Source organism: Labrys monachus (assembly GCF_030814655.1).
Taxonomy (GTDB): Bacteria; Pseudomonadota; Alphaproteobacteria; order Rhizobiales; family Labraceae; genus Labrys; species Labrys monacha.
In genome coordinates this window covers 969,783-1,083,557 of the sequence record NZ_JAUSVK010000001.1, presented here as the reverse complement: position 1 = coordinate 1,083,557, position 113,775 = coordinate 969,783, and the positions used below count along the sequence as shown (strand labels likewise).

The 113,775-nt window shown below is 66.7% G+C and carries 100 protein-coding genes (2 of these 100 running past the window's edge); 51 read left to right on the top strand and 49 right to left on the bottom strand.

Annotation, left to right across the window (positions count from 1 at the left end):
* Together J3R73_RS04760 and J3R73_RS04755 are read left to right on the top strand one after the other, a co-directional pair.
* Positions 1-707, top strand: the 3' portion of a protein-coding gene (locus J3R73_RS04760) for an HlyD family secretion protein (protein WP_307423062.1). The gene continues 502 nt to the left of window position 1, outside the view; only the last 707 of its 1,209 coding nucleotides appear in the window; its start codon lies off the left edge, out of view; the stop codon is at positions 705-707.
* 54 nt (positions 708-761) lie between these two features.
* A complete protein-coding gene (locus J3R73_RS04755; RefSeq protein WP_307437093.1) occupies positions 762-2,294 on the top strand; it encodes a DHA2 family efflux MFS transporter permease subunit in 1,533 nt (510 codons plus the stop codon).
* Between the two features lie 9 nt (positions 2,295-2,303).
* Here the strand turns inward: J3R73_RS04755 and J3R73_RS04750 are convergent, their stop codons facing one another.
* Positions 2,304-3,638: a glycoside hydrolase family 15 protein gene (locus J3R73_RS04750; RefSeq protein WP_307423060.1), complete on the bottom strand. Its 1,335-nt coding sequence runs from the start codon at positions 3,636-3,638 to the stop codon at positions 2,304-2,306.
* A gap of 160 nt (positions 3,639-3,798) precedes the next feature.
* On the opposite strand from J3R73_RS04750, the gene J3R73_RS04745 reads away from it, so the two are divergent.
* Complete coding sequence (locus tag J3R73_RS04745) at positions 3,799-5,931, top strand: glycoside hydrolase family 3 N-terminal domain-containing protein (RefSeq protein WP_307423057.1); 2,133 nt, start codon at positions 3,799-3,801, stop codon at positions 5,929-5,931.
* Between the two features lie 77 nt (positions 5,932-6,008).
* On the opposite strand, the gene opgC is transcribed toward J3R73_RS04745, so the two are convergent.
* From opgC to J3R73_RS04730, 3 genes are all read right to left on the bottom strand, one after another.
* Positions 6,009-7,622: an OpgC domain-containing protein gene (gene opgC, locus J3R73_RS04740; protein WP_307423055.1), complete on the bottom strand. Its 1,614-nt coding sequence runs from the start codon at positions 7,620-7,622 to the stop codon at positions 6,009-6,011.
* Between the two features lie 1,194 nt (positions 7,623-8,816).
* Entirely contained in the window at positions 8,817-9,341 is a 525-nt protein-coding gene (locus J3R73_RS04735) for a hypothetical protein (RefSeq protein ID WP_307423054.1), read from the bottom strand.
* Positions 9,342-10,043: 702 nt separating this feature from the next.
* Positions 10,044-10,520: a DUF992 domain-containing protein gene (locus tag J3R73_RS04730; protein WP_307423052.1), complete on the bottom strand. Its 477-nt coding sequence runs from the start codon at positions 10,518-10,520 to the stop codon at positions 10,044-10,046.
* Between the two features lie 256 nt (positions 10,521-10,776).
* On the opposite strand from J3R73_RS04730, the gene J3R73_RS04725 reads away from it, so the two are divergent.
* Positions 10,777-11,967 (top strand): efflux RND transporter periplasmic adaptor subunit, encoded by a 1,191-nt coding sequence (locus J3R73_RS04725; RefSeq protein WP_307423049.1) that lies wholly within the window; start codon positions 10,777-10,779, stop codon positions 11,965-11,967.
* Positions 11,968-11,970: 3 nt separating this feature from the next.
* Positions 11,971-15,114: an efflux RND transporter permease subunit gene (locus J3R73_RS04720; protein ID WP_307423047.1), complete on the top strand. Its 3,144-nt coding sequence runs from the start codon at positions 11,971-11,973 to the stop codon at positions 15,112-15,114.
* A 280-nt stretch (positions 15,115-15,394) separates the two neighbouring features.
* Here the strand turns inward: J3R73_RS04720 and J3R73_RS04715 are convergent.
* Positions 15,395-16,350, bottom strand: a protein-coding gene (locus tag J3R73_RS04715; RefSeq protein ID WP_370879838.1) for an IS630 family transposase whose coding sequence is annotated in 2 segments (ribosomal slippage) — positions 15,395-16,002 and positions 16,002-16,350 — 957 coding nt in all. Because the reading frame shifts where the segments join, the coding sequence is not laid out codon by codon here.
* A gap of 239 nt (positions 16,351-16,589) precedes the next feature.
* Here J3R73_RS04715 and J3R73_RS04710 point away from each other — a divergent pair.
* The 5 genes from J3R73_RS04710 (at position 16,590) to J3R73_RS04690 (ending at position 23,747) form a co-directional block, all read left to right on the top strand.
* Positions 16,590-17,510 carry a cation diffusion facilitator family transporter gene (locus tag J3R73_RS04710; RefSeq protein WP_307423045.1) on the top strand — a complete coding sequence of 307 codons (921 nt, stop codon included), beginning with the start codon at positions 16,590-16,592 and terminating at the stop codon, positions 17,508-17,510.
* A 303-nt stretch (positions 17,511-17,813) separates the two neighbouring features.
* The gene (locus J3R73_RS04705; RefSeq protein ID WP_307423043.1) at positions 17,814-19,007 is read left to right on the top strand and encodes a PP2C family protein-serine/threonine phosphatase; all 1,194 of its coding nucleotides are present in this window, start codon (positions 17,814-17,816) and stop codon (positions 19,005-19,007) included.
* Positions 19,008-19,030: 23 nt separating this feature from the next.
* A complete protein-coding gene (locus tag J3R73_RS04700; RefSeq protein WP_307423040.1) occupies positions 19,031-21,526 on the top strand; it encodes a response regulator in 2,496 nt (831 codons plus the stop codon).
* 15 nt (positions 21,527-21,541) lie between these two features.
* On the top strand, positions 21,542-21,910 hold the full coding sequence (locus tag J3R73_RS04695) for a response regulator (RefSeq protein ID WP_307423037.1): 369 nt from the start codon (positions 21,542-21,544) through the stop codon (positions 21,908-21,910).
* A 232-nt stretch (positions 21,911-22,142) separates the two neighbouring features.
* The gene (locus tag J3R73_RS04690; protein WP_307423034.1) at positions 22,143-23,747 is read left to right on the top strand and encodes a Na/Pi symporter; all 1,605 of its coding nucleotides are present in this window, start codon (positions 22,143-22,145) and stop codon (positions 23,745-23,747) included.
* A 95-nt stretch (positions 23,748-23,842) separates the two neighbouring features.
* Here the strand turns inward: J3R73_RS04690 and J3R73_RS04685 are convergent, their stop codons facing one another.
* From J3R73_RS04685 to J3R73_RS04675, 3 genes are all read right to left on the bottom strand, one after another.
* A complete protein-coding gene (locus J3R73_RS04685; RefSeq protein ID WP_307423030.1) occupies positions 23,843-24,169 on the bottom strand; it encodes an STAS domain-containing protein in 327 nt (108 codons plus the stop codon).
* 69 nt (positions 24,170-24,238) lie between these two features.
* On the bottom strand, positions 24,239-24,661 hold the full coding sequence (locus J3R73_RS04680; RefSeq protein ID WP_307423028.1) for an ATP-binding protein: 423 nt from the start codon (positions 24,659-24,661) through the stop codon (positions 24,239-24,241).
* Positions 24,662-24,931: 270 nt separating this feature from the next.
* Positions 24,932-25,351, bottom strand: coding sequence for a DUF3775 domain-containing protein (locus J3R73_RS04675; protein WP_307423026.1), 420 nt, complete (start codon positions 25,349-25,351; stop codon positions 24,932-24,934).
* A 254-nt stretch (positions 25,352-25,605) separates the two neighbouring features.
* Here J3R73_RS04675 and J3R73_RS04670 point away from each other — a divergent pair, with 254 nt between their 5' ends.
* Together J3R73_RS04670 and J3R73_RS04665 are read left to right on the top strand one after the other, a co-directional pair.
* Positions 25,606-26,262, top strand: coding sequence for a dienelactone hydrolase family protein (locus J3R73_RS04670; RefSeq protein ID WP_307423024.1), 657 nt, complete (start codon positions 25,606-25,608; stop codon positions 26,260-26,262).
* A 104-nt stretch (positions 26,263-26,366) separates the two neighbouring features.
* Entirely contained in the window at positions 26,367-27,044 is a 678-nt protein-coding gene (locus J3R73_RS04665; protein ID WP_307423022.1) for a phosphoribosyltransferase, read from the top strand.
* 14 nt (positions 27,045-27,058) lie between these two features.
* Here J3R73_RS04665 and J3R73_RS04660 read toward each other — a convergent pair whose 3' ends face one another.
* Positions 27,059-27,367 (bottom strand): phasin family protein, encoded by a 309-nt coding sequence (locus J3R73_RS04660; protein ID WP_307423019.1) that lies wholly within the window; start codon positions 27,365-27,367, stop codon positions 27,059-27,061.
* Positions 27,368-27,500: 133 nt separating this feature from the next.
* Positions 27,501-27,953, bottom strand: a complete 453-nt coding sequence (locus J3R73_RS04655) for a host attachment protein (RefSeq protein WP_307423017.1) — start codon at positions 27,951-27,953, stop codon at positions 27,501-27,503.
* A 157-nt stretch (positions 27,954-28,110) separates the two neighbouring features.
* Between J3R73_RS04655 and J3R73_RS04650 the strand changes: the two genes are divergently transcribed.
* Together J3R73_RS04650 and J3R73_RS04645 are read left to right on the top strand one after the other, a co-directional pair.
* Positions 28,111-29,601: an NAD(P)H-hydrate dehydratase gene (locus J3R73_RS04650; protein ID WP_307423014.1), complete on the top strand. Its 1,491-nt coding sequence runs from the start codon at positions 28,111-28,113 to the stop codon at positions 29,599-29,601.
* Between the two features lie 86 nt (positions 29,602-29,687).
* The gene (locus J3R73_RS04645; protein WP_307423011.1) at positions 29,688-31,733 is read left to right on the top strand and encodes an NAD(+) synthase; all 2,046 of its coding nucleotides are present in this window, start codon (positions 29,688-29,690) and stop codon (positions 31,731-31,733) included.
* 29 nt (positions 31,734-31,762) lie between these two features.
* On the opposite strand, the gene J3R73_RS04640 is transcribed toward J3R73_RS04645, so the two are convergent.
* The gene (locus J3R73_RS04640; protein ID WP_307423008.1) at positions 31,763-32,413 is read right to left on the bottom strand and encodes a hypothetical protein; all 651 of its coding nucleotides are present in this window, start codon (positions 32,411-32,413) and stop codon (positions 31,763-31,765) included.
* A 185-nt stretch (positions 32,414-32,598) separates the two neighbouring features.
* Here J3R73_RS04640 and J3R73_RS04635 point away from each other — a divergent pair, with 185 nt between their 5' ends.
* The 9 genes from J3R73_RS04635 to J3R73_RS04595 all read left to right on the top strand — a co-directional run bounded on the left by J3R73_RS04635 (position 32,599) and on the right by J3R73_RS04595 (position 41,345).
* The gene (locus tag J3R73_RS04635; protein ID WP_307423005.1) at positions 32,599-33,372 is read left to right on the top strand and encodes an SDR family NAD(P)-dependent oxidoreductase; all 774 of its coding nucleotides are present in this window, start codon (positions 32,599-32,601) and stop codon (positions 33,370-33,372) included.
* A 202-nt stretch (positions 33,373-33,574) separates the two neighbouring features.
* Positions 33,575-34,897, top strand: a complete 1,323-nt coding sequence (hisD, locus tag J3R73_RS04630; RefSeq protein ID WP_307423003.1) for a histidinol dehydrogenase — start codon at positions 33,575-33,577, stop codon at positions 34,895-34,897.
* 12 nt (positions 34,898-34,909) lie between these two features.
* Positions 34,910-35,932, top strand: a complete 1,023-nt coding sequence (locus J3R73_RS04625; protein ID WP_307423000.1) for a zinc-dependent alcohol dehydrogenase — start codon at positions 34,910-34,912, stop codon at positions 35,930-35,932.
* Positions 35,933-35,951: 19 nt separating this feature from the next.
* A complete protein-coding gene (gene hutC, locus J3R73_RS04620) occupies positions 35,952-36,683 on the top strand; it encodes a histidine utilization transcriptional repressor HutC (protein WP_307422998.1) in 732 nt (243 codons plus the stop codon).
* Between the two features lie 72 nt (positions 36,684-36,755).
* The gene (locus tag J3R73_RS04615) at positions 36,756-37,901 is read left to right on the top strand and encodes an alpha-hydroxy acid oxidase (protein ID WP_307422995.1); all 1,146 of its coding nucleotides are present in this window, start codon (positions 36,756-36,758) and stop codon (positions 37,899-37,901) included.
* 180 nt (positions 37,902-38,081) lie between these two features.
* On the top strand, positions 38,082-39,092 hold the full coding sequence (locus tag J3R73_RS04610; RefSeq protein WP_307422992.1) for an ABC transporter substrate-binding protein: 1,011 nt from the start codon (positions 38,082-38,084) through the stop codon (positions 39,090-39,092).
* A gap of 48 nt (positions 39,093-39,140) precedes the next feature.
* A complete protein-coding gene (locus J3R73_RS04605) occupies positions 39,141-39,983 on the top strand; it encodes an ABC transporter permease (protein ID WP_370879842.1) in 843 nt (280 codons plus the stop codon).
* Between the two features lie 10 nt (positions 39,984-39,993).
* Positions 39,994-40,776 (top strand): ABC transporter ATP-binding protein, encoded by a 783-nt coding sequence (locus J3R73_RS04600; protein WP_307422989.1) that lies wholly within the window; start codon positions 39,994-39,996, stop codon positions 40,774-40,776.
* 380 nt (positions 40,777-41,156) lie between these two features.
* Positions 41,157-41,345 (top strand): hypothetical protein, encoded by a 189-nt coding sequence (locus J3R73_RS04595; protein ID WP_307422987.1) that lies wholly within the window; start codon positions 41,157-41,159, stop codon positions 41,343-41,345.
* Positions 41,346-41,481: 136 nt separating this feature from the next.
* Here J3R73_RS04595 and J3R73_RS04590 read toward each other — a convergent pair whose 3' ends face one another.
* Positions 41,482-42,567, bottom strand: coding sequence for a glycosyltransferase family 4 protein (locus J3R73_RS04590; protein WP_307422983.1), 1,086 nt, complete (start codon positions 42,565-42,567; stop codon positions 41,482-41,484).
* Between the two features lie 78 nt (positions 42,568-42,645).
* Between J3R73_RS04590 and J3R73_RS04585 the strand changes: the two genes are divergently transcribed.
* On the top strand, positions 42,646-42,996 hold the full coding sequence (locus J3R73_RS04585) for a hypothetical protein (protein WP_307422981.1): 351 nt from the start codon (positions 42,646-42,648) through the stop codon (positions 42,994-42,996).
* A gap of 72 nt (positions 42,997-43,068) precedes the next feature.
* Positions 43,069-45,210 (top strand): methylmalonyl-CoA mutase, encoded by a 2,142-nt coding sequence (scpA, locus tag J3R73_RS04580; protein WP_307422978.1) that lies wholly within the window; start codon positions 43,069-43,071, stop codon positions 45,208-45,210.
* A 12-nt stretch (positions 45,211-45,222) separates the two neighbouring features.
* Here the strand turns inward: scpA and J3R73_RS04575 are convergent, their stop codons facing one another.
* The 9 genes from J3R73_RS04575 to J3R73_RS04535 form a co-directional block, all read right to left on the bottom strand.
* The gene (locus J3R73_RS04575; RefSeq protein ID WP_307422977.1) at positions 45,223-48,003 is read right to left on the bottom strand and encodes a carbohydrate-binding protein; all 2,781 of its coding nucleotides are present in this window, start codon (positions 48,001-48,003) and stop codon (positions 45,223-45,225) included.
* Positions 48,004-48,206: 203 nt separating this feature from the next.
* A complete protein-coding gene (locus J3R73_RS04570; protein ID WP_307422975.1) occupies positions 48,207-48,656 on the bottom strand; it encodes a hypothetical protein in 450 nt (149 codons plus the stop codon).
* Positions 48,653-48,874 carry a hypothetical protein gene (locus J3R73_RS04565; protein WP_307422973.1) on the bottom strand — a complete coding sequence of 74 codons (222 nt, stop codon included), beginning with the start codon at positions 48,872-48,874 and terminating at the stop codon, positions 48,653-48,655. Before J3R73_RS04565 ends, J3R73_RS04570 begins: the two co-directional genes overlap by 4 nt.
* Before the next feature lie 7 nt (positions 48,875-48,881).
* Positions 48,882-49,280, bottom strand: a complete 399-nt coding sequence (locus J3R73_RS04560) for a hypothetical protein (protein ID WP_307422971.1) — start codon at positions 49,278-49,280, stop codon at positions 48,882-48,884.
* 54 nt (positions 49,281-49,334) lie between these two features.
* Positions 49,335-49,859 carry a glycoside hydrolase family 108 protein gene (locus J3R73_RS04555; protein WP_307422968.1) on the bottom strand — a complete coding sequence of 175 codons (525 nt, stop codon included), beginning with the start codon at positions 49,857-49,859 and terminating at the stop codon, positions 49,335-49,337.
* A gap of 1,056 nt (positions 49,860-50,915) precedes the next feature.
* Positions 50,916-51,899, bottom strand: a complete 984-nt coding sequence (locus J3R73_RS04550; RefSeq protein ID WP_307422963.1) for an acyltransferase family protein — start codon at positions 51,897-51,899, stop codon at positions 50,916-50,918.
* Positions 51,900-52,056: 157 nt separating this feature from the next.
* The gene (locus J3R73_RS04545; protein WP_307422960.1) at positions 52,057-52,503 is read right to left on the bottom strand and encodes a hypothetical protein; all 447 of its coding nucleotides are present in this window, start codon (positions 52,501-52,503) and stop codon (positions 52,057-52,059) included.
* A complete protein-coding gene (locus J3R73_RS04540) occupies positions 52,503-54,374 on the bottom strand; it encodes a hypothetical protein (protein WP_307422955.1) in 1,872 nt (623 codons plus the stop codon). The genes J3R73_RS04545 and J3R73_RS04540 overlap by 1 nt, the downstream gene beginning before the upstream one ends.
* Positions 54,375-54,727: 353 nt before the next feature.
* Positions 54,728-55,600 carry a LysR family transcriptional regulator gene (locus J3R73_RS04535; protein ID WP_307422952.1) on the bottom strand — a complete coding sequence of 291 codons (873 nt, stop codon included), beginning with the start codon at positions 55,598-55,600 and terminating at the stop codon, positions 54,728-54,730.
* A 190-nt stretch (positions 55,601-55,790) separates the two neighbouring features.
* Here J3R73_RS04535 and J3R73_RS04530 point away from each other — a divergent pair, with 190 nt between their 5' ends.
* Genes J3R73_RS04530 through J3R73_RS04505 form a run of 6 tightly spaced genes read left to right on the top strand, consistent with a single transcriptional unit; the run spans position 55,791 to position 62,116 of the window.
* Positions 55,791-57,317, top strand: a complete 1,527-nt coding sequence (locus J3R73_RS04530; RefSeq protein WP_307422949.1) for an ABC transporter substrate-binding protein — start codon at positions 55,791-55,793, stop codon at positions 57,315-57,317.
* 60 nt (positions 57,318-57,377) lie between these two features.
* Positions 57,378-58,319 carry an ABC transporter permease gene (locus J3R73_RS04525; RefSeq protein ID WP_307422947.1) on the top strand — a complete coding sequence of 314 codons (942 nt, stop codon included), beginning with the start codon at positions 57,378-57,380 and terminating at the stop codon, positions 58,317-58,319.
* Complete coding sequence (locus tag J3R73_RS04520) at positions 58,316-59,155, top strand: ABC transporter permease (RefSeq protein WP_307422944.1); 840 nt, start codon at positions 58,316-58,318, stop codon at positions 59,153-59,155. The genes J3R73_RS04525 and J3R73_RS04520 overlap by 4 nt, the downstream gene beginning before the upstream one ends.
* Complete coding sequence (locus tag J3R73_RS04515) at positions 59,152-60,138, top strand: ABC transporter ATP-binding protein (RefSeq protein ID WP_307422941.1); 987 nt, start codon at positions 59,152-59,154, stop codon at positions 60,136-60,138. Before J3R73_RS04520 ends, J3R73_RS04515 begins: the two co-directional genes overlap by 4 nt.
* Positions 60,135-61,181, top strand: a complete 1,047-nt coding sequence (locus J3R73_RS04510; RefSeq protein ID WP_307422938.1) for an ABC transporter ATP-binding protein — start codon at positions 60,135-60,137, stop codon at positions 61,179-61,181. Before J3R73_RS04515 ends, J3R73_RS04510 begins: the two co-directional genes overlap by 4 nt.
* Positions 61,181-62,116, top strand: a complete 936-nt coding sequence (locus J3R73_RS04505; RefSeq protein ID WP_307422935.1) for a serine hydrolase — start codon at positions 61,181-61,183, stop codon at positions 62,114-62,116. The genes J3R73_RS04510 and J3R73_RS04505 overlap by 1 nt, the downstream gene beginning before the upstream one ends.
* A gap of 4 nt (positions 62,117-62,120) precedes the next feature.
* Here J3R73_RS04505 and J3R73_RS04500 read toward each other — a convergent pair whose 3' ends face one another.
* From J3R73_RS04500 to J3R73_RS04490, 3 genes are all read right to left on the bottom strand, one after another.
* On the bottom strand, positions 62,121-63,137 hold the full coding sequence (locus J3R73_RS04500; RefSeq protein WP_307422932.1) for a L,D-transpeptidase family protein: 1,017 nt from the start codon (positions 63,135-63,137) through the stop codon (positions 62,121-62,123).
* A gap of 146 nt (positions 63,138-63,283) precedes the next feature.
* Positions 63,284-63,796, bottom strand: coding sequence for a peptide-methionine (S)-S-oxide reductase MsrA (msrA, locus tag J3R73_RS04495; protein WP_307422928.1), 513 nt, complete (start codon positions 63,794-63,796; stop codon positions 63,284-63,286).
* A gap of 225 nt (positions 63,797-64,021) precedes the next feature.
* Positions 64,022-64,723 (bottom strand): helix-turn-helix transcriptional regulator, encoded by a 702-nt coding sequence (locus tag J3R73_RS04490; RefSeq protein WP_307422925.1) that lies wholly within the window; start codon positions 64,721-64,723, stop codon positions 64,022-64,024.
* Between the two features lie 163 nt (positions 64,724-64,886).
* On the opposite strand from J3R73_RS04490, the gene J3R73_RS04485 reads away from it, so the two are divergent.
* The 10 genes from J3R73_RS04485 to J3R73_RS04440 all read left to right on the top strand — a co-directional run bounded on the left by J3R73_RS04485 (position 64,887) and on the right by J3R73_RS04440 (position 75,860).
* Positions 64,887-65,273: a VOC family protein gene (locus J3R73_RS04485; RefSeq protein WP_307422922.1), complete on the top strand. Its 387-nt coding sequence runs from the start codon at positions 64,887-64,889 to the stop codon at positions 65,271-65,273.
* 314 nt (positions 65,274-65,587) lie between these two features.
* Entirely contained in the window at positions 65,588-65,797 is a 210-nt protein-coding gene (locus J3R73_RS04480; protein ID WP_307422919.1) for a hypothetical protein, read from the top strand.
* Positions 65,798-66,324: 527 nt separating this feature from the next.
* A complete protein-coding gene (locus J3R73_RS04475; protein WP_307422916.1) occupies positions 66,325-67,671 on the top strand; it encodes an ABC transporter substrate-binding protein in 1,347 nt (448 codons plus the stop codon).
* 86 nt (positions 67,672-67,757) lie between these two features.
* Positions 67,758-68,621 carry an ABC transporter permease gene (locus tag J3R73_RS04470; protein ID WP_307422912.1) on the top strand — a complete coding sequence of 288 codons (864 nt, stop codon included), beginning with the start codon at positions 67,758-67,760 and terminating at the stop codon, positions 68,619-68,621.
* A 38-nt stretch (positions 68,622-68,659) separates the two neighbouring features.
* Entirely contained in the window at positions 68,660-69,520 is an 861-nt protein-coding gene (locus J3R73_RS04465; protein ID WP_307422910.1) for an ABC transporter permease, read from the top strand.
* A gap of 11 nt (positions 69,521-69,531) precedes the next feature.
* Complete coding sequence (locus tag J3R73_RS04460; RefSeq protein ID WP_307422908.1) at positions 69,532-70,653, top strand: ABC transporter ATP-binding protein; 1,122 nt, start codon at positions 69,532-69,534, stop codon at positions 70,651-70,653.
* 20 nt (positions 70,654-70,673) lie between these two features.
* Positions 70,674-71,177, top strand: coding sequence for a (2Fe-2S)-binding protein (locus tag J3R73_RS04455; RefSeq protein ID WP_307422905.1), 504 nt, complete (start codon positions 70,674-70,676; stop codon positions 71,175-71,177).
* A 3-nt stretch (positions 71,178-71,180) separates the two neighbouring features.
* A complete protein-coding gene (locus J3R73_RS04450; protein ID WP_307422902.1) occupies positions 71,181-73,568 on the top strand; it encodes a xanthine dehydrogenase family protein molybdopterin-binding subunit in 2,388 nt (795 codons plus the stop codon).
* A gap of 10 nt (positions 73,569-73,578) precedes the next feature.
* Positions 73,579-74,382: an FAD binding domain-containing protein gene (locus J3R73_RS04445; protein WP_307422900.1), complete on the top strand. Its 804-nt coding sequence runs from the start codon at positions 73,579-73,581 to the stop codon at positions 74,380-74,382.
* Positions 74,383-74,390: 8 nt separating this feature from the next.
* Positions 74,391-75,860: an amidase gene (locus J3R73_RS04440; protein ID WP_307422897.1), complete on the top strand. Its 1,470-nt coding sequence runs from the start codon at positions 74,391-74,393 to the stop codon at positions 75,858-75,860.
* Here the strand turns inward: J3R73_RS04440 and J3R73_RS04435 are convergent.
* Both J3R73_RS04435 and J3R73_RS04430 read right to left on the bottom strand, forming a co-directional pair.
* Entirely contained in the window at positions 75,851-76,783 is a 933-nt protein-coding gene (locus J3R73_RS04435) for a LysR substrate-binding domain-containing protein (RefSeq protein ID WP_307422894.1), read from the bottom strand. The genes J3R73_RS04440 and J3R73_RS04435 overlap by 10 nt on opposite strands.
* 183 nt (positions 76,784-76,966) lie before the next feature.
* Positions 76,967-77,665, bottom strand: a complete 699-nt coding sequence (locus tag J3R73_RS04430) for a class I SAM-dependent methyltransferase (protein WP_307422893.1) — start codon at positions 77,663-77,665, stop codon at positions 76,967-76,969.
* Between the two features lie 560 nt (positions 77,666-78,225).
* Here J3R73_RS04430 and J3R73_RS04425 point away from each other — a divergent pair.
* On the top strand, positions 78,226-78,693 hold the full coding sequence (locus J3R73_RS04425) for a hypothetical protein (protein ID WP_307422891.1): 468 nt from the start codon (positions 78,226-78,228) through the stop codon (positions 78,691-78,693).
* Between the two features lie 54 nt (positions 78,694-78,747).
* On the opposite strand, the gene J3R73_RS04420 is transcribed toward J3R73_RS04425, so the two are convergent.
* The 5 genes from J3R73_RS04420 to J3R73_RS04400 form a co-directional block, all read right to left on the bottom strand.
* The gene (locus J3R73_RS04420; RefSeq protein WP_307422888.1) at positions 78,748-79,668 is read right to left on the bottom strand and encodes an acetamidase/formamidase family protein; all 921 of its coding nucleotides are present in this window, start codon (positions 79,666-79,668) and stop codon (positions 78,748-78,750) included.
* Between the two features lie 34 nt (positions 79,669-79,702).
* Positions 79,703-80,539 (bottom strand): ABC transporter permease, encoded by an 837-nt coding sequence (locus J3R73_RS04415; protein WP_307422883.1) that lies wholly within the window; start codon positions 80,537-80,539, stop codon positions 79,703-79,705.
* A gap of 13 nt (positions 80,540-80,552) precedes the next feature.
* On the bottom strand, positions 80,553-81,377 hold the full coding sequence (locus J3R73_RS04410) for an ABC transporter ATP-binding protein (RefSeq protein WP_307422880.1): 825 nt from the start codon (positions 81,375-81,377) through the stop codon (positions 80,553-80,555).
* Between the two features lies 1 nt (position 81,378).
* Positions 81,379-82,401, bottom strand: a complete 1,023-nt coding sequence (locus J3R73_RS04405) for an ABC transporter substrate-binding protein (RefSeq protein WP_307422877.1) — start codon at positions 82,399-82,401, stop codon at positions 81,379-81,381.
* Positions 82,402-82,664: 263 nt separating this feature from the next.
* Positions 82,665-83,021 (bottom strand): transposase, encoded by a 357-nt coding sequence (locus tag J3R73_RS04400; protein WP_307422875.1) that lies wholly within the window; start codon positions 83,019-83,021, stop codon positions 82,665-82,667.
* 119 nt (positions 83,022-83,140) lie between these two features.
* On the opposite strand from J3R73_RS04400, the gene J3R73_RS04395 reads away from it, so the two are divergent.
* Complete coding sequence (locus tag J3R73_RS04395) at positions 83,141-84,079, top strand: acetamidase/formamidase family protein (protein WP_307422873.1); 939 nt, start codon at positions 83,141-83,143, stop codon at positions 84,077-84,079.
* 36 nt (positions 84,080-84,115) lie between these two features.
* On the opposite strand, the gene J3R73_RS04390 is transcribed toward J3R73_RS04395, so the two are convergent.
* The gene (locus J3R73_RS04390; protein ID WP_307422870.1) at positions 84,116-84,973 is read right to left on the bottom strand and encodes a universal stress protein; all 858 of its coding nucleotides are present in this window, start codon (positions 84,971-84,973) and stop codon (positions 84,116-84,118) included.
* A gap of 176 nt (positions 84,974-85,149) precedes the next feature.
* Here J3R73_RS04390 and J3R73_RS04385 point away from each other — a divergent pair, with 176 nt between their 5' ends.
* A complete protein-coding gene (locus J3R73_RS04385; RefSeq protein WP_307422867.1) occupies positions 85,150-85,983 on the top strand; it encodes a putative universal stress family protein in 834 nt (277 codons plus the stop codon).
* An 81-nt stretch (positions 85,984-86,064) separates the two neighbouring features.
* Here J3R73_RS04385 and J3R73_RS04380 read toward each other — a convergent pair whose 3' ends face one another.
* A complete protein-coding gene (locus J3R73_RS04380) occupies positions 86,065-86,520 on the bottom strand; it encodes a hypothetical protein (RefSeq protein WP_307422865.1) in 456 nt (151 codons plus the stop codon).
* A gap of 267 nt (positions 86,521-86,787) precedes the next feature.
* Here J3R73_RS04380 and J3R73_RS04375 point away from each other — a divergent pair, with 267 nt between their 5' ends.
* Together J3R73_RS04375 and scpC are read left to right on the top strand one after the other, a co-directional pair.
* Positions 86,788-87,567: a universal stress protein gene (locus J3R73_RS04375; protein WP_307422862.1), complete on the top strand. Its 780-nt coding sequence runs from the start codon at positions 86,788-86,790 to the stop codon at positions 87,565-87,567.
* Between the two features lie 69 nt (positions 87,568-87,636).
* The gene (gene scpC / locus J3R73_RS04370) at positions 87,637-89,280 is read left to right on the top strand and encodes a succinyl-CoA:acetate CoA-transferase ScpC (RefSeq protein WP_503128785.1); all 1,644 of its coding nucleotides are present in this window, start codon (positions 87,637-87,639) and stop codon (positions 89,278-89,280) included.
* 104 nt (positions 89,281-89,384) lie between these two features.
* Here scpC and J3R73_RS04365 read toward each other — a convergent pair whose 3' ends face one another.
* A complete protein-coding gene (locus J3R73_RS04365) occupies positions 89,385-89,870 on the bottom strand; it encodes a hypothetical protein (protein WP_307422861.1) in 486 nt (161 codons plus the stop codon).
* A gap of 214 nt (positions 89,871-90,084) precedes the next feature.
* On the opposite strand from J3R73_RS04365, the gene J3R73_RS04360 reads away from it, so the two are divergent.
* Together J3R73_RS04360 and J3R73_RS04355 are read left to right on the top strand one after the other, a co-directional pair.
* The gene (locus J3R73_RS04360; protein WP_307422859.1) at positions 90,085-90,291 is read left to right on the top strand and encodes a hypothetical protein; all 207 of its coding nucleotides are present in this window, start codon (positions 90,085-90,087) and stop codon (positions 90,289-90,291) included.
* Between the two features lie 76 nt (positions 90,292-90,367).
* Positions 90,368-92,719: an HAD-IC family P-type ATPase gene (locus tag J3R73_RS04355; protein ID WP_307422858.1), complete on the top strand. Its 2,352-nt coding sequence runs from the start codon at positions 90,368-90,370 to the stop codon at positions 92,717-92,719.
* A gap of 139 nt (positions 92,720-92,858) precedes the next feature.
* Here the strand turns inward: J3R73_RS04355 and J3R73_RS04350 are convergent, their stop codons facing one another.
* The 8 genes from J3R73_RS04350 to arcD form a co-directional block, all read right to left on the bottom strand.
* Entirely contained in the window at positions 92,859-95,639 is a 2,781-nt protein-coding gene (locus tag J3R73_RS04350) for an ATP-dependent Clp protease ATP-binding subunit (protein WP_307422856.1), read from the bottom strand.
* A gap of 224 nt (positions 95,640-95,863) precedes the next feature.
* Positions 95,864-96,262 carry a translational machinery protein gene (locus tag J3R73_RS04345; protein WP_307422854.1) on the bottom strand — a complete coding sequence of 133 codons (399 nt, stop codon included), beginning with the start codon at positions 96,260-96,262 and terminating at the stop codon, positions 95,864-95,866.
* Between the two features lie 170 nt (positions 96,263-96,432).
* Positions 96,433-96,612 carry a hypothetical protein gene (locus J3R73_RS04340; protein WP_307422851.1) on the bottom strand — a complete coding sequence of 60 codons (180 nt, stop codon included), beginning with the start codon at positions 96,610-96,612 and terminating at the stop codon, positions 96,433-96,435.
* Positions 96,613-96,688: 76 nt separating this feature from the next.
* A complete protein-coding gene (locus tag J3R73_RS04335; RefSeq protein ID WP_307422848.1) occupies positions 96,689-98,191 on the bottom strand; it encodes a CYTH and CHAD domain-containing protein in 1,503 nt (500 codons plus the stop codon).
* Between the two features lie 121 nt (positions 98,192-98,312).
* The gene (arcC, locus tag J3R73_RS04330) at positions 98,313-99,278 is read right to left on the bottom strand and encodes a carbamate kinase (protein WP_307422845.1); all 966 of its coding nucleotides are present in this window, start codon (positions 99,276-99,278) and stop codon (positions 98,313-98,315) included.
* Positions 99,279-99,281: 3 nt separating this feature from the next.
* Complete coding sequence (gene argF / locus J3R73_RS04325; protein WP_307422843.1) at positions 99,282-100,283, bottom strand: ornithine carbamoyltransferase; 1,002 nt, start codon at positions 100,281-100,283, stop codon at positions 99,282-99,284.
* A 20-nt stretch (positions 100,284-100,303) separates the two neighbouring features.
* The gene (locus J3R73_RS04320) at positions 100,304-101,518 is read right to left on the bottom strand and encodes an arginine deiminase (RefSeq protein ID WP_307422840.1); all 1,215 of its coding nucleotides are present in this window, start codon (positions 101,516-101,518) and stop codon (positions 100,304-100,306) included.
* 29 nt (positions 101,519-101,547) lie between these two features.
* Positions 101,548-103,020, bottom strand: coding sequence for an arginine-ornithine antiporter (arcD, locus tag J3R73_RS04315; protein ID WP_307422837.1), 1,473 nt, complete (start codon positions 103,018-103,020; stop codon positions 101,548-101,550).
* 258 nt (positions 103,021-103,278) lie between these two features.
* On the opposite strand from arcD, the gene J3R73_RS04310 reads away from it, so the two are divergent.
* Both J3R73_RS04310 and J3R73_RS04305 read left to right on the top strand, forming a co-directional pair.
* Positions 103,279-103,692: a hypothetical protein gene (locus J3R73_RS04310; protein WP_307422834.1), complete on the top strand. Its 414-nt coding sequence runs from the start codon at positions 103,279-103,281 to the stop codon at positions 103,690-103,692.
* An 88-nt stretch (positions 103,693-103,780) separates the two neighbouring features.
* Positions 103,781-104,437, top strand: a complete 657-nt coding sequence (locus tag J3R73_RS04305) for a nitroreductase family protein (protein ID WP_307422832.1) — start codon at positions 103,781-103,783, stop codon at positions 104,435-104,437.
* 29 nt (positions 104,438-104,466) lie between these two features.
* Here J3R73_RS04305 and J3R73_RS04300 read toward each other — a convergent pair whose 3' ends face one another.
* The 6 genes from J3R73_RS04300 to adhP form a co-directional block, all read right to left on the bottom strand.
* Positions 104,467-106,176, bottom strand: coding sequence for an HAD-IIB family hydrolase (locus J3R73_RS04300; RefSeq protein ID WP_307422829.1), 1,710 nt, complete (start codon positions 106,174-106,176; stop codon positions 104,467-104,469).
* 490 nt (positions 106,177-106,666) lie between these two features.
* Complete coding sequence (locus J3R73_RS04295; protein WP_307422825.1) at positions 106,667-107,035, bottom strand: response regulator transcription factor; 369 nt, start codon at positions 107,033-107,035, stop codon at positions 106,667-106,669.
* A gap of 76 nt (positions 107,036-107,111) precedes the next feature.
* Positions 107,112-107,735 carry a response regulator gene (locus J3R73_RS04290; RefSeq protein ID WP_307422822.1) on the bottom strand — a complete coding sequence of 208 codons (624 nt, stop codon included), beginning with the start codon at positions 107,733-107,735 and terminating at the stop codon, positions 107,112-107,114.
* A gap of 1 nt (position 107,736) precedes the next feature.
* Positions 107,737-109,221: a PAS domain S-box protein gene (locus J3R73_RS04285; RefSeq protein WP_307422820.1), complete on the bottom strand. Its 1,485-nt coding sequence runs from the start codon at positions 109,219-109,221 to the stop codon at positions 107,737-107,739.
* Between the two features lie 278 nt (positions 109,222-109,499).
* Positions 109,500-111,374 carry an ATP-dependent zinc metalloprotease FtsH gene (gene ftsH / locus J3R73_RS04280; protein WP_307437085.1) on the bottom strand — a complete coding sequence of 625 codons (1,875 nt, stop codon included), beginning with the start codon at positions 111,372-111,374 and terminating at the stop codon, positions 109,500-109,502.
* A gap of 242 nt (positions 111,375-111,616) precedes the next feature.
* A complete protein-coding gene (gene adhP / locus J3R73_RS04275; protein WP_307422817.1) occupies positions 111,617-112,690 on the bottom strand; it encodes an alcohol dehydrogenase AdhP in 1,074 nt (357 codons plus the stop codon).
* Positions 112,691-112,892: 202 nt separating this feature from the next.
* Between adhP and J3R73_RS04270 the strand changes: the two genes are divergently transcribed.
* Complete coding sequence (locus J3R73_RS04270; protein ID WP_307422815.1) at positions 112,893-113,324, top strand: hypothetical protein; 432 nt, start codon at positions 112,893-112,895, stop codon at positions 113,322-113,324.
* Positions 113,325-113,475: 151 nt separating this feature from the next.
* Here J3R73_RS04270 and J3R73_RS04265 read toward each other — a convergent pair whose 3' ends face one another.
* A protein-coding gene (locus tag J3R73_RS04265) for an ABC transporter permease (RefSeq protein ID WP_307422813.1) crosses the window boundary here: on the bottom strand, positions 113,476-113,775 show its 3' portion. 849 nt of this gene lie beyond the right edge of the window; only the last 300 of its 1,149 coding nucleotides appear in the window; the start codon falls outside the window, past its right edge; its stop codon occupies positions 113,476-113,478.

The following is a 113,775-nucleotide window of genomic DNA, read 5'->3' as shown; positions in this document are numbered from 1 at the left end:
CCTATTACGAGACCAATTTCAAGCGCCAGCAGGATCTGCAGAGCAGTTCCGCCGCCTCGAAGGCCAATTACGACACCGCCAAGCACGATCTCGACGCGGCCCGCCAGAAGGTCCTGGTGGCCCAGTCGCAGGCCCAGGCCATGCTGGCCCAGCTCGGCGGCGACGCCTCGCTGCCGGTTGAACAGAACCCCTTCTACCTGCAGGCGAAGTCGGCGGTGGACAGCGCTCAGCGCGATCTCAACGACACTGTCGTGAAGGCTCCGTTCGACGGCATCGTCACCAATGTCGACAACCTGCAGCTCGGCGCCTATCTCCAGGCCTCGCAGCAGGCTTTCAACCTCGTCTCCACCGAGCATATGTGGGTCGAGGCCAGCCCCAAGGAAACCGAGCTGACCTATGTCAAGCCCGGCCAGCCGGTGACCGTATCGGTCGATACCTATCCGGGCGTGGAGTGGAGGGGCAAGGTCGACACCATCAGCCCGGCTTCAAGCTCGAGCTTCTCGCTGCTGCCGGCCCAGAACACCTCCGGCAACTGGGTCAAGGTCGTGCAGCGCATTCCGATGCGGGTCGCCCTGGACCCGGCGCCGGACAACCCGCCTCTGCGGGTCGGCATGAGCGTCGAGGTCAGCGTCGACACCGGCCATGCTCGCGGCCTGCCGGCCTTCGTGGACAAATGGCTCGGCCGCGGCCAAGCCGCGCACGAGTGAGGCGTCGCCATGAGTGCGTCCGCCACGGCGACGGCCTCCGCCGCATCCCTGACCATGCCGGTACCGGCGCCCACGGTCGCCAACCGCGGCGCGATCACGGCCTGCGTCATCCTCGCGGTGATCATGCAGGCGCTCGACACCACGATCGCCAATGTCGCGCTGCCCTATATCCAGGGCAGCGTCTCGGCCAGTGCCGACCAGATCAACTGGGTGCTGACCTCCTACATCGTCGCCGCCGCCATCATGACGCCGCCGTCCGGCTTTCTCGCCGCCCGTTTCGGACGCAAGCGCGTGCTGCTCGTCGCCATCGTCGGCTTCGTGGTGGCCTCCATGCTGTGCGGCATGGCGCAGTCCCTCAACGAGATCGTCGGCTTCCGTCTGCTGCAGGGCTTCTTCGGCGCTTCGCTGGTGCCGCTGTCCCAGGCCATCCTGCTCGACATCTACACCGTCGAGGAGCGCGGCTCGGCCATGGCGCTGTTCGGCGTGTCGGTCATGGTCGGCCCGGTGCTCGGTCCGGTGATCGGCGGCTGGCTGACCGAGAACATCTCCTGGCGCTGGGTATTCTACATCAACCTGCCGATCGGCCTCGCCGCCATGCTCGGCGTGATGGCCTTCGTCAAGGAGACCAAAAGCAATGCCGGCGCCAAGCTCGACTGGCTCGGCTTCGGCACGCTCAGCCTCGGCATTGCCGCGCTCCAGATGTTCCTCGACCGCGGCGAGCAGCTCGACTGGTTCTCCTCGGGTGAGATCATCCTCGAGGCGCTGGTCAGCGCAGGCGCGTTCTACGTCTTCCTGGTGCACACCTTCACCGCCCGCAAGCCCTTCGTGAATCCACGGCTGTTCCTCGACCGCAACTTCTCGGTGGGCATGATCTTCATCTTCATCGTCGGCATCACCTATCTCGCCTCGATGTCGCTGATGACGCCCTATCTGCAGACCCTGATGGGCTATCCGGTGGTGACGGCGGGCCTGGTCATGGGCCCGCGCGGCGTCGGCACCATGGTGTGCATGTTCATGATGGGGCGCCTGATCGGCCGGGTCGACACCCGCATCCTGCTGCTCATCGGCCTCGGCCTCACGGCATGGGCGATGTACGACATGACGGGCTGGACGCCGGATGTGTCGCAGGAGCGGATCGTCGTCACCGGCTTCGTCCAGGGCGCCGGTCTCGGCTTCCTGTTCGTGCCGCTGACGACGGTGACCTTCGAGACCCTCGGCGCCGAGATGCGCGGCGACGGCACCGGCCTCTACAATCTGTCGCGCAACATCGGCTCCAGCGTCGGCATCTCCGTGGTTTCGGCCCTGCTCACCGAGAATGTGCAGGTCAACCACGCCGACATCGCCAGCTACGTCTCGCCCTACAATCGCGCGATGCAGAGCATCGCCTCGGCCCATTGGCTCAACCCGTTCAGCCGCGCAGGCCTGGCTTCGCTCGACGGCATGGTGACCCAGCAGGCCACGATCATCAGCTTCATCGACGACTTCAAGCTGATGATGATCCTCTCCCTGGCCGTCATGCCGCTGGTGTTCCTGCTACGCAAATCCGCCAAGCCGGTGGCGATGGACCACAGCGCCGTGATGGAGTGAAGGCTGCCTCTACGCCTTCCCCAACGCGAAGGCCTGCCTGGCCTTCACGGCACCGATGAAGGCGGCATAGCTCCAGGCGAGATGGCGGGCCGAGACATGGGCGCCCGTCGCCTTGTCGAACTGCTCGGACATCTCGCCGTCCGCCGGCGTGTAGGCCCGGATCGTCTCCAGATAGGCATCCCCCCGCGCGAACAGGCGCGCGGCGGCCGCCGGATCGTCGCCCTTCAGGCTCCGCGCCCGCCGGAAGCAGAATTCGGCGGCGCCCAGCGTCGAGAAATAATAGGCTCCGCCGGAATAATAGACGTCCCCGGGGTAGCGGCCGAGCGCCGGCCCCCGGTCCTCCGGCCTGTCGCGGTTGATCGGATAGTCGGCGTCGAATACCGCGTCGAGACGGTCGAGCGTCGTCTCGACCCGGGCGTCCCGGACCGAGTGGAGGGCGCCGTCGCCGCCGGCATGGATCACGGCGAGGATCACGGCGATATCGAGGTCCTTCGACGTCGGCCCGCCGTCCCCGGTCAGTCGCGAGCGGTAATAGCCGCCGTCCTGCACCCAATATTGGTCGAGACGCCGGCGGATCTCGCCGGCAGCCTCGCGGGCGGTCTGCGCCGCCGCCGCTTCGCCGCGCTCATCCAGCCAGGGGGCGCCCTCCTCCAGGGCCGCCCCCTGGATGCGCAGGGTGTAATAATGATGCGCCTTCTCCTCCTCCCAGATGTCGAAGCTCGGTTCCCGCCAATGGGCGAGGACGAAATCGAGATCCTCCTGCAGGAGCCTGTCGATGGCCTCCCGGTCCTCGGCGCCCAAGGCCGCGCCAGCGGCCCAGCGCAGCACCGTCAGCGCGCGGGCGGCGATGCCGTCATGCTGGGGGCGGTTCCAGCGCGAGATGTCGAGAGACCCGTCGGGATTGACGCGCGTCTCGCCGCGGATCTCGATGGCCGAGAGATCGGCCTCGTCGCGGACGAACTGCCGGAAATCCGCCGCCACGCCCGCGCGCCAGCCCGGATTCTCGACGAGGTCGGCGCCGCTCAGCCGGTCGAGCCCGAGGCTGAAATGCACGAAGTCGCAGAAATGACGCGGCCCCTCGGCGATGCCGAGCAGGCGCAGCGCATCGATGACCACGGCCGAGTCGCGATACCAGTGGAAGAAATAGTCGGGATCCGGATCATAGGAGGCCGGCACGGGCGAGGCGACCACCGATCCCCTCGCCGGAACGATCGTCTGGCCGAATCCGGGCCGCGCCTTGACCACGTCCGTGGCCGACACGCTCCGCAGCATGTTGCGCGCCGCGATCGGATATTGGCGCTCGATCCAGCGGTCCAGCGTCTCTCGTTCGATGGCGTCGGCCATGGCGGTATCCGTTCTTCCTGATGCGCCGGCAATCGGCGCGTGGCGGCGAAGCACCGCGCATCCTGCCTTATGATGGTTATTTCTTTAAGCCAGACTGTCAGAGTCGTAGAAGGTCCTGATCGTGGACGTTCATGGCAACGACGACGGAAAGAGGAACGACATGAGCCGGATCGATACCCTGCTTGCCACCATGACGCTGCGGGAAAAGCTCGGGCAGCTCAACATGGTCGCTTCCGGCTATGCCGTGACGGGCCCTCTCCTCGGCGGCGATTCGCCCGACGCGATCCGCTCGGGCGATATCGGCAACCTGCTCAACATGGTCGGGGCGGATCATGTCAACGAGGTCCAGCGCATCGCGGTGGAGGAATCCCGCCTCGGCATTCCCCTGCTGATCGGCCTCGACATCATCCACGGCCATCGCACCATGTTCCCGGTGCCGCTGGCGGAAGCGGCGATGTTCGATCCCGCGGCGTGGGCTCTCACCGCCCGCATCGCCGCCGTGGAAGCCTGGAACGACGGCGTTGCGCTGACATTCGCACCGATGCTCGACGTCTCGCGCGACCTGCGCTGGGGCCGTATGGTCGAAAGCGCCGGCGAGGACCCTTTCGTCACCCAGCAGATGGCGAGCGCCAAGATCAAGGGCTTCGAGGGTGCCGATCTGTCGTCGATCGGCGCGCTGGCTGCGACCGCCAAGCATTTCTGCGCCTACGGACCGGTGCTGGCCGGCCGGGAATATGCCAGCGTCGACATTTCCGAGCGCGCCCTGCACGAGGTCTACCTGCCGCCCTTCGAAACCGCGGTGAAGACCGGCGTCGCCGCGATCATGCCGGCCTTCACCAATCTCGCCGGCATTCCGATGACGGCCCACAAGCCCCTGCTGCGCGGCTGGCTGCGCGAGAAGCTCGGCTTCGAAGGCGTCGTCATCAGCGACTACAACGCGATTGCCGAATTGTTGCACCATGGCGTGGCCGCCGACCTCGCCGAGGCGGCCGCGCTGGCCCTGCAGGTCGGCATCGATATCGACATGGTCTCGAACGCCTATCGCAAGCACCTGCCCGAGGCGCTGGCGCGCGGCCTCGTCGGCATGGAGGAGGTCGACCAGGCAGTCCGGCGCGTCCTGGCCCTGAAGGAGCGTCTCGGCCTGTTCGATGCGCCCTACAGGCGCGGCTCGTCGCCCCCCGCCACCGTGGCCGGCGGTCTCGACCATCGCGAGGTGGCGCGCGACATGGGACGCAGATCCGCCGTGCTGCTGACCAACCGCAAGGGCGCCCTGCCGCTGGCGCCGCAGGAACGCATCGCCCTGATCGGCCCGCTGGCCCACGCCAGGACGGAGATGCGCGGCCCCTGGGGCGGCGCGGCGCGGGCGGAGGACAGCGTCACCCTGCTCGAGGGCCTGCGCGCGGCGGTGAAGACGGATGTCGCCTACGCCGTGGGCGTCGACATCGAGAGCGAGGACCGGTCGGGCATCGCCGCCGCCGTGGAGACGGCGCGGGGCGCCGACGTCGTCGTCCTGTGCCTCGGCGAGGCCGCCGTCATGAGCGGAGAAGCGGCGAGCCGGGCGGATCCCGGCCTTCCCGGCCAGCAGCAGGCGCTGGCCGATGCGCTGCTCGCCTTGGGCAAGAAGGTCGTCGTGGTGCTCTTCGCCGGAAGGCCGCTGATCGTGCCGTCCCTGCTCGACAAGGCGGACGCCGTGCTGATGGGCTGGTTCCTCGGCGAGCAGGCGGGGCCCGCCGTGGCCGACCTGCTGACGGGGGCCTTCGCCCCGACGGGCCGACTACCCGTCAGCTGGCCCCAAGCCGTGGGCCAATTGCCTCTGTTCTTCGCGCATTATCCCACCGGGCGGCCCTATAATGCGCAGGATCACTACACCAGCAAATACATCGACGTCCCCAACACGCCCCGCTTTCCCTTCGGCCACGGACTGACCTATGGCGAGGTCGAGTTCGCGGATCTCAGGACCAGCCATGCCGAGCTTGCCGCGGATGATACGCTGCGCGTCACGGCCACGGCGACGAACCGCGGTGCCACCCGTGTGGAGGAAACGGTCTTCCTCTTCGTACGCGATGTCGTAGCGAGCGTCTCGCGGCCTGTCCTGGAGTTGAAGGGCTTCACCAAGATCGTGCTCGATCCCGCCAACAGCGGAACGGTGGCCTTCGACCTTCCCGCCCGCGACCTCGGCTTTCTCGATGCGGCGTTGAAGCCGGTCCTGGAGGCCGGCGCCTTCGAGATTCTCCTCGGCACCACCGCCGACCGCAGCCGCCTCCTGACGGCCATGGTGACCTTGAAGACCTGAGGAACGCCTGCTTTCGAAGCGCTGCGAGCCGGACGGCAACCCGATCCGCTTCCGGGATGCCGCCGCCTTCGGAGGCCTCAGCGGCGCGGAGACGCCGAGGCCTTGCTGACGGGCGCCAGCGCGCGCTCGCCAGGCGAGTCGGCGAGGACCGGTTGGGCTTGCAGGAATCCTGCCCGCCGCCCCCACGGGCGCGCCCTGCCGATCAGGCCGGCGGCGCGTTCGGCCTCGCTCAGCCGGGCTGCGGCGTAGAAGAAGCAGAGTCCGCCGACGACGAGAGCGAGCTGGACCCCGAGCCCGTTATGGCCGGAGAGCAGCAGGACCTGTCCGAGCGCGGCGAGAAGCGATAGGAGCACGAACACCAGCAGCCCGTTGCGGCCCAGCACCACCAGCGGCTGCAGGAGACGGGAAGCCGCCAGGCGGCCCGAAACGCCCAGGCCGTAGATGAAATAGGCCAGGCCGAGGAAATGCACGAGCCGGCCGATGCCCAGATTGGTCTTGTCGAGATCGAGCCAGCCATAGACGGCGTCGCGGACGCCGAACGACAGGTCGAAGCCGTTGGTCACCACGAAGGCTCCGACGAAGACGATCACGCAACTCAGAACGAAGAGGGACTTCGATCTCGGCAGGCTGTGCTGCTGCATCATCTGCCCGGCGGCGATGCCGATCGCCATCATCAGCTGCCAGGCGAAAGGATTGAAGAACCAGCCGCCGGGGATCGGCCAATTGGGCAGGTTCCAGCCGTAGAAGCGCGTGGCGGCATAAAGCAGGACCGACGCCGCCAGCATGAGCTCCAGCCGGATGCGCGCGAGATAGAGCAGGCCGGGCACGAAGGCGATGAGGACGATGTAGAGGGGCAATATGTTGAAATAGCCGAGCTGATGGCCGAGGGAGACCAGACCCACCACGAAGGTACCGGCATCCTTCACGTAGAGATCGCGCCCATGCATGGCCATCAGGGCCGGATCGCGCCAGATGATGGCGCCGGCCGCGAAGATCGCCAGGCCGGCCAGCGACATCAGGATATGGATCCCGTACAGCTTGACCGCCCGCTTGAGCAGGGAGAGCGAGACATCGGTTTCCCTGCCCGATTCGAATTTCTTGCGGTAGGCCAGCGCCATCGCCACGCCCGACAGGAAGACGAAGGCCTCGGCGGAGTCGGAAAGGCCGATATTCCGGAATGTGAGGGCTTCGAACACATTGCCGGGCATGTGATTGATGAAGATCGTGCACAGCACGAAGCCCCGCCACATGTCCACGGAGCCCGAGCGCGGCCTCGCGCCGGCCTTGGCTCCAGTCGCAGCCAACCCGGTCGCTGCCGAGCCGGTCACCGCCCAGCCGTTCGCCGTCCGACGTCGATCTTGACGGCCGCGCCAGGCGGCCGAAAGCTCCCGGGCGGCGAGGCGCAGGCCCTCGCAAGCCCCGATGATGCCGATCGACGTCAACGCGTAAAGCGCGAGCGGCGGCAGTTCCTGGGGCGACAGCCACAGGGCGTAAACCGGGTTGATGAAGAAGAATGTCGCCGCGAGGCTCGTCAGGGCCAGGGCGAACAGGCCGGCGCCGAGGCCGAACCATGCCGATGAAAGCGCAACGGCCGGCAGGAACAGGAAGAAGGAATAGCCGTGCCAGGGGAACACCCACCTCAGAGGCCAGCAGAGCAGCACGAACAGGGCGGTGAAAAGATAAGGCCTCATCGATTTCAAATGTGGTCCTATCAAATTTGCAAAGTCGGAGCGGCTCCCCGGAGCATCCATGCCACTCTCCTTCCCACTTGAACGCCGGACGCCGATATCCGAGGTCACACGAAAGACGCAGCGAAGGGGTACGAAATCCGCCATGCTGTGCCGCCTGAACGGTGTTCTCTCACCTTCGACCTGTACCCAGGATGAACGAAGACGAGGCCTCCCGACTCGGCGCCGACCATAATCGGCATGGAAACACCGGGGCACGGCGCTTGTTCCCCGCCCGCCTCGGCGTGTCGCCGACCGCCTTCAGACCCGATTCGACATGCGGCCGGACGCGCTGGCCGTCGATGCAGGCGGATCGGACCAAATTTATCTCGAAGCCCGGCGCCTCGCCGGGATCAATAAATCGGGAGCGATCGCCCGTGAGCGGAACGTATTATGCGTTTCAGATCGCGCGGACCGCGGATAAAATCCGTCCGATGGACCCTCGGCCTTTGCATTAAAGCAATGCAGAACCCTTCCAATCAGAGACGTTCCCGCCTTATACGAAATGGTGGCGCCCCGTCTTTCTGACCATGGCGACCTGAACGTCCGGCACCAAGAAATAACTTGAGCTCTACCATGCGGATGGACACCACGTTGTTGACATAAATAGCCGCATGATACCGCCGACAAGTACGGACACCCCGTCATTTGCAGCATGCTTACGGAGCGGCATCGTCTTTTTACGTGAATTCCGGCAGAAATCAGGCGACTTCAAGTTGTGTCTTTGCCCTCATGCAGCGTCTTCGCGCAAAACACCCGCGACCGAATATCACGGGGGCAGGATTCTGCCCAGTGGCACAACAACGGTATCGGCAGCCTGTACGTCAGCGTATCGCCCCGCGCGTCCTTCAATATAATTGCCACATTTTTGACTAATTTTTTCACTTTGCCGAGCAAAAAAACACATTCTCGCACGGCATCTAGCATCGTAATTCCGGAATTATCCGGGACATCCTGCGATATAATTACGTATATTCCGCCATTCTGAAGTTTTTTACTTTCATATAGCAAGCATTTTTTAAACCTAAGACAGCTTTCCGTAGCCACCATCGGCCCTTTACAGCAGTAAGAATGCGACGCAGATGCTCATGACGGTGGATCCTTACCGTTGACAAAGGTGGATTCTTACAGCAGATAACGCCTCTGCTGCGATGGCACTCATGTGGTGCGCATGCGAGCTCTCATGGGGATTTCATTATGTCGAAACTTGTATTCGCATTGGCGCCGATTGTGTTCCTCGCCGGCACCGCACTTATCTCGCCCTCCAGCGCCCTCGCGGCCACCGGTTCGTTGACGAACTGCGCTGAGCATTATTGCAAAGATCCGAGCGTGAGCAATGTGGTGGTGGCCAACGAATTCACGCCTGCTCCGGCGCCCGAGCCGCACCATCATCATCATCACCATCACCACCACCATGGGCATGATGGGCACCACCACCATCACGGCCACCACGGCCACGACCACCATGGTCATCACGGCCATCACGGCCACCACCATCATGGTCATCATGGTCATCACGGTCACGACCACCATGGCCACCATGGTCACCACGGCGGCCATCACGGCCATCATGGCCACAGTCACCATGGCGGTCATCACGGCCACCACGGTGGGCACAATGGCGGTCATCATGGGCACCACGGCGGCCATCACGGCCACCATGGTGGACACCATGGCGGTCATAACGGCCACTAGCGCCGGAGATTCGTCTCTGAATCCTACAGCGAGACCGCGAGCATACTTGCGGTCTCGCTTTCTGGATGTGCTTGCGCCTCTCGCCCACGCCGGGCGGAGGCTGTGGGTTCGTACGGTCGGCGATCTCGCATTCGCGCCGGTCATGGGAATCCGAGGCGCCGGCTGCGGGCCTGAAAGCCGAGATCTTGCCCCAGCCGCGAACGACATGCGCACCACGATGACCAGCATTCCATCCGCGTCCTGGGTGACCGGCGCTATGCAAGGTCGCGGAGGTTGCCGCCTGCAACAGAGCAGCGCCCCGGGGCATTGAACATCGTCGATCGGAATGCCCGGGAAGCGCCACGACGTTGGAATGGCGCGGGCGATGTCACGTCGGAAGATCGGCGGCATCGATGCTCCGGGGCCGCCCGCAGAGCAGCTAAAGAGATGGAGCCGCTTTGTCTCTTGTCGAAGGAAGGCCTATTCTGGCCGGATAGCGTACCCTGGCATGGCGACCGGTCCGTCAGATCCTCGGCAACGAACGCGCCTGCGACCGCCGCCTTGGCTCAACGGGCGCCCGAATGTCATCCACACCGTGGTGCCGGCGAAGCACACAGAAGGGTTCGCGAGCTTCGGCACCTTCGCCGGGACCCGTATACGCCGTTGCGCGGCGCGCCAACGGGCCAAGTGGTCCCCTGCTTCAAGCTGCCGTCAGCGCACGGGTCGCAGGGTCAGCGACGCGACGCCCGCCGCGAGGCTGACGCCTCTCTGCGCCTGGCCGGAAAGAGGCTGCAAGGTGAAGGATCGGCCGGAGCCGCCGACCAGCGCATTCGCCCCGCCGCCGACGCCGGCCGTCGCGGACGCCGACACCCCGACATAGTCTCCCGCCAAAGCGCCCCGCTGCGGCCCGGTCGTCGAGGAGAGCACGTCCCAGACCAGTACGCCGCGCTCCGTCCTGCCGATATCGAGGCCGAACTTCCGGATGGTGCCGACATAGCGGTCGGTATGACCGTGCGTCGAACGGAAGGCGCAGCGCATGCTCTTCGACGAGGTGATGATCATCCCGAGGCCTGCCGACACGTCGCAGCGCAACACGCCGACCTGGACGCTGGCCTCGGCCGGGGCCGCTTGCAGGGAAGCGGCGCAGACAGCCAGAGCAGCGCAAGACAATGCAAGAGGAAAGCGCATGGCGAGATCCCATTCAATTGATCCAACAGGTGTGTGCCAACGGTCGGGCACCGATTTTGTTCCGGAGATAATCGCGCGGCCTATCGCCCCCTCGGTCCGTGCTTTCCTCGGTCCACTTTCGGTTCCTGATACGATACGGTATCTTGGTGCGTGCGCTGGCGTTTGGCGTCTTCTTGTCGTATGCCGACTTTGCCCGCTTCCGAGCGGGGTTCGATGCCGGACCGTCGACGGACGGGACCATGCTACAGGACGTCCGATGCTGTCTCTTGCTCCGCTGCGCTGCCTCTCCTTCCGCTTCCTGATTCTTTCGGCCGTCGCCTTCGGCACGCTCGAAGGGCAGGCACTCGCCCAGATGCCCGGCGGTCCTCCGGCCGTGGGCTTCGTCGTCGCGGCCAAGAAGCCGATCACCCAGGTCCAGGAATTCATCGGGCGCGTCGAAGCGGTGAACCGGGTCAACATCGTCGCGCGCGTCACGGCCGAGCTGGAGGAGGTTCCGTTTACCGAAGGCGCCGAGGTGAAGAAGGGCGATGTACTGTACCGCCTGGAACGCCCGCCCTTCGAGGCGCTGGTGGACAGCAGCAAGGCCAATATCGCCCAGTTCGAGGCGCTCCTGCGCAACGCCACCCTGACCACGAAACGCGCTCAGTCCCTGCTCTCCACCCCGGCCGGCCAGCAATCGGCGGTCGACAGCGCCCTCGCCCAGCAGCAGGCCTACGCCGCCCAGTTGCTCGGCGCGCAGGCCCAGCTCAAGACCTCCCAGATCAATCTCGACTACACGACCATCGCCGCCCCGATCGACGGGAAGATCGGACGGACCGCCATCACCGTCGGAAACGTCGTGGGGCCGACTTCCGGCACGCTGTCGACGATCGTCAGCCAGGATCCGATGTATGTGACCTTTCCGGTGCCGTCGCGCCAATTGCTCGATCTCAGCGAGCACTATGCCGGCAAGGGCGGCTTCGACGCGGTGAAGATCCGCATCCGCCTGCCCGATGGCAAGATCTACGCGCAACAGGGTAAGCTCGACTTCATCGATCCGTCGGTCGCGAACTCGACCGACACCATCGTCCTGCGCGGCACCATTCCCAATCCGATCACCCCCGGCACGAAACCCGGCGACATCAACCGGCGGCAGCTGGTGGACGGTGAATTCATCACGGTGCTGCTCGAAGGCGTCGAGCCGGTCGTCGCACTGGCCATTCCGCGTTCGTCTGTGCTCTCTGACCAGCAGGGCAGTTACGTCTACGTCGTCGGCGCCGACGACACGGTATCCCAGAAGCGCATCCAGCTCGGCCCGTCGACCGCGGCGGTCGCCATGGTCTCTTCGGGGCTGAACGAGGGCGACCACGTCGTGGTAGCAGGCATCCAGCGCGTACGGCCGGGCATCAAGGTTTCGCCTTCGCCGGCCAGCGCCACGCCCGCCGACACCAGCGGAGCCGGACAGTAAGCGATGTTTTCATCCGTATTCATCGATCGGCCCCGCCTGGCGATCGTCATCGCCATCGTCATCACCATCGCCGGCGCGCTGGCGATGATGCGCATCCCCGTCGAGCAGTTTCCGAACCTGGTGCCGCCGCAGGTCCAGGTGTCGACCACCTATCCCGGCGCCTCGGCCAGCGTGGTCGAAGCCGCGGTCGGCCAGCCGCTCGAAGCCCAGGTCGTGGGCGTCGACAAGATGCTCTACATGAAGTCGACGAGCGGCAATGACGGCAGCTACAGCCTTACGGTCTCCTTCGCGCTCGGCACCAACCCCGACATCGATACCGTCAACGTCAACAACCGCGTGCAGGCCGCGCTCTCCAAGCTGCCGCCCGCCGTGCAGCAGCAGGGCGTGACAGCGCAGAAGCGCTCGTCCGCCATTCTGCAGTTCCTCTTTCTCTATTCGGAATCCGGCAAGCAGGATCCGCTGTTCATCACCAATTATGCGACGATCAACGTGCTTGATCGTCTCTCGCGCATCGAGGGCGTCGGACAGGCCAGCCTGTTCAGCCGCCAGAACTACTCGATGCGCATCTGGTTCGATTCCCAGCGCCTGACCAATCTCGGCCTGCAGGCCTCCGACATCGCCAGCGCGATCCAGGCCCAGAACGTCCAGGCCCCCGTCGGCCGCATCGGCGCCCAGCCCGCGCCGTCCGACCAGCAGTTCCAGATGAACCTGCAGACGCTCGGCCGCCTCGAGACGCCCGAGCAGTTCGGCAACATCGTGGTGCGCGCCAATCCCGACGGCTCGGTGTTGCGCGTGCATGACGTCGCCCGCATCGAGATGGGTGCCCAGAGCCTCGACACCACCAGCCGCCTCAACGGCAAGCCTGCCGTCGCCATCGCCATCTATCTCTCGCCGGGCGCCAATGCGGTGCAGACCGCCAAGCGCGTCACCGACGCGCTGGCCGATATGAGCACGCGCTTTCCCGAGGGGATGAAGGCGCGCGTCGTCTACGACACCTCGGAATTCGTCAACGACACCATCAGCGAAGTCGTCCGTACGCTGGTGGAGGCGTTCATCCTGGTCGTCATCGTCGTCTTCCTGTTTCTTGGCAACCTGCGCGCCACCATCATCCCCGCGATCGCCGTCCCGGTCAGCCTCATCGGCGCCTTCGGCGTGATGCTGGCGCTGGGCTATTCCGCCAATACGGTGTCGCTGCTCGCCATGGTGCTCGCCATCGGCATCGTCGTCGACGATGCCATCGTGGTGGTCGAGAATGTCGAGCGCGTGATGGAGGAGGAGCCCGATCTCTCCCCGGCCGATGCGACCAAGAAGGCGATGGGGCAGATCACCGCGCCCGTCATCGCCATCTCTTTGGTGCTGCTGTCGGTGTTCGTGCCTGTCGCCTTCATTCCCGGCCTGACCGGCGAACTCTTCCGCCAGTTCGCGGTGGTGATGACCTCAGCGATGGTCATCTCCGCCTTCAACGCCTTGACGCTCTCTCCCGCGCTCTGCGCCGTGTTCCTGCGCCATTCCAAGAAGCGCGGCATCATGGGCGCGGTGATGAACGGCATCGACAGCGTGCGCAACGGCTATGCCGCCGTGGTGCGGCGGCTCGTGCGCGTGTCGGTCCTCAGCCTGGTGGCGGTGGCCGTCTTCGGCGCCGGCATCTACTACATGGCGCTGAGGACGCCGACGGGCTTCGTGCCGGAGGAGGACCAGGGCGCCTTCTTCGTCGTCGTGCAGCTTCCCGACGGCGCCTCGGTCAACCGGACGACCGAGGTCGTCAAGCAGGCCGAAGGCATTCTCAAGCAGATCCCGCAGATCCAGGATACGCTCGCCATCGTCGGCTTCTCCATCCTCGACGGCGGTGCCCAGCCGAACGCGGCGTTCATGGTCGCGCGCCTGAAACCCTTCGCCGACCGGCAGGGCGTCCAGAACTCGGCGCAGGCGCTGATCGCCAAGGTGTTCGGCGCCACCCAGTCGATCAATTCGGCCCAGATCTTCGCCTTCAACGTGCCGCCGATCATCGGCCTGTCGACCAGCGGCGGCTTCGAATACCAACTCGAGAACCTGGAGGGCGCCGATCCAGCCGCGATGGGCAGCGTCATGCAGGGCCTGCTCGCCGCCGCCAATCAGAACCCGCAGCTCTCGCGCGTATTCTCGACCTTCACGGCCACCAACCCGTCGATCTATCTCAATATCGACCGCGACAAGGCCCAGGCGCTCGGTCTCTCCATGACCGACGTCTTCGCGGCCCTGCAGAACACGCTCGGCGGCAATTACATCAACGACTTCAACCTCTATGGCCGCACCTGGCAGGTCAACCTGCAGGGCGAGGCGAACGACCGCAGCGACGTCGAATCGATCTGGAAGATCTACGTCCGCAACAAGGGCGGCGAGATGGTGCCGCTGCGCTCCATCGCCTCGATCTCGACCCAGCTCGGGCCGCAGACCATCAGCCGCTACAACAATTACCGCTCGATCACCGTCAACGGCTCGCCGGCTCCGGGCATCTCCTCCGGCACGGCCCTCGCCGCCATGACCGACGTCTCCGCCAAGACCCTGCCGCCCGGCTACAGCTTCGAATGGACCGGCACCGCCTATCAGGAGCATGAAGCGCAGGGGCAGACCAGCATCGTGCTCGGCCTCGCCGTCCTCTTCGCCTTCCTCTTCCTGGTCGGCCTCTATGAAAGCTGGACCATCCCGATCCCGGTGCTGCTGTCGGTGTCGGTCGGCATTCTCTGCGCCTTCTTCGGCATCAGCGTCGCGGGCCTTTCGCTCGACGTCTACGCCCAGATCGGCCTGGTGGTGCTGATCGCCCTCGCGGCGAAGAACGGCATCCTGATCGTCGAATTCGCCAAGGAGCGGCGCGAGCACGGCGATTCGATCCAGGACGCTGCGATCCAGGGCGCCGCCATGCGGTTCCGCGCCGTGATGATGACCTCGATCGCCTTCGTGCTCGGCCTGCTCCCGCTCGTCATCGCCACCGGTGCGGCGATGATCAGCCGGCGCGACGTCGGCACGCCGGTCTTCGCCGGCATGATCGGTGCGAGCCTGATCGGCATCTTCCTGATTCCGATGCTCTACGTGCTGTTCCAGTCGTTGCGCGAGGGCATCAAGAGCCGCTTCACCCGCAAGCCGGCCGCGACGCCGACGGCGCCTCACTGAGGCGTCCTGGTATCCGCCGGAAACGGCCCGACGCGTAAGGACATCGACGAAGATCCAGAGCAAAACAGCGTTTCCCTGCAAACGCGTTTTGCTCCGGTCGGCGGCGCCGACGACCCCGCAAACGACGCAGGCATTCCCTTACCGCCCCGCCTTGCCTGCCTTCGAAGGATCCCCAGGGGGAAGCGCGCGGCATTTCCGTCGAGATTGTGCGAAAAATCCTTCTTCCCATGCACTATCGGCCGGCCGGGCGTTGACAGCAAGCCAGCTAGAGCGAAATTGTTCAGACTGTAGAATATCCAGCATTAGAGAAGTAATTTCTGCATTCGGACGGGGAGAAGCGCGGGAGAGTTTTGGCGATTTCGTCCCAGAGATCGTGGATGGATCGGGTTGCAGCCGCGCGCAGGAGAGCTTTGAGCTTTGCGAAGAGGTTCTCGATCGGATTGAGATCGGGGGAGTAGGCGGGCAAGTAAAGCAGTTCCGCCCCTGCGGCCTCGATGGCTTGGCGCACACCCGGGACTTTGTGGCTGCTCAGATTGTCCATGATGACGATATCGCCGTAATTGAGGGTGGGAACGAGGATCTGCGCGACATAGGCCTTGAAGCAATCGCCGTTGACTGGGCCGTCGAGCACGCAGGGAGCTGTCAATCCCCCGCTGCGCAGAGCGCCAATGAAGGTCGTGGTTTTCCAATGGCCATGCGGCACGTAGTCGATCAGGCGCTGTCCGCGCTTGCACCTGCCGTAGTGGCGCGCCATCGCGGTCGAGGCCCAGGTCTCGTCAATGAAGACCAGACGCGAGGGCCTCAGCCAGATTTGGTTGCTGTGCCATTTGCGGCGAGCGGCCGCGACATCGGGGCGTTTTTGCTCGCTGGCGTGGATCGTCTTTTTTTATATGTCAGCCCAAGCCGCTTGAGCATATGCCACATCGGGGCATGGCTGATGCTGACCCCCAATTCTTCCTCCGCCCAGGCCCGCAGATCCGCGACACGCGCATCCGGATCAGCCGCGACCTTGGCCCGCAGAACCTCTTCATGCTTGGCAAGCTTGAGCGGAACATGATTGCGCTGGGGGCGGGCACTGACCTCCCCCGTCGCGCGCCGCCGCGCGGCCGCCTTGTAGATGTAGGACACACTCACCCTGAAGATTGGTGCGATTGTGCTCGCCGACATCCCGCTATCCAGCGCCCCAAGCACACGATCTCGCAAATCCTGCGAATAGGCTTCACCACGCTTCGTCATGCTTCATCTCCGGAATAGCCCGGAAACCTATGAATCACACTAAGCCATCCAGTGGAATCCCTTCCGATTCCACTCAGACAAATTCCGCTCTAAAAAACCACACTGTTGCCTTATTCGCCATCTGCGCACCGAGGCGCCGCGGCCGGTTCGATGCCGACGGCGTCCGGGAGACTTTCCGAATGGACGAAGCGGCCGGCGAGGCCACGAATGCCTGTTCGACTGTGACGGAGAACCCCATCATGACATCCCCGCCCCCAGCCGCCATCGATGCGGGCTCGCAGCAGCGGGAACGGTCGATGCTGATGGCGGGGCTGTCTGATCTGGTGCTGATCGTGATCGCTTTCGCGGTCGCCATCTGGGCGAATTCGCTGATGATCGGCGCCGAGGCGCTGCGGGGCACGCTGCTCTTCTCGCTGGAAATGGTGCTGCTGATATTGATGCGGCGGATCCATCGCGGGCGGACCCACACATTCGACTACGGCGCCGGCAAGCTGGAGCAATTCGCCAATCTCGGTATCGGGACGGCGATGGGCCTCGGCGGCCTGTGGGTGGCCGGCACCGCCGCCTATCGCTGGTGGAATCCGCCGGTGCAGGCAGGCCTCGGCCTCTACTTCGCTGCCACCGTCGGTGTCATCAACGTCGCCCAGAACGCCTGGGCGTTCAGGGCGCTGTCGCTGGCCAGCCGCGGCGGCGATTCCGTCATCATGATCGGGCAGGTCCGCACCCGGCTGGCGAAGCTGGTGTCCTCCGGCCTCGTGCTGTGCGCCCTGTGCGTGAACGCCGTGTTCGGCGACTCGCCGATCGGCCTCGCCGCCGAAGTGCTCGGATCGGCCTTCGTGGCGCTGGTGATGCTGGAACTGGCGGTTTCCATGTGGCGCCGGGCGATGCCCTCGCTGCTCGACCGCACGCTCGAGGAAGCCCAGCAGGAGATGATCAACCGGGCCCTCGTCGATCATTTCGAGGATTATGACGACCTGGTGTCGGTGAAGTCCCGGATCTCGGGCAATACGCCGCTGGTGGAGATCGTCCTCGGCTTTTCCGCCCATCGCCAGATCGGCGAGATCCAGCGCATCGTCGACAAGGTCGCAGCGACCGTCGGGAACCTCATTCCCGGATCCCGGGTCACGGTGATCCCGGTCGAATGGCACGAGCCGTCCTGACGACTCGCGCCGCCGGAACAGCGTGGGGCGTCAACCATGTAGACGTCAAAGCGATGGTGCCGTCTGGGCTTTTCGTCTAGAACGTCCGCATACTCCTCGATTAAGGTCCGCCATTCGTTTTCACTGCCCCGTCCCGCGAATTTCCAAGATGGAATCGCCTCAAAGTCGAAGGCTCCGTGCCCCCGTGACAGAGATGACCACAGCCAAGGCCGCAACCGGACGCGCCGTTTTCCGAAGCGCATGCAACGCGGCTGCCGCCGTTCCGCTCGCCCCTTGCGTTCCCCTGGCCCGTACGTGCCCGCCATGAGCGCTCGTCACGTCCCGCTTGACGATCTCACCTCCGGATCGCTCAAGGGTGCCCGCGTCCTGGTCGCGGACGACATCGAAATGAACCGGGAGCTGTTGGTCCGGCGGCTTTCCCGCCTCGGCATCACCAATGTGCTGCAGGCGGCCGATGGCCGCGAAGCGCTCGATCTCATCACCAGCGTGCCGCTGGACCTCGTGCTCCTCGACATCATGATGCCGGTGATGACGGGCTTCGATGTGCTGGAGGCCATGGCGGCGCGTGGCGGCACCGAACGACTGCCGGTCATCGTCATCTCCGCCATGAATGAGATGGATTCGGTCGTGCGCGCCATCGAGCTGGGGGCGGAGGACTTCCTGCCCAAGCCGTTCGAGCCGACCCTGCTGCGGGCCCGCGTCGTCACCTCGCTCGAAAAGAAGCGGCTGCGCGACCGCATGCGCGAGGAGCTCTCCCGCAAGCAGGCGGAGCTGACCGAGGCGCGCAACCTCCAGCTCGCCTTCGTCCCGCCTCCCCATGCCGACGACAGCCTGCTCATCGACGTCGTGCTGGAGCCCGCACGCGAGGTCGGGGGCGATCTCGTCGACCATGTCGTGCTGGCGGACGGCCGGCATATGCTGGTGCTCGGCGACGTCTCCGACAAGGGCGCCGGCGCCGCTCTCGTGATGGCCCGCACCTACACGCTGATACGCGCGCTGGCGATGCGCTCGGACGCCTCCGACCTGTTCGCCGACCTCGCCCAGGCGGCGCAGGCCCTCAATGTCGAGCTGAGCAAAGGCAATCCGAGCTGCATGTTCGTCACGCTGCTGCTCGGGGTGTTCGATCCTTCGGACGGGCGGCTCGCTTATGTCAATTGCGGGCATGTCCCGCCCTTCCTGCGACGCGCGGACGGCACGATCGAGCGGCTGGACGTCGCCGGAGGCCTGCCGCTCGGGGTGATCGACATCGCGGAGTACAAGGCGGGCGAGGGCCGCCTGCACCCGGGCGACGCCCTGCTCGTCCTGAGCGACGGCGTCACCGAGGCGGCGGCACCGAACGACGTCCTGTTCGGGGAGCACGGGGTGGAAGCCTGGCTCGCCGCGCCGCCGGCCTCGCTGGCCTCCCTCGTCTCGACCGTGCGCGCGCATGAAGCGGGGGGCCCCCCCTCGGACGACGTCGCCGCCCTCCTCCTTCGCTTCCACGCCGTTCTCCCATAACTCGCTCAGGAAGATTTCCGAAGATGCCGATGGTCAAAGCCAGTCCCCTGACGAGAAGCATATTGCTGACGCTCCTCGGCGTCGTGGTGCTCGGCATCATCGTCACCGTGATCACCTCGATCCTGCTGGACAACATCGCCAAGGATTCCGCCCTGGAGCGGGTGAATTCCAACATGCGGGTGGCCTGGGAGGTCGTGTCCGCCAAGGGCAAGACGTTCTCCGTCGACAACGGCAAGCTCAAGGCGGGGGATTTTTCCCTCAACGACAATTTCGAGGTCGTCGACAAGATCAAGGATCTCGTCGGAGGCACCGCCACGATCTTCATGGGAGACACGCGCGTCTCCACCAATGTGATGACGGAGGGCCATCGGGCCGTGGGCACGACCCTCGCCCAGGGCCCCGTCCATGATGCCGTCTTCAAGGACAAGAAGCCCTTTCGCGGCGAGGCCGATATCCTCGGCGAACCCTATATGACCGCCTACGATCCCATCCTCGATTCCTCGGGAGCGGTGGTCGGGGTCCTCTATGTCGGCGTGAAGAGAGAGGAATTCCTGAAGTCGGCCAATACCGCCCAGGGCGCGGTCATCATGACCACGATACTCGCGGCCGGCTTTTCCCTCGCCTTGAGCTACCTTCTCTCCAGCCAGAGCCTCGCCGACCAGGCCCGGCGCCTGCTGGACAGCAGCCCCACCGCCGTCGCCATCGTCGCGCAGAACGGCAGGTTCCTCTACGCCAATGTGCGGCATGACGAGCTCTACGGCGCCACCGAGAAGAGCGCCGCCCCCAGTTCCAACGAAGATGTCCATGTCGACCCCTCCGAGCGCCTGAGGCTGATGGCGAAGTTCCAGGCCCAGGGAAGCCTGCGCGACGAGGAGGTCCATCTGGTGAAGACGGATAGGACCACGTTCTGGGCCCTGCTCAGCCGCCAGACGATAAATTATGACGGCGAGACGGCGGCGGTGAACTGGCTCTACGACATCAGCGAACGCAAGGCCGTGGAGACGGCCATGGCTGAAGCGCGCGACCTCGCCGAACAGGCCAACCAGACCAAATCGGAATTCATGGCCAATATGAGCCATGAGCTGCGCACCCCCCTCAATGCGATCATCGGCTACGCGCAGATCCTGCAGGAGGACATGGAGGATATCGGCCAGGACAGGGTGCTGCCGGATCTCAAGCGCATCGAGTCCGCCGGCAAGCACCTGCTGAAGCTGATCAACGACATTCTCGACCTCAGCAAGATCGAGGCGGGCCGGATGGAGGTCTATCTCGAGCCGGTGAGCCTGCCGAAATTGCTGGACGAGCTGCAATCGCTCGTCACGCCGCTGGCGGCGGCGCGCGGCAACCGGCTGGAATTCAACGTACCCGCCGACACGCCGATGCTGCGGACCGACTACACCAAGCTCAAGCAGAGCCTGCTCAATCTGCTGAGCAATGGCTGCAAGTTCACCGAGGGCGGGCTGGTCCGTCTCGACGTCTCGCTGCCGCCTGACCAGGTGGTGTTCCGCCTGAGCGATTCCGGCATCGGCATGACCAAGGAACAGCTGGGCCGCCTGTTCCAGGCCTTCACCCAGGCCGATGCCAGCACGACGCGCAAATATGGCGGCACCGGCCTCGGCCTCGTCATCACCCGCCGCCTGTGCAAGCTGCTCGGCGGCGACGTGACGGTGGAAAGCACGCCCGGCAAGGGCAGCATCTTCACCATTACCCTGCCGCTGGAGACGAAGGTGCCCTCCGCCGCCACCTCCGCCTCGACATCCGCCACGCCGGCGGCGGCGAGCGGGCCGGAGGACGCCACCACCGTCCTGCTGGTCGACGACGATCCGCAGATCCATCACCTCATCGGCACCATGCTCGCCCGCGAGGGTTATCGCGTCGAGCATGCCGGCGGCGGCGCCGAAGCGATCGAACAGGCGCGCGCGCTGCGGCCGGCGGTCATCCTGCTCGACGTGATGATGCCCAAGGTCGATGGCTGGACCGTGCTCGGCACCCTCAAGAACGATCCGGCGCTCGCCGACATTCCGGTCGTGATCGTCAGCCTGCTCGACGAACGGCCCCTCGGCCTCTCGCTCGGCGCGGCCGAGTTCCTCACCAAGCCCGTCGACCGCGGGCAGCTGATCGCCACCGTCCGCGCGCACGCCGGCACGACGAACGGCCGCGTGCTCGTGGTCGACGACAATCCGGACGACCGCAGCGCCACCGGGCGCGCGCTGGCTGCCAGCGGCTACGAGGTCACCGAGGCCGCTTCCAGCGCCGAGGCGCTCGCCTGGCTCGAGCAGAATCCGCCGCCCGCCCTCATGCTGCTCGACCTGATCATGCCCGACATGGACGGCTTCGCCCTGCTCGACCGGGTCCGGCGCGACGAAAAGCTCAAGGACGTGAAGGTGCTCGTCATGACGGCCAAGGACCTGACGGCGAACGAATCCGGCTTCCTGCTCGAACGGGGCGGCATGATCATTCCCAAGGGACCGGAAGCGCGGGCCGCGCTGCTCGACGCCCTCAAGGAATTACGTGGATAACCGGGAGTTACACGGATGACGCTGCGCATTCTGCTCGTGGAAGACAATCCGGAAAATCGGGACATGCTGAGCCGGCGCCTGCTTCGCCGCGGCCATCAGGTGCTCTTCGCCGGCAATGGCGCGGAAGCCGTCTCCATGACCCATTCGGAACGCCCGGACATCGTGCTGATGGATCTCAGCCTGCCGATCATGGACGGGTGGGAAGCCACGCGCCGTCTCAAGAACGATGCGGCCACGCAGGCGATTCCCATCATCGCGCTCACGGCGCATGCGATGGCCGGCGATCGCGCCCGCGCGATGGAAGCGGGCGCCGACGATTACGATACCAAGCCCGTCGATCTCGAATCGCTCATGGGAAAGATTGCGGCGCTCACCGGCGCGTGAGCGTTTCCGCCTGCCTGTCCGGGAGGTGCCGGGCTCCGCCCGCTCCCCCTCGGCCGGCGCCTCGTCCGCCTCCCGCCCGCGCGGCTTTCGCGAAGAAAACCGCCCGTGAATCGGGGTGTTAAATCACAGTCACAAATCTACCTTATGGCTTGTCCTTCAGCGGCTTAACTCCGTCGGTCGCCGCTGGCCGAAAGGACACCACGCCTATGCCCTACCGCCACCGGCAAGCTGCATGAGCATCATCGCGACCATTGCCGCCTTGCTCAGCGGGCTCGGCTTGTTCTTCATCGGCGTACGCTCCCTTTCCGCCAATCTCGTGCCCCTTGCCGGCCGGCGGACCCGTGCCGTCTTCGCGCAGGCCATGCGCGGCCCGGTCAGCACCGCCGTGAGCGGGACGATCGCCGGCCTGGCGACGCAGAGCTCGTCGGCCGTGTCCTGGATCATCATCGGCTTCGTCCGGGCCGGCGTGGTGCCGGCCGGCCCCGCGCTGCTGGCGCCGAGCTGGTCGAATGTCGGCACCGCCATGCTGCCGCTGCTGCTCGCGGTCGACACCACCACGGCGGCGAGCCTCGTCATCGGCATCGTCGGCTTCATCACCTATTTCAGGCTGGCGCGCGGTGACCGCATGCGCAACGTGCTCGACGCCGCGCTGGGCGCCGCGCTGCTGCTCTTCGGCATGCACATCGTCTCCTCCACCATCGAGCCGGTGCGCGAGGCCATGCTGCAGAGCCCGACGCTGACGGCGGCGCTGCAGTCGCCCTGGCTGCTCGCCCTGATCGGCGCGGTCTTCTCGTTCATCGCACAGTCCTCGTCCGTCGCTACGGCGATCGCGGTGGCCGCTGTCGGGGCCAAGCTCCTGACCGTGCCCGCCGCCTTGCCGGTGATCGCCGGCGCCAATGCCGGCGCCATCTTCAACAATCTCGTCAATATGTCGGGCGAGAACCTGGCGGGACGTCTGGTTTTCGCCTGCCAGGTGGTGCAGAAGGCGACCGGCTCGCTCCTGCTCGCCGCATTCGCGGCGGTTTCGGGCCTGTGGCCGGCCGAAGGAGCATCGCTCACCGCCATGGCCGGCCATAATGCCAGTGCCCAGATCGCGGTGGTGTTCACCATCGCCCAGGTCATCGGCTCGACGATATCGAGCCTTACGGCCGGCCCGGTGCGGACGCTGGTCCAGCGCTGGACGCCGGTCAACCCCGCCGAGGCGCTGGCCCAGCCGACCTTCCTCCTGCGGGAGGCGCTGTCCGACCCGCCCGCCGCCCTCGATCTCGTCATCCGCGAACTCGCTCGCCTCAGCGCGCGGCTGCCGCTGATGCTCGATCATGTCCGCGCAGAGTCGGATCCCGCGACGCCGCAGGCATCGATGCTGCGCACGGCCGGGAGCGCATTGGCGGGGACGATCAAATCCTATCTCGCCACGCTGCTCGACAATCAGCCCCGCCGCAGCGAGGTCGCCACGGCGCTGCTGCTGGAGGATGCCGTCGGCAATATCGCTTCGCTCCACGAGGCGCTGGCCGAACTCGCCACCGCCGTTCCCCGCGCCGCCGCCCTGCCCACCACCGGCAGCCTGGTCGAAGGCCTTCACGCCCTGCTGATCGTCGTGGCCGATTATGTCCAGGATCTCGGCACGGATGATCCGGAGTTCGTCCTCGGCCTGCTCGGCGACCGTGATCAGCTGATGGAAGATCTGCGCGGGCGCTTGTCGTCGAGTTCCGGCGCCCCCGCGGACATGCAGGATGCGCTGTTCCGGATGACGATCCTCTTCGAGCGCGTGGTCTGGCTCGCACGCCGGGTGGTCATCGACATGAACCAGGCACAAAAGGCCTTGGCGGCCGACTGAGACGGCAGCCGGAAGGGCTGTCGGCCTGCCTTTCGTCGAAGGACGTTGCGGCTCCCGCACCGGCCGAGGCCGGTGCGCCGGGAGTGCATGGCGCCTCAGCTGCCGGCCAGCGCCTCAGCGCGCGTGCCGAAGGCGGTGATGATCTTGTTGAAGCCGCTGATCTCGAACACTTCCCTTACTGCCGGCTGAGAAGCGCAGACGGAGAACTTCACGCCCTTTCCCTTGCCGAGCTTGGCCGCCTTGAGCAGCAGCCGCAGCCCCGCCGACGACATGTAGCGTACCCCCTCGAGATCGGCGACGACGGCTCCTTCCTGCAGCAGGCCGAGCAGTTGCTGCTCGGCTTCGGCAGCCGTGGCCGTGTCGAGCCGGCCGTCTAGAACCGCAACCGTGACGTCTCCGGATTTGAACGTGGTAATCTGCACGGGCAATATTCCTTGAAAGGGCCCGTCGATGGGAACGACGGGCGGATGAACTGTGAGCCTACTCTATTATCATACCATCTCGAACAGGGCGGTCAGGCAATTGCGGCCTTCGCGCCGTTCATAGGCGATCTCCTGCACGAGAGACCGCACGAAATGGATGCCGAGGCCGCCGATGTCGCGATCGTCGAGCGCGAGCGAGACGTCCGGCGCCGCCGCCGCCAGCGGATCGAAGGGCCTGCCGTCGTCCTCGACCGAGAGGCGGAGCCGATCGGCCTCGCGCTCCGCCCTGATCTCCACATAGGTCGCACCGTCTTCGCCGCCCGCGCCGTGCATGGCGACATTCGCCACCAGTTCCTCGCAGACCACCGCGAGCCGATAGGCCGTCTTCGGGGGCAGCTCGGACGCCTCGGCATAGGCTTCCACCCGGTCGAGCATATCCGGTACGGCTGCGACGCTTGGTTCGAGACGAATGACCAGCGTCGGACTCGGCAAAGGTTCGTCTCCTCGATTCGATCTGAAAGTTCGGTCCGGCTTCCCATCGCCCCATGGCGGAGCTTCGGGCGACGGCCGGGACATCACATGATGCGACGCCTCTGCCGGCTCGATGGCCATCCCTTCGCCGTCATGCCGGCGGGCACGGGCAAACCATATCGTATCCCACCGGAAACTCAACGCAGGCCGGTACGGCCCCCTTCGCACGGACGACATCCCACGGCAGCAGGCCGCTAGCGTCACGGAAGCCGGCCGGATGGCGCGAAACCGTCATCGATGGTCTGCTTCGATTGTCTCGCAGGACAGACCGAACAGGGACAGCGCGCTTTCGAGATAGCTTGCCAGCAGCGGCATGCCGAGAAGATAGGTGCCGGTGCGCGCATTGTGGGCCCGCAAAGCCTCCTCACGAAGGGCGGGCCAGTCGCCGAGGTCGCCGTCGCCGCGCCCGAGCCAGGCGAGCGTGACGAGATCGATCTGCTCGTCTTCGTTCAAGCCCCAGATGAAGTCGGCGAGTTCCCGACGGACGGGATCGTCGGCATGATCCTCAAGCACGGCCCACATGGAATCGTCGCTGGCATTGGACGCCGGATTGGGTTCGGTCACCGCGTCCTTAGCATCGTATTGGCGCGCCTTGCCGGCGATGAAGCACACTTTTTCGGGCGAGATCGACAGATCCGGGAGAAGAGCCATCCAACATGTCCCTTGCGGGCGAAGGGCCCGCCTCGACGCCCGCAAGGCTGCGGCCGTCGGAACGACAATGATCCTCCCGGGATCCGGCGCGTTGACAAGCGTCAAGCTCCATCTGCAGGACCTCAGGCAGAACCTTTGCGTTAGAGGTCCGGCGGCAAAATTCCCTTCGGGCTTGACCGAGGTCAATGCCGCGGCGCGAGTCTCCTGAGACAATGAGATTATGTCGAGCGACGGCCCCGGACGGGAGTCATGCGATGATCCGCGAGATCCTCATCTCCTCCGCCGGGCTGCCCGGCACCGTGCGGTCGCCACCCCGGCCAGCGGGGCTCGTCGTCTTCGTGCACGGAAGCGGCTCCAGCCGTTTCAGCCCCCGCAACGGCGCGGTGGCGCGCGGCCTTCACGATGCCGGGTTTGCGACGCTCCTGTTCGATCTCCTGACGGCGGAGGAGGAGCGCGACCGCGGCAATGTCTTCGATATTCCGCTGCTCGCCGGACGGGTGATCGAGGCAGTCGGATGGATCGACCAGGACGAGCAGCTCTGCCGCCTGCCGCTCGGGCTGTTCGGCGCGAGCACCGGAGCGGCGGCGGCTCTCATGGCCGCAGCGAGTCCCGGCACCAGGGTCGGCGCCATCGTCTCGCGCGGCGGGCGGCCGGATCTCGCCGGCGATGCGCTTGCGCGCGTAAGAGCGCCCACGCTGCTGATCGTCGGCGGTTGCGACGTCAGCGTCGTCGCGCTGAACGAACAGGCCATGGCCGCGCTGCAATCGCCCAAGGCCCTGTGCATCGTGCCCGGCGCTACCCATCTCTTCTCGGAATCGGGCGCATTGGAGGCGGTGATCCGCCACGCCGCGGAATGGTTCACCCTGCATCTCGCGCGCCGTAAGGTGGCGGCGGCCTCCGGCCCTCCCTGAAGCCAAACGCGTCCCCCGGCAGCGACATCCCGCTTCGCTCTTCGTCACGCGTTTCGCGTTTCTTGCCGATGCCGCCCCTTTGCACACTGCCCCAGGAGCCGACCATGTCCTTCCAGGACCGCACCGATGCCGGGCGCCGCCTCGCCGAAGCCCTCGCCGGCTACGGGCCCCGCCGCCCGATCGTCCTCGCCCTGCCGCGGGGCGGCGTTCCGGTCGCCGAGGAGGTTGCCCGCCGGCTCGGCGCACCTCTCGACGTGGTGCTCGTCCGCAAGATCGGCGTGCCCTCCCAGCCGGAGCTGGCCATGGGCGCGGTGGTCGACGGCCCGACGCCGGTGGTGGTGCAGAACCGGGAGATCATGCGCAGGGCCGGCGTTTCGGAAGCGGCCTTCGCCCATGTCCGCGAAGGCGAGATGGCGGAACTCCTCAGGCGGCGCAGGCTCTATGTCGGCGATCGCCCGCGGCCCGTCCTCGACGGGCGCACCGTCATCGTCGTCGATGACGGCGTGGCGACCGGCGCGACCACCTCGGCCGCCCTCCGCGCGGTACGCAAGCAGCATCCGGCCCGCCTGATCCTGGCGGTGCCGGTCGCCCCCGCCGACACGCTGGAGGAATTACGCCAGGAAGCCGACGAGATCGTTTGCCTGGAGAACCATCGCTTCTTCACGGCTGTCGGCACCTATTATGCCGATTTCGACCAGGTCTCCGACGACGAGGTCGTTCGCATCCTCGCCCGTTCGCACGACAAGGAACCGCCGGCCGGCCCGCAAGCGGCTCCCGATTGATCGGCCGCCATCCCTCACGCCGCATGGCCGACAGCGAGCTCACCCATCATCTTGCCGGTCTCGGCCGTATAATCCTGCGCGGCGGCCCGCCAGAAGGCAGTCTGGGCTTCCAGGACGTCGGTATAGGTCCGCGACCGGCCGAGCCTGGCGAGGAAGTCCGACTGGGCGCGCAGGCGCTGCGCGGCAAATCGCGTCAATTCCGAGGCCATCGTGGCGGGAACATCCATCCAGACGGCGCTCCAGATCGTCTGCACCTCGTCGGAATCCAACAGGAACGGTGCGAAGGTCTCGGTCTCGTTCAGCTTCGAAATCGGCCCGCTCATCGCCATCTCCTCGGCCATCCCCGGCCCTCGGGCCCCATCGCCCGACTGGGCCGATACTGGCGTCGGATCGCGGCACCCGCCTTGATCCGGGTCAAAACGGCCCGGCGGCGCGGCGGCTCCGGCAGGATATCGCTCAGGCCTCGGCGGCGAGGTGCTTTTCGATCGCGTCGAGCGGCAGCTGCGCCAAATCCTTGTCGATTTCCGCTTCCACGATGGCGGCGACCGGCGCGGTGAGCTGGCGGCGCAGCACGCCCAGCGCCTTCGGCGGGGCGACCAGCACGAGATGCTTCATCGACTGCGCGTGCCGTACCCGGTCGAGTTCGGCGGCCACCCTGGCGATGAACTCGGCCTCGGCCCTCGCATGCCAGTCCGTCTCCTCCGTCGCGCTGCGCGCCGGGGCATCCGACTGGAACACGCGTCCCGGCCGATCGCTGCCGATATCCCGCGACGGCGGATGATGCTCGTGGAACACCTCGACGATCTTGAGATTGAGCAGGTCGGCGTCGCCTTCGTTGCGCAGGAGCAGGGCCTTCGAGCCGTCGCAGACCAGCACCCACCATTGCCACGCTATCCTGATGCCTGTCATCGTCCGATCCTCCCCGCCACGGCGGATATCGCCGGCCGGCTGTGTTTCGACTGGATAGCAGCCGCGACCCTCGCTAGCCTTGACGCAGGTCAACGGCGCCGAAGCCGGGCCGGGCCATCCAAGGTCACGCGCGATGCGCCAATCCAGCGAGGCAGACATGGACACCCCACACGAGCCTGGCCCCCATGATGTCGCCCTCCTCACGCCGGCCGAAATGGGAGAGGCGGACCGGCAGACCATGGCGAGCGGCATCGCCGGCCCGGTGCTGATGGAAGCCGCCGGCCGGGCGGTGGCGGAAGCCGTCTGGTCCCGCTGGCCGAAACGGCCGGTCGCCGTCCTGTGCGGCCCCGGCAACAATGGCGGCGACGGCTTCGTCGCCGCCCGCCATCTGGCGGCGGCGGGCTGGCCGGTGCGTCTGGCGCTGCTCGGCACCCGCGCGGCCCTCTCGGGCGACGCCGCGCATCATGCGGCGCTCTGGCAGGGCGATATCGAGCCGTTCGTGCCCGAATTCCTCGACGGGGCGGGCGTGGTCGTCGACGGCATCTTCGGCGCAGGGCTGGTGCGGCCCGTCGAGGGCGCGGCCGCCGGGATGATCGAGGCGCTGAAGGCGCGGAAGATACCGGTGTGCGCCATCGACGTGCCGAGCGGCCTGGACGGCGGCACCGGCGAGGTCCGCGGCGCCGCGGCGCCCGCCGAGGTGACCGTGACCTTCTTCCGCAAGAAGCCCGGGCATCTCCTGTTCCCCGGCCGGGCGCTGTGCGGCATGGTGATCCTGGCGGATATCGGCATTTCCGCGGCTGTGCTGCGGGGCATCGCGCCGAAGACTTTCGAGAACGGGCCGGCGCTGTGGATCGGCGGCTATCCCTGGCCGGCGCTCGAAGGGCATAAATACCAGCGCGGGCACGCCCTCGTCCTCGGCGGCGAGGACATGACCGGCGCGGCCCGGCTCGTGGCCCGCGGCGCCCTGCGCGCCGGCGCGGGCCTGGTGACCCTCGCCGCTCCCGAGCCGGTGTGGCCGATCTACGCGGCGGCGCTCACCAGCGTCATCGTGCGCCGCTTCGATGGCGTGGCGGAATTCGAGGCGCTGCTGTCGGACACCCGCAAGAACGCCATCGCCATCGGTCCCGGCGCCGGCGTGACGCAGGCGACACGGCATTGCGCCGCGGCGGCGCTCGCCACCGGACGTCCGGTGGTGCTGGATGCCGATGCCCTCACCGCCTTCGCGCAAACGCCGGACGCCCTCTTCGAGGCGGTGGCCGGGCCTTGCGTCCTCACGCCCCATGACGGCGAGTTCGCGCGCCTCTTCGGCTTGCACGGGGACAAGCTCCACCGGGCGCGCAGGGCCGCGGAAGTGAGCAATGCCGTGGTCGTGCTCAAGGGCCCCGACACCGTCATCGCGGCCCCCGACGGACGCGCGGCGATCAATGCGAACGCGCCGCCCGAGCTTGCGACCGGAGGAAGCGGCGACGTCCTCACCGGCTTCACCGTGGGCCTCCTCGCGCAGGGCCTCGATGCCTTCCACGCGGCGGCGGCGGCGGTCTGGCTGCACGGCGAGGCGGCGGCAGCCGCCGGCCCGGGCCTGATCGCGGAGGACCTGCCGGACCTCCTGCCCCCGGTGCTGCGGCGGCTCCGGCGCCTGCCGGCATAGCGCCAGCCATGTCGCTTTTGCATTCCCATGCCCTTTGCCGAACTGGTAGGTTCGCCGCAGTCGCGCCTTGAGCCGCCGGAGCTGGAATGACGGGATTTTCTTCGCTGTATAGCCACGAATTCGTTCGCATCGCCGCCTGCGTGCCGCGCGCTCGCGTCGGCGACCCTGCCTTCGCCGCCGAGGAGACCCTGCATCTCGCCGCTCTGGGAGACAGCGAGCGGACGGCGGTCATGCTGTTCCCCGAACTCGGCCTGTCGTCCTATGCGATCGACGACCTCCTCTTGCAGGATGCGCTGCTCGACGCCGTCGAGCGGGCGATCGGCCAGATCGCGGAAGCCTCGCACCAGCTCTTTCCGGTCATCGTCGTCGGCGCCCCGCTGCGCAGCGGCGGGCGCCTCTTCAACACCGCGGTCGTCATCCACAGGGGCGCGATTCTCGGGGTCGTCCCCAAAACCTACCTGCCGAATTATCGCGAATTCTATGAGCGCCGGCATTTCACCTCGGGTGCCGGCGTCGTGGGCCGGCAGGTGGCGGTCGCCGGGCGCGAAGTGCCGTTCGGCGTCGATCTCCTCTTCCGCTCGACCGGCTCGGCGCCCTTCACCTTCCATGTGGAGATCTGCGAGGACATCTGGGTGCCCCTGCCCCCGTCGACCCGTGCCGCCATGGCCGGCGCGGAAGTGCTCCTCAACCTTTCGGCCAGCAACATCACCATCGGCAAGGCCGAGACGCGGCGCCTGCTCTGCGCCAGCCATTCCGCGCGGGCGATCGCGGCCTATGCCTATTCGGCGGCCGGCCCGGGCGAGTCCACGACGGACCTCGCCTGGGACGGCCATGCCGCGATCTTCGAATATGGCGACAGGCTCGCCGAGACCACGCGCTTTCCGGTCGGCGCCGTGGTCGCCACCGCCGACATCGATCTCGGCCGCCTTCGCCAGGAGCGGATGCGCGTCAACACCTTCGGCGACTGCACCCGCGAGGAACTGGCCGGCGCCGTTCCCTTCCGGGTCGTGCCGTTCCAGCTGGATGCGCCGCCGGAAGCCGTGCCGCTGCGCCGCGCCATCGAACGCTTTCCCTTCGTGCCCTCCGATCCGCTGCGCCTGCGCGAGGATTGCTACGAGGCCTACAACATCCAGGTCCAGGGCCTGTCCAAGCGCCTCGCCGCGACCGGCCTGGAGCGTACCGTCATCGGCGTGTCGGGCGGGCTCGATTCGACGCAGGCCCTGATCGTCGCCGCCCGCGCCATGGACCTGCTCGGCCGCGACCGCCGCAATGTCCTCGCCTATACCCTCCCGGGCTTCGCCACCTCCGCCGAGACGAAGGCCAATGCCTGGGCGCTGATCCACGCGCTCGGCGTCACCGGCGAGGAGATCGACATCCGGCCGGCGGCCAAGCAGATGCTGGCCGATCTCGGCCATCCCTTCGCCCGCGGCGAAGCGGTCTATGACGTGACGTTCGAGAACGTGCAGGCCGGCCTGCGCACGGATTACCTGTTCCGCCTCGCCAACCAGAAGGGTGGCCTCGTCGTCGGCACCGGCGATCTGTCGGAGCTGGGCCTGGGCTGGTGCACCTATGGCGTCGGCGATCACATGTCGCATTACAACGTCAACGCCTCGGTGTCGAAGACGCTGATCCAGCATCTCATCCGCTTCGTGGCGGGCTCCGGCGACGTGACCGAGGACACGGCGCGCGTGCTCTACGCTATCCTGGCCACCGAAATCTCGCCGGAACTGGTGCCGGCGACGGAGGGCGCGGCGATCCAGTCGACGCAGCAGATCGTCGGGCCCTATGCCCTTCAGGACTTCAATCTCTTCTATCTCACGCGCTACGGCTACCGTCCCTCGAAGATCGCCTTCCTCGCCCATCATGCCTGGGCCGAAGCGGAACGCGGCGCGTGGCCGCACGACCTGCCGGCCGGAGACCGCCGCAGCTATTCGCTCGGTGAGATCCGGCACTGGCTCGCCATATTCCTCCGGCGCTTCTTCGCCAACCAGTTCAAGCGCTCGACACTGCCGAACGGACCCAAAATGTCCTCCGGCGGATCGCTGTCGCCGCGCGGCGACTGGCGGGCCCCCTCGGACGCAGAGGCCAAGGTCTGGCTCGAGGAGCTGATGGAAAACGTGCCGGAGGCCTGACGGATCGATGCCGAAGCCCGCAGCCCTGCTCAGGGGTTGCCGGCGAAGGCGGGATCGGCCTGGCCGGGGTTCGCGGCGATGCCCTGCCCGGCGTCCGGAAAGGGTCCGTCGGGGCGCATCGCCGGCTCCTGATTCGCGGTGGCGGGCCGATTGCCGCCGTCGCCGAACAGGCCGGGTGCGTCCATTGCCGGCGGACGGTCTGCGCTGCGGCCGGCGAGAAGCTGCATCCAGACATTGGCGATGCTCTGCTGCGTCTGCGACGCGACGATGCAATAGCCGCGCGGATCGATCGCGCACAGGACAGCGGCCGGATCGTTGCGGAGCTGCCGGACGACGTTGTCGATCACCTGCAGGCATGCGGCCAGTTGATCGGGCCCCTGCAGGCGGGCATAGCGCAGCATTTCCGCCGCCTGATGGGCCTCCACGCCGTTCTGCCCGATATTCGCGCCCTTCCGCCCGAGTTCGAAGAAGACGTTCGCCACCGGCAGCATCCCGCGTATCGCCATGTAGATGGCCCCGGCCTCGTCGACCGTGCAGGCGACGAGGTGCCTTGCGGCCTGCGGCACGGCTTCGGCGGCGGAGGGCAGGCCGAGAGACAATGCGATCTCCCGCTCGAGCCACTGGCGAACCTCCGGAGGAGACGAACGGATCTGTTCGGGCGTCAATGTAATTCCGACCATGATGTGACCTCTCGCAGTTCTGCGCCTGGAGACCATCAACGCCGGCAGCGCCTGCGCGGCGTTGATCTGTGTCAAGCCTTGCGGAGCCGGCCACGCCTTGCCGCCGCGGTCTGTCTATGGATGTATAGGGAACCGATGGCGTGAGTCGTCCCGGCATGCCGGTGCACGCCCCGTTCGGAGGTCCCATGCGCAACGCTTCCCTTTTCGATCTCGCCGGCCGGAAGGCGCTGGTCACCGGTGCTAGCCGCGGCATCGGCCGCAGCATCGCCGAGGCGTTGAGCGCCGCCGGCGCCGATGTCGCCGTCACCGCCCGCTCGCCGGCATCGCTGGAGGACACTGCCGCCTCCATCCGCGCGGCGGGAGGCATCGTTCATCCGGTGACGCTCGACGTCACCGACGTCGCCCGCTGCCGGGCAGCGACGGGGGAAGCGGCGGACCTCCTCGGCGGCCTCGACATCCTCGTCAACAATGCGGGCATGGAAGAGGTACGGCCGTCCCTCGACGTCGACGAGGCCCTGTGGGACAGGATCCTCGACACCAATCTCAAGGGTTCCTTCTTCTGCGCGCAGGCCGCCGCCCGACGGATGAGCGCCGACGGGAAGCCGGGCGTCATCATCAACCTGTGCTCTCTGACATCCGAGGTCGGCATTCCCACCGCGGTTCCCTACGGCTCCTCGAAGTCGGGCCTCCTCGGCATGACGCGCGCCCTGGCGGCCGAATGGGCCAGCCTCGGCATCCGCGTCAACGCCATCGTGCCCGGCTATTTCCGGACGGCGATGACCGAGATCTTCTACGACAGCGACGCCTGGCAGCAGGCGATGCTCGCCAGGATACCGCAGCGCCGCTTCGGCGACCTCGCGGACCTGCACGGCGTGGCGGTGTTCCTCGCCTCGGACGCCGCCGCCTACATCACCGGCCAGGCCATCCCGGTCGACGGCGGCTATCTCGCCTCGATCTGAGAGGCCCGTCAGAAAGCGCTTGGCACCCTCTTGTACACGCTTGTATATACTTTATTGCTTTCAGGCTGCCCGACCGGAGACGGCATGACGATCGCCACCGACGATGGATCGCGTGGGAGCCCGCGCCGTTCCATCGGCCTCCATCGAGCCGCCGCTCCCCCGCCGTCTTGCAAATGGCCGTGTGCCAAGGGAAGGAATTTCCATGTCTGACATCAGCTTCCACGACTTGTCGGCTCTCGGCCCGGATCAGCGGGCCGCTCTCCTGAAGCGTGCCGAGGCGGATCTGTCGGTCTTCGTCGAGAAGGTCCGTCCGATCATCGAGGCCGTCCGCACGGAGGGCGACGCCGCCCTCGCCCGCTTCGCGCGGGAACTCGACAAGGCCGCCGTGTCGGAAGACAGCCTCCAGGTCACGCCGGCCGAGTTCGACGCGGCGTTCGCCTCCGTCGAGAAGGATGTCGTCGAGGCGATCAAGTTCGGCATCACCAATATTCGCTCCTTCCACGAGGAGCAGAAGCCCGAGCCTATGTGGCTCAAGGAGATACGGCCCGGCGCCTATGCGGGCGACCGCTACACGCCGATCTCCTCGGTGGCGCTCTACATTCCCCGCGGCAAGGGCGCGTTCCCCTCGGTGACGATGATGACTTCGGTGCCGGCCGTGATCGCCGGCGTGCCGCAGATCGCCATCGTGACGCCGCCGACGCCGGACGGCTCGGTGGATGCGGCGACCCTGGTCGCCGCACGCCTCGCCGGCGTCGAGACGGTCTATAAATGCGGCGGCGCCCAGGCGGTGGCGGCGATCGCCTATGGCACGCGGACGGTGAGGCCCGCGGTCAAGATCGTCGGGCCCGGCAGCCCGTGGGTGGTCGCCGCCAAGAGCCTGCTCTCGTCGGTCATCGACACCGGCCTGCCGGCCGGCCCGTCGGAGGCGATCATCTTCGCCGACGACAGCGTCGACGGCGCCCTGGCAGCGCTCGACGTGCTGATCGAAGCGGAGCATGGGCCGGATTCCTCCGCCTATATCGTCACGCACAGCCGCAAGGTCGCCGAAGCCGCGCGCGCCGCCATCCCCGAGCACTGGTCGCGCATGACCGAGCAGCGCGTCGAATTCTCCCGCGCGGTGTTGACCGGAAAGCGCGGCGGCATCGTCCTCACCGCATCGGTGGAGGAGAGCTACCGCTTCATCAATGATTACGCGCCCGAACATCTCGAAATCCTGTCGAAGGAACCCTTCGCCCATCTCGGCCACATCACCGAGGCCGCCGAGATCCTGATGGGACCGCATACGCCGGTGACGCTCGCCAATTTCGTCCTCGGCCCCAATGCCGTGCTGCCGACCAGCCGCTGGGCCCGCACTTACGGGCCGCTCTCGGTAACCGATTTCCTCAAGCGGTCGTCGGTCGGCTACGTCACCTCGGCAGCCTATCCGGAACTCGCGGGCCATGCCCGGACGCTGGCACGCTACGAGGGCTTCAGTTCGCATGAGAACGCCATTTCGGAAATCCGGGACCGCTATCTCGGCGCCTGAGGGAGCAGCAACATGAAGGCCGTACGTCTCCACGGACCCGGCGACCTCAGGGTGGAGGAGATTGCCGCACCGGGCGCGCCGGAGCCGGGCTGGGTGACGATCGCGGTCGAGGCCGCCGGCATCTGCGGTTCCGATCTCCACAATTTCCGTACCGGCCAATGGATCAGCCGCTCGCCGTCGACGGCGGGCCACGAACTGGCGGGCCTGGTGACGGCGCTCGGCGCAGGCGTCGATGGGTTCTCGGTCGGCGACCGGGTCGTGGCCGACTCGCGGTTCTGGTGCGGGGAATGCGAGCGCTGCCGCGCCGGGCGGCGCCATCTCTGCCTCTCGCTCGGTTTCGTCGGCGAGGTCTGCGACGGCGGTTTCGCGGAAGCGTGCGTGCTGCCGGCGCGGCTGCTGCATGCCGTCGATCCCTCGGTCGATGCCCGTATCGCGGCGATGGCCGAGCCGCTGGCCGTGGCGTTGCATGCGGTGCGGCGCCTGCCGAAGACCGGGGGCTTCGTGCTCGTCGCCGGCTGCGGGCCGATCGGCGGGCTCGTCGCCCTGCTGCTCTCCCGGAGCTTCGACGGGACCGTGCTGGTGGCCGACCGCAACCAGGCCCGACGGGCCCTGGTCGCCCGCGTCACCGGTGCGAGGCCGGTCGAGCTCGAACGCGATGCCCTCGCCGCGGCGACCGGCGGAGCGCCGGTATTCGCCGCCGTCGAGGCGACGGGAAGCGTCGCCGTTCTCGGCGAAATGCTCGATATCGTCGAGCCCGGCGGCGCGATCGCCCTGGTCGGCATTTTCCATGGCCGGCTCGACCTCGATCCCAATCGCCTGGTCGAGCGGGAAATCGCCGTCCTGGGATGCCACGCCTTCGAGGACGAGCTTGCCGAGGCCGTGGCGGGGCTCGGCGAGCTGAGCGCTTCGCTGTCCGAACTGGTCGATCGCGAGATCGGCCTCGACGAGGTGCCCGCCGCCTATGACAGGCTCCTGGCCGGAGAGGCGACCGGCCTGAAGACCATCATCCGCATGCCGCGCGCCGTCGGCGCGTGACGCTGGAAAGGACCCGACGATGGCGATGCTGCCCGAAACGGCCAGCCCTCTCTACGAGAAGGTGAAGGACTATATCCTCACCAATATCGGCGCGGGCCGCTGGAACAAGGACCGCAAGCTGCCATCGGAGAACGAGCTGGTCGCCTCGCTGGGCGTGTCGCGCATGACCGTCCATCGCGCCCTGAGGGAATTGACCTCTGCCGGCCTCCTGATCCGCATCCAGGGCGTGGGCACGTTCATCGCACCGCCGAAGCCGCAATCGGCCCTTATCGAGATCAACAACATCGCGGCGGAGATCGCCGCGCGCGGCAATCGCCATCGGTCCGAGGTACTCGCGCTCGAGGCGATCAGGCCGACGAAGGAGATCATGCTTTCCTTCGAATTCGCCGGGCGCACGTCGATCTACCATTCCATCGTCGTCCATTTCGAGAACGACGTGCCTGTCCAGCTCGAGGAGCGTTTCGTCAACCCCGCCCTCGTCCCCGACTACGACAAGCAGGACTTCGCGCGGATGGCGACCTATGACTACCTGATGCAGAAGACCCCGGCGACCGAGGTCGAGCACATCATCTCCGCCGTTCCCGCCGACGCCGCGACCGCGGCGCGCCTCGCCGTCGAGGTCGGCAGCTGCTGCCTGCTGCTGCACCGGCGCACCTGGACAGGCACGACGGTTGCCACGCTCAGCAGGCTGACCTATGCCGGCAGCCGCTATTCGCTCGGCAGCCGCTACTCACCCCAGAAGAACGGATGAAGCCTCGGAGCGGCCTTTCCGGATCAGTCGATCCGGAACGAGGAGGCTGCGACGGCGGACGGGAAAAGAACGATGGAACTCATCAATGTCGAAGATGCCCGCCAAGCCGCACGCCGGCGGCTGCCGCGCATCTTCTTCGACTATATCGACGGCGGCGCCTTCGGCGAGGCGACGCTCCGCGCCAACCGGGCCGACTTCGATCGCTGGCGCCTCGTGCAGCGCGTCCTCGTCAATCCCGCCAGCCGGGACCTGGCGACGACCTATCTCGGCTCTCGCCATCCCCTGCCCTTCATGCTCGGCCCGGTCGGCTTCCTCGGCCTCTATGCGGGCCGGGGCGAGCAGCAGGCGACGCAGGCCGCCCATGCCGCCGGGGTGCCGCTCTGCCTGTCGAGCTTCTCGATCGCCTCCATCGCCGAGTTGCGTCGGGAGACGGCGGGGCCGCTGATGTTCCAGCTCTACATCCTCAAGGATCGCTCCTTCTGCGAGGAATTGCTGGCGGAGGCCGAGAGGGCCGGCGTGGACACCCTGTTCCTGACCGTGGACACCGCCATCACCTCGGTGCGGGAACGGGACGTGCGCAACGGCTTCCGCTCGCTGACGAAGCTCAGCCCCGGCCTTCTCGCCCAGTTCCTCGCCCGCCCCTCCTGGTTCCTCGACCTCATGCGCAACGGTGCGCCGCAGGTGCGGGCCGTCAGCCACAAGCCCGAATTCGGCAGGGGCGTGCTGGCCCAGGCCGCCGCCCTGTCGAGCCGGATCGACCAAACCCTGTCGTGGCAGGACGTCGCCTGGCTGCGCGGGCGCTGGAAAGGCCGCCTCGTCATCAAGGGCATCCTCGCGGCGGCGGACGCCCTGCGCGCACGGGACGAGGGCGCCGACGGCATCGTCGTCTCCAATCACGGCGGACGCCAGCTCGACTGCGCCTCCTCGACCATCGGGGTGCTCCCGGAGATCGCCGCGGCGCTCGACGGCAGCCTGGAGATCCTGATCGACGGCGGCTTCCGCCGGGGCTCCGACATCGTCAAGGCGCTGGCGCTCGGAGCGTCCGGCGTCCTGCTCGGCCGCGCCTATGCCTTCGCACTGGCTGCGGCGGGCACGGCGGGCGTCTCGCGCATCATCGAGGCCCTGGCCCGGGAGACCGACATCACGCTGGCGCTGATGGGCCTCGCCTCCGTCGACGAACTCAGGGCGAAGGGCGCCGCCGTGCTCCGCCCGGCCTGATGGTTGTATAGGCATGTATAGATTTTGATCTTGACACGCGCGCTCGCCGACATTGAGATGCCGCTGTACTTTCACGAAAGGCGCGGGCAAGACGCCGGGGCGGGCGAGAGCAGGCGCCCCGCCTTTTCATCGGACCGGGCGCTCCGGCGCAAGCTCCGGCCATCAAGGGGATCAAGGACGATGCGAAATCTCTCAGGACAGTTCCGGGCGCTTCTGGTGGCCGCCGCTCTCGGCGTGGCCGCCGCCGGGCCGGCTGCGCATGCCGCCGATGCCGCCATTCCGGCGACGCCCGAGGCGGGCTCGTTCAAGCTCGGCATCGAGCCCTGGCTCGGCTACGGCCAATGGCACGTCGCCCAGGCCAAGGGCATGTTCAAGGCGAACGGCCTCGCCGACGTGCAGATCGTCAATTTCTCGGAGGACAAGGACCTCGGCGCCGCGCTCGCCAGCGGCCAGCTCGATGCCGCCAACGTCGCCACCCACACGGCGATGGGCATGGTCGCTGCCGGCCTGCCGATCAAGATCGTGATGATGCTCGACGTCAGCATGACGGCCGACGCCATGATCGCCGGCAAGGGCATCACCTCGATCAAGGACATCAAGGGCAAGCAGGTCGCCTTCGAGGAAGGCACGACCAGCGACATCCTGCTGAAATATGCGCTCGCCAGGAACGGCATGTCGGTAGCCGACATCGAGCCGGTGCCGATGCCGGCCGCCGATGCCGGCAGCGCGCTGATCGCCGGCCGCGTGCCGGTCGCGGTGACCTATGAGCCCTATCTCACCACCGCCAAGGCGCAGAACAAGGATGTCACCTCGATCTTCACCGCCAGCGAGGATCCGGGCCTCATCAGCGACGTCCTCGTCGTGCGGGACGAAGTGATCAAGGCGCGTCCCGGCCAGGTCCTCGCCATGGTCAAGGCCTGGGATGCGGCGCTGGCGGCCTATAACGCCAACACGCCGGACGGCCGCGCCATCATCTCCAAGGCTGTCGGCTCCAGCGTCGAGGATCTCAACACCGCCTTCGACGGCGTGCGCTATTATTCGCTCGCCGAGAACAAGAAGGCGCTGACCGGCGACTTCGCCACCAAGACCTTCGCCGACGTCGAGGCGGCCGCCAAGAACGCCAAGCTCCTCCAGGCCGACGTGACGGCCGAGCAGATGATCGACCCCGACTTCGTCAAGGCGGCGCAGTGAGGCATGTGGCTCGCCGTTGCGGCATGAGGCCGAGGAGAACCCGGTAACATGAGTTCTTCCCGCTCCGCATCGGAGCCGCTGCTCCGGCCGGCACCGCGCCGTCGCCGCTCCTCGGGGATCGGCGTGCCGATTGCCCGGTCCCGCTTCCTGACGATCGCCGTGGCCATGTTCGCCGGCCTCGGCCTTGCCTGGTGGGCGGCGACCGCCTTCGGGCTGGTGGCGCCGATCTTCCTGCCGTCGCCCGGCGGCGTGGCGGCCCAGCTCGCCAAGCTGGCGGCCGACGGCACGCTGTGGACCGATCTCGGCATCTCGATCTACCGCATCTGCGTCGGCTTTCTCATCGCCTCGGCGCTGGCGATTCCCATCGGCGTGCTGATCGGCAGCTTCGGCGCCTGGGAGGCGGCGATCGAGCCGCTGGTGGATTTCATCCGCTACATGCCCGTCGTCGCCTTCGTGCCGTTGTCCATCCTGTGGGCCGGCACCGGCGACAGCCAGAAATTCCTGATCATCTTCATCGGCACCTTCTTCCAGCAGGTGCTGATGATCATGGACAATGTGAAGCGTGTGCCGAGGGACTTCATCGGCCTGGGCCGGACGCTGGGCCTGCCGGACCGCAAGATCCTGACGCGCATCGTGGTGCCGAGCGCCCTGCCCGGCATCTGGGACACGCTGCGCATCAGCCTCGGCTGGGCCTGGACCTGGCTGGTGCTGGCCGAACTCGTCGCCGCGACCTCCGGCCTCGGCTATCGCATCACCGTGTCCCAGCGCTATTTCCAGACCAACACCATCATCGGCTACATCCTGCTGCTCGGCGTGCTCGGCCTCATCACCGACCAGGTGATGAAGGCGCTCGAAAAGATGCTGTTCCGCCAGGACGGCCGTTCGGAGTGAGACAGGCCCGATGACGATTCCCAAATTGCACATCGGCGGCCTCCACAAGAGTTTCGGCTCGGGAGAACGGCGCACGGAAGTGCTCAGGGCCATCGATCTCGACCTCGCCGACAATGAATTCGTCTCGCTGGTCGGCACGTCCGGCTGCGGCAAGAGCACGCTTTTGTCCATCGTCGCCGGCCTCCAGGATTTCGACGCCGGGGACCTTTCCATCGACGGCGCCCCGATCCTCGCCCCGGGCCTCGACCGCGGCGTCGTCTTCCAGTCCTACACGCTGCTTCCGTGGCTGACCGCCCAGCAGAACATCGAATTCGCCCTCAAGGCCGCCGGGCACGGCCGTGCCGACTGCCGCCGCATCGCGCGCGAGCATCTCGAGCTGGTCAAGTTGCCGCATGCGGCGGACCGCTATCCCTCCGAGCTCTCGGGCGGCATGAAGCAGCGCGTCGCCATCGCCCGCGCCCTGTCCTACCGCCCCAAGATGCTGCTGATGGACGAGCCCTTCGGCGCGCTGGATGCCCTGACGCGCCACCAGATGCAGGAATTGCTGACCCAGATCTGGGAGGAGCACAAGCTCACCGTCCTCTTCGTCACCCATGACGTCGAGGAGGCCGTCTATCTTTCAGACCGTATCGTGGTGATGGGGATCGGCCCCGGCCGCATCATGCAGACCTTCGACGTCGATATTCCGCGGCCGCGGCGCGAGGAGGTGATGGAAACGCCCGCCTTCATGGATCTGCAGCGCGGCGTCCACAAGGCGATCCGCGAGGCTTCGCGCCGGCCGGCGACGGCCTGACCATCGCCGCGCCGATGCCTGGCGCCGGCCCCGGCCCCGGCCATGCGAGGATCCTTCGGTTTCCGCCCGATCCCCGAGGAACCATCGGCCGGCCCGCGCGTCTTTGCGACATGCATGTCCTCCCCCACGACTTGACGGCCCGGATCGTTGACGTCTCCGGGCTTTTTCTTTGCGAGCGGCATCGGCGGGTGAAGGCGGGATCGAGGCATCCTCCCTCGGCGGAAGAAGAGATTTGCTCCTTGCGGGAGACGGAAAATTGCCGTCATGATCGGGACAAGTAGATTCGATAATCGCATCTGCGCGGAACCGCCCCGCCGTCGCGAGGGTTCAGCGCAAATAGTGCTCGGCGAGAGTACCCTCGTCATTCGGAGACCCTGTCGATGCGTGGAATAATTTCCCTGCTGGTGATCGTCTATCTGGTCGGCGTGGGCGTCGCCCTTGCTCCCACCGTGCAGTCCAAATGGAACAACTCGACCGCCTCCGACCTGACCGCAAGCGTCGTGCAGGCGCTGCCCGATGCGCTCGCCTGGCCCGCGCGCGCCTTCCGGACCATCACCAACCGCCAATGAGGCTGGCCGGCCACCTTCGTCCGGCCGGATAGCGGATAGGGCCGGCGCGCATGCATCGGCCATGGCGTGCGCCGTGACGCCGGGCAGGCTCGCCCGGCGATATCATGCCTTTCTCTGGCCGGCCCTCGTGGCAGGCTTACGCCAGTTCGAAATTCTCCTCGACGGCGCGCGCGAGGCGGGCGGCTTCCCGGCGCACGCCCGGCAGGCTGCGATAGATGGCGACGTAATCTTCCGCCATGCGCCCGACCGTGAAGCGTTGCTCGAAGCGCCCGCGAACGCCGGCCCGGTCGAGTTCGCCGATACGGCCGACGCGCGCGGCCGCTTCCTCGATGGTGTCGACGATGAAGCCGGACACGCCGTCGTCGATGACTTCCGGCACCGAGCCGTAATTGAAGGCGATCACGGGCGTGCCGCACGCCATCGCCTCGATCATCACCAGGCCGAAAGGCTCGGGCCAGTCGATCGGAAAGAGCAGCGCACGGGCATTGCCGAGGAAGGCCGCCTTCTGGTGCTCGTTGATCTCGCCGATGAACTCGACATTCGGATGAGCGGCGACCATGGGAGCGACGACCTCCTCCCAATAGGGCTGGTCGGCCTTGTCGATCTTCGCCGCCATCTTGAGCGGCATGCCGGCGAGGCTCGCGATCCGGATGGCGCGGTCCGGGCCCTTTTCAGGCGAGATGCGGCCGAGGAAGGCGAGATAGTCGCCCTGGGGGTTCGCGGAGAATGGCAGCGTATCGGAGGGCAGGCCGTGCAGGACGGTCCCGGCCCAGGTCACCGCCGGCATCGGCGTGCGCTGGGCGTCGGAGATCGACACCAGCGGAACATGGCGGAAGGCGGTGTAGAAGGGGGGAAGGTCGGAGGAATCGAGGCGCAGATGCAGCGTGGTCACGGTGCGGTCGGCAAAGTCCCGGATGAGAGGGAAATGCAGCAGGTCGGTGTGGAAATGCAGCACGTCGAAATCATCCGCCCGCCGGCGCACTTCGTCGAGCATGATCAGGTGGGAGGGAATGGGATCCTTCACCGACGCGTCGAGACGCAGCGCCTGCTCGGAGCAACGCACCAGTTGCGCGCTCGTCATCGAATCGCCGCTCGCGAACAGCGTGACCTCGTGCCCCTGGCGGACGAGTTCCTCCGTCAGGTAGGAGACGATCCGTTCGGTCCCTCCGTAGAGCCTCGGCGGGCAGCGCTCGGCGAGGGGAGCGATCTGGGCTATTTTCACAGGTAATCCTCTTGGGAATGAAGCATCGACAACGAAACGCCACCGCGATGCGCCCGCGACGAAACCGTCTGAAAACGCATGACAGATGAAGAGCCCATCTCACTGCGCGCTGTCACAGGCGAGCGAACGGCAGGCTTTCAGCGCATGGTGCGGGCGCCCATGCAGCTGGCGGCGATGCATGCAGATCCTCGAGGGGCAGGACATGATGTGACGAGCTGCCACCGGTTGATTGGCAGAAGCGCAAGCAAGCTAGAGAACAGTTTTTCGGCGATCAAGGGGGTGAAATCGATATTTTGGCGCTCAAACGGCATCGCCGCCGCAAAGAGTGAATTTCCGATTGCGGACGGGCGCCGATCGCGGGAAACAGGGTGGCAGATCCGGAGCGCGGACATCGCGACATCCCTGCATGTCTCGATGTCCGCGCTTTGAATCGGCACGCGCGCAGATGGATGCGGACGGCATGTCCGTGCTCCCGCAAGCCGTCCCAGGACGAGGACCGACATGGCCGAAGACGATAAACGCGACGACTGGCGCAAGCTCGCCGAGCGGGAACTCAAGGCCTCGCCCGACACCCTGGTCTGGCACACGCCCGAAGGCATCGACATCAAGCCGGTCTACACCGAAGCGGATCTGGAGGATGCCGGCCATCTCGGCACGCTTCCCGGCCTGAAGCCCTTCGTGCGCGGCCCGCGCGCCACCATGTATGCCGGACGGCCCTGGACGATCCGCCAATATGCGGGCTTCTCCACGGCGGAGGATTCCAACGCCTTCTACCGCAAGGCGCTTGCCGCCGGGCAGAAGGGCCTGTCCGTCGCCTTCGATCTCGCCACCCATCGCGGCTATGACAGCGACCACCCCCGCGTCGTCGGCGATGTCGGCAAGGCCGGCGTCGCCATCGATTCGGTCGAGGACATGAAGATCCTCTTCGAAGACATCCCCCTGGCGGAGATGTCGGTCTCCATGACCATGAACGGCGCGGTGATCCCGATCCTCGCCGGCTTCATCGTCGCCGGCGAGGAGCAGGGCGTGCCGCGGGCCAAGCTCTCGGGTACCATCCAGAACGACATCCTCAAGGAGTTCATGGTCCGCAACACCTATATCTACCCGCCCGAACCTTCGATGCGCATCGTCGCCGACATCATCGACTATACGGCGCGGGAGATGCCGAAGTTCAATTCGATCTCGATCTCCGGCTACCACATGCAGGAGGCCGGAGCGACGCTGGTGCAGGAGCTCGCCTTCACCCTCGCCGACGGGCGGGAATATGTCCGGGCCGCCATCCGCAAGGGGCTCGACGTCGACGCCTTCGCCGGGCGGCTCTCCTTCTTCTTCGCCATCGGCATGAACTTCTTCATGGAGGCGGCCAAGCTGCGCGCGGCACGCCTCCTGTGGTCGCGCATCATGGAGGAATTCCAGCCGCGCAAGGCCGAATCGCTGATGCTGCGCACGCATTGCCAGACGTCCGGCGTGTCGCTGCAGGAACAGGACCCCTACAACAACATCGTGCGCACCGCCTATGAGGCGCTCGCGGCCACCCTGGGCGGCACGCAGTCGCTGCACACCAATTCGTTCGACGAGGCGATCGCCCTGCCGACGGAGTTCTCGGCCCGCATCGCGCGCAATACGCAGCTCATCCTGCAGCACGAGACCGGCGTCACCCGCGTGGTCGACCCGCTGGCGGGCTCCTATTATGTCGAAAGCCTCACGAGCCAGCTGGCCGACAAGGCGTGGGCGCTGATCGAGGAGGTCGAAGCCAGGGGCGGCATGACGCAGGCCGTCGCCAGCGGCTGGCCCAAGCGCCTGATCGAGGAGGCGGCGACGCGCCGGCAGGCGGCGGTGGACAAGGGCGAGGAGGTCATCGTCGGCGTCAACAGATACCGCCTCGAGCAGGAGGATGCGATCGGCATCCTGGAGATCGACAACAGCGCGGTGCGGCAGGCGCAGATCGAGCGGATCGACCGGACCAGGCGCCTGCGCGATCCCGGCGCGGTCGCGGCCACCCTCGCCGCGCTGGAAACTGTCGCCCGTACCGGAACGGGCAACATCCTGGAAGCGGCGGTGGCGGCGGCCCGCGCCCGCGCGACCGTCGGCGAGATCTCGGACGCGATGCGGCGGGCCTTCGGCGACCACACCGCGACACCCGAAGTGGTGCACGACGTCTACGGCCGCTCCTATGCGGACGAGCCGGAATACCGCATGCTGGTGTCCCGCCTCGGGGATTTCGCCGCCACGCTGGGCCGGCGGCCGAGGATCATGGTGGCCAAGCTCGGCCAGGACGGCCATGACCGCGGCGCCAAGATCATCGCCTCGGCCTTCGGCGACATCGGCTTCGAGGTGCTGGTCGGTCCCTTGTTCCAGACGCCCGCGGAAGCGGCCGACCAGGCCATCGCCGCCAAGGTCGACGTCGTCGGCGTCTCCTCCCTCGCCGCGGGGCACAAGACGCTTCTGCCGCAGCTCGTCGACGCCTTGAAGGAGAAGGGCGCGGCACATGTCCTGGTGATCTGCGGCGGCGTGGTGCCGCGGCAGGACTACGAGTTCCTCCTCGATCACGGCGTCGCGGCGGTCTTCGGCCCCGGCACGCCGGTGCTCGACGCCGCCCGCGCCGTGCTCGACCTCCTGGAAGGCCGCCCCCGCAACCAGTGAGCTGGCGCCCCCTTATCCCCCGAGCCTCGCGCGGCATGCGAGCACCGGCGGCGCCAGGAGGCCCGAAGCCTCCGGCCCGTCCGGCTGGTAGGGCGTGCCGGCGTAGAACTCGTTGGCGGCGGTGCTGAAGACCTCGATGCCGAGGACGTTGGGCCCGGCCGTGAGGAGGCCGCGCGGGATGGGATAGCGATAGGGCGCATAAGCGCGGCGCCCGAGGAAGACGCCGTTCAGCGTCACGGCGGCGCCCGCGCGCAGGGCGGGCAGGTTCAGCTCCCACGCCGCATCGTGCGGGACCGGTCCGGCCCCGGTATCGCCGAGGGTGAAGGCGCAGGCATAGAGGCCGACGCCCGACAGGGTCGGGAAGCCCTGGCGTTCCCAGCCGCGATCGACCTCGACCGGCACGGGCTCGGCGTCGTCGAAGCGCAGCGTCCAGTTCTCCTTCAGCGCGACCGCGAAGCCGTCGCCCGGCGCTGCGTCTCCCGCCGGTGCCGCCGCCGTCACCGAGGGCGGCCGCCCCCTGCCCTTCTCGATGCGCAGGCAGAGAAGCTCGTTCTGCTCCATTGCGAAGGTGAGCGCGCGCGTGCCGCCGGCACCGCCCTCGAGCGGAACGGCTTCGATCGTCCCGGCTGCCGGGTTCCAGCGGCTGACGGCGCAGGCGCCGTCCGGCAGCGTGACCGAAACCCGCCGCTCGCAAGCCTGGTCGTTGAAGGCGGCCACGCGCCAGCCGCTCTCCTCCGCGCCGGCCCATCGCCACAAGGGAAGCGCATCCGTAACAGCGATGTCGGGAGAGACGGAGGCCGCCGCGCGGAACGCGGCGAGCCAGCCTGCGCCGGGAACGGTCGCCTCCTCGCCCGCGAAACCCGGCGGAAGCGGCAGGCCGCGCTCGGCTCCGGCCTCCCGGCTCTCCGCCAGGCGGTTCGGGACAGGCCGGGCGAATGTCAACTGCCCGCCGCCGGCGGCGAAAGCCGCGAGGGCCGCCAGCGTGGCCGCATCCGGCAGCACGGCCGCGCCGGGCAGGATGATGTGCCGGTAGGCGCCCGACCGCAGGCGAAGCCCGCCCTCCTCGATCACGCCGCCGGCAAGCGCGCGGTCGTCGACGACGTCGAAGCCGATGCCCTCTTCCGACAGGAAGCGCGCCCAGGCGCCGAACAGGGTGTTGCAGGGGTGCCCGCCGCCCTCGGCCCAGATCGTGCTGAGCGGATAGACCAGCGCCACCGTCCGCAGCGGCGCGGCATCCTCCATGAACGCCGAAAGACGGGCGCTCTCGGCCGCAAAATCCGCGAACAGGGGAAACCATGGCTCGAAATTGATGCCCGGCGGGAAATCGAAGCGCGGATTGGAGAAGGGCTCGCTGTCCCCATCGCTTCCGCTCGTCTGGTAGAAGGCGTGGAACAGGAACTGCCTCGCGCCGAAGAGGTGGTGGCGCAGCGCCTGGGCGCGGATTTCTTCGAGCGTCAGCCCCCACAGGCCCGCGGCGAAGGGCACCCTGGGGTCGCGCGCCGCCGAATATTGCTCGACGATGCAGCGCGAACGGCCGCTGGCGCGCGCCACCGAATCCCCCATCCGGGCGCTGATCTGCGGCCCGTAATTCGAGGCGTCCACCGTGGTGTGGGTGCGGAAGGCCTCGACGCCGAAATAATCGACGCCGAGCGTCGTGCGGCTGTCGAGCGAGGGAAAGCCGTCCGCCAGTCCCCAGCCGCCGACATGGGCGAGGAGTTCGTGGCCGGCGAGGCCGAGCCCGTGCTGCCGCGTCCAGGCCGACAGCGCGCCGAGGAACGTCTGGTGCAGCATGCCGTTGTAGAGCGCGAAATAGGCGGCGCGCAGCCCTGTCGTCGCCGGGCCTATCGGCCGGATCAGGCTCAGCAGGACGACGCCGTAGGGCACGCCGAGCCCGGCCGCTGCCGCGACGAGGCGGTCGGCGTGGAGCAGGCTGTTGCCGAGATCGCCCGCATGCTGCTTCCAGCGGTAGAAGCCGCAATAGGGATGGTCGAAGAACATGTATTTGACGGGATCGCCGAAGAAGTCGCCGATCGCGGCGCGATACGGCTCGTAGCCCACCTCGATGAATCGCCGCGCCGTCTCCGGCAGCAGATAATTGACCAGCCGCGACGTCCGGCAGCGGGCCGACACGAAGACGGCGACATGCCAGTCCGGCGGCACTTCCGCCATGTCGGCGAGGATCTCGCAACCCTCGTCGCCGGTCGCGAGAAAGCGGGCGGTGACCTCGCGGACCACCGCGGGATCGGCGATATCGGGCGGATAGGCGACTGCCGAGACGATGCGCCATTCGTCCCAGGCGACGCGGCCCTCCTCGTAGCACCATGCCATGCCGGCCCGTCCCAGCCCCTCCATGAAGAAGGAGACGATGCCGCCGACGCTTGCCCGGCCGTCCGCGCCGGTCACCTCGGTCCAGAACAGATGGCGCTCGCGCAGCGCGTCATGTCCGGCGACCGTCCGGCCACCGGCATGGCCTGACATCCAGCTGTAGTCGTCATAGATGCCGACCTCGATGCCGAGGCGCTTCGCCTCGCCGACCGCGAAGCGATAGGCGTCGAGATGGTCCTCGCCGAGATAGAGCTCGCGCGGAAAAGCGAGCCTCGCCTGGATCAGCACGGTGCGGAACCCGGCATCGAGCATCGCGCCCAGCTGCGCCGCGATCACCGCGCGCGACGGGATATTGTGCCAGAACCAATAGGTCGAAGGCCAGAATGCCGTGGAAGGAGACGCAAACCACGCCGGCGCGGGCTCGGATGGGACGAGAACTGGAAGCCTCGGGGCGACGATATCCTGCATGTCTTTCCTCCCGATGCCTCCCCCTCAATGGTGTTTGCGATCAACGGTCAAGGCAACGCCGGTGCGCCCGCATATAAGGCGCCGTCACCGATGCGGCCACCAGCGAAAGCGTGGCGAGCCGCCCGGGATCATTGTCACGCGGTGTCGGTGAGGACGACGAGGCGGAGCGGCGGGCTCCGCAGGATTTCGTCGCGGATGAGGCGTTACCGCGTCTTGATCGCCGACATCGTGCCGGCCCGCGCCGCCGCAGGTTGGGCGAGCAAACCGATCTTCGATTCGACGAGGTCGGCCAGCCTGCCGGGCGTCATCCCGAAATGCGCCAGCGCGCCGGGCACGCTCTTTTCCATCCAGGCGACGGCCTGCGCGATCACCGCCGACCTGGTGTCGATCGTGAGGCTATTGGCGGTGGCACCGAGGCGGGACAGCGCCATGTTCACGCCGGTCATCGCCGCGCTGTGGAGCGCTTCGCGGTGCGCCTGGTCGATCTTCACGCCGGTCCAGCGCTGGAGGGCCGACGCTGCCCAGGCGATCAGCGCCGTGACGAGCGCGCCGAGGCCCGACACGAGATAGGGCTCGACGATCTGGAACAGCGGGCCGGCCGAGACGGTGGTGTCCGGCCCGGCGGCGAGGGAGGCGAGCGATGCCGTGATCATGCCGCGGCTCCGTCGTCATCGAGGGCGTTCTGCAGCTTGGCGCGCAGGGCGCTCTCCTTGGCCTGGAGGGCCGCCCAGTCTTCGGCCGTCGGGTCCTTCCCGTTCATCACCGACGACACGATGTTGACGATGAAGGGCGTGACGTCCTCGCCCGCCTTGACGATGAGCGGGATGAGGGCCGAAGCGGCCTGGAGGAATTCGAGAATTGCGGGGGACATGGGAGCCTCACTTGTAAAGGGCGATGGCGGTTTCGGCGTTGGAGATCGCCAGCTGCGCCGCCTGGAACAGCGCGCTGGCGTCCAGCTTCGGATTGGCGATCACGAAGGCCTGCAGGTCGTCGAGCGCCTTCTGGGCGACCTTGTCGACCTTCTGGAGTTGCCGGATGACGCTCGCTTCGGAGCACGGCGCCGTGGTCGTGAAATGCGCATCGGCAGCGCAGCGCGGCAGCTGCGCGTAGTTGGCGGCCGGCGCCAGGAAGGCCGCGTCATAGCCGTTGCGCAGCGTGTAGACGGCCTTGGGCGAGATGTTGTTCGTGGTGCCGGCGGCGATGCCGCCGACGATCGAGCAGCCGCCGAGCGGCAGAGCGAGCGCGAGCAGCGCCAGCCCGAGAAGACGGGAGAGCATGGGGGATATCTCTGTTTCGGGGATTTGCCCGGAGCCGCCGGGCGCGGGTTTCGATCAGCCGATCATCGCCAGGGCGGCCGCCTGCACCGACGCCATGCGGTTCGACCAGCCGCGGCCGAAGGTCAGCCACTGCTTGAGGCGGCGCAGGAAGCCGAGACGCTGGGCGCAGAGACGCTCGATCAGCGCGGCGCGGTCGTTGATGCCGGCGACGGCGCCCAGGGTGACGAGCCCGATATGCCCGTCGACGGGCGAGGCCGGCAGCGCGCGCTGCAGCCATTTCACACCCTGCACCGGCCCGCTGTTCACGGCCGCATCGAACACGGCATAGTCGATGCCCGGCGGCAGCTCGTCGCCACGGATCGCATCCCAGTATTGGTCGCGGTAGATCGCCGTGACGTCGGCCATGCCGATGCTGCGCACCGACTGCCGCAGCTGGTTCCTGCGGGCGCGCCAGCCGTCGTAAACCGCCTGCGTGATGCCGAAATTCGTCGCCCCGCCCGGATCGCGCGGGTTGTTGACGTAGCCGCCCTCGGATTTCAGGACGAGCGAAAGCGCGCGCTGGAAATTCTCTGCGCTCATGGGAGCCTCAATAAAAAAGCCGCCCGAAGGCGGCGACAAGGTGACGGGGCGAAAGGCGTCAGGCGGCGGACGGCCAATGGCCAGCGGCAACCGCGCCGCATCTACCTTGCCGGACAGGAGAGGGCTGTCGGACAGGAGAGGGCTGGGCGTAGCGACGCGACTGGTGCTATAGAGGCGGGCAAGTGATGCTCGCCCCGGAGGGAATGGTGATGATCAATATTACTTTCGTGATTGCGGGGAACACCCCCGGAGCTCCAACGCCCGCAATATATATTGACGCCGCTAAACGATTTGTGAAGACATACGTCGATTTTCCCGCAGACTATGAACACAGACTGTTTTTAGTAAATTCCAATGGCGGATATACTCCAGAAATAGCCGATATATTTCGAAATGTCCCTCACGAAGTAATCGAATATCCCGCCAGTGGGTGGGACATTGGTGCGCATATATTCGCGGCCTATCTCATGAAGCCCGACGATTGGATAATGTGCTTTTCGTCGTGGGCCCATTTTAATAGACGTGGCTGGCTTCGTGCATTTGTCGACGCCAGGACGAAATTCGGAGACGGTCTGTACGGTTCGACGAGTTCATTCGAGCGCAATCCGCATATCCGAGGAACCGGCTTCTTTGTGCGGTGCGAGAGGATGCACAGATACCCGCATGGCTGTAACAGCAAAGAGGAGTCGTGGGAGTTCGAATCTGGGCCGGACAGCCTATCGCAATGGTGCCTCCGGCAAGGTTATGGGGCCTGGCTGGTGACCCCAGATACAGTAGTGCCATTAGAAAAATCTCGTAATCTTCCTAATATTTATCGCAGAGGCGATCAGTCCAATATTTTGACTTTTGACAAGCATACCGACATCTTCGAGAGGTCGTCTGAAAAAGAAAGAAAGATGCTTTCGAGGGATGCCGAAGGATACGTTCGGCGAAAGAAGCTTTCTCGCCGCATAAAGTCCTGGATCAGGAAATTCTTGGCAGCCCCTCCCCGGCAGAGCAGGGCCCCAAACGCCTGAGAAGCGACGCACAGGAAAGAAACCTGGGATTTCAGGCTAGCTAATCGATAACCGCCGGCGCTATGGCGGTTGCCGGTGCCTGAGAGGCCTGCGGGTAGGGTTGCAAGCGGGCAAACCGCGTTCGCAGAAAGGCCAGGACAGGCCGCTCGAAGGCAAAGAAGAAGCCGAGCCCGAGGAATATCGATGTGATGAAGGTTGCAGGGCGATGGTGCGGGGCCGAGAGAAACCCACGATACACGACCCAGTGGAATACATAGATCGAATAGGATGCCTCCCCCAGCCCCTGCAGAACGAAGGTCTTCAGAATCTTCCTTTCCGGGCCGAAGACCAGGGCGACGAAGATCAAGGTCGCAGGTAGGCACCAGGCGATCAGCCGTAGCCAGATCTGTCCATTGAACTCGCCCAGCAAGGCTATCAGACCAACCATCAAGATACCGGCCAGCAGGAGGTAATTCGCGGGTAAGCGCGTCAATCGGGCCCCTTCGCAATAGGCGACTCCAAGCAGGACCCCTGCCGCAAAATCCAACACGATCGGGTCCGCATAGGCGCTTATAAAAGGCACATATGGGCCCACGACCGTCACCAGGAGCAAAGCGCCTATCACGGCCGCCGCTGCCTGTCTCATAGGCAAGCAGAGCATGGCGGCAAATATTGCGTAGAAGAACACCTCGTATATGAGCGTCCAGCCTGGATTGATAATAGGTCGATCCGCCAGGGGGATGAGAAGTATAGACCCGATGAGATTGGGCATGTCCGGAAGGCCGAGCAGCAAAATGATTAAGGCCGTAGCCGCCCAATAGACCGGATAAATTCGTATCAATCTTCTTTCGATAAAGGGAAATATCGACCTACCGGATCCAAACATCGGCTTGGACGCATAGACCATCGTAAATCCAGAGATCACGAAGAATAGATCTACGCCGGCACCACCGATGTTGAAGGATTCCCAGGAATGCCTAGCCACGACCATCAGTGCCGCCACCCCGCGCAACGCCTGAATTGCGTCAATCTTCCCTTTTTTCATGAAGGCTGCACCCCGCATAGTTCTTAACGGCTATGCCCCAGTTCCGTTGCTTTAATTCCTTCGTTCCCATAGCGCATACGGAGATGCTAGACAATTGTCGCCGATGGATCAACAGCAAGAAGCGCGCTTCTTCCGCAAAGATCAGGGCACCGCAGCGTCAAAACCTCTGAGCGAAGGCGGCGAGATCGGCGTCGAGCGCGGGCCAATGGCTGTCCGCGGTGTAATCCGCAACGCCGACCAGGGCGGGGCAGGCGGTGCGCATCGCCGCAATCCAACGCATCGCCCGGTTGAACAGCAGCAGGTCGGCATGCTCGTCGGTCGTAAGCGTGCCGCCGGTCGCCACCATCGCATTGATGTTGTTCACATAGCCGTTGATGTTAGACTGCGCCTCAAGCGACGCCACAGCGAGAATGCGGCGTTTGCATTCGGCCTTGACGTCGTCGAGCGTGGGCAACAGGGCGGCTGGGATGGCTGGCGGCGAGAAGGTTCCGTCACCGTTCTGCGTGAATCCTCCGAAGACCATATCCGAGGCCTCTACATAGCCGGGGAATGATTCGTACGCGATGTTGTCCACCACGCCGTTGCTGAGTAAGGCATATTTCATTACGGAACCTTCCAGATCATGAGTTCGGTATAGATTTCGATACCGAGAGAATTTGCGGCGCCAAGTCCGTTGGTGGTCGCGAGTGAAAACTGATGTCTGACCTGCACCACTTTGGCTGAGCTAATCGTGAACGCCGCCTCACCGACAGATGCTGCCATGTCCAGGTAGGTCGGATCGCTATACATATGCCGGCCGCGACCGATTTCAGCTCCATCAGTCACATTGTAGAGCACACTCTGATGGGTCTGGCACTTGTAGCCCGGCGCTGCCCATGTCGCGAAATACGTGCCAGCCGGCAGCGTGACTTGGTTGGAGGCGAGTGACGCACCCGACAGGACATTCCGCTTCACCGTGTTAAGGGTCCGCGTTGTGGCGCTACCTGTGACCGAGGAGCCTCCGCCGGTGCCTGATGCTTGCTCTTCACGCACCCAGACATCCGGAGCCGAGGACGCGAGAATGCTGATCGCCGCCTTCGTCCCCGCCGGATCCATATAGACACCCGTGGCCGTCCCGCCCTGGGCCTCCGTCGTGGTCGCTGCGCGGGGCGTGACGGCGGCGCGCCAGGCGGTGCCGTTGGACCACAGCATGGCTTCGGTGCCCTGCGGCAGGGCGAGTGTCGTGGCGCCCTCGATCGTCTCGCTGCCGTTGCCGTCCAGGGTCAGTGCGCCGGCGCCGATATTGCGGAAGAAGAAGGCCTCGCCCGAGGCGGAAGCGGCCGTCGGCAGCGTGAAGGTGATCGCGCTCGCCTTGTTGGCGACGAGCATGCCGCCGGCGTCGGCCGTGGTCACCGTATAGTCGGCGGTCTTGATGGTTTCGACCAGCTTGGAGAAGAACCCCACGGCCGTGGTCGCGGCCTTCGCGTCGAGCGAGGATTGCAGGTTGGCGACGGTGCTGATCGCCTGCGTTCCCGTATGGTTGGTCCGGTTGAACGCATCGGCGGCCTTGCCCTGCGGGTCATAGGTCGCGGCCAGCATGTCGCCCGTGCCGGTGCCCGCCGTGCCTTTGGCCGCCATCAGGCTCCAGGCCGTCTGCCAGGATGCGCCGACGCCCGGCTGCGTGGTCGAACCCGCCGTGTGGGCGAGGATGCAGAAATAGGACGAGCCGCCGTTCTGCACGGCGTCCGCCACGGCATAGGCCGTGCCGGTGGCCCATTGCCCCTTCCAGCTGATCCTCGACTGTGCCGCGCTCGCGGCGGCGGCTGTAGCGGAGGCCCCCGCATTCGTCGCCGATGTCCCCGCGCTCGATGCCGCCGCCGAAGCGCTCGCCGCGCTCCCGGAAGCGGCGGAGGCCGCGCCCTGGGCCGTTGCCGACGACGAAGCGGCGCTATCCGCCGAAGCCTGCGCGGCCGCCGCCAGGCCGTCCAGCACGGGCGTGACCGCCGCCAGCTGGCCGACCGTCACGGCGCTGGAGGTCTGCGTGCCGTCGGCAAGGTTGGCGAGTTCGTTGCCGCCGGCATCGAGCGTGCCGGCGCCGGGCGTGTCGGTCTCGCGCAGGGTGATGCCGCGGGCGACCCGCTCATAGAGCCGCTGCATCATCATGGTGAGCCGGTCGAAGGCGCCGTTCGCCGTCGCCGCCGGCAGCGGTCCGCCGTCCTGCAGGTTCATGGGCTGCGTCAGCGGCACGTCGCGGTAGATCACTACGGTGACGCCGGAGGCCGGCGCCGTCGTGAACGTCACCGTGCCGCCGGCCGGGTTGCCGGCGCCGGAGACCGTATAGTCGGTGCCGAGCACCTGGAGGGTTTGGGTGCCGTCGGGCGCGCGCAGCAGCGCCACCAGGTCGGAGGCTGCGGTGAAGGGAATGGAAAAGGCGAAGGCGGTGTTCAGCCCGTCGCCGCCATAGGAGCGGCGATTGTCGTTGGTCGTAATGGACATCGATGCCTCGGGAACCCAGGTCGCGAGTGGAAGGGAAAGACAGGGGTGCGGGATGTCGTTGCGCGGAACAGGGCGTGCGCGTGCGGGGACTGCGATGGTCGGGGACCATCGTCCGGGTGGAATGCGTCGAAGGAAGCGGAAATGCGGACGCCTGCGAGGCCGCCCCCCCTTCGACGAAGTTCAACGGGGCGCGGAAAAGCCCCTTTCCAAGATGAAACCCGTTTTCCTCGAGCCTGAAAGGCTCGGGTCAAAATAAAGCCCCGGCCGCTGAAAGCAGACCGGGGCACAAATCTCTATCGTTCTTAAAAGATAACATCTGCCCACGAAGCGAGTCAACGCGAGCGCAGAAATAATCAGCGGCTGGCCTGGACGGCTGCCTTCAGGATACGGATGAAATCGGTATAGAAGCCCCGCGCGGTATGCGCCTCATGGGTGAGGAAGGCGAGTTCCACCGACATTCGCGGCTGCGTCCGCCGCAGGAAAAGCCCGTCCTTCGCCATGCTCCGTGCCGTCAGCTCGTCGACGATGGCGGCGCCCCCGCCGGCAGCCGCGAAGGCGCAGGCGAGGAAATAGGTCTGCACCTCGACGGCCGGATTGTAGGGATGGCCGGCTGCCTCGAGATTGCGGGCGATGAGGTCGCCGATCTTGTCGCTGCGCGAAATGCCGACCAGTTCGGAACTGTCGATCTCGGTGAGGCGGACGTCCCCTCCCGGCACGGCGCTGAAATGGACGAGGTCCACTTCGGCGAGCACCTGCGTCCGCAATCCCGGATGCTCGCTCGGGAACAGCGTCACGGCGAAATCCAGCCGGCGCGCGTGCAGGGCGGCGACGAGGGCGTCGATGTGGTCGGTCTCGACCTCGCAGGTCACCGCCGGATAGTTGCGCCGGAACGCCCCGATCACCCGGGGCATGATCGACAGCCCGAGGCTCGGCAGGCAGCCGATATGCAGCCGCCCCTCCGGAAAGCGGCGCAGATTCGCCGACAGCGTCCTGAGCTGCTCGAGCCCCCGATGCAGCTTCGCCACCTCGACATGCAGCACCTCCGCCTCGACTGTCGGCTGCAGGCGACCCTTCACGCGCTCGAACAGCTTGAAGCCGAGCGAGATCTCGGCGTGCTGCAGGACCTTGCTCGCCGCCGGCTGCGAGACACCGAGCAGGGCCGCCGCCTTGCTGATGGAGCCCGTCTGCTTGACGGCGTGGAAAACCTCGATGTGACGGAGCCGCATGGGCCTCTCCCGATTGCCCCTGCACATAACCCAAGGTTATTGATACCGTCCATAATGCGTTTTGACCCGGCGTCGTCTTTTGACGAAATTCACAGGAATGATCCGGGGAACGGCCCAGTTTGCAACAGGCCTCGCTCAATCTCCCGGACGCCGTCATAACCGCCATGCGGAACCAGAAGAGAAGCCATCCATGTCCAAAGCCTCTGCTCCCGTGCCATTCCTGAAAGGCGCCTTCCTCGGCGCCCTCATGGTATCGGCCGCGACGCTCGCGCCCGCCCAGGCCTCGACCTTCCGCCTGGGGGTTTTCGCCGATGCCCTGACGATCGACCCGATCGCATCGAGCGACAATGCTTCCATCTGGCTGGAGTTGCAGGTCTACGACCAGCTCGTCCGCCCGAGCGAGGACGGCACCAGGCTGGAGCCGGGCATCGCCGAATCCTGGACGATTTCGCCCGACGGCAAGCAATTCCGCTTCAAGCTGCGGCCCGACGCCAAGTTTTCCGACGGCCAGCCGGTCACGGCGGCCGACGTCGCCTTCTCGCTCCAGCGGGCCTCCAGCGAGAAATCCGAATGGGCGCGCTTCTTCAAGCCGATCACGCATTACGACGTCGTCGACGACCACACGATCGTCATGACGCTCGACAAGCCGTTCACGCCGATCCTGAACAATCTCGCGCTGTTCAGCGCCTCGATCCTGCCGGCCAAGCTCGTCGAGGCTCAGGGCGCCGCCTTCTTCGACCATCCGATCGGCTCCGGCCCCTTCGTGCTCAAATCCTGGAGCCGTGGCCAGGGCCAGGAACTCGAGAAGAACCCGAATTACTGGGAGAAGGGCAAACCGGCGATCGACGGCGCCTCCATCGAGGTCGTGCCCGAGGACAATTCGCGCGTCCTGAAGCTGAAGGCCGGCGAGCTCGACGCCATCATCAACGTGCCCTTCAACCAGGCCGAGAGCCTCAAATCGGATCCGGACGTCCAGGTCGGCGTCGCGCCGGTTTTCCGCATCGATCTCGTGCAGCTCAACACCACCCGCAAGCCCTTCGACAACAAGGCGGTCCGCCAGGCGCTGAACTACGCGCTCGACAAGGCGGCGATCGTCAAGGGCATCCTGCGCGGCAACGCCAAGCCGGCGACCTCCTCCATTCCCGTCATGGCCTATCACGACAGCGCGCTGAAGCCCTATCCGCTCGATCTCGCCAAGGCGAAGGCGCTGCTGGCCGAAGGCGGTGTGCCCGACGGCTTCAAGACCAGCATGCTCGTTTCGGCCGGCGACGCCACCGAGCGCCAGGTCGCCAGCGCGATCCAGGCCTCGCTCAAGAAGATCGGCGTCGACGTCGCCTTGCAGACGATCGAGGACAGCTCGCAGTTCAGCACCACCAAGAGCGGCAATTACGAGATGTCGCTGAGCTACGCCACCAGCGACACCATCGATCCCGACCAGCTGGTCGGCTTCACCGCCGTCAATCCCGAACGGGCCAATGCCTTCCACACGCAGTGGAAGAGCGACCGGGTCAACGAGCTCTACGCGGCCGAACGGGCGACGCCGGACGGGCCGGAGCGCGGCAAGCAGTTCCAGGAGATCGAACAGATCGTGCATGACGGCGCGCCCTTCATCTTCCTCTACACGCCGAATGCGCCCTATGCGGCCCGCAAGAACGTCAGCGGCTTCGAGGTGCTGCCGACGGCGAATTATTCGCTCAAGAACGTCGTCGTGAAGTAGAGGCAGCATGGCGCGTGTCCCGCCGGACGGTGGGACGCGTGCCGTTGCCCGGAACCCATCATGAACGTCGTCTTCTTCAGCCTTTCGCGCCTGCTGCAGCTGATCCCCGTGCTCCTCGGCATCACGCTCGTCGCCTTCCTGCTGCTGCGGGTGATGCCGGGCGATCCGGCGACGTTGATGCTGGGCAGTCGCGGCACGCCGGAGGACATCGCCGCGCTCACCCGGCAGCTCGGCCTCGACCGGCCGCTCTGGCTGCAATATCTCTCCTTCCTCAGTGACATCGTGCAAGGCAGCTTCGGCCGCTCCATTGCCTACAAGACGCAGATCGGCCCGCTGCTGATCGAAAGACTGTGGCCGACGCTAGCGCTCGTCGGGCTCAGCACCGTCTTCGCGCTGATCATGACGGTGCCGCTCGCCCTCTACACCGCGGTGCGCCGCAACAGCCTCGCCGATCACGCCGTGAAGTTCTTCTTCGTCGCCGCCATGTCGATGCCGCCCTTCTGGCTCGGCGTGCTGCTCGTCCTGCTGCTGTCGATCGTCTTTCCGGTGTTTCCCGTGTCGGGCTACGGCAAAGACTGGCTCGACCGGCTGCATCATCTCACGCTGCCTGCGATCATCATCGCGCTCGGCACCGCGGCCCTGACCATCCGCTCGCTGCGCAGCTCGGTCATCGCGGTGCTCGGCGCCGATTATGTCGATACCGCGCGCGCCAAGGGCCTGCCGGAAGGCACCGTGATCTGGCGCCACGTGCTGCGCAACTCGCTGACCTCGACGATCTCGGTGCTGGCCGTCCATACGTCCTGGGTCATCGGCGGCACGGTGGTGATCGAGACGGTGTTCGGCATTCCCGGCCTCGGCTCGCTGCTCGTCTCCTCGATCAGCGCGCGCGACTATCCTCTCGTCCAGGGGCTGACGGTCACCTTCGCCGTCCTCGTCGTGCTGATCAACCTGCTTGCCGACATCGCCTATTCCATCGTCGATCCGCGCGTGAGCCTGTCATGAGGCGGCTCGTCGGCGAGGAGACGATACGGCGCTTCGCGCGCAACCGCAGCCTGCAGGTCGGGCTCCTCATGCTGGCGATGATCGCCGTCGCCAGCCTCCTCGGGCCCTCGCTGGTGCCCTATGATCCGCTCGAGCTCGATTTCGGCAATGTGCTGCAGGCCCCGACCCTGCAGCATTGGTTCGGAACCGACGATCTCGGCCGCGACGTGCTGGCGCGGGTGGTCGCGGCCGGCCAGGTCGACATGCAGGTCGTCTCGATCTGCGTGCTGCTGCCCTTCCTGATCGGCAGTTCGATCGGGCTCGTCTCCGGCTATTTCGGCGGCTGGATCGATCTCCTGATCATGCGTTTCGTCGACATCCTCTGGGCATTTCCCTTCTATGTGCTGGTCATCAGCATCGTCGGGGCGCTCGGCCCGAGCACGACCAACATCTACCTGGCCTTTTCGCTGGTGGTGTGGATCTCCTTCGCCCGCATCGTCAGGGGCGAGGTCCTGCTGGCGCGGCGGCTCGAATATACCCAGGCCGTCTCGGTGCTCGGCTACAGCCATGCCCGCATCATGCTGCGCCATGTCCTGCCCAACGTGATCACCCCGGCGATCGTCTTCATGATGGCGGATGTCGTGTTGACCATCCTCGGCGTCACCTCCCTCGGCTTCCTCGGCCTCGGCATCCAGCCGCCGACGCCGGAATGGGGCGTGATGATCGCCGACGGCCGCAATTTCATCCAGGACGGCTGGTGGATCTCGCTGTTCCCCGGCCTCGCCATCATCTTCGTCGGCGTCACCTTCACCCTGATCGGCGACGGGCTGGACGATTTCCTGAGGCCGAAGGCATGAGCGGGGCCAACGATATCGCGATCGCGGTCGAAGACCTGCGCGTGACCTTCGGCAAGCCGCCGCATGCGGTCACCGCCGTCGACGGCGTCAGCTTCGCCATCCGCCAGGGCGAGATCTTCGGCCTCGTCGGCGAATCGGGCTGCGGCAAGAGCGTCACCTGCCGCTCGCTGATCCAGCTCTTCGGCGGCGCGCGGCCGGCATCGATCGAAGGCATGATCGCCTTCGGCGGTCGCGACCTCGCCCGGCTCGCGCCGAGGGAGTTCGTCGACATCCGCGGCAGCCAGATCGCCATGATCTTCCAGGACCCGATGTCGGCGCTGAACCCGACGATGCGCATCGGGCGCCAGATCGAGGAAGGGCTGCGCCGCCACGAGAAGCTCACCGCCCGCCAGGCGCGGACGCGGGCGATCGATCTTCTGAAATCGGTCGGCGTCACCGCGCCGGAGCGCCGCCTCGAAGCCTATCCGCATGCCTTCAGCGGCGGCATGCGCCAGCGCGTCCTCATCGCCATCGCCCTGGCGTGCCGCCCGAAGCTGCTCATCGCCGACGAGCCGACGACGGCGCTCGACGTCACCGTGCAGGACCAGATCCTCAAGCTCATCCTGGCGCTGCGCGCCGAAACCGGCATGGCGGTGCTCTTCGTCACCCACGATCTCGGCGTCGTCGCCCAGACCTGCGACCGCGTCGGCGTGATGTATGCCGGCCGCATCGTCGAGCTCGCCGAAACGGACCGGCTCTTCGCCAATCCCGCGCATCCCTATACGCGGGCGCTCCTCAACGCGCTGCCGGCGCATGCGGGCCGCTCGGGCCGGCTGCAGCCGATCGGGGGCGCCCCGCCCAACCTCGCCTCGCCGCCGCCCGGATGCCGCTTCCATCCGCGCTGCCGCCATGCCGTGCCGGCCTGCGAGAGCACGCAGCCGCCGCTCGTGGCGATCGAGCCGGGCCATGCCGGCGCATGCCTGAGGATCGGAGAGCTGGCATGAACCTCCCCTCCTCCGCGCCGCTCCTCTCGGTCCGCCATTTGTCCAAGACCTTCGTCCTGCCGCGCAACAGCCGGGATCTCCTCACCGGCGCGCCCAGGCAGCGCCTGCAGGCCCTGCGCGACGTCTCGCTCACCGTGCAGCCCGGCGAGATCCTCGGCATCGTCGGCGAATCCGGCTGCGGCAAGAGCACGCTCGGCCGCTGCCTCGCCGGACTGGAAACGCCGGACCAGGGCGACCTCTTGTGGCAGGGCGAAAGCCTGTCGGCCATGCGGAGCCGCCGGGAACGGGCACGGCGCATCCAGATGGTGTTCCAGGATCCCTATGCCTCGCTCAATCCGCGCATGTCGCTCGGGCAGATGCTGGAGGAGGTCCTCCATGTCCACGGCCTCGCCGGCGATGCCGCCGAGCGCCGCGAGAGGGTCGACGAATTGCTGCTGATGGTCGGGCTGACGCCGCTCCTCAAGGACAGGCTGCCCCACGCCATCAGCGGCGGCCAGCGCCAGCGCATCAGCATCGCCCGCGCCCTGGCGGTCGAGCCGCAATTGCTGGTCGCCGACGAGCCGGTTTCGGCCCTCGACGCCTCGGTGCAGGCCCAGATCATCAACCTCCTCGAAGATCTGCGCGCCCGTCTCGGCATCGCGATCATCTTCATCGCCCACGACCTCAACGTGGTCCGTCACATCAGCGACCGCATCGCGGTGATGTATCTCGGCGAGGTCGTCGAAACCGCCGTGACCGAGACGCTGTTCGGCCGGCCCGAGCATCCCTACACCCGCGGCCTTCTCGCGGCGATCCCGATGCCGGATCCGCGGCTTCGCACCAACGTCCCGAGCCTTGCGGGCGAGCTTCCCGATCCCCTCCACCCGCCCGAGGGCTGCAGCTTCTCGACCCGATGCCCCCATGTCGTCGAGGCATGCGGCATGCGGCATCCTGCCCTGCTCCCGGAGATCGGCGAGCACGCCGTCCGCTGCCTCAATCCGGCGGCCTCCACGCAATTCGCATTTGCCGGGGGCGCGACCCACCCAACACAGGAAATCGACTGATGTTCTTCCGGAAATCGGCGCCGATCGACGCGATCGGCGAGGAGATCGTGCGAGCGACGCTGGAGCGGTTCGGCGAGCACGGCCTCGATGCGGACAGGTTCGCCCTCACGATGCTGCTCCACCCGGCCGCGGGCAGGGCCTTCGGCGAAGGCGCGACTCTGCCCGAGGGTTATTCCTACCGCGGCGGGGAGCCTTTCTATCCCTGCAGCGTCGTCAAGATGTTCTACCTCGTCGCGGCGCAGGCGGCTTTCGAAGCAGGCCGCGTCGCCGAGACGGCGGAACTCGATCGCGCCATGCACGACATGATCAAATGGTCGAGCAACACCGCGACCAATTACATCATCGACGTCCTGACCGGCACGACGGGCGACACCGATCTCGATCCCGCGGAGATGCCGGCATGGATCGAGGCCCGCAACTCGATCAATGCCTATTTCCAGGGGTTCGGCCTGCCGGAGTTCGCCGGCATCAACGTCTCGCAGAAACTGATGGACGACGATCGCTACGGCCGGGAAAAGACCTTCGTGCGCCTCGGCGGCAACAACCACAACCGCCTCACGACCGACGCCGCCGCCTCGATGATGGCCCGGATCATGGACGGGAGCATGGTCTCGCCCCAGCGCTCGCAGGCGATGGCGGACTATCTCTACCGGCCGCGCGACAAGGCCTTCGTGCAGACGTCCGGGGCGCAGGTGCTCAACTATATGGGAGCCGATCTACCGGAAGGCGCTGAATTCTGGTCGAAGGCCGGCTGGACCGGATGGACGCGCGATCCCCTGGCGAGCTACCGCCGCCACGACGCCATCCATGTCGCGCTGCCGACGGGCCGGCGCTTCACCCTGGTCGCCTTCACCCAGGGCGAACGGATCTCGGCCGACCCGAAGATCATGCCCTTCATCGGCCGCAAGGCGGCGGAGCTGGTGGCCGCCTCATAGCCGCTCACGGCGTCGCCGCGGTGGGCCCTGTGCCGATGAAATCGACGGTGACGCCCTTGGCAACCATGGAGGCCAGGGTCAGCGCATCCCAATTGGTCAGCCGCACGCAGCCATGGGAATAGCGCTTCGAGATCTTGCCGGGCTCGGGCGCGCCATGGATGCCGTAGCCCTCGCCGTTCAGGGCGATCCACACGATGCCGACCGGGTTGTTCGGCCCGGGCGCGATGGTGAACGGCCGCCGCGCCTTGACGCCCTTGAACTTGTATTTGGGATTATAGGTGTAGTTCGGCCTGAAATTGACGTCTTCGACCTGCAGCGTCCCCGACGGCGCCGGCTTGTCCTCGCTGCCGATCGAAGCGGGGAAGAAGCCGACGAGCTTGCCGGCGGCGTCAAAGGCCCGCACCGTCAGCCTGTCCTTGTCGACCTCGATGCGCGTCACCCGGTTCTGCCCGGGCATCGGCGCCTTGAATGCCGGCGGCGGCGGCACGGCGGCGACGGCGATAGGATGGCCTGCCCGCCTGAAGCGCTCATGCGGGTTCAGCGCCCGCAGCAGGTCCGGGCTCATATGAAACCTCTCCGCGAGGGCCTCGACCGGATTGCGATAGCCGAGGCGGCGCAGACGGGCCATCGCCTCCATCTTCGCCGGCATGTGCCTGGTGAAGGGCCCCTTCACATCCGATCGCGAGATCTCGTAGTCGACGATGACCGGTGGGCCGGACGAAGCGGCGAGCCCGTCCCAGGTCGCCGGGTCGAGAACCCCGCTGCCCGGCAGGCCGTGATCGCCCTGATAGGCCGCCAGCGCCTTGGTGAAATTGTCGCCGGGATGCCCGTCGATCTCACCCGGCGAATAGCCGGCACGATCGAGAAGGATCTCGGCCTTGACCAGCGACGGGTCGAACGGCTTGACGGCCGCCGACGTGAAAATGGCGGCGTTGATGGCGTCGGCGTCGAGTTTCGCGGCGCTCGCCGCACCGGGACACAGGATCGCCAGCGTGACGATCGCGACCGCATGAAAGCGCATGAATGTCTCCCGACCTGTCCCGATAGCGAACTCGGAGACCGGCCCAAGAGTTCCTTCAATGAGGCCCGCGGCGCGAGCCGCCACGCGTGACGATCGCCGGTGCGAAGGTATCGCGCCGGCGATCGGCCGCCGTCATCGAGGCCGTCTTACGCGGAAGCCTTCTCGCGAACCGGCAGCTTCCAGCCCGGGCGAACGAAATGGCAGGTATAGCCGTTGGGATAATGTTCGAGATAATCCTGATGCTCGGGCTCGGCTTCCCAGAAGTCTCCGGCCGGCGCGACCTCGGTCACCACTTTGCCCGGCCACAATCCCGAGGCCTCGACATCGGCGATGGTGTCTTCGACGACCCGCTTCTGCTCTTCGCTCGTGTAGAAGATCGCCGAGCGATAGCTGGTGCCGATGTCGTTGCCCTGGCGGTTGCGCGTGGTCGGATCGTGGATCTGGAAGAAGAACTCCAGGAGTTGCCGGTAACTGAGCTTGGCGGGATCGAAGATGATCTCGATGGCCTCGGCATGCGTGCCATGATTGCGATAGGTCGCGTTCGGCACGTCTCCGCCCGAATAGCCCACGCGGGTGGTTATCACGCCGTCATAGCGGCGGATCAGATCCTGCATGCCCCAGAAACATCCCCCGGCGAGTACGGCACGTTCTTTGCTCATCGCATAGCCTCCATTTTCACCAAAGGTGGTCACGATGCGCCGGAATAGCAATATCCGCGGCCGTCCCATCGTGCATACGAGACGGTTCGTCCTGAAGGACCGGTCGGAGCCGGCGGGCGGAAAGGCGCGGCGCGGGCGGGCGCTGGAAGCGGATAGCCGAAACGCGCCGCGCCCCTCCGACCACGCCGACACACGGCTCGTGTCGTCTCGCCCGCAACCGGACCGTCATGAAAGGCGCAGTCCGCGTTCGGCCTCCATGCGGCGTTTCCAGCGGGTCCTGAGGTCGCCGGGGCGGGAGCCGTGGCATTCGTCGAGAAACTCGGCGGCGAGGATGCGGTCGGTCCTGAAATGCCGGAAATCCCGGCGAAGCTCGCACCAGGCCGCCAGCAGGCGTACCGTCTCGGCATAGCCGATGATCACCGGCCAGATGGTCCGCTCGCTGTCCTCGCTGTGTTGGTCTCGATAGCGGATCCGTATCTTGCGCCCGCTGCGGATCCATGCGCGGGTGCGGGCGATATCCAGCCCGTCGGGCGCTGCCATCGTGCCGGACGGCGCGCCGACGGTGGGCTCGGCGATGAAGGGCCGCAGACGTTCCGGGACGGCGGTGGCGATCTTGGCGATCAGATCGCGCGCCGCGGCGGCCAGCACCGCATCTCCCCGCTCGGCGACCCATTGCGCACCGAGCACGGCTGCTTCGATCTCGTCCGGCGTAAGCATCAGCGGCGGCATGTCGAAATCGCGGTCGAGGACGTAACCCAGCCCCGCCTCGCCGCGGATCGGCACTCTCTGCGCCATCAAGTCGGCGATATCGCGGTAGACCGACCGCTTCGACACTTCCAACTCCCCGGCCAGCAGGCCGGCGGTGACCGGCCGGCCCGAGCGCCGCAGGATCTGGATGATCTGAAACAGTCGGTCGGCCCGGCGCATGGCGATCTCCTTGCTGACACCATGCTGGCAGCAGGGCTCGGCTACAAGCCCGACAGCGTCTTATCCGGATGGGCTGGCGGACCATCCGGATCGTTCGCGCCGCGCGCGACCCGCCCCGTATCGCACCGCATCCCATCGGATCCGCCCAACGGAAGGAAAATGCATGGATTTCGTCTCGACACGTCTCATCACCGACGACATCAAGCGCCTGGTCGGCTTCTATGAAGAAATCAGCGGCCTGCCGGCGAAGTGGTATACCGACGACTTCGCCGAATTGGCGACCCCCTCCTGCACGCTGGCGATCGGCAGCACGCGGACCATGGCGCTGTTCGGGGCGGGGGCTGCCCGCGCTGCCGACAATCATACGGCGATCATCGAGTTCCGCGTCGACGACGTCGACAGGGAATATGAAAGACTGGAGAACGTGGTTGGCGATGTCGTCCAGAGACCGACGACCCAGCCATGGGGGAACCGGTCGTTGCTGTTTCGCGATCCTGACGGCAACCTGATCAATTTCTTCACGCCTGTGCGCCCGCCCCAGGAAAGGTGAGCGATGCGGGCGGCGGCGGCCGCGGCGCCGCTCGCCTGCAGGCACCCCGAGGCACGGCCAGACAACGGCGGCACGCGGCAATGACAGGCTCCGCAATGCCGGGAACGTTGACATCGCCCCTAACCGGTGATCGTTGGAAACAGCAGGAGGCGAGGAAATCACCGATCCGTGATTATGGTAAAATTTTCATTTTCAACGCGCTCGAAAAAATTATAGTGGCCCTGGCTTGGAGAAGGTGAATCTTCTCGCCCGACACCGACGGATCGATCGTCGGAAGACCCCTGCGAGGCGGTTGCAAAGGGAAGGCATCTGTCATGCCACGCAACAAGCTCACCATCTCGTTGAGCGATGATGTCAGGGACGCGCTCGTCCGGAGAGACGCACCGGCGGAGCGGCAGGGCGCCGACATCCGCGAACGGGAAACTTATCCGCATATCGCGCCGGTCCGCTGCGCGCTCCCCGTCGGACCGGAGGAGGCCGGCGAACCTGCCGCCAAGAGGCACGCCATCGCCGCGGAAGGATGACCAAGGTAGGCGGCTGACGTCGACGCCTCGGCGCCTTTACATGCACCTGTAATTCCACGCGCCAGGCGGGCAGCCATGCTCCGCATCGTCCATGCGCGACCGCCATTGCCCGCGTCTTCCCCCTCGAACGCCTTCCCGCCCCGGCTTTCCGCTATGATAGGGGCGAGGTTGCGCCCGGCCGGGCAGGACGCCGCCCGCGGGGCCCGGCCTGCCTCCGCTGGACCGCGGTTGCCCATCCCCGAAATCCTTCCGAAGCCGGCCGCCGCATGCGGCCCGCAACGCCGTCCCGCGGCTCCTCGCCCACGAACCCTGCCGCCGCACGGCAACCCGGCCAGATCCAAAAAGCGGCAGCCCAAGCTGAAATATTAAGCAACTCATGCCGTCATTTATAATCCTTATGATCTGAATTTTCACTTCTAATTTTACAATTGATGCGGCCGTTCGTAGCCTTCTCTTCAGAAATGAGCACGGACTTTTCGCCGTTAACAAAATAATACGCACGCCTATACGACGACAGGGGAACAACAATGCTTGACGACAGCACGGCTTCTTCGAGTGCGCTTGCTTGTGAAAAAGACTCCACGGAACAGAAAGCCTTGACTCGGCGATCCCTGCTGAAGGCGGGCGCCGCGCTCGCCGGCGCAGTCGTCGGTTCCGAGGTGATCGGCGCCCCGACGATCTGGGCGCAGGAGATCAAGGATATCGAGCTGCGCCATGTCGGCGTCTCCTATTCGGTGGTCAAGGCCATCGGAGACCAGGCGTCGAAGGATCTCGGCTTCAAGGTGACGATGCAGAACCTCGATACCTCCGCCGCGATCAACCGTTTCATCACCCAGCCCAATTCCGTCGACATCGCCGATCTCGAGGGCTGGCAGGCCAAGCTCGCTGCCCGCCGCGGCGTGATCCAGGGCATCGAAGCCAAGAGGATCAAGGAATTCGACAACTTCCTGCCGATCTTCACCAAGGGCGAGATCGACGGCCACAAGATCCCGCGCCAGGGCATCTCGCCCTATGAGGCGCTGTACCTGGAGAAGGCGGACTCGACCCAGCTGCATGACGGCGTCACCGACTGGCTCACCAACGTGCCGCAGGTCTACAATGCCGACTCCATCGGCTACCGCCCGGACCTCGTCGGCCATGTGGTGACGGAATGGAAGGAGCTCATCGATCCCAAGTTCAAGGGCAAGGCCGCGATCCTCGACGTGCCCGCCATCGGCATCATGGATGCGGCGCTGTGCTTCGAGAGCGCCGGCCTGATCACCTACGGCAACAAGGGCAACATGACCAAGCAGGAGATCGACTTCACCTGCAACAAGCTGATCGAGCTGAAGAAGGCCGGACATTTCCGCGCGACGTGGACGACCTTCGACCAGTCCGTCCAGCTCATGGCCGCCGGCGAGGTGGTGATCCAATCGATGTGGTCTCCGGCCGTGGCCGCCGTCCGCGTCAAGCAGATCCCCTGCACCTATGCGCCGGTCAACATCAAGAACGGCAAGGAAGGCTATCGCGGCTGGTGCAACGGCATGGGGCTGATGAAGCACCTCACCGGCAAGAAGCTCGACGCCGCCTATGAATATATGAACTGGTATATGTCGGGCTGGCAGGGCGCCTTCGTCAGCCGCTACGGCTATTACAGCCCGGTGCCCTCCACGGCGAAGAAGTTCATGACCCCGGCCGAATACGCCTTCTGGTACGAGGGCAAGCCGGCGCCCGAGCCCGTCACCGATCCCTATGGGGTGCCGATGGAGAAGGTCGGCACCGTGCGCGACGGCGGTTCCTTCCTCGACCGCGTCACCAACATCTCGTGCTGGAACACGCTGATGGACGAGGCGGCCTACATGAACAAGCGCTGGAACGACTTCAAGGTCGCCTGACGCGCCGCGCTCGCCATCGGCGAACGCCATCCGATCCCGCGGGGAGGCCCGCCTCCCCGCTTTCCCCGACACGACGAGGCCCGCGCATGAAGCTGCGCCGAAATCTTACCGGCTGGCTCTACGTTTCGCCGCTGATGCTGGTGCTCCTGCCCTTCTTCGTGGCGCCGCTCCTGGTGGTCGCCGCAGCCAGCTTCTTCGAGACCGACGGGTTCGGCGGCCTGCTGCCGAACTTCACGCTCCAGAACTATGTCGACGTGCTCAGCTCCGGCCTGACGTTCAACCTCTATCTGGCCACGGTGAAATTCACCTTCTTCACCTGGTTCTTCACGCTGATCATCGGCTTCTTCGTCGCCTATTTCCTGGTGTTCCACGTCAGGAACCAGTTGCTGGCGATCGGCCTGTTCCTCCTGTGCACAGTGCCGTTCTGGACCTCCAACATCATCCGCATGATCTCGTGGATCCCGCTGCTCGGCAAGGAAGGTCTGATCAATTCGGCCCTGCTCGCGACCGGGCTCATCCACGAGCCGCTGGAGATTCTGCTCTATTCCAGCGTCTCCGTGGTGATCGCCTATGTGCACCAGCTCACCATCTTCATGATCGTGCCGATCTTCAATTCGATGGCGCGCATCGACAAGCGCGTGGTCGAGGCGGCCCTCGACGCCGGCGCCAGCCGCTTCGACATCATGCGGCTCATCATCGTGCCCATGGCCAAGAGCGGCATCGCGCTCGGCTCGATCTTCGTCATCTCCATCGTGATGGGCGATTTCTTCGTGGTGAAGGTGATGTCGGGCGGCGGATCGGCCTCGGTGGTCGGCGCCTTCTACGAAGATATCGGCGTCTTGCAATACCCGACCGCCGCCGCCAGCGCCGTGCTGCTCACCCTCGTCCTGGTCGCGGTGATCGCGCTCATCCTGCGTACCGTCGACATCCGCCGCGAGATCACGCGATGAGTGCGACCCTAGAAGCCAAACCTGCAATCGAGGCGCCGATGGCAAGACCCAAGACCCGTGCCGCCACGCCGGCAAGGCGCGGGCGCCCCTGGACCTTCTATGCGCTCGCGACCCTGTTCGCGCTCTATGTCGCCGCGCTCTACGGCCCGATGTTCTGCATCTACATCCTGTCCTTCCAGGACGTCAGGGGCGGCCTGGTGTTCCCGATGAGGGGATTGTCGCTGCACTGGTTCGTCGATCTCTTCACCCAGGTCAGGACCGGCGACGTCAACGGCGCCTTCGACCGCTCGATCCGGCTGGCGGTGATCGTCACCATTATCACCGTGGTTTTCTCCTTCATGGCGGGCCTGGGCTTCCGCCGGCGCTTTGCCGGCGACACCATCGTCTTCTACCTGATGATCGGCAGCCTGGTGGCGCCCGGGCTGGTGCTCGGCATCGGCATCGGCCTGCTGTTCCAATGGCTCGGCATCGATGCGAGCTGGTACACCTCGGCCCTCGGCGCCCAGCTTTCCTGGACCTTGCCCTTCGGCGTCCTCGTGATGTTCGCGGTGATGTCGCGCTTCGACCATGCCTGGGAGGAAGCGGCGCGCGATCTCGGCGCCAGCGCCTGGCAGACGATCCGCCTCGTCGTCATCCCCGTGCTCGCCCCCGGCCTGATCGCGGTCGCGCTGTTCGGCTTCACGCTCTCCTATGACGAGTTCGCCCGCACGCTGCAGACGGCAGGATCGCTCAACACCCTGCCGCTCGAAATCTGGAGCATGACGCTCAACGTCACCTCGCCCTCGCTCTACGCCCTCGGCACCGTGACGACGATCGTCTCCTTCCTGATCATCGGCGTCAGCCTCGGCACCATCGTGCTGATCCAGAAACGGCGCGGTCCCCGCGCCCCAAGACACTGAAGGAGGCGGCGATGGCGTCTGCCCAGAAGGCGTCGGGCTCCGGCGATATCGAACTCGCAGGCCTGTGCAAGAGCTATGACGGCGTCACCAATGCCGTGGATGGCGTCAATCTCAAGATTCCCGACGGCGCCTATTGCTGCTTCCTGGGACCGTCCGGCTGCGGCAAGACGACGATCCTGCGCATGATCGCCGGGCACGAGGACCCGACGGCCGGCGAGATCCTGATCGGCGGGGGCAACGTCGTCGGCATGGCGCCGGTCGAGCGGCGCACGGCGATGATGTTCCAGTCCTACGCGCTCTTCCCTCACCTCAACGTGCGCGACAACATCGCCTTCGCGCTGCGGGTCCGCGGCCAGTCCAAGGCCGAGCGGCTGCGGGCGGCGGACGAGATGATGGAAAAGGTCAGGCTGACGGAATTCGCCGACCGCCTGCCGGCCCACCTGTCCGGCGGCCAGCAGCAGCGCGTGGCCCTCGCCCGCGCGGCGATCACCGGCCCCCGCGTGCTGCTCCTCGACGAGCCGCTGTCGGCGCTCGACGAGCAGTTGCGGGTGCAGATGCGCCAGGAGCTGCGCCGCATGCAGCGCGAACTCGGCATCACCTTCGTGCATGTGACGCACACGCAGCTCGAGGCCATCGCCCTCGCCGATGTCGTCGTCGTCATGGAGCGGGGCCGGATCAAGCAGGCCGGCGCGGCGCGCGACGTCTATGCCAGCCCGCGCGACCGCTACGTCGCCGAGTTTCTCGGCGGCCAGAACGTCTTGTCGGGTAAGGTCGAGAAGGTCGACGGCAGCCGCCTGCTTTTTGCCCAACCTGACCGCAAAAGCATCGAGATCCCCCTCCCGGGCGGCTCCGACGTCGGTGTCGGTGACCGCATCGACGTCGCCGTCCGCCGCGACGACATCGAATTGCGGCGGCCGGAAGCGGCATCCCCGCCCGCCCAGGGGCCGGGCCTGCCCGGGCGCGTCCTGGCGATCGAGTATCAGGGCTCCTTCGTCAAGGTCATGCTCGACACCGTGCCCGAGGCCGATTTCGTCGCCTATGTGCCCGAACGCACCTACTTCCGCGATCCCTTCTCCATCGGCGACGTCGTCGTGGCGAGCTGGGCCTTCGACCGCGCGCGGCTTCTCGCCTGACCCAAACCCCGGAGCCATCCATGCAGATCCGCTTCACGCTCAACGGCAAGCCGGCCGCCGTCGATGTGCCTCCCGCGACGCTGGTCGCCGATCTCCTGCGCGAGACGCTGGGGCTGACGGGAACCCATGTCGGCTGCGACACCAGCCAGTGCGGTGCCTGCGTGGTGCTGCTCGACGGCGCGCCCGTCAAGAGTTGCACGCTTCTTGCTCCCGCCCTCCAGGGCGCCTCGCTCCTCACCATCGAGGGACTGGCGGCCCCAGCCGGAAGCAATCGACTCCACCCCATGCAGGAAGCCTTCCACCAGCACCATGGCCTGCAATGCGGCTTCTGCACGCCGGGCATGGTGATGACCTCGGTGGCACTTGCCCAAGCCAATCCGAGTCCGACCGAAGCGCAGGTCCGCCACGGGCTCGAAGGCAATATCTGCCGCTGCACGGGCTACCAGAACATCGTCACCGCGGTGATCGCCGGTGCTGCCGCCATGCACGCGGCCGGCGCCGGCACGCCGGCAACAGGAGAATAGACCATGTCGGACATCATCGGCATCGGCGCCTCCCCGCTCCGCAAGGAAGACCTGCGCTTCCTCACCGGGCGCGGCAATTATGTCTCCGACATCAAGCGTCCGGGCATGGCCGCCGGCGTGTTCCTGCGCTCGCCGCACGCACACGCCGTCCTCGGCGGCATCGACAAGGCGGTCGCCCTCGCCTCGCCCGGCGTGCTCGCCGTCCTCACGGGCGAGGACGCCGCGGCCGACGGACTGGGCTCCCTGCCCTGCGGGTGGGGCATCACCAATGCCGACGGCATCCCCATGAAGGAGCCGCCGTTCCCGCTGCTGGCACAGGGCAAGGTGCGCTTCGTCGGCGACATGGTCGCCCTCATCGTCGCCGAAACGGTCGAGGAGGCCCGCGTAGCGGCCGATCTCCTGGCGGTCGACTACCAGGTGCTGCCCGCTGCGGTCGGCGTGCTGGACGCGGTCCAGCCGGACGCGCCGCAGCTCTACGACGACGTGCCGGGCAATCTGTGCTGCGACTGGGAACTCGGCGACAAGGCCGCCGTCGACCTCGCCTTCGCTCGCGCCGCCCATGTCGCCCGCCTCAGCCTCGTCAACAACCGGCTCATCGGCAACCCGATGGAACCGCGCGCCGCCATCGGCGAATACAATCCCGGCACGGACCACTACACGCTGCACACCACCAGCCAGTTCCCGCATGTGGTGCGCTGGCTGATGAGCGCCCTGGTGCTGAAGGTGCCCGAGCAGAAGGTGCGCGTGGTCGCCCCCGATGTCGGCGGCGGCTTCGGCGTCAAGCAGTTCCACTACGGCGAGGAGGCAGCCATCACCTGGGCCGCCCGCAAGACCGGCCGTCCCGTCAAATGGGTGGCCGAGCGCTCGGAAGGGTTTCTCTCCGACAGGCATGGACGCGACCATGTCACCGAAGCCGAGCTCGCCCTCGACGAGAACGGCAAGTTCCTGGCACTCAAGGTGATGACGCTCGCCAATATGGGCGGGTACCTGTCGACCTTCGGGCCCAACATTCCCACCAACCTCTACGCCCCGCTGCTGGGCGGCGTCTACACGACGCCGGCGATCTATTGCAATGTGAAGGTTGTGTTCACCAACACCGTGCCGGTGGATGCCTATCGCGGCGCCGGCCGCCCCGAGGCGACCTTCGTGGTCGAGCGCATCGTCGACCTCGCCGCCTCCGAAATGGGCATCGATCCGGTGGAGCTGCGCCGCCGCAACATGATCCCGAAGGAAGCCTATCCCTACCAGACGCCGGTCCTCGTCCAGTATGATTCCGGCGATCCGGCCGGATGCCTCGACGAGGCGCTGGTGGTCGCCGACGTCGCGGGCTTCCCGGCGCGCAAGGCGGCATCGGCACGCGAGGGCAAGTTCCGCGGCCTGGGCTACTCCACCTATGTCGAAGCCTGCGGCCTGGCGCCCTCGCGCTTCGCCGGCCGGCTCGGCGCCCGCGGCGGCCTCTATGAGAGCGCGACGGTGCGCGTCCACCCGACCGGCAACGTCACCGTGCTGATCGGCACCCACAATCACGGCCAGGGCCACGAGACGACCTTCGCCCAGATCGTCTCCGAGAAGCTCGGCGTGCCCTTCGAAAGCGTCGATATCGTCTTCGGCGACACCGACCGCGTGCAGTTCGGCATGGGCACCTACGGCTCGCGCTCCCTGGTGGTCGGCGGCGCCGCCCTCTCCAAGGCCAGCGACAAGGTGATCGTCAAGGGCCGCAAGATCGCCGCTCATCTCCTCGAGGCCGGCGAGCAGGACATCGTGTTCGAGGCCGGCTCCTTCTCCGTCGCCGGCACGGACCGCAGGAAAAGCTTCGTCGAGATCGCGGGGGCGGCCTATGTGCCGCATAATTACCCGCTCGAGGTCCTGGAGCCCGGCCTGGAGGAGCAGGCCTATTACGACCCCGTCAACTTCACCTATCCCGGCGGCTGCCATATCGCCGAAGTCGAAATCGACCCGGAGACGGGCGTGGTGACGCTGGCCCGCTATACCGGGGTCGACGACGTCGGCACCGTGATCAACCCGATGATCGTCGAGGGCCAGCTGCATGGCGGCATCGTGCAGGGCGTCGGCCAGGCCCTGTTCGAGAGCGCCGTCTATGACGAGGTCTCCGGACAGCTGCTCTCCGGCTCGCTGATGGATTACTGCATGCCGCGCGCCGACCACATGCCGTCGATGACCGTGAAGACCCATTCGACGCTCTGCACCCACACGCCGATGGGCGTGAAGGGCTGCGGCGAGGTCGGCACGATCGGCTCTCCCGCCGCCGTGATGAATGCCGTGGTCAACGCGCTTTCCCATCTGGGCGTCAGCCATGTCGACATGCCGGCGACCCCCAATCGCGTCTGGCGCGTGATCCAGAGCGCCTCGCTCGCTCACGCGGCCGAGTAGGAGCAGGACGATGCGAAGCTTCGACTATCTGCAACCCTCCACGCTCGGCGAGGCCACGGCGCATCTGCGGTCCGGCACGGAGATCCGTCTCCTCGCCGGCGGCATGACCCTGCTGCCGACGATCAAGCAGCGGCTCGCCGCTCCCGACGCGCTGGTCGACCTCGCCGGGGTACCCGCCCTCACCGGCATCGAGGACGAAGGATGCTCGCTCCTCGTCGGCGCGATGGCCCGTCACGCCGCGGTGGCGGCTTCGCCTCTGGTCCGCAGCCGCATCCCCGCGCTGGCGGATCTCGCCGCCGGCATCGGCGACCCGGCCGTGCGCAACCGCGGCACGATCGGCGGCTCGCTCGCCAACAACGATCCGGCCGCCGACTATCCGGCCGCGGTTCTCGGCCTGGGCGCCACGATCGTGACGAGCGAGCGGGAGATCGCCGCCGACGACTTCTTCCTCGGCCTCTTCGAAACGGCGCTGGGGGCCGAGGAGATCATCACCGCCATCCGCTTTCCGGTGCCCCGGGCCGCCGCCTATGTGAAGTTCAAGGCACCCGCCTCCCGCTATGCGCTGGTCGGGGTCTTCGTGGCGCAGACGGCCGAGGGGGTGCGCGTCGCCGTCACGGGTGCCGGCCCGGCCGTCTTTCGCGTCCCGGCGATGGAGGAGGCCCTCGCCGCCGACTTCACGCCGTCCGCCGTGGCCGCCATCGGCATCGATGCCGACGACCTCAACTCGGACATTCACGCGGAGGCGGGCTACCGGGCCCACCTCGTCACGGTGATGGCCAAGAGAGCGGTCGCTGCCGCCGCGAAAGGCTTCTGAGGCACATCATGGACTCACATCAGGTTCTCGCCGGAGCCGGCACGGCTCCGAATGCTCTCGCACGCCTGTCGGCCGAGGAACTGCTCGCCGGTTACAAGGCCCGCCGCTTCACGCCGCGCGACGTCCTGGAGGAGGTGATCTCCGCCCTGCAGCATATCGACGGGCAGTGCCGCGTCATGGTCACGCCCATGTTCGACGCGGCGCGGCAGGCGGCGGACGCCGCCGGCGCCGCCTGGGCCGCCGGCACGCCGACGGGTCCCCTCTGCGGCGTTCCCGTGACGATCAAGGACCTCGTCTTCGTGGCGGGCGTCCCGGCGCATGGCGGCGCGCCGCTCAATGACGGCTTCGTGCCGAAGACCGATGCCGCCGTGGTCGCGGCGCTGCGGAGCGCGGGCGCCGTCCTCACCTGCAAGACCACCACCTGCGAATCGGGCTACAAGCTCACCGCGGACAGCCCCGTGTCCGGGACCACCCGCAATCCCTGGAACCTCTCGCGTACCAGCGGGGGCTCCAGCGGCGGCGCGGCGGCGGCGGTCGCCGCCGGCGGCGGTCCGCTCGCCATCGGCACCGACGGCGTCGGCTCCATCCGCGTGCCCTCCGCCTTCTGCGGCGTGTTCGGGCTCAAGCCCACCTTCGGCCTGGTGCCGCGCGTGCCGGGCTTCTCGCCGCCCTCCTGGGCCTCGCTCGCCCATACCGGCCCGATCACGCGCACGGTCTCCGACGCGGCGCTGCTCCTGAACGTGATCGCAGGCTACGATCCCCGTGACGGCGCCAGCCTCCCCGTGCCGAAGCCGACCTTCAGGAGCGAATCGCGGCCCCTCGCCGGACTGCGCATCGCCGCCACGCCCGACCTCGGCTACGCCGCGGTGAGCCCGGCCGTCCGCGCCGCGTTCGAAGCGGCCGTCGGCGTCCTCGCGCAGCTGGGCGCGACGGTGGAGCCGCTGTCCCCCGAACTCGACCCGCAGATGCTGGAACGCACGCTGAAGCCGATCGCCTTCACCGAGCAGGCGGCGGCGGTGGCCGGCCGGCCGACGGAAGACCTCGCCGATTCCGACGCCGACTACCGCGACGTCGTCCTGCAGGGGCGCGGCTACAGCGGCACCGACTATATCGAGGCGACCTACCGTCGCGGTGCGGTCCGCTCCGCCTTCCTCGCCTTGTTCCAGAAGGCGGAAGCCCTCGTCACGCCGAGCGTGGCGGTGACGGCGTTCGAGGCCGGCACCCTCGGCGTCGACAGCATCGACGGCACCGCCGTGGACCGCCACCTCGGATGGTCTCCCTTTTCGTGGCCGATCAACCTCGCCGGCCTCCCTGCGGCGACCCTGCCCTGCGGCTTCGACGCCGAAGGCCTGCCCATCGGCCTCCAGATCGTGGCGCCCTGGCTCGACGAAGCCGTCATCTTTCAGATCGCCGCGGCGTTCGAGGCCGCCAGGCCCTGGGCCGGCCTGTGGCCACCGGCTTCGCCGCCTCAGTCGTAATAATTCGCCCGATTGTCCTGCTGCTGCTGCTGGAACGGCAGGTCACCGCTCTGGGGCAGCTCCCCTTCGAGGCTGAGATAGTGGGCGAGGTAGTCGTGCAGGGCCAAGGCTGCCTTCGAGGTGGCGCCCGGCGACTTGTAGAGCAGCAGATCCACCTTCGGCAGCGCTGGCAGCCCCTCCTGCGCGCCGATCTCCCGCATGCGGCCCACCAGAGCGCTGCGCCCGAGCACGGTGACCGCCATGCCCGAGAAGGCGGCAGCCTGCAGACCGCTGACGCTCTCGCTGACGCAGGCGATGCGCCAGCGCAGCCGGGCCGCCTCCAGCCCGGCAATGGCATGGTCGCGATAGATGTTGCCGGGCGGCAGGAGGGCCAGCGGCAGGGGGCGCTCGCGCTGCGCGACCGAGCGGTCTCCCGTCATCCAGACGAGCTGTTCCTGCCGCACCACCTGCCCGCCGGTGAAATCGTTCATGCGGGTGACCAGGGCGATGTCGACCTCGCCGCGCTTCACCAGGCCGACGAGGGGCGTCGACAGCGCGCAGTTGAGCTCAACCTGGATGCGCGGAAAGGATTTGCGGAAGACGTTCAGGATCGAAGGCAGCATGAAGGCGGCGTAGAGGTCGGGCGTGCCGAGCACCACATGCCCCTCGATCTCGGGCGCGGCGAGCTGCGAGAGCAGTTCGTCATGCATGCGCAGGATCGACTTGGCGTAGGTCAGCACGATATCGCCGTCCGTCGTCAGGGAGAGGCGCCGTCCCTCATGCTGGAAAAGCACCTTGCCGGTCAGTTCCTCCAGGCGCTGCAATTGCAGCGTGATCGCGGGTTGCGAGCGGCCGAGGCGGCGGGCCGTTTCGGTGATGCTCCCGGTTTCCACCACGGAGATCAGCGACCGGAGCGTTCGGATATCGAGGCTTACAAGGTGCATTGGCTCGCTGCGCGTTCACGGTGGAAGGGCGGATGAATCGCAAGCAATTTCCATGCCTTCGACTGCAATGCCTTCGACACCGCTCCGGGCAGGAAGCGGCAGGCATGGATCTTCCGCCCGCAAGGACCGGCGGCTCCACCGGTAGCGCGGCGATGCGCGGCCTGCCCGACAGGGCGCTCGCGTTCAGGCCGGATGATCGGCCGCCCGGCGTCCCTGCGGAACCTTCGTCACTCGAAGCAGCGTGAACAGCCGGAACGGGGCGATCTCGCGTTCCCGGACGCCGCCGGCATCGCGCTGATCCGAGAGCCAGTCGCCGACCACCGCATGCGGGAAATGAGGCCGCCAGCCCAGCCATGCGCCCGCATTCTGGAGGCGGCGTTCGGCGCGCGCGCGCAGGCCGGCTTCTGCGGAAAAGTGATTGAGGATGATCATCTCGCCGCCCGGACGGGTCACCCGCCACATCTCGTCGAGCACGGCGCGCGGCGACGGTGCGACGCTCAGCAGATAGGGCGCAAGCACCACGTCGAAGCTCGCATCGCCGAATTCCAGCACGCCGGCATCCATGACCTGCAGCGCCTCGACATGGTCGAGTTTTTTTCGCCGCACGCGTTCCCGCGCGATGTCGAGCATTGGCCGGGCGAGGTCGATCCCCGTCACCCGGGCGATCCTGGGCAGCAGAGCCAGTTCCAGGCCCGTGCCGACGCCCGCGACGAGGACCTTGCCGCCGGGCGGCAGGGCCTCGGCCACCGCCCTTGCCGCCGCGAGCCGCCCCGGATGGAAGGGCCAATCGAAGATGAGATCGTAGAAGCGGGCCCAGCGATAATAGGTTCCCGCATGGCTCGGTCCCGCAGGCCTCGTTCTTCCCTTTTGCACCGCATCCATGGTCGAGCGCTCCCCCCAGCCTTCCGCGAATCGCCGGCGATTCGCTCCGCCATGCCGCCGATACGCGACATTTCCTCGCCTGAACAGATGTGCCGCGCCTCGGGTTCCCGCCGTGGTGGCCGCCCCTCCCCGCGGCTCCGGAGCCTCGGCGGCCTCGAATATCGGCCCGCTCGCGTCCCGGCTCGGCCGACCGGCCGCCCCCCGCCGTGGCGTACTGCCGCCGGGCGCCGCCGGGATATTCCCACAGTAATGCCAAGCGCTTATCGGATGGCGGGCGCCGAGCTGCTTCGCGTGCGGCATGCGCGAAGACAGCGCATGACGACCACCTCGCCGGCACCCCCTTCATCCCCTTCCCCCTGCTTCCGATACGTCTCTCACAAGTAGAACTTCGATACGGCTTGGGGAACAACTGTTGTTTCGTGCTGCCGAAGGTGCCATGCTGAGCACAAATAAGCCCATTTCGCGCTCTGAGGGGCTGGGAGGTAACGGAATGTAGACTACTTTCGCACTGAATGACCCGCAGGCGGCACCTCCAGCAGGGGAATGGCGCGATTCAGTCGATGGTTGCTCATCAACAGATAGGAGAGGCATTGTTGGGAGAAAAATGGCCGGAAAGCCTAGATGACCGACGGTTCGATTCCACGCGCGAACTCGTTTGGCTTTTGCCGGAAGAAGTGGTCCATATGCTGCAGGACGTCGCTGACGCCTTGCACCTGGATCTGGCCCGCGACCATGGGCAGCCTGTGCCAAATCGGCATTTCCGGGAGATTATCGCCAGTCTTGCACGCCCGCTGCTGGTGGAGCGTGAACCCGGCGAGATGCTCAAGGTCTTCCAGACATTTTCCGAGCTCGACAGGGCCTACTTCACCTATCTGCTGAGAAGAGCGCTGCTCGACGCGCTGGAGAGGCGCGCTGCGTTGCCGAAGGTTCCCCTCGGCCTTCCGCAGGACCATTTCGGCACATGGACGAATCTGCTCGCGCGCTCCTGGCTGCCGCTGCCGCCGAACCTGCGATACCAGCTGCGTTGACGCGCCGGCGGACGGCACCGGCGTGCCATCCGCGGCGTCCGTGCGGTGACCCGGCTACCCCAAGGCGGAGAGGATCGCTTTCGGCACCTTGCAGATATAGGTGTATTTGGGATTGACGACCTGGGTGCAGCGGGCTTCGGCGATCTGACCGAGCAGGAGATAGCCTTCATGCTCGGGGACACCCCACTCGTCCTTCAGCCAATACACCATCTCCTCGAAGGCGATGCGCATCGCATCCTCGAGCGGCCGCGCACAGCCCAGCGTGCAGATATGCGTCGCCGTCTCGATCCGGGGATGGTTGAGGCGCGGCGGTGCCTTCTCCACGCTGATCCTCAGCGTGACGTCGGCACCGATCTCGATCGCCCCCATGCCGCATGCCTCGCCATCCCCCTGGAGAGCATGGCAATCCCCGATGAAGAAATGCGCACCGGGCTTTTCGACCTTCAGCATGATCGTGCTGCCGGTGGTGACTTCCTGGACGTCGAGATTGCCGCCATGCGTGCCGTTGTCGACCGTCAGCACCGCTCCATGGACCGGCGCCACCCCGATGACGCCCGCCATCGGCTTGACCGGGAGCTTGAGCTTGTCGCTCCAGTGCACCACGCCGTCGGTGACGTCGACCACGCGCGTCCGGATGCCGAATTCCTTGCGGCGCACCCAGTCCGGAAACATGCCGATGCCCGGCCAGAGCGAGGTGTAGCCCCGCTTGTCGAGCTGCATGTCGAGGATCTCCACCTTCAGCATGTCGCCCGGCTCGGCGCCGGGGATCTCGATCGGGCCGGTCGCGCCGTTGACGAAGGGAAAGGTGACGTCGGCCGAGGTCAGTTGCTGGCCGACCTCCTTGATCACGCCGTCGCCGATATTGATGACGCATTCCACCGTGACGGTGTCGCCCGGCGTGATGCGGGCGACGAAGGGCTCGTCGCCCGAAAGCGCGAATTTGATGGCGCCCTGTTTGCTGATGCGCTGTGTCATGGGTTCTCCGGAAAGGATCGGGACGGGAGGGGCTTCAGGCGGCGCGTCGCCACGGCGTCAGCAGTCGTTCGGCCTTACCGACGATCCAGGTCAGCGCCAAGGCGAGGACGATGGTACCGACCAGCGAAGCGAAGACCTTGGGGATCGCATAGAGCGAGCCCGCCTGGAAAATGGCGTGGCCGAGGCCCACCGACGAGGACATGAATTCCCCGACGATGGCCCCGATCAGCGCGAAGCCCACCGTGAGCTTGAGGCCGGCGAAGATGTCGGTCAGGGAGGACGGGATCACGAGCTTCATGAAGATCTGGAACTTGCCGGCGCCGAGCGTCCTCAGCAGGTTGATCTCGTCCGGATCGACCCCGATGGCGCCCTTGTAGGAGGTGACGAGGGCCACCACCACGACCGACAGCGTCGACATCGCCACCTTCGAGGCGAAGCCGGTGCCGAACCAGATGATGATGATGGGCGCCAGGGCGATGATCGGAATGGAGCCGACGGCGACGACGAACGGATGCACGACCCTCGACACGAAAGCCGAATACCACAGCGAAAGGCCGAGCACGGTGCCGACGAGGTTGCCGATCAGAAAGCCCGTCAGCGTCTCCCCGCCGGTGACGGCGGTGTCGCGCGCCAGCGAGCCGTCGAGGATCATCTGCCAGAGGAACCGGCCGATCGCCGAGGGCGAGCCGAACATGAAGGCCGACTGGCTGCTCTTCGACGTCTGATATTCCCAGAACGCCAGCAGGACGGCCAGCAGGCCGAGCTGGACGAGAAGGACGATTGCCCCCGCGCCGAGGCGCCGGCGCCATGTCCGGCCGGCATGTCCGAGCGGCAGGGCCCCGGCCGAGCGATCGTCGACGAGCACGGACATCCGTTCCCCCTCCTCAGGCGTGGACGACATCGAGATCCGTCCAGATGCGGCGCACATAATCGCTGAAGCCCCGGCTTTGCCGCGCGGCGATCATGTCGTCCCTGGCGCAGTCGAGGCTCACCTGGTAGCTCGCTTTGATGCGGGTCGGTCGCTGCGACAGGACGAGGACGCGGTCGGCGATCGAGACGGCCTCCTCGATGTCGTGGGTGATCAGCAGCACCGATCTCTGGCCGTCGCGCACCAGCCTCACGGTGTCGCCCTCGATGAGCAGCTTGGTCTGGAAATCGAGCGCGGCGAAGGGTTCGTCGAGCAGGAGGACGTCCGGGTCGTTCACCAGCGTGCGGGCGAGGGCGACGCGCTGGCGCATGCCGCCCGACAGCGTCGCCGGATAATTGTCGGCGAAGCCGTCGAGACCCAGCTGGTCGAGCAGGGCCCGGGCCCGCTCCTCACCCCGCCGCCTCGGCACGCCGCGGATCTCGGTGCCGAGCATGACGTTGGCGAGCGCGCTGCGCCAGGGCAGCAGCAGATCCTTCTGCAGCATATAGCCCATGCTGGACTGCTGCCCCTTGAGGTCCCTGCCATGATAGCGGATCGAGCCGGCGTCCGGCCGGATCAGCCCGCAGATGACGTTGAGCAGGGTGGACTTGCCGCAACCCGACGGGCCGACGACGCTGATGATCTCGCCGCGCCCGAGCGTGAAGCTGAGGTCCCCGATCACCGGCGTCACTTTGGAGCCGGACACATAGCTCTTGGCGATGTGCTCGACGACAAGCGGCGGCGCCACGGGGATCGCGGCGTCGGGCATCGCCCCGCCGCCCTTGCCTGGTCCCGATGCCATCTCAGCCGGCCATCTTGATCGCCTTCTCCGCGAAGGAATTGTCGATGATCTTGTCGAAGGGCACCGTTCCCTTGGCGTTGCCCAGATAGACCTGCATGTCCATCAGGTTCGCCCACTGATCCTGCTTGGTGATCACCGACTGGGCGGGGATGAGATATTTCAGCTCCGCCTCGATCGCCGCGTCGACGACATCGCCGGCCAAGTCGGGGAATTCCTTGCGGGCGACCTCCTTGGCGAAGGCCGGATCGGCATAGGTCTTGCGCGAGGCCTCCTCGAAGGAGGTCACGAGGGCCTGCACCATGTCCGGATCCTTCTCGATCGTCGACGGCAGCACCATGATCCCCGTATTGCAGAAGGGGCCGATATAGGTGGAGAAGTCGAAGACGATCTTGGCGCCCTGGGCCACGGCCGAGGCGACGCCCGGCTGGTAGGCGATGGCGATGTCCGCCTGCCCCGCCAGCATGGCGGCGATCTCGGTGCCCGGATTGACCGGCACGATGGTGGCGTCGACGCCGAGCTTCATGCCGGCCTTCTCGATCAGGCGCTTGGCGACGCTGAAATTGGTATTGGGCTCTGGCGAGGTCGCGATCTTCAGGCCCTTGAACTTGGCCGGATCGGTGAAGGGCTCGAGCGTCTTGGAGACGCCGAAATAATGGGCGCGCTGCACCACGGTACCGACCACCACGCCGGGGCCGCCGTTCTCCCGCGAGATCTGGGCCATGGTGGCGTCCCCGATGGCGAAATCCGCCGAGCCGCCGAGCACGGCCGCAAAGGTCTGGGTGTCGCCGCCGGCGGCGCTCACCTGCATGTCGAGGCCGTTCTTCTCGAAGATGCCGGCATGCATCCCGACATAGAGATTGATATAGCCGAGATTGTGCACCGCCTCGCTGAAGCGGACGGTCTTGAGATCGGCTGCTACGGCGCCGCGCCCGGCCAGAGGCAGGCCTGCCGCCGCCAGGGCCAGGCCGGCCGTTCCCCTCAGCAGGGCGCGCCGATCGATTTGAACTGAGCCGCCGCGGATCATCGCCTGTTCCCTCTCGACATCGGTTGACGGGTTTGTTGCTGTGTCGAGACGGAGAATTCGCCCAAAGACCACGCGGTTCAAGCAACATTGCTGGGCAGTCTCAGCTTACCCCCGATGCAAAATGCCGGAGTAATAGGCACGATATTCTCATATAAGACGCTGGCGCCGCGCACTGAAACTTCGCTTGTCCGGTGTCATCGAGATTATGTCAGCAATGCCATTATACGCAGCGCCGTCTGCTCAAAATTTGGGAAGGTGCCGGCTCATCGGATCCGCAGCGACGCGTAGCGCCCGTTGACCGTCGGGCGCGAGACAATGCCGTCGGGCGAGGATGCCATGCCGACATCGCTGCGCAGGATGGGCTGGCGGCTGCGGTCGCCGTCCTCTGCGACAGCGGCGCTTCTGCGAGCCACCTCGGCCCGCAGGCGGCGGTTTTCCTGCTGGAGCCGGCGCAGCGCCTGCACGCCGAAGGGTTTCAGGCCGCCGAAGCGCTGCTGCCAGCGATAGAGCGTGCGCGGCGAAAGACCGGTGACGCGGCAGATCTCGTCGATCGGCCGCCCCGACTGCAGGTCCCGCACGAAGGACTGCATTTCTGTATCGGAATAGATCGAAGGTCGCATGGCGAAGCTCCCGCGCGCAGGCGCCGGGTTCACCGGGAGCCGCCCGCGCTCGAAGAATGGCACGCAATATGCGTGCCATTCCCGTCCCACCCGATCACCGCTTCAGGAGCACGACCGACATGGCCAAGAGCCACCACATACCGGCGACGCCGGAAGCCATGGTCTGGGGCTATCTCGACGCCAGCCGCCCTCCCATTCTGGAAGTGGATTCCGGCGACACCGTCATCCTCCATTCCTTCCCTGCCGGCGGCCCTGAGACGCTGCCCGCGGACCGGTCGATGGTCGGAAGCGATTACCTCGCCGCGCTGCAGGCGCTGCCGCAGGGGCCCGGCCCGCATTTCATCACCGGTCCGGTGCATATTCGCGGCGCCGAACCGGGCGATACGCTGCAGATCGACATCCTCGACGTGAAGATCCGGCAGGACTGGGGCTTCGTCGCGATCCTGCCGCTCGTCGGCACGCTCATCGAGGAGTTCACCGATTACGAGATCGTCCACGCCAGGATCGATCACGAACGCAATCTCGCCGTGATGCCCTGGGGGACGGAACTGCCGCTGGCGCCGTTCTTCGGCATCATCGCCGTGGCGCCGCCGCCGGCCTGGGGCCGGGTCGGCTCGCCCGTTCCGCGCAGCTTCGGCGGCAACATGGACAACAAGGAGCTGCGGCCGGGCACCACGCTCTATCTGCCGATCTACAACGAAGGCGGGCTGTTCTATGCCGGCGACGGGCATGCGGTGCAGGGCGATGGCGAAGTGTGCATCACGGCGCTGGAGACCGGCGTCACCGGCTCGTTCCGCCTGACTGTTCGCAAGGACATGTCGCTGCGCTGGCCCTTCGCCGAGACGTCGACCCATTTGATGTCGATCGGCCTCGACGAGGATCTCGACGACGCCGCCGAGCAGGCCGTGCGCGAGATGGTCCACCACATCTGCGCACGTTCCACGCTGACCCGGAATCAGGCCTATATGCTGTGCTCCCTCGCCGGCAATCTCAGGGTCACGCAAGTGGTGGACGGCAACAAGGGCATCCACATGCTGTTTCCGAAGGCGTATCTGTGACGGGTCGTGACGATGCCGGCGCCCGATCCGGGCTGGCTAATGCGCCATGAGGACGGGCAGCGTGCCATGGGCAAGGACATGCTTGGTGACGCCCCCGAGGAACAGTTCGCGCATGCGGCTGTGCGTATACGCCCCCATGACGAGCATCGTGGCGTGCAATTGCCCGCATGTCGCCAGGATGGCCTCGCCGGCCGACCCGGAGCCCGCGGACGCGGTGATCGGCGGACCGGTGACGATGCCATGCCATTGCAGATATTGGCAGAGATCCGCGCCGGCCGCCTCGCCGGACCGTTCGGACGGCACGGTGATCACCGAGACACGTTCTGCCTCGTGCAGGAGCGCGATCGACTGGCCGACGGCACGGGCACCTTCCAGGCTGCCGTTCCATGCGATCGCGACATGTCCGAGAGGATCGACATAGCCCTCGCGGGGGATCACGAGAACCGGACGGCCGGAGGAGAACACCGCGGCATCGAAGGCGACGGCGTGGAAGGGCGTGGCCAAGGCCGGCTTGTCGATAACGATGAGGTCGCTGACCCGTCCCGACAGCGCAACGGTCGCCTCGAGATCGCCGACCTTCCGGCGCCAGGATGCGAAAGTGCGGTCGAGGCGATGGTCGGAACCGCTGGGGACGTCGTTGCGGACGCACCATTCGTCGAACTGGGCCTGTGCCTTGCCGGCCGCCTCGCGGGCATCCTGCTGGATGCTCTCGGCGGTGATGCCGCTCGCCAGCACGACGTCCGGCATGTTGCGCAGGGTGCTTTCCGGATCGGGCTCTATGTAGAGCGCATCGATATGGGCATGGGTGTAGCGGCAGATGCGGAGCGCCGCATCCAGGCGATGGCGCGCATCGATTCCCGGTCCGATGGGAACGAGTATGCAACGAAGGGGCATGGGGCGATCTCCTTACAAGGTGAGGCACCCTGGAACGCGCCGCCGCCTCTCGCATTGCGTTGGATCAACCGGCCCCCCGTGCCTATGGCTTTCGTCCCTTGATCGATGTCAACATGCGGCCGGGCATGCGCGACTAGGCTGGATACTCTGGACTGTCGCCGCCCCGGAGGCTCACGATGCGTTACGCCGCGATCATGGTCTACGTCGATAATGGCAGCCATGCCGCCGCCCGTGTCAATCTGGCCTGCGAGATCGCAGCCGCGTTCGAGGCGAGCGTCATCGGGGCATCGGCGAGCGTGCCGATGTTTCCCGTCATGGCCCCGTCTCGTTTCGGCCCGGTCGCCGGCCCCGTCCTGACCCCGCCGCAGCAGGCGGCCGAAGCCGATCTGGGCTATTCGGAGGCCCTCTTCCGCCAGGCTGCCCGCGCATTCGGCCGTCCGATCGAGTGGCGCTGCTCCATGGACCATCCGGCCCGCTTCCTCTCCCGCGAAGCCCGCGCGGCGGATCTCGTCGTCGTCGGCCAGATCAGGAACGAGGTCGCCCCCTACAGTCTCGCCAATCCCAGCGACATGCTGCTCGAGATCGGCAGGCCACTGCTGGTGGTCCCGCCGGCCGTGGGGATCGGTCCCCTCGGCTCGAGGGCGATCGTGGCCTGGAAGGACAGCCGGGAGGCGCGCAGGGCCGTGCAGGACGCCACCCCCATCCTGCGCAAATCGAGCCGGGTGGACGTCGTGGAGATCGCCCCGGCGGGGGATCTCGAAGCCGCCAGATTCAGGACGAGCGACGTCGCGACCTATCTCTCCCGGCACGGCGTGCGCGCGGAAGGCAGGGCCCTGCTCGACGACGGGGACGGGCCGACGCCGCAATTGCTGGCGCTCGCCAGGGGCGTCGGTGCGGGGCTGATCGTCATGGGAGGCCAGGGCCATACGCGCCTGCGCGAATGGACCTTCGGCGGCGACACCTATCGCATGCTCAAGAAAAGTCCGATCTGCGTGCTGCTGAGCAGTTGAACACCTCTCATCGGAATGTCGCGGGAGAATATCGCGGCGCGGACGTGGCGGGCTTCCCGGCGTCCGCCGCTCGCGGTCCCGCTATGCCGACAGTTCGGCCAGTTCCGGTTCCGCAGCGGGGCCGACGCCTCGATCCGCCCGCCGCAGGGCACGAAAGGCAAGGCATCCCTTGCCGACCAGTTCGTAGTAGCGCGGCTTCCCTTCGCCATGCTCGCCATGGCCGGCCGCGTCCGTCCGGGGCGAGACCTTGAAATCGCCATTGGCAGCCATGAGGCCCCTGGCGCAGAGGCCCTGGATCATCGCCCGCGTTTCGTCGGTGAAAACATACCAGCCGAATTTATCGGCCTTACTCTCCAGGAAACCAATTTCGCTGGGAGAAAAGACGTTCCAATATTGCTCCGTCCCCGCGTTGTCCCGCCGCCACCTTGCGCTCACCCCGAGGCGGCAGGACAGGCACCACGCCATCGACGAGCAGATGCCGGGCCGCCGGTCCATCGACAGCGAGAAGCCGGCGCAGGGCGGCACTTCGTGGGACATCGATGGCTCCTCATAGACCCGGTGGTCGCATTCCGCCCGCCTGCCGCCGTCCGAACCATCGGCGATGCTGCAATGCCGAAGCTTGCCTGCAGTCTAGCAAGGGGGAGGAGCCGCGCGTTGAGCCAGGTCAAGCTTTCGGGTCGCGGCAACCCATCCGCGGACGGAGCGCACGCCGGAATCGCGGCCGCACGATTGACCTGCGTCAAGTTGCCCTTGCGCGCCTCTGCCATCCTGCCATTCACGACAACGCATCGGCTGGAGTTCACAATGACCTTCAAGGACATCCTGGTTTACCTCGATCCCACGCCGGACGGCGAGAATCGCCTCGCCTTCGCCGTCTCCATGGCCGAACAGCATGGCGCCCGGCTGATCGGCATCGATGCGAGTTCGGAGGACGCCTTCGACAAGGACTGGCGGGACAGGACCGCCGCGATCGGGGATCTCTTCAGGGAGGCGGCCGAGCGAAGCAGGATTCCGGCCGAGTTCCATACCGAGACCGGCGCCCGGGCGCATGGCCCGCATCGCTATGCGCATTGCGTCGATCTCATCATCGCACCCCGGCCGGAATTCGAAAGCCGCCGCCTCGTCATCGATGCGGTTCCGAAGGACATTCTCCTCGGCGCCGGTGTCCCGGTCCTGCTGCTGCCCTATGGCTGGAAGCCCGAGCCTGTCGGCAAGAACATCGTGCTGGCCTGGAACGCCAGCCGCGAGGCGACACGGGCCATGCATGACGCGATGCCCCTGCTGCAGCAGGCGGAGGTCGTGACGGTCTTCACCTTCTCGTCCGGCAGGGGCTCCGTCGCCGAGGAGCAGCGGATCGTCGTGGATCACCTGCACCGCCACGGCGTGCCGGCGCGCGCCTCGAGCTGGGAGGATACCGGACAGATATCGCCGATCGAGGCCCTCTACGCATCGCTGGACACGGCGGAGGCGGACCTCATCGTGGCCGGCGCCTATGGGCATTCCCCCATGCTGGAGGGATTGCTCGGAGGCGCAAGCCAGGAGCTCATCGAAGGGCTGTCTCTGCCGGTGCTGATGTCGCATTGACCGGGGAAGCCGGCCCGCTCCGCTCGCGGCCTGCGCGCCGCCGGCGTGGCACCGGCCGGCACCGTCGGCATGGCGAGCGCGAAGACCAGAAGAACAGGGCGGGGTTCTGCCGCCGGGCGCTCCCGACGGCTCGATGCGGCGGCGGCGGCCGTGGCCGCCCCTCCCCTATTGAAATCAGGACGAAGGGAGGTCGTATTGGTCGATCACGAACGGGTTGCATCTGTCGGGCTGCGCTCGAAGATCATGAGCGCGGAAGGCGCCGCGGCGCTGGTGGCTTCCGGCACCACCATAGGCATGAGCGGCTTTACCGGGTCGGGTTATCCGAAGGCCGTTCCTCTCGCGCTCGCCAGCCGCATCGAGAGGGAGCATGCTGCCGGCAATCCTTTCCGCGTGCGGGTCTGGACCGGCGCCTCGACCGGCCCCGAACTCGACGGAGCGCTGGCCAAGGCCAACGGCATCGAATTCCGCCTGCCCTACAATTCCGATCCCATCGCGCGCGAAAAGATCAATCGCGGCGAGATGGAATATTTCGACATGCATCTGAGCCAAGTCGCTCCGATGGCATGGCAAGGCTTCCTGGGTCCCCTCGACACGGCGGTGATCGAAGTCACGGCGGTCCGGCCGGACGGTTCCCTCGTTCCGTCCTCGTCTGTGGGCAACAACAAGACCTGGCTCGACCGGGCGCAGCAGGTGATCATCGAGGTCAACAGCTGGCAGAATGCCGCCCTGGAAGGCATGCACGACATCTATTACGGCACGGCGCTCCCGCCGCACCGCGTGCCGATACCGCTCCTGCGCCCGGATGACCGCATCGGCGAACCGTGCCTGCGATGCGATCCGGACAAGATCGTCGCCATCGTGGAGACCTGCGTCCCGGACCGCAATCTGCCCTTCGCCTCGCCGGACGCGGTGGCGCATGCCATTGCCGGCCATCTCCTGGAATTCTTCCGGCACGAGGTCTCGAAGGGGCGCCTGCCGGCCTCTCTCCTGCCCCTCCAGTCGGGCGTCGGCAACATCGCCAACGCCGTTCTCGGCGGGCTGCTCGACGGCCCGTTCGAGGACATGACCGCCTATACCGAGGTGATCCAGGACGGCATGCTGGACATGCTCGTCTCCGGCAAGCTGCGCATGGCGTCGGCGACGGCCTTCTCGCTCGGCCCCGATGCCGCCGCCCGGCTCAATGCCGACATGCCGCACTTCCGCGACAAGATCATCCTGCGCCCGCAGGAGATCAGCAACCATCCCGAACTGATCCGCCGCCTCGGCTGCCTGGCCATGAACGGCATGATCGAGGCCGACATCTACGGCAATGTCAATTCCACGCATATCATGGGATCGCGGATCCAGAACGGCATCGGCGGTTCCGGTGACTTCGCGCGCAACGCCTATGTCTCGATCTTCGTGGCCCATTCCATCGCCAAGGACGGCCGGATCTCCGCCATCGTGCCGCAGGCGAGCCATGTCGATCATATCACGCAGGATGTGCAGGTCGTCGTCACCGAACAGGGTCTCGCCGATCTGAGAGGGCTGTCGCCCAAGCAGCGGGCCGAGACGATCATCCGCAACTGCGCGCATCCCGACTATCGGCCCGCCCTCGCCGATTATTTCCGGCGCGCGCGGGAGCATTCCTACGGCCAGCAATCGCCCTCCCTGCTGAACGAGGCGCTGTCCTGGCACCAGCGCTATGTCGAGACGGGAACGATGCGATCGTGAGGAGAGCCGTCAAAGCCGGAGCAGCGCGCGCCTTTCCGGCGAAGGCTGCCTCCGTTTCTCCTTGTCTCGGCGCCCGATCGGCGCCGGCATGCGGGACGGTGCGCTCAATCCGCCGGCGGGTGATAGTCCTCGTCGCCGAAGGGGGAGGCGATTGGGGTCCGGATCTGGATGAAACGGACATTGCCGGCCTGGTGACAGCTGTTGCATGCCGCGGTCAGGTCGGCATAGCCGCGGATGAATTGGGCCGCGTTCTTTGCCTGTGCGGCGTCGCGCATCTCGGTCAAGGGCGCCTGGACCGCGGTCACATAGGTGACGGGTATGCCCGTATAGAGAAGGGCGGCCTTGTTGAGGTTCTCGGCGATGCGGTCGAGCTGATAGTCGGCAAGATCCCAATTGCCGAACTTTCCGGCGTACCAAAGCTTGATGTGGCGGGTCTGGATCATCGACATGAACTCCCCGAGACCAGGCATCATCATCTGGTCGAGCTGGCCGGGCCGGGAAGGCGGCGGTGCTGCGAACGGCACGTCGCCCCCGAGCGCGGGCACGGCCGTCATGCATGCGATCGCGGCGGCGAAGATCACGGGTTTCATGGTCCGATCCTTTCCGAGGCAAATCCGGGCGGCGGGCAGCGCGCATCCCCTCCGCGAAATAAGCCAGCATTCGCGCGGGCGCGTATTGATCCGGATCAACCGCGGCGGCCGATCGCGCGCAGTTGAGGTGGATCAAGGCCCTCGGCGGAGGACGTTGCTACCTCTATCCACGGCACTTTTGCCGGATGCTCCCGGTGGCAAGTCGAGGTCACAGATGTGCGAAATCATGGTCTTTCCGCAGAATAGACGCAGCCCGAGCAAATTCACGGCCGACGGGCCGACGGGGCAGATCCTGTTCTTCACCGGCGTCCGCCGCGAGCGCCGCGACGATGCAGGGCCGCCGTCTTCGCTGCAGGCGAACACCCTGTCCCGGCAGCTGCAGTCGGTGATCGCCAGGCTCGGTCTGGCGGATCGCAAATAGGGAGCCGGCGAGCCATGGGGTGGCGATCCGGTTGCCCCGCGCCGTACCAGCGGCGCCGCCTGGCGGAGACATCGCAATGACCATCCAGACCGACGGCGTGCCGCTCGCTGTCGCCGTTCCGTCCGGCCTGACGACCCAGGAAGCCGCGACGCAGCGCATCGCGTTCGGATCGAATGCCGTGAGCGAGGACGAGACCTCGCCGCTCCGGCGCGTACTCCGCCATTTCTGGGCGCCGGTTCCCTGGATGCTGGAGGCCGCCGTCGTTCTGCAATTCCTCGCCGGCGAGCGCCTGGAAGCCCTGATGATCGCGGCGCTGCTCCTGCTCAATGTCGGCCTCGGCGTCTTCCAGGAGGGGCGCGCCACCGCCGCGCTGGCTTTGCTGAAGAAGCACCTTGCGCTGACGGTGCGGGTCCGGCGCGACGGCGGCTGGATACTCCTTCCCTCCGCCGCTCTCGTGCCGGGCGATGTGGTGCAGATCTCGCTCGGCGGCATCGTTCCGGCCGATATCACCCTCGCCACCGGCTCCCTGCTGATCGACCAGTCGATGCTGACCGGAGAATCGGTGCCGGCGGAAATCGGGGTCGGTCAGCTTGCCTATTCCGGCGGCCTCGTGCGCCGGGGCGAGGCGACCGGAACGGTCTCCGCGACCGGGGCACGCACCTTTTTCGGGCGGACGGCGGAGCTCGTGCGGACCGCCAGCGTGGAGAGCGCCGAACAGAAGGCGGTTCTGGGCGTCGTGCGCAACCTGACGATCGTCAATCTCGTCATCGTCGCGGGAATGGTCGCCTACGCCCTCCACATCGGCATGGGGCCGGCCGAGATCATACCGCTCGTCCTGACGGCGCTTCTGTCGGTGGTGCCGGTGGCATTGCCGGCAACCTTCACGCTTGCGGCAGCCCTGGGCGCCCGGACCCTTGCCGCCAAGGGCGTGCTGCTCACCCGCCTCTCCGCCTTGCAGGAAGCGGCGGGAATCGACGTTCTCTGCGCCGACAAGACCGGCACCCTCACCGCCAATGCGCTCAAGGTCAGCGCCATACGGCCGGTGGCGCCCGGCTATGACGAAGGCGACGTGCTCCGCTTCGCCGCCTTGGCCAGTTCCGCCGATGGTCAGGATCCCATCGATTCGGCCATCCGCACGATGCATGCGGCGCGTGCCACGGCCAAAGGCGAAACGCTGGCCGCCCAGCGTTTCGTTCCCTTCGACCCCGCGGTCAAGATGGCGGAGGCGATGGTGCTCGATCATGGGCGGACATTGCGGGTGGTCAAGGGCGCGCCTGCCGTGATCGCCGCCGTCGCGCCGATGCCACCCGGGGCGGCGGCCGAGCTGGACCGGCTCACCGGAACCGGCCACCGCGTCCTCGCCGTGGCCGTCGGCCCTCCCGACGCGCTCGTGATGATCGGGCTGGTGGCGCTCAGCGACCCGCCGCGGCCGGATTCGGCCGAACTCCTGGCCCGGCTGAAGGGCCTCGGCGTCCATCCGGTCATGGTCACCGGCGATTCGGCGGCGACCGCCGCGGCCATCGCCCGGACCATCGGACTGGACGGGCCGGTATGCCCGCCGGGCCGCATCCCGGACGGGGTCGGCCCATCCGACTTCGCCGTCTATGCCGGCGTATTTCCCGAGCAGAAGTTCCGGCTCGTGAAGGCTTTCCAGCAGGCGGGGCACGCGGTGGGCATGTGTGGAGACGGCGCCAACGACGCGCCGGCCCTGCGCCAGGCCCAAATGGGCATTGCGGTCTCCACCGCGACCGACGTGGCGAAGGCCGCCGCCGGCGTCGTGCTGACCGAGCCTGGGCTCGGCGGCATCGTCACCTGTATCGGGGAAGGAAGATCGGCCTTCCAGCGCGTCCTCACCTACACGCTGACGATCCTGGTGAACAAATGCGTGACGCTGCTGATGATGGGGATGGGCCTGATCGTGACCGGACATGCCGTCCTGACGCCGCTTCTCCTCGCCCTCTCGATGCTGGCCGGCGATTTCGTCACCATGTCGCGCACGGCGGATCACGCCACGCCCTCGGCCTATCCCAACGCCTGGCGCGTCGGCAACCTGACGCTGGCGGCCGTGCCGCTCGGCCTGTTCAAGCTTCTCTATTGCGTCGGCATGCTCGCCCTGGGCTGGTATGTGTTCCGCTTCGCTCCCGGACGGATGCAGACCCTGACCTTCCTGACGCTGGTCCTGGCAGGCCAGGCCAACATCTTCATCCTGCGCGAACGGGGCCGCTTCTGGCATTCGCGCCCCGTTCCGCTGATGATCGTCGCCTCCACGGCCAATGTGGTTCTCGCCGTCGTCCTCGCCGCCGGGGGCATTCTGATGGACGCGCTGCCGGCGGCGATGATCGGCCTCCTGCTGGCGGGAACGGCGCTGTTCGCGCTGGGCATGGATACCGTCAAGATCGCGGTCCTCTCGCATTTGCGCATCGACTGAAATTGTCCCTCGACCGGGAACGACGGCAAACCGAGTCTCTTCCGCCGCTCGAAACGACGGGGCCCGACCCGCGGCAGCGGATCGGGCCTTTCGCAGTCCCGCGGCGAGCGGTGCGGCTCGGCGGTTTCAGGATTTCACTTCAGGATTTCTTGGTCGCCCTCGTCTTGGCCTTGGCCTTCTTGCCGGCCGGGCGCGGCTTGACGGGCTCGTTCTCGACCGCCGCCTGTTCCTTTTGCGGCTCCTGCTCCACCGCGAAGGTCACTTCCCGCGCAGCAGCATCGAACGAGCAGCGAACACGGTTGCCTTCCTTGATCTCGCCCTTGAGCATCGCCCTTGCGAGCTTGGTCTCGAGCAATATCCGGATCTGGCGGCGCAGCTCGCGCGCACCGTATTCCGGCTGGTAGCCCTCGACGGCGAGATGGTCGACCAGGCTCTCATCGAAGGCCAGCTCGATGTCCTGCGCCTGTGCGGTCTTGCGCACCCGATCGAGCTGAAGGCGGACGATGGTGCGGATCTGCGCCTGGTCGAGCGCCTGGAAGATGATGATCTCGTCGATGCGGTTGAGGAATTCCGGCCTGAAATGCCCCCTCAGCACGCTCATCACCTCGTCCTTGACGTTGTCCCGCGCAGCCGGGAGGAAGCCCGGCCTGTGCCCGGCGCCCATGATGACGCTGGAGGCGAGATTGCTGGTGGCGATGATCAGCGTGTTGGAGAAATCGACGACGCGCCCCTTGCCGTCGGTGAGCCGGCCGTCGTCGAACACCTGCAGCAGGACGTTGTAGACGTCGGCATGGGCCTTCTCGATCTCATCGAGCAGGATGACGCTGTAGGGCCGGCGGCGCACGCGCTCGGTGAGCTGGCCGCCTTCCTCATAGCCGACATAGCCGGGCGGGGCGCCGATCAGGCGCGCGACGGCATGGCGTTCCATATATTCGCTCATGTCGATGCGGATGATCGCGTCCTCGTCGCCGAACACCACCTCGGCGAGCGCCTTGGCGAGTTCGGTCTTGCCGACGCCCGTCGGCCCCAGGAAGAGGAAGGTCGCGACCGGCCTGTGCCCCGGCAGCAATCCGGCCCGCGCCAGCCTGACCGCATCGCTGACGGCCTGGATGGCCTCGTCCTGCCCGATCACCCGCTGGTGCAGCCGCTCCTCCATCTTCAGGAGCTTCGCCCTCTCCTCCTCCGTCAGCTCGGTAACCGGAATGCCCGTGAGCTTGGACACCACCTCGGCAATGTTCTCCACGGTCACCTCGGCCTTGTCGGAGCCGATCTTCGTCTTCCATGCCTCGGAGGCCTCGGCGAGGCGGTCGCCCTTCTGCGTGATCTGCTCCTCGAACATCTTGGCCCGGTCGAATTGCTTGCGCGAAGCGGCATAGGTCTGCTCGCGCTTCAACTGGGCGATCTCGGCCTCCAGTTCCAGGATCTCCGGAGGCCGCGACGTCGTCGAGAGATGCACGCGCGCCGCCGCCTGGTCGATGAGATCAATCGCCTTGTCCGGCATGAAGCGGCCGGTGATGTACCGGTCCGACAATTCGGCCGCCGCCACCAGCGCCTGGTCCTGGATCGTCACCTTGTGGTGCACTTCGAGCCGGTCGCGCAGGCCGCGCAGGATGTTGACGGTCTGGTCGACCGTCGGCTCCGCGATCATGACGGGCTGGAAGCGCCGCTCCAGGGCGGCGTCCTTCTCGATATATTTCTGATACTCGCCGAGCGTCGTGGCGCCGATGAGGTTCATCTCGCCGCGTGCCATGGCGGGCTTGAACGTATTGGCGATGTCCAGCCCGCCTTCGCCGCCGCCCTGCCCGGCGCCGACGATGGTATGCACCTCGTCGATGAACAGCACGAGCTCGTCGCGCTTGTCGGCGATCTCGTCCATGACGCGCTTCACGCGCTCCTCGAACTCGCCGCGATATTTCGAGCCGGCGACCAGGGAATTGACGTTGAGTTCCACCAGGCGCTTGTCGCGCAGCACTTCGGGAACATCGCCGTTGACGATGCGCTGGGCGAGGCCCTCTATGATCGCCGTCTTGCCGACGCCGGGTTCGCCGATCAGCACGGGATTGTTCTTCTTGCGACGCGCGAGAACCTCGATCGTGGTCTCGACCTCCTTCGAACGGCCGATCACCGGGTCGAGTTTGCCTTCGCGTGCGAGACTTGTGAGGTCCCGGCTGTATTTGTCGAGCTGCGGCGTGCTGGAAGGCGTCGCCACGCGGCCTTCTTCCGTCCCCTTGCCCGCCACCTTGGCGGTCTGCTGGCGCAGCGCCTGCGGTGTCAGCCCGTATTTGGCCAGCAGATTGCCGGCGAAGCTGTCGGAAACCTCGGCGAGCCCCAGCAGGATGTGCTCCGGGCCGACATAGGAATGGCCGAACTCACGCGAGGCGATGAAGGCGCGGTCGAGAGCGCTCTTGACCCGCGGCGAAACGCCGATGCGCCCACCGGGCGGCTCCTTGGCCTCGCCCTTGGCGGCGTTGGCGTCGATCTGGCTGCGCAGGTCGTCGACCGAGATCTTGAACTGCTTGAGGATCGCCTGCACGACATCACTCTCGGGCAGTTCGTAGAGCAGGTGCTCGCTGTCCACATCCGCCTTGCCGAACTGGACGGCGCGCTCGGCGGCGCGCTGGAGGATTTCCTTGGCCTGGTCGCTGAAATGCCGCTCCAGGCTCAGCGCGTCCCGATCGGACGCGGCGGCGCGCCGGCTCCCGCCGGACCCGCCAGCCCGTGGGTCTGCGACGCCGAAGAAATCATTGAACAGCCCGCCGCGAAACAGCGCCTCCAGCGGCGAAAGCGAGGTCTGGTGCCTCGTCAGCTGGGCATAGTGATAATCGCAGACATCGAGCTGCTTCTCCTGGCCGTTCTGGGCGACGACCACGCGAACGGTGGCAGGCCGGGCTCCGCAGATGTCGCACATATGCTGTGGCAATGATGCCTCCTATGTCTTTTGATGTTCCCCGCATGGGACGCCGCAGCCGTTTGCACCGGGCCGCCGCATGCCGAGGTAGCCCGCGGCTCATCACCGGCCGCACCGGCACGGCCTCGGCTTCCCAGGCCGGGAACGGAGGCCGTATGGGGAGAGACTCCCGTGCCGGCGCGCTGCGCTAAGGGCACGGGCGAGCGGGCCAAGCGATCCCGATCGGCACGAAAGAGCTAAGGGGAGCGCGGCGGCGCCTGATGATCGGCCCGGAAATAGGCGCGTGCCGCGGCGACCAGCGCTGGATCGGAGGGGTGGTCCAAGGTCTCCACGCCGACGATGCGCTTCAGCAAGGCGGGGTCGTGCCGCTCGATATGCTTGGCGAGTTCGGTCTTCTCGTTGGCCGGTCCGGTGATGAGGATCGCAGCGGCATCGGCGAGCGCGACCGCGGTTCGCTGCAGGAAATCATGGTCCTCCGCCGCCCGCCCGTCACCGATCGAACTGGCCTTGTGATGAAGATGCGGGGTCAGGCTCTCCGAGCGGACCGTCCGTCCATCGGCGGCATGGCTGTCGAAATAGAAGATCCGCGCTTCGCGATGGTCGATCCAGACGACCGCATGATATCGGGCACTCATGTTTCCCACTCCATTTCCTTCGGATTCAGGTGCCGTCGGAGGCGAATTACGGCGGCGTCGGCCGGCGGCCGCTGGAGCATTCCCCGGAAGAGTCGACGGGCTCCTCCATGGAAAAATGCGTCCAAACAACCCGTTGGAGAAAATTGCGATGTGATGAACCGCCGTTTTCTCTAATTCTGCCACTCCGACTGGCGAAAATGCTCGTCGCTGCGGCGGGCCGCATGGAGATGCATCGTCCGCTTCGGATCCGGTTCCGGGAACTTCTCCGCTACGGGCACCGGATGGCGTCCGGGCGCAATCCGCCGGCTGCGCCGGATCTCCACGACGAAATGCTGGGCGGGAGGCTTCATGGGGTTCTCCTGAACCGGATATCATCGATCCAGCATGGCAGAGCGCCGCGTCGGCGAGTTGATCTCGCTCAAGCCCCTATGCCCCCTGCACGTCCTGCGCCCAGAACGGCTCCTGCCGGGCGAGACGCCTCTGTTCGTCATCCGCAGCATCGAGCAGATCCCGATCTTCGGCCATGCCGGCCTCTCCGGCTGCGAGCCCCGCGCTGTGGGGCAGCAGCGCGTGCGCCGACGCGCGATCGTTGAGCGTGCCCAGGCAATCCTGAAGGTGCCGGAGGCTGGTCAGCATGGTCCGGCGCAGCCGCACCTGTTCGGGGCCGGCAAACAGGTCGCCGAAGAACTCGCAGGCATAGCGGAAGGTCTTGGCGCGAATGCGCAGGCGATGACGCCTCTTCGCTCCCAGCCGCGACACGCGGCCGTAGCGGCCGAGTTTGCGCCATTGCCGTTGCAGCATCCCGGCCGCTTCGGCATGGAAATCCGGCACGTCTTTTCCGGCGCGAGCCGCCTTGGCCAGGGTACCGGCCTCGATGAAGGCCAGAAGGTCCAGCCTGCGCTGGCAGAAGCGCCGCGACGACAGCAGGGCGGCGAGGCGCTTATATTCGGCACGGCGCCTGCGATCGAGCCCCGCCGCGACGGCCGGCCGCCCCTCGGCGGTGGCCTTGCGGATGGTTTCCAGCGCGATGTCGAGATCCCGCGCCTTGCCGAGCTGTTTGAAGGGCCGCCCGACGCTCGCCCGAAACATCGACCGCTCCCGTTTCGAAAACCGTCCATGATAGAGGGACAGCAACGAACGCAGGCGCCTGAGCCCGACATGCATCTGGTGGACGGCCTCGGGCAAGGGAGAGACCGCGAAGACCGCTTCGTTCTGCGCAAAATGGTGGAGGCAGCCGGACGCGATGATCCGGAAAGCCTCCGCTGCCGTGGCGTTTGCGGGAAGGCTCACCGCTTCGGCGCCGAAGGCTTCCACCGGACCGCCGGCGGCGAGGCGGTAGCCGCGCTCGGACTTGGTCGCCACCTCGATGCGCAGATCCACCGCCCCGGCGATCTGCCGTGCCACGGCGAACAGGGCACCGACGTCGCCCTGGCGCAGCTCCATCTCGACTTCGCGGATGGGCTCGCCGCTTGCCCCCGCCCGGATCGTCCCCTCGTCGAGCGACACCTCGATGCGGCTGTCCTCCCATGCGACGGACCAAGTGGTACGCGTAACGTCGACGGAAAAGACCGGCTGCAGGGGCCCGGCGATCTTCTTGCGCAGATCGGGCGGACAATGGCGCCGGACGTGATCGAGGTCGGGTTCGGGAACGGCGCGATCGATCTCGTCTTCCCGGCGGACCTGCAGCCCGCCCGCCGGCCGGACGCGCTGCTTCAGGGTCTGGACGATCCGGCCGCCGGATGCCCGCAGGCGCAGCGACATGCCCGCCTGCTGGAAGATCCGGTCCGCCGTGTCGAAATAGGTGGAACTCAGCTTCGCGCTGCTTCGCGATGCGGAAGCGAGCAGCGGGTGCGATGCGACCCGATCGACATCGCCGGCGGCGATGGTGAATTTGAGCTCGCGCTCGAGAGGATCCGTGTTGTCGGCCATACGCGTCACCCCTGCTTTCGGCGTGCGCGACCATGCGCCGCCGCCAGCGGCCTCTCGCTGATCTGGATCAAGGCCGGCGGGCGCCGACGTCACCGCCCTGCTCCGCACGGCCGCCGTCGCTTCAACCCGGCGAAGCCGCCTGAAGCGGACCGGCGGCCTGCTCGACGATGCCCTCCACCCGTGCGTCGATGCGGGTGCCGCAGGCCCCGGCGACGATGCCGGAAAGATCCTCCAGGCGGCCGATGGCGGCCGGCCGCCGCGTCGCCGCCGCGAAGCTGTTGGCGGCGGCGATCTTCGGGCCCATCGAGCCGGCGGCGAAGTCCGAAGGCGAAAGCGCCGACGGGGCCGCGTTCCGGATGCGGCGGGGCGAGCGCCCGCCCCAATCGAGATAGACGGCATCGACATCCGTGAGCATCACCAGCATGTCCGCATCGAGCTGGCGCGCCAGCAGGGCGCTGGTCATGTCCTTGTCGATGACGGCCTCGGCGCCCCGGAAGCTGCCGTCGGGCGCCCGGATCACCGGAATGCCGCCGCCGCCGGCGCAGATCACCGTCACCTGGCGGGCGCTCAGCATGGCGATGACGCGCGCCTCCAGGATCTCGACCGGCTGGGGCGAGGGCACGACGCGCCGCCAGCCCTTGCCGTCCGCAGCCACGCTCCAGCCGCGATCCTCGGCGAGCTTCTTTGCCGTCGCCTCGTCATAGACAGGCCCGATCGGCTTCGTCGGATGGGCGAAGGCCTCGTCGTCCGCCGAGACGCGGGTCTGCGTCAGCAGCGTGGCGACCAGCGCATCCGCCGGCAGGACATTGTCCAGTTCCTGCTCGATCATATAGCCGATCATCCCCTCGCTCTCCGCCCCGAGGACGTCGAGCGGATAGGCGCCGTCGCTGGGCCCCGCCGACGCCTGCAGGGCGAGCATGCCGACCTGCGGTCCGTTGCCGTGGGTGATCACCAGCGTATGGCCCTGGGCGACGAGGTCCGCCAGGGCCTGCGCCGCCTTGCGGACATTCACCCGCTGGTTCTCGACCGTGAGGGGTTCGCCGCGACGCAGGAGGGCATTGCCGCCGAGGGCGACGACGAGGCGCATGGCTCAGCCTCCGATGGTGGCGACGAGGATCGCCTTGATCATGTGCATGCGGTTCTCGGCCTGGTCGAACACGATCGAGGCATGCGATTCGAACACCTCGTCCGTCACCTCCATCTCCGTCACGCCGTATTGCTTGGCGATGTGTTCGCCGACTTCGGTCTGCGTGTTGTGGAAGGCGGGCAGGCAGTGCATGAACTTCGTGAAGGGATTGCCCGTGCCCGCCATCACCTCGCGCGTGATGCGGTAGGGCGTCAGCAGGCGGATGCGGTCCGGCCAGGCGGCTTCGTTCTCGCCCATCGAGAGCCATACGTCGGTATAGAGGAAATCCGCCCCGGCGATCGCCTCCCGTACGTTTTCGGTGAGGGTGAAGCGTCCGCCGGTCTGGGCGCCGATATCCTGCAGGTGCCGGCCGAAGGCCGCTTCCGGCCACAGGGTCTGGGGCGCGGCGATGCGCATGTCGACGCCGAGCTGGGCGGCGCCGACGGCGAGCGAGCGGGCGACGTTGTTGCGGCCGTCGCCGAGAAAGGTGACGGTCAGGTCGGACAGGTGCTTGTGGGTGAATTCGCGCATGGTCATGAAATCGGCCAGCGTCTGGGTCGGATGCGACATGTCGGTGAGGCCGTTATAGACGGGCACGCCGGAATAGGCTGCCAGCGTCTCGACCGAGGCTTGCGCAAAGCCGCGATATTCGATGGCGTCATACATGCGCCCGAGGACGCGGGCGGTATCCTTGATCGACTCCTTGTGGCCGATCTGACTGCCCGACGGGCCGAGATAGGTCACATGGGCCCCCTGATCATAGGCCGCCACCTCGAAGCCGGAGCGCGTCCGAGTCGAGTCCTTCTCGAAGATCAGGGCGATGTTCTTGCGCGCCAGCCGGGGCGCTTCATAGCCGCCATATTTCGCAGCCTTCAATTCGTCGGCCAGGCGCAGCAGGAAGCGGATCTCGTCCGGCGAGAAATCGTCGAGCGTCAAAAGGCTGCGTCCATGCAGATTGGTGGGCATCGGATTGTCCTCCGGATTGGTCAGGCGGCTTCGCGGACGAGCGGGCAGGTCATGCAATGGCCTCCGCCTCGCCCGCGGCTGAGCTCGAAGCTCTCGATGGTGATCACCTCCACCCCTGCATGACGCAGCTTGGTGTTGGTGTAGACGTTGCGGTCATAGGCGACGACCACGCCGGGCTCGACGGCGATGACGTTGTTGCCGTCGTCCCATTGTTCGCGTTCGGCCTCGAAATTGTCGCCGCCCGTGGCGACGACGCGCAGGCTCTTGAGCCCCAGCGCCTCGGCGACGACCTGCGTGAAGGGCGCCGTCTCCTCGGTGACGGACACTTCGCCCTCCTGATTGGACGGCCGGAGCGAGAAGATCTTCAGGCGGTCGACCACCGGCGGAAACAGGGTGACGAGATCGCGGTCGCAGAAGGTGAAGACCGTGTCGAGATGCATGAAACTGCGATCGCGCGGCATCAGCGCCGCGACGACGTGCTCGGCCGCCCCGGTGCTGAAGAGCCGCCGGGCCAGGGCGCCGACCGCCTGCGGCGTCGAGCGTTCCCCCATGCCGATCAGCACCACGCCGTTGCCGATCGGCATGACGTCGCCGCCCTCCAGGGTCGGCCGGCGCGGATCGTCGTCGTAGAAGGTCTCGAACCCGCCCTGGGCGAAGCGGGGATGGAAGCGGTAGATCGCTTCGACATTGTCCGCCTCGGGCCGCCGCGCCGGCCAGAACATCGAATTGACGAACAGGCCGCCATAGATCCAGCACGAACTGTCGCGGGTGAACAGCTGGTTGGGCAAGGGCGGCAGCACGAAGTCGTTCGGCGCGAGGGCGCGGGCGGAAAGGCCCGCCGGCGCGAACGGCAGCTCGACGCGCAGGACGCCGCCGATGAGGCGGATTGCGAGGTCCTCGGCCGGAAGCCCGTCGAACCAGCCGCGCAGCTCTCCCGCCAGGTCCTGGCCGACCACGACGGGCGCGAGACGGCGGTCGAGCAGCCAGCGGCGCGCCTCCGGCTTCTCCAGGGTCTCGGCGAGCAGGCTTCCGAGGTCCAGGACGTCCACGCCGCGCTCCGTCAGCGTATCGACGAAGGCGTCGTGCTCCTGCCGGGCGCGCTTGACCCAGAGGACGTCGTCGAAGAGCAGCGCCTTGCAATTGTCGGGCGTCAGCCGCCTGAGGTCGAGGTCGGGACGATGGACCATCACCTGCCGCAGCCGGCCCACCTCAGAATGGACTCCGAGCGTCATCATTTTCAATTCTCCGATCCGGAAGACAATTTTCACAGGGGGCTGATGGCGCCGGTCCACATCAGATAGGCGGCGATGAGGCCGAGCGCGGCGATGGCGATCGCGATGACGGCCTCGACCACGCCGAACATCGGCTCGCCCCGTTCACGCCGCGCCACGCAGTAGAAGCCGATGCCGACGGCATAGAGGATGGCGCACATGAACAGGAAGGAGAGGCCGGCCGCGTAGACCAGCCAGGCGCCGTAGACCGTCGCCAGCAGGCCGACGAACAGGGCGCCCAGGCGGCGTTCGCCGGGCCGGTAGCCCTCCCCGGTGATCGCCAGTTTCGCGGCGAAGGCGCCGGACAGGACATAGGGCACGAGGATGGCGACCGAAGCGATCGAGAACAGCGCCTGGTAGGTGCTCTGCGCGAACAGGGTGATGATGAGGAAGATCTGGACGAGGCCGTTCGTCAGCCAGAGCGAGTTGGCCGGAACCCCCTGGGCGTTCTGCACCCCGAGCAGCTTGGGCATCGTTCCGTCACGCGCCGCCGCGAAGGGGATCTCCGCAGCCAGCAGGGTCCAGCTCAGGAAGGCGCCGCCGACCGACACGACCAAAGCGATATTGATGAGGATCGCGCCCCACGGGCCGACGACATGTTCGAGCACGCCCGCCATCGAGGGATTCTTGAGCGCCGCCAGTTCCGGCTGGGTGAGGATGCCCAGCGACAGCACGGAGACGAGAACATACAGGGCCAGGCAGGACAGGAACCCGAAGATCGTCGCCTTGGCGATATCCGTCCGGCGCTCGGCCCGCGCCGACAACACGCTCGCACCCTCGATGCCGATGAAGGCCCACAGCGTCACCAGCATGGTGCTCTTGGTCTGCTGCATGATCGATCCCAGCGTCGGCGTGGCCGAGCCGGTGAAGTCCAGCGAGAAGATGTCGACCTTGAAGGCGATGACGACGATGGCGATGAACAGGACGACGGGCGCGATCTTGGCGATGGTCACGATCAGGTTGGCGAAGGCGGCCTGCCGGATGCCGACGAGGATCAAGGCGTGGACGACCCACAGCAGGATCGACGCGCCGAGCACCGCCTGCCAGGTATTGCCGTCGCCGAAGGCCGGAAAGAAATAGGACAGCGCGCTGAACATGACGACGGCGTAGGAGACATTGCCGATCCAGGCGCTGAGCCAATAGCCCCACGCGCTGTTGAAGCCGACATAGGAGCCGAACCCGGCCTTGGCGTAGGCGTAGGGGCCCGCGTCGAGATCCGGCCGCCTCATCGAGAGCGACTGGTAGACGAAAGCGAGGGCCAGCATGCCCACCGCCGTGATGCCCCAGCCGATCAGGATGGCGAGAGGCCCGGCCCCTGCCGCCATGTTCTGCGGCAGGCTGAACACCCCCGACCCGACCATGGAGCCGATGACGAGCGCGCTGAGCGCCCCCAGCCGCAACTTGCCCGACGTGGCGCCGGCCTTGGCCCCTGCTGCATCCGCCGGCGAAGAATTCGTGACCGTCATGCCTGCCTCCAACATTCGCACTGCGATGGGGGCAGGAAAACCCACTTTGCCGCAGGGCTCGTTGCGCAGGATCAAGAAGCGCCATTTTCGTATCGGGCCGGCCGATGGCGGCCTCCGGCGGCCTTTGAGATACATCAAGGCGTTCGAATGCCGCCCGTGCTCAGGTCGAGGACGAGGGGCGACAGGCTTCGTCCGGCCGCCGCGATGCGCGGCGCCCGCCTCTACGGGACCGGCGCCCGGCGCGCCGAGGAGACGGGAATGACCATGCTCATGGCCGAGTATCCGGTGGACCGCAGACAGACGGCCGGTCTCTTTGCGGTCACGCTCTATCTTGCGCGCAGCAGCGAACATCCGGAAGGCAATCCGAACGAAGGCTACAGGTTCATCCTGCCGCTCGACGCGAACGCGCGGGTCGACGCCGATGCTTGGGCGCATCTGCGCGACTCATGCGCCGTCGTCCGGTTCCGGGAGGACGAGGAGAGCCGCCGCGGCAGGCTCGTGCACCGTGCCGGCGGCGTGCACGGGGCGCGGTGGATCTTCGATTACGGCGACGGCGAGGAAGTCCTGCACATGCTCGAGGCCCATACCGTCCGGGCCGGGGATTATCTCTCCGTCCAGGGCGAGGATGGCGACATGCGCACCTTCCACATCATGGCCGTGGCCCGGGCGTAGAAGAGCAAGGCCAGGGATCCGTCGGCGGCACGGCCGCCTCGCCTGGATTGGCACTCCCGAGAAACGACGCATCATGGAGGACACGAACATGTCGGCTCCCGCAACCACCGAGCCTTCGCCCCTGCGCGCCGTTCTGCTTCCGCCGCCGGCCGGCGAGGGCGACCTGACGGTCTCCGCCGCCCTGAAGCGCAGGACGACCACGCGGGCGTTCCGCCCGACATCGCTGCCCGCGCAGCTCCTCTCCGACCTCCTGTGGGCTGCCTGCGGCGTCAATCGCGAGGTTGGGCCCTTCGGCGGCAGTGGCCGGACGGCGGCTTCCGCCAGCAATTCCCAGGAGATCGACGTCTATGTCGCGCTCGATGAAGGCACCTATCTCTATGATGCCGTCGGAAACCGGCTGACGCCGATCGTCGGCGGCGACCTGCGCGGCGAGGCGCTCACCCTCGGCCAGCGGATGGTCGGCCCGAAGGCGCCGGTCCAGCTGGTCTATGTCGTCGACATCGAGAAGCTGACGCACACCACCGGTTTCCAGGAGCCCGGTCTGCATGACGGCGACATCCAGAAATCCTACTACTATGTCGATACCGGCATCATTGCCGCGAATGTCTATCTCTTCGCCGCTGCACAGGGCCTCGGCGCCTGGTTCCACAATTGCGACAGGCCGGGGCTCGCCGCCGCGCTCCGCCTGCGGGACGGGCAGCGCGTGCTCTTCGCGCAGTCGGTCGGATATCCTGCCGGATCCTGATCCGAGTATCCTGATGGGGACCCTCGATGTCAGGCCTCGCAGGGCGCGGCATAGCGCTGCCATATCGCCTGGCGGACGAGGGCGCGGCTGTCGCGTGAGGGCAGGCTCCGGTCGGCCTCTATCCGTGCGGTCTCATCCGCCAGGGCCCCGTCCTTGATGACGTGCCTGAACCAGGCCGAATAATCGCCGGCGGCAAGATGCCGCTGCCATGTCACATCGTCGATCGTGCCGGCGACATCCACGAATTTGAACAGGTTTTCGGCCTTCGCCATCGATCCGTTGAGGGGGTTGTGAAAGTAGAAGCTGCGCGCCGGGCCGACGTCGCCCACGGCATATTTGCCGGCGTGCCGCCTATGCGCCTGGATCGGCAGGCCGACCCGCACCGGCACCGGCACCGACGCCGCACCGGAGCGGCATGTCCAGAACAGCGCCTCTCCGCCTGCCGCCTCCACCTGGCTCGCCGGAAGCGGCAGGTGCATCGAGCGGCCGACCGCCGCGAGCGTGGCCGACGGCTCGTCGCCGAGCGCGATGACGAGATCGATCGTATCGAGGATGGGCCGCGCCAGGGCCTGAGGATAGGCGGTGATCAGGACGGTGCCCGAAGGCGGCAGGAGGGCGATCGCGCCTTCATGCGCCTTCTGCAGGACTTCATGCGCCTCGTCGATGACGAGCCAATGCGGCCGCCCGGTTCGTGCCCGCAGGAAGGCCGTCTGCTGCAGCAGCGTCGAGAACAGCGTCCAGCGCTCCCTAAGCCCGAGTGCCTGCAGGTTGACGACGAGATTCACCCCGACTTCGTCCAGAAGCTTGATCGCCTCCGTCAGCGACGGCGGCGTCTCGCGATTGCCGATGGAGATCGCATGCTCCAGCTCGACATAGTCGCCTTCGGGGTCGACGATGCAGAACTCGAATTTCTTGTCCGCCATGCGCTCGCTGAGGGCGGTCGCCAGGGTCGACTTGCCGCAGGCGGACGGCCCGACGATCAGCACGTTGCCCCGATAGGGTTCCAGGTGGACGTCCCTGCCCTGCCGATCCACCCCGGCGAGGATGCCGTGGTCCGCCTTCGAGGCGATGCCGGCGTCCTCGCGTATCACCCTGTCGATCAGTTCGGCGACACCCACGCCATGGTCCCCCGACAGCACGATGTCGGCTTCGGTCTTGATGACCGGCAAGGCATTGGCCACGGCTGCGGAGCAGCCGCAGGCGCTGAGAAAGGCATGATCGTTCTCGGCATCGCCCACCGCGACGACATTCTGGGGAGCCAGGTCGAGTTCGCGTATCGCGGCCATCAGGCCGCTCGCCTTGTTGACGTTGGGCGGCAGGATCATGACCGCGCCCTTGTTGAAGGAGATCTGCAGCTCCAGGCCCAGTTCCCGGATGACGTCGAGAGCGGCCTGCTGGTGGGGCTCCCACGTCGACACGATCACGCGTCCGACTGCCAAGGGTGCGACATTCATCTCCCGCAGCCGGCGGGCCACCGCCGGTGGCACGGGCGGCGCGAGAAGCCGCTCCTCTCCGTCCGCGGGGTTGAAGAGCAACGCCCCGTTCTCCGCGACGACGCGGTCGAACAGGTCCATCCGCGGGAACAGGCGCCGAAGGTCGGGAAGCTCCCGACCGGTCACCAGGATCAGCCGCCTCCCGGAATCCTTGAAGCGCTGCAGCGCGCCGCAGGTCTGCGCCGTGACGATCTCCTTGTCGGCGATCGTGCCGTCATAGTCGGTAGCGAGGGCCAGGAAATACAAGATGCGTCTCCTTGCGGCATCGAGCGGTCGACGCGCAGGCGGGCCGTATGTCGAAGCGAGGCGCCCGACGCGGTGACCGGCATTCCCGGCCCTGCCGCACCGTCAGTCCGGTCGCGGCCGTCGACGATGGCGGGAGGCATCGTCGGCCCGGACCCTGACGGGCTGCACTTGGACCTGCGTCATCTGCCGGAAGGCCATGAGCGTCAGAGATGCCGGGATGACCAGAAATGCGAGGGTCACCAAGGTGTGTAACATTGCTCTTCTCCCTGATCAGAAACGGCATCGGCTGACTTCAGCCTGGGGAGCTCCATCCGTGAAGCTCAAGCCCCGATACACCACATGGGGTCCCGGAACGCGTTGCGCCAGATCAAAGCCGGCAAAACAAGCCGCCCGCGCGGCGGCAGCGATCCGCGCATCTCCTCCCGGACGCGCGCACGACGACGGCACAGGCAGGACATGCACACCGAGGGGCGCAGGAACGGGCGCACCGTCAGTCCAGCAATTCCTTCACCGTGTCGAAAAGCTTGCCGTTGAGGAGGGGCTTGTCCACCGTCCGCACCGCAGCCGCGGCAGCCCGCCGCGCCATGGCCGGCGTCAGCGTCGTCATCAGGATGGCCGGCATGCCCACGCCCCGCGCCCTCAGGCGCTCGAGCAACTGGAAGCCGTCGAGCCCCGGCAGCTTGTAGTCGATGACCAGGCAGCCCCGGACGGGAAGCGAGGCCTCGGCGAGGAGGCTCTCCCCGCTCGCATAGGATCGCACGTCGAAACCTTCCACCATGAAGGCGAATGTCAAGGCGTGAAGAAGCGCCACATCGTCGTCCACGATGATGACAGACCTGACGGGGAGAGGCTGGGCCATGTCGATACTCATGACCCCCTCGCAGTGAAGGAAGACATTCACCTGCATAGACCGGGGAGCGACAGGCGGCCTTGAGCTATCGCAAGGATTTCCGTGATCGCCGGGTGACAAGCGCAAGCCGGACGAGGTCCGCCGTCGTTCCCGCCTGCATCTTGGTCACCAGGCTGTCCCTGTCGGCTTGGACGGCCTGCGCGCCGGCGCCGGGTTCCGCCGCCGCCGCGGAACCCGCCACGCCGTCGATGAGATCGTCGAGGACCCTGCGCTCATGCTCCGACAGCATGGCGAGCCGCCTCGCGACGATGTCGAACGGCCCCTCCTCGCCACTCGGCTCGCCATCGGCGGAGATCGCGTTCTCGATGGCCCGGATCATTCTGCCGTCGTCGAAGGGCTTTTCGAGGAAATCCACGGCCCCCGCCTTCATGGCCTCGATCGCGAGCGGCATATCGGCTTCGCCGGTGATCACGATCAGCGGCAACCGCGATCCCCGGGCCCTGAGCCGGACCGCGAGCTCGAAGCCCGAAAGGCCGGGCATGCGCACATCGGTCACGACGCAGCCTTCCAGGGCTTCCTCGCGCAGGTCGAGGAAGCCCTGGCCCGACTCGTAGGTCTTCACTTCGAAGCCGGCGGTGCCGAGCAGGAAGGCCAGCGAGTCGCGAACGGCGTCGTCGTCGTCGATGACATGGACCACCCGCGTATTCATCTCACGCCACCTCATCTTCTCGCGCGAGCGGCACGGTGAAGCTGAATGTCGCGCCTCCCCGGGGATTGGTTCCCGGCCAGATGCGTCCGCCATGCGCTTCGACGATCGTGCGGCAGATCGACAGGCCGACGCCCATGCCCTGAGATCCCTTGGTGGTGACCAGGGGCTGGAACAATCGCTCCATGATGTCCGGATCGATCCCCGAGCCCGTATCCTCGATCGAAACCTCGGCCATGTCGCACGGTGCGCGGACGACCCGAATGACCAGCTCCCGCCGATCGCAGCCATCCATGGCCTCGAGCGCATTCCGGACGAGGTTGAACACGACCTGCTGGATCTGAACCTTGTCGACCAGCACCACGTCCGCCGCCGGATCCCTGTCGATGTGAACCTGCACGCCCCGCTCCTTCGCTCCGATCAGGGCCAGGGCGAAGACTTCGTCGAGGAGCCTCGCCAGGCTTTCGACCCGCTTTTCCGTCTCCTCCCGGCTGACGAAATTGCGCAGGCGCCGGATGATCTGCCCGGCCCGCAATGCCTGCTCCGCCGCCCGGCCGATCGCGCCGATGGCTTCGCTGCCGGGGTTCTGCGCATCGAGCAGGCGCTGGGCACCCCGGAGATAATTGGAAATCGCCGAAAGCGGCTGGTTGAGCTCATGGGCCAGAGCAGCCGCCATCTCGCCCATGGCGGAGAACCGCGAGACGTGTGCGAGTTCCGACTGCAGGAACTGCACGCGCCTTTCCGATTCCTGCCTATCGGTGAGATCCTTGACGAAACCGGTGAAATATCGGTGTCCGCCCCAGGCCATCTCGCCGACCGACAGTTCCATCACGAAGGTCGAGCCGTCTTTCCGCTGTGCCAATTCCATGCGGCGCAGACCGATCATGCGGCGCTCCCCTGTCATGGCATAATGCCGAAGATAGCCGTCATGCGCCTCCCGGTACGGCGAAGGCATGAGGATGCTGACGTTCTGCCCCGCGACCTCGCTCACGCTCCAGCCGAACAGTTTCTCGGCAGCCGCGCTGAAGGATTGCACGATGCCGTGCTCGTCGATGACGACCATGGCGTCGGGCACGGTGCTCAGGATCGATTGCAGATAGGCTTCCCGCTCCCCGATCTGCTGCGCCATCGCATCGGCGCGGCGCCGTCCCTCGCGCAGCCTCTCGCCACCGATCGCGACGGCAACGCCGAGGCCGGCAAAAAGCATTTCATTGACGACATTTCCGAGAACGAACCGGTCTGCGGACAGAACGAGGATGGACCCGGCAACGACGCCCAGAACGGTCGCCGCCAAGCCAGGCCACAGGCCTCCGCGTGCGGACGCAACCAGCAGGCTGGGGACGAAGAGCAGGAAAACGACGCCGTCGCCGAGCAGGTGCTGCAGCGCCAGGCTGGCGATGACACCCAGGCCGATGAGGAGGACGGCATAGGAATAGGCCGAAAATGCCTCCGCCCGGGAAGGCTTTGATGAGGCAGCGTCCTCATCCATCACTTTCCAGAGCCTGTCCATACTCAATCCCGCTGCGATTTCAATAACATGCAGCAACAAACGAAAGCGGCGAGGCCGCGATGTATCCGTTAAAAAATAGGGTAGAGAATAGCTTCAGTATCGATTTCGACCCCGGTATTATGCACGAATGTCATTCCGCCGTATAGAAGATGTTCAGTTTCGGCCATCTTCTCGAAGCCTCATCACGGCCCTCCCTGCCGCAAGGGTGAAATCTCCCTCCCTGCCGCTCGGCCGGGAGGAATGAACGCCGGATGCCGCTACCGGGCGGCCTGCGGGAATCGGCCGGAAGAAGCTTCGGCGGAAGTACCGGGGAGCGTCTCGGGGCGGCGCAGGGGTTCGAATTCGGCGGGCGTCAGCGTTTCCTTGTCCAGCAGCAGGGCGCTGCCGGCGTCGAGGTCGACGCGCCGGCGCTCCAGGATCGCCCGGGCGCGGTTGGCCGCCTCTTCGATAAGGCCGCGGACCGCCAGGTCGATCTCGCGCCCGGTCTCTTCCGCCGCGTTGACCAGCCTGTCCTGCGGCAGGCCGAGAAAGGCCTGCGAGGGCGCGGCGTAGGTCCGCTCCCCTATCGTTTTGTCCATTCCGTATTTCGTGACCATCTCGAGCGCCATCTCGGTCGCCCTCTGGAGATCGTCGGCGGCGCCAGTCGAGATGTCCCCGTCGAATATCAGCCGTTCCGCCGCCCTGCCGCCCATCAGCACCGCCAGACGGTTGGCAAGCTCGCTCGACGCCAGCAGGAAGCGATCCTCCGTCGGCCGCTGCATCGTATATCCGAGGGCGCCCACCCCGCGGGGAACGATCGAGACCTTCTGGACCGGATCGACGCCGGGAAGGCTGGCGGCTACCAGGGCGTGGCCCATCTCGTGATAGGCCACGCGCCGGCGTTCCGCCTTGCCGAGCACCCGGCTCTTCTTCTCCGCGCCGGCCACGATGCGCTCGATCGCGGTGGTGAAGTCCTGCAGGCCGACGGCCTCCGCGTTGCGGCGCGTGGCGGCGATCGCTGCCTCGTTGATGAGATTGGCGATGTCCGCGCCCGTGAAGCCGATGGTCATCCCGGCGATCTGCTCGAAATCCACATCGGGGCCGAGGCGGATCTTGCGGGCATGCACCTTGAGGATCGCGAGGCGCCCGCCGTGATCCGGCCTGTCGACGAGGACCTGCCTGTCGAAGCGCCCGGCGCGCAGCAGCGCCGGGTCGAGGATCTCGGGCCGGTTGGTCGCGGCGAGCAGGATGACGCCGGAACTCGGGTCGAAGCCGTCCAGCTCCGAGAGGAGCTGGTTGAGCGTCTGCTCCTTCTCGTCATAGCCGCCCAGCGCCCCCGGGGTGCGGCTGCGGCCGAGCGCGTCGAGTTCGTCGATGAAGATGATGCAGGGCGCCGCCTGCCGCGCCTGCTCGAACAGGTCGCGCACGCGCGCCGCGCCGACGCCGACGAACATCTCGACGAATTCTGAGCCGGAGATCGAGAAGAACGGCACGCCGGCCTCGCCCGCGACGGCGCGGGCGAGCAGGGTCTTGCCGGTCCCCGGCGGACCGACCAGCAGGATGCCCTTGGGCACGCGCGCGCCGAGACGCCCGAAGGTCTTGGGATCCTTGAGAAAGGACACGACCTCCTTGAGCTCGAACTTCGCCTCGTCGACGCCGGCCACGTCGGCGAAGGTCACCTTGGTGTCCTTCTCGACATAGACCTTGGCGCGGGACTTGCCGATCGTCATCATGCCGCCGAGGCCCTGCCCATCGCCCATACGGCGGATCAGGAAGGCCCAGACGAGGTAGAACAACACGGCCGGCACGACCCAGGACAGCAGCGTCTGGAGGAGTCCGCTCGAAGGCGCCCCGCTCACCACGATGCCGTGCGCCGCCAGCTTCTCGGCCAATTGCGGGTCGACGCGCGCGGTGACGAAGATCTTCTTGCCGCTCGGCAGCGCCTCCTTCAGCGTGCCCTGGATGGTGTCGGCGCCCACCGCCACCTCGGCCACCTTGTTCTGGGCCACCAGCTGGTCGAATTCGGTGAAGGATACGGTCTCCACCTGCGTGTAGCTCGCCCATGCCCATTGCAGGAGCAACATGCCGACCATCGCGGCAAGGACATACCATATCGTGATGTATTGTTTGCGGTTGGACGGTTTCGGCGCCATCGCCATCGTCGACTCCATGCGGCTCGGGGCGGGATTTCGGGTGTGCCACGGTCGGACGGGTTCCCCGCTGACGCGCCGGAACCCGCAGACATCGGCTTGCCGGGTTGCGGTTACGGGGACCGGCCGGCAGGGCGCTCCCCCGCCTCGACGAGGCCATCGCGCCTGACGGCACCGGCCCGGGTTGCGACGCGGGCCGGTGCCTTGATTGCCTGCGATCCTGCCGCACCCGCGGCGGCGACCCTTCAGCAGAAGGTCACTTCGAGCTTTTCAGCCCTGGGTTCGGCGCTCTCCACCATGCTCAGCACCACGCGGCCGTCCACCTTGCCCGCCTTGAGCCTGGCGAAGATGTCGTTGATGTCGCTCAGCGGTGCCTTGGTGATCTCCGCCTTCACCTTGCCCTCGGTGGCGAAGGCGATCGCCTCGTCGAGGTCGCGCCGGGTTCCTACGATCGAGCCGCGCACGGTGATGCGCTTCAGCACCACGTCGAAGATCGGCGTCGGGAAATCCCCCGGGGGCAGGCCGACCAGGGCAACCGTGCCCTTGCGGCGTACCATATGCAGCGCCTGGGAGAAGGCCGGCGGCGAAACGGCCGTCACCAGCACGCCATGGGCGCCCCCGCCGGTCGCCTTGAGGATGTCGGCCACGGCATCGGGCGAGCGCGCGTCGACGGCGATGTCGGCGCCGGTCGCCCGCGCCAAGGCGAGCTTGTCCGGCGTGACGTCGAGCGCGGCGACATGCAGGCCCATCGCCTTGGCATATTGGATGGCGACATGGCCGAGGCCGCCGATGCCCGAGATGGCCACCCATTCGCCCGGCCGGGCCTCGGTCTCCTTCAGCCCCTTATAGGTGGTGACGCCGGCGCACAGGATCGGCGCCATCTGCGCGAAATCGACGCCAGCCGGCAGGCGGGCGGCGAAGGGGGCGGAAGCGATGACATATTCGGCAAAGCCGCCGTCGCAGCTGTAGCCGGTGTCGTGCTGGTGCTCGCACAGCGTTTCCCAGCCGGTCTCGCAATATTCGCAGCGCATGCAGGCGTCATGGAGCCAGGCCACGCCGACCGCGTCCCCCTCCTTGAAGTCCGTCACGCCGGCGCCGAGGGCGGCGACGACGCCGGTCACCTCATGCCCGGGGATAAAGGGCGGCGTCGGCTTCACCGGCCAGTCGCCCTCCGCCGCGTGCAGATCCGTATGGCACACGCCGCAGGCGTAGACCTTGACCAGGAGTTCGCCCGGTCCAGGCGTGGGAATCGCCACGTCCTCGATCGTCAGGGGTTTTCCAAAGGCCCGCACCACAGCGGCTTTCATCGTTCTCGTCATCGCTCGATCCTCCTGCATGCGGACAGGCTAGAGGCGGCGGCGGATGACGCCTTGAGCGAAATCAAGTACCGGCGCAATCGGCGCCGGAGGTGGTGCCGATCCTTCGGCGGCCTCCTCCCATGCCGGCGCCCCGGCTTGACCTGTGTCAACGCGACGGGACGCCGCCTGCCTAGGATCGCCCCGCAACCAATGGAGATTTCAAATGACACCCACGCTGAAAACCTGCCTGGTGGCAGCCTCTCTCTTCTGCATGTCGGCCCCCGCTTTCGCCCAGAACGCCCCCGATGCCACCATCACCTTCTCGGGCGGCAGCGTCGCGGCGGGCGTCGGCTACACCTGGGGAAGCGGCACGCTCCGCTACAAGGGCAAGGCCTACCCCTTCACCGTGTCGGGCCTCAGCGTCGTCGACGTCGGCGCCGCGAGGATCGACGGCACGGGAACGGTCTACAATCTCAGGAACGTCGCGGACGCGGCCGGGACCTATGTCGCAGCCGGCGTCGGCGCGACGATCGCCGGTGGGGGTACCGTGGCCGCGCTACAGAACCAGAACGGCGTCATCGTCCATTTCCATTCGACGACGGCCGGTCTCAAGCTCCACCTTTCGGCGAGCGGGATCGTGATCAAGCTGAAGTAGGACGAAGGAGAAGCCGGCAACCACGCCGGCCTCAATATCCCGGGCCTTCACCATCCTCCGGCAGCCTCGCCGGGGGATGTTTCGTTGCGGGGCCGGAGTGCCGGCCCGGCAGGCAGAGCGCCCCTTTCCGCCGCTTCCGTAATCCGCCGTCTCAGCCCGCCTGCGCCGTCACGGCACGGAACCGCATCAGCGCGGCGAAGAGGAACAGCCCTCCCACGAACGCGACGAAGAGGTAGTCGGGCCAGACGACGTCGAATCCCGCGCCACGGTAGAGAATGGCCTGCGCGAAGGAGACGAAATGCGTCGATGGCGAGGCATTCATGATCGTGCGCAAGGCCGGCGGCATCGACTCCAGCGGCGTGTTGCTGCCGGACAGCATGTTCATGGGCATGGCGACGAGGATGTAGAGCAGGCCGAGCTGCGGCATCGTCCGCGCGATGGTGGCCAGGAA

What these genes read in the sequence shown, in the direction of transcription:
- J3R73_RS04755 (WP_307437093.1), top strand. Translation starts at nt 762, where the DNA reads ATGCCGGTACCGGCGCCCACGGTCGCCAACCGCGGCGCGATCACGGCC.
- J3R73_RS04750 (WP_307423060.1), bottom strand. Translation starts at nt 3,638, where the DNA reads ATGGCCGACGCCATCGAACGAGAGACGCTGGACCGCTGGATCGAGCGC.
- J3R73_RS04745 (WP_307423057.1), top strand. Translation starts at nt 3,799, where the DNA reads ATGAGCCGGATCGATACCCTGCTTGCCACCATGACGCTGCGGGAAAAG.
- opgC (WP_307423055.1), bottom strand. Translation starts at nt 7,622, where the DNA reads ATGAGGCCTTATCTTTTCACCGCCCTGTTCGTGCTGCTCTGCTGGCCT.
- J3R73_RS04735 (WP_307423054.1), bottom strand. Translation starts at nt 9,341, where the DNA reads ATGACCGCCATGGTGTCCACCATGGTGGCCGTGATGGCCGCCGTGGTG.
- J3R73_RS04730 (WP_307423052.1), bottom strand. Translation starts at nt 10,520, where the DNA reads ATGCGCTTTCCTCTTGCATTGTCTTGCGCTGCTCTGGCTGTCTGCGCC.
- J3R73_RS04725 (WP_307423049.1), top strand. Translation starts at nt 10,777, where the DNA reads ATGCTGTCTCTTGCTCCGCTGCGCTGCCTCTCCTTCCGCTTCCTGATT.
- J3R73_RS04720 (WP_307423047.1), top strand. Translation starts at nt 11,971, where the DNA reads ATGTTTTCATCCGTATTCATCGATCGGCCCCGCCTGGCGATCGTCATC.
- J3R73_RS04710 (WP_307423045.1), top strand. Translation starts at nt 16,590, where the DNA reads ATGACATCCCCGCCCCCAGCCGCCATCGATGCGGGCTCGCAGCAGCGG.
- J3R73_RS04705 (WP_307423043.1), top strand. Translation starts at nt 17,814, where the DNA reads ATGAGCGCTCGTCACGTCCCGCTTGACGATCTCACCTCCGGATCGCTC.
- J3R73_RS04700 (WP_307423040.1), top strand. Translation starts at nt 19,031, where the DNA reads ATGCCGATGGTCAAAGCCAGTCCCCTGACGAGAAGCATATTGCTGACG.
- J3R73_RS04695 (WP_307423037.1), top strand. Translation starts at nt 21,542, where the DNA reads ATGACGCTGCGCATTCTGCTCGTGGAAGACAATCCGGAAAATCGGGAC.
- J3R73_RS04690 (WP_307423034.1), top strand. Translation starts at nt 22,143, where the DNA reads ATGAGCATCATCGCGACCATTGCCGCCTTGCTCAGCGGGCTCGGCTTG.
- J3R73_RS04675 (WP_307423026.1), bottom strand. Translation starts at nt 25,351, where the DNA reads ATGGCTCTTCTCCCGGATCTGTCGATCTCGCCCGAAAAAGTGTGCTTC.
- J3R73_RS04670 (WP_307423024.1), top strand. Translation starts at nt 25,606, where the DNA reads ATGATCCGCGAGATCCTCATCTCCTCCGCCGGGCTGCCCGGCACCGTG.
- J3R73_RS04665 (WP_307423022.1), top strand. Translation starts at nt 26,367, where the DNA reads ATGTCCTTCCAGGACCGCACCGATGCCGGGCGCCGCCTCGCCGAAGCC.
- J3R73_RS04660 (WP_307423019.1), bottom strand. Translation starts at nt 27,367, where the DNA reads ATGAGCGGGCCGATTTCGAAGCTGAACGAGACCGAGACCTTCGCACCG.
- J3R73_RS04655 (WP_307423017.1), bottom strand. Translation starts at nt 27,953, where the DNA reads ATGACAGGCATCAGGATAGCGTGGCAATGGTGGGTGCTGGTCTGCGAC.
- J3R73_RS04650 (WP_307423014.1), top strand. Translation starts at nt 28,111, where the DNA reads ATGGACACCCCACACGAGCCTGGCCCCCATGATGTCGCCCTCCTCACG.
- J3R73_RS04645 (WP_307423011.1), top strand. Translation starts at nt 29,688, where the DNA reads ATGACGGGATTTTCTTCGCTGTATAGCCACGAATTCGTTCGCATCGCC.
- J3R73_RS04640 (WP_307423008.1), bottom strand. Translation starts at nt 32,413, where the DNA reads ATGGTCGGAATTACATTGACGCCCGAACAGATCCGTTCGTCTCCTCCG.
- J3R73_RS04635 (WP_307423005.1), top strand. Translation starts at nt 32,599, where the DNA reads ATGCGCAACGCTTCCCTTTTCGATCTCGCCGGCCGGAAGGCGCTGGTC.
- hisD (WP_307423003.1), top strand. Translation starts at nt 33,575, where the DNA reads ATGTCTGACATCAGCTTCCACGACTTGTCGGCTCTCGGCCCGGATCAG.
- J3R73_RS04625 (WP_307423000.1), top strand. Translation starts at nt 34,910, where the DNA reads ATGAAGGCCGTACGTCTCCACGGACCCGGCGACCTCAGGGTGGAGGAG.
- hutC (WP_307422998.1), top strand. Translation starts at nt 35,952, where the DNA reads ATGGCGATGCTGCCCGAAACGGCCAGCCCTCTCTACGAGAAGGTGAAG.
- J3R73_RS04615 (WP_307422995.1), top strand. Translation starts at nt 36,756, where the DNA reads ATGGAACTCATCAATGTCGAAGATGCCCGCCAAGCCGCACGCCGGCGG.
- J3R73_RS04610 (WP_307422992.1), top strand. Translation starts at nt 38,082, where the DNA reads ATGCGAAATCTCTCAGGACAGTTCCGGGCGCTTCTGGTGGCCGCCGCT.
- J3R73_RS04605 (WP_370879842.1), top strand. Translation starts at nt 39,141, where the DNA reads ATGAGTTCTTCCCGCTCCGCATCGGAGCCGCTGCTCCGGCCGGCACCG.
- J3R73_RS04600 (WP_307422989.1), top strand. Translation starts at nt 39,994, where the DNA reads ATGACGATTCCCAAATTGCACATCGGCGGCCTCCACAAGAGTTTCGGC.
- J3R73_RS04595 (WP_307422987.1), top strand. Translation starts at nt 41,157, where the DNA reads ATGCGTGGAATAATTTCCCTGCTGGTGATCGTCTATCTGGTCGGCGTG.
- J3R73_RS04585 (WP_307422981.1), top strand. Translation starts at nt 42,646, where the DNA reads ATGACAGATGAAGAGCCCATCTCACTGCGCGCTGTCACAGGCGAGCGA.
- scpA (WP_307422978.1), top strand. Translation starts at nt 43,069, where the DNA reads ATGGCCGAAGACGATAAACGCGACGACTGGCGCAAGCTCGCCGAGCGG.
- J3R73_RS04575 (WP_307422977.1), bottom strand. Translation starts at nt 48,003, where the DNA reads ATGCAGGATATCGTCGCCCCGAGGCTTCCAGTTCTCGTCCCATCCGAG.
- J3R73_RS04570 (WP_307422975.1), bottom strand. Translation starts at nt 48,656, where the DNA reads ATGATCACGGCATCGCTCGCCTCCCTCGCCGCCGGGCCGGACACCACC.
- J3R73_RS04565 (WP_307422973.1), bottom strand. Translation starts at nt 48,874, where the DNA reads ATGTCCCCCGCAATTCTCGAATTCCTCCAGGCCGCTTCGGCCCTCATC.
- J3R73_RS04560 (WP_307422971.1), bottom strand. Translation starts at nt 49,280, where the DNA reads ATGCTCTCCCGTCTTCTCGGGCTGGCGCTGCTCGCGCTCGCTCTGCCG.
- J3R73_RS04555 (WP_307422968.1), bottom strand. Translation starts at nt 49,859, where the DNA reads ATGAGCGCAGAGAATTTCCAGCGCGCGCTTTCGCTCGTCCTGAAATCC.
- J3R73_RS04550 (WP_307422963.1), bottom strand. Translation starts at nt 51,899, where the DNA reads ATGAAAAAAGGGAAGATTGACGCAATTCAGGCGTTGCGCGGGGTGGCG.
- J3R73_RS04545 (WP_307422960.1), bottom strand. Translation starts at nt 52,503, where the DNA reads ATGAAATATGCCTTACTCAGCAACGGCGTGGTGGACAACATCGCGTAC.
- J3R73_RS04540 (WP_307422955.1), bottom strand. Translation starts at nt 54,374, where the DNA reads ATGTCCATTACGACCAACGACAATCGCCGCTCCTATGGCGGCGACGGG.
- J3R73_RS04535 (WP_307422952.1), bottom strand. Translation starts at nt 55,600, where the DNA reads ATGCGGCTCCGTCACATCGAGGTTTTCCACGCCGTCAAGCAGACGGGC.
- J3R73_RS04530 (WP_307422949.1), top strand. Translation starts at nt 55,791, where the DNA reads ATGTCCAAAGCCTCTGCTCCCGTGCCATTCCTGAAAGGCGCCTTCCTC.
- J3R73_RS04525 (WP_307422947.1), top strand. Translation starts at nt 57,378, where the DNA reads ATGAACGTCGTCTTCTTCAGCCTTTCGCGCCTGCTGCAGCTGATCCCC.
- J3R73_RS04520 (WP_307422944.1), top strand. Translation starts at nt 58,316, where the DNA reads ATGAGGCGGCTCGTCGGCGAGGAGACGATACGGCGCTTCGCGCGCAAC.
- J3R73_RS04515 (WP_307422941.1), top strand. Translation starts at nt 59,152, where the DNA reads ATGAGCGGGGCCAACGATATCGCGATCGCGGTCGAAGACCTGCGCGTG.
- J3R73_RS04510 (WP_307422938.1), top strand. Translation starts at nt 60,135, where the DNA reads ATGAACCTCCCCTCCTCCGCGCCGCTCCTCTCGGTCCGCCATTTGTCC.
- J3R73_RS04505 (WP_307422935.1), top strand. Translation starts at nt 61,181, where the DNA reads ATGTTCTTCCGGAAATCGGCGCCGATCGACGCGATCGGCGAGGAGATC.
- J3R73_RS04500 (WP_307422932.1), bottom strand. Translation starts at nt 63,137, where the DNA reads ATGCGCTTTCATGCGGTCGCGATCGTCACGCTGGCGATCCTGTGTCCC.
- msrA (WP_307422928.1), bottom strand. Translation starts at nt 63,796, where the DNA reads ATGAGCAAAGAACGTGCCGTACTCGCCGGGGGATGTTTCTGGGGCATG.
- J3R73_RS04490 (WP_307422925.1), bottom strand. Translation starts at nt 64,723, where the DNA reads ATGCGCCGGGCCGACCGACTGTTTCAGATCATCCAGATCCTGCGGCGC.
- J3R73_RS04485 (WP_307422922.1), top strand. Translation starts at nt 64,887, where the DNA reads ATGGATTTCGTCTCGACACGTCTCATCACCGACGACATCAAGCGCCTG.
- J3R73_RS04480 (WP_307422919.1), top strand. Translation starts at nt 65,588, where the DNA reads ATGCCACGCAACAAGCTCACCATCTCGTTGAGCGATGATGTCAGGGAC.
- J3R73_RS04475 (WP_307422916.1), top strand. Translation starts at nt 66,325, where the DNA reads ATGCTTGACGACAGCACGGCTTCTTCGAGTGCGCTTGCTTGTGAAAAA.
- J3R73_RS04470 (WP_307422912.1), top strand. Translation starts at nt 67,758, where the DNA reads ATGAAGCTGCGCCGAAATCTTACCGGCTGGCTCTACGTTTCGCCGCTG.
- J3R73_RS04465 (WP_307422910.1), top strand. Translation starts at nt 68,660, where the DNA reads ATGGCAAGACCCAAGACCCGTGCCGCCACGCCGGCAAGGCGCGGGCGC.
- J3R73_RS04460 (WP_307422908.1), top strand. Translation starts at nt 69,532, where the DNA reads ATGGCGTCTGCCCAGAAGGCGTCGGGCTCCGGCGATATCGAACTCGCA.
- J3R73_RS04455 (WP_307422905.1), top strand. Translation starts at nt 70,674, where the DNA reads ATGCAGATCCGCTTCACGCTCAACGGCAAGCCGGCCGCCGTCGATGTG.
- J3R73_RS04450 (WP_307422902.1), top strand. Translation starts at nt 71,181, where the DNA reads ATGTCGGACATCATCGGCATCGGCGCCTCCCCGCTCCGCAAGGAAGAC.
- J3R73_RS04445 (WP_307422900.1), top strand. Translation starts at nt 73,579, where the DNA reads ATGCGAAGCTTCGACTATCTGCAACCCTCCACGCTCGGCGAGGCCACG.
- J3R73_RS04440 (WP_307422897.1), top strand. Translation starts at nt 74,391, where the DNA reads ATGGACTCACATCAGGTTCTCGCCGGAGCCGGCACGGCTCCGAATGCT.
- J3R73_RS04435 (WP_307422894.1), bottom strand. Translation starts at nt 76,783, where the DNA reads ATGCACCTTGTAAGCCTCGATATCCGAACGCTCCGGTCGCTGATCTCC.
- J3R73_RS04430 (WP_307422893.1), bottom strand. Translation starts at nt 77,665, where the DNA reads ATGGATGCGGTGCAAAAGGGAAGAACGAGGCCTGCGGGACCGAGCCAT.
- J3R73_RS04425 (WP_307422891.1), top strand. Translation starts at nt 78,226, where the DNA reads ATGGTTGCTCATCAACAGATAGGAGAGGCATTGTTGGGAGAAAAATGG.
- J3R73_RS04420 (WP_307422888.1), bottom strand. Translation starts at nt 79,668, where the DNA reads ATGACACAGCGCATCAGCAAACAGGGCGCCATCAAATTCGCGCTTTCG.
- J3R73_RS04415 (WP_307422883.1), bottom strand. Translation starts at nt 80,539, where the DNA reads ATGTCCGTGCTCGTCGACGATCGCTCGGCCGGGGCCCTGCCGCTCGGA.
- J3R73_RS04410 (WP_307422880.1), bottom strand. Translation starts at nt 81,377, where the DNA reads ATGGCATCGGGACCAGGCAAGGGCGGCGGGGCGATGCCCGACGCCGCG.
- J3R73_RS04405 (WP_307422877.1), bottom strand. Translation starts at nt 82,401, where the DNA reads ATGATCCGCGGCGGCTCAGTTCAAATCGATCGGCGCGCCCTGCTGAGG.
- J3R73_RS04400 (WP_307422875.1), bottom strand. Translation starts at nt 83,021, where the DNA reads ATGCGACCTTCGATCTATTCCGATACAGAAATGCAGTCCTTCGTGCGG.
- J3R73_RS04395 (WP_307422873.1), top strand. Translation starts at nt 83,141, where the DNA reads ATGGCCAAGAGCCACCACATACCGGCGACGCCGGAAGCCATGGTCTGG.
- J3R73_RS04390 (WP_307422870.1), bottom strand. Translation starts at nt 84,973, where the DNA reads ATGCCCCTTCGTTGCATACTCGTTCCCATCGGACCGGGAATCGATGCG.
- J3R73_RS04385 (WP_307422867.1), top strand. Translation starts at nt 85,150, where the DNA reads ATGCGTTACGCCGCGATCATGGTCTACGTCGATAATGGCAGCCATGCC.
- J3R73_RS04380 (WP_307422865.1), bottom strand. Translation starts at nt 86,520, where the DNA reads ATGTCCCACGAAGTGCCGCCCTGCGCCGGCTTCTCGCTGTCGATGGAC.
- J3R73_RS04375 (WP_307422862.1), top strand. Translation starts at nt 86,788, where the DNA reads ATGACCTTCAAGGACATCCTGGTTTACCTCGATCCCACGCCGGACGGC.
- scpC (WP_503128785.1), top strand. Translation starts at nt 87,637, where the DNA reads ATGGCGAGCGCGAAGACCAGAAGAACAGGGCGGGGTTCTGCCGCCGGG.
- J3R73_RS04365 (WP_307422861.1), bottom strand. Translation starts at nt 89,870, where the DNA reads ATGAAACCCGTGATCTTCGCCGCCGCGATCGCATGCATGACGGCCGTG.
- J3R73_RS04360 (WP_307422859.1), top strand. Translation starts at nt 90,085, where the DNA reads ATGTGCGAAATCATGGTCTTTCCGCAGAATAGACGCAGCCCGAGCAAA.
- J3R73_RS04355 (WP_307422858.1), top strand. Translation starts at nt 90,368, where the DNA reads ATGACCATCCAGACCGACGGCGTGCCGCTCGCTGTCGCCGTTCCGTCC.
- J3R73_RS04345 (WP_307422854.1), bottom strand. Translation starts at nt 96,262, where the DNA reads ATGAGTGCCCGATATCATGCGGTCGTCTGGATCGACCATCGCGAAGCG.
- J3R73_RS04340 (WP_307422851.1), bottom strand. Translation starts at nt 96,612, where the DNA reads ATGAAGCCTCCCGCCCAGCATTTCGTCGTGGAGATCCGGCGCAGCCGG.
- J3R73_RS04335 (WP_307422848.1), bottom strand. Translation starts at nt 98,191, where the DNA reads ATGGCCGACAACACGGATCCTCTCGAGCGCGAGCTCAAATTCACCATC.
- arcC (WP_307422845.1), bottom strand. Translation starts at nt 99,278, where the DNA reads ATGCGCCTCGTCGTCGCCCTCGGCGGCAATGCCCTCCTGCGTCGCGGC.
- argF (WP_307422843.1), bottom strand. Translation starts at nt 100,283, where the DNA reads ATGCCCACCAATCTGCATGGACGCAGCCTTTTGACGCTCGACGATTTC.
- J3R73_RS04320 (WP_307422840.1), bottom strand. Translation starts at nt 101,518, where the DNA reads ATGATGACGCTCGGAGTCCATTCTGAGGTGGGCCGGCTGCGGCAGGTG.
- arcD (WP_307422837.1), bottom strand. Translation starts at nt 103,020, where the DNA reads ATGACGGTCACGAATTCTTCGCCGGCGGATGCAGCAGGGGCCAAGGCC.
- J3R73_RS04310 (WP_307422834.1), top strand. Translation starts at nt 103,279, where the DNA reads ATGACCATGCTCATGGCCGAGTATCCGGTGGACCGCAGACAGACGGCC.
- J3R73_RS04305 (WP_307422832.1), top strand. Translation starts at nt 103,781, where the DNA reads ATGTCGGCTCCCGCAACCACCGAGCCTTCGCCCCTGCGCGCCGTTCTG.
- J3R73_RS04295 (WP_307422825.1), bottom strand. Translation starts at nt 107,035, where the DNA reads ATGGCCCAGCCTCTCCCCGTCAGGTCTGTCATCATCGTGGACGACGAT.
- J3R73_RS04290 (WP_307422822.1), bottom strand. Translation starts at nt 107,735, where the DNA reads ATGAATACGCGGGTGGTCCATGTCATCGACGACGACGACGCCGTTCGC.
- J3R73_RS04285 (WP_307422820.1), bottom strand. Translation starts at nt 109,221, where the DNA reads ATGGATGAGGACGCTGCCTCATCAAAGCCTTCCCGGGCGGAGGCATTT.
- ftsH (WP_307437085.1), bottom strand. Translation starts at nt 111,374, where the DNA reads ATGGCGCCGAAACCGTCCAACCGCAAACAATACATCACGATATGGTAT.
- adhP (WP_307422817.1), bottom strand. Translation starts at nt 112,690, where the DNA reads ATGACGAGAACGATGAAAGCCGCTGTGGTGCGGGCCTTTGGAAAACCC.
- J3R73_RS04270 (WP_307422815.1), top strand. Translation starts at nt 112,893, where the DNA reads ATGACACCCACGCTGAAAACCTGCCTGGTGGCAGCCTCTCTCTTCTGC.